The sequence below is a fragment of the Amycolatopsis sp. NPDC043885 genome (assembly GCF_056435685.1).
This window is the reverse complement of sequence record NZ_JBWKEA010000011.1, coordinates 57,672-173,014: the sequence shown is the minus strand read 5'-3', so window position 1 is coordinate 173,014 and position 115,343 is coordinate 57,672. Positions and strand designations below refer to the sequence as shown.

101 protein-coding genes, 1 tRNA gene and 2 pseudogenes (2 of these 104 cut by a window edge) are annotated in these 115,343 nt (G+C 68.7%); 45 read left to right on the top strand and 59 right to left on the bottom strand.

The genetic code is table 11. The features are described 5' to 3' along the window. The 3 genes in view from AC069I_RS28300 to AC069I_RS28290 are tightly spaced (each overlapping or abutting the next) and all read right to left on the bottom strand, a layout consistent with a single transcriptional unit that may run on beyond the window. Positions 1–3,024: the 5' portion of a hypothetical protein gene (locus AC069I_RS28300; RefSeq protein WP_478266776.1), read on the bottom strand. 18 nt of this gene lie to the left of the window's left edge; the window shows 3,024 of its 3,042 coding nt (coding positions 1–3,024); it begins with the start codon at positions 3,022–3,024; its stop codon lies off the left edge, out of view. Further along, positions 3,011–4,066 carry a hypothetical protein gene (locus AC069I_RS28295; protein ID WP_478266775.1) on the bottom strand — a complete coding sequence of 352 codons (1,056 nt, stop codon included), beginning with the start codon at positions 4,064–4,066 and terminating at the stop codon, positions 3,011–3,013. The genes AC069I_RS28300 and AC069I_RS28295 overlap by 14 nt, the downstream gene beginning before the upstream one ends. After that, positions 4,063–5,376, bottom strand: a complete 1,314-nt coding sequence (locus tag AC069I_RS28290; protein ID WP_478266774.1) for a hypothetical protein — start codon at positions 5,374–5,376, stop codon at positions 4,063–4,065. Before AC069I_RS28290 ends, AC069I_RS28295 begins: the two co-directional genes overlap by 4 nt. Positions 5,377–5,529: 153 nt before the next feature. On the opposite strand from AC069I_RS28290, the gene AC069I_RS28285 reads away from it, so the two are divergent. Beyond that, positions 5,530–8,514: a 3-keto-alpha-glucoside-1,2-lyase-like domain-containing protein gene (locus AC069I_RS28285; RefSeq protein ID WP_478266773.1), complete on the top strand. Its 2,985-nt coding sequence runs from the start codon at positions 5,530–5,532 to the stop codon at positions 8,512–8,514. 81 nt (positions 8,515–8,595) lie between these two features. Here AC069I_RS28285 and AC069I_RS28280 read toward each other — a convergent pair whose 3' ends face one another. From AC069I_RS28280 to AC069I_RS28270, 3 genes are all read right to left on the bottom strand, one after another. Then, a complete protein-coding gene (locus tag AC069I_RS28280) occupies positions 8,596–9,528 on the bottom strand; it encodes a carboxypeptidase regulatory-like domain-containing protein (RefSeq protein WP_478266772.1) in 933 nt (310 codons plus the stop codon). Positions 9,529–9,614: 86 nt separating this feature from the next. Continuing rightward, positions 9,615–10,361, bottom strand: a complete 747-nt coding sequence (locus tag AC069I_RS28275; RefSeq protein ID WP_478227076.1) for an EI24 domain-containing protein — start codon at positions 10,359–10,361, stop codon at positions 9,615–9,617. A gap of 28 nt (positions 10,362–10,389) precedes the next feature. Next, positions 10,390–11,733 carry an FAD-binding protein gene (locus tag AC069I_RS28270; protein ID WP_478266771.1) on the bottom strand — a complete coding sequence of 448 codons (1,344 nt, stop codon included), beginning with the start codon at positions 11,731–11,733 and terminating at the stop codon, positions 10,390–10,392. 81 nt (positions 11,734–11,814) lie between these two features. On the opposite strand from AC069I_RS28270, the gene AC069I_RS28265 reads away from it, so the two are divergent. Together AC069I_RS28265 and AC069I_RS28260 are read left to right on the top strand one after the other, a co-directional pair. Then, on the top strand, positions 11,815–12,987 hold the full coding sequence (locus AC069I_RS28265) for an MFS transporter (protein ID WP_478266770.1): 1,173 nt from the start codon (positions 11,815–11,817) through the stop codon (positions 12,985–12,987). Next, positions 12,984–13,421, top strand: coding sequence for a Dabb family protein (locus AC069I_RS28260; RefSeq protein WP_478266769.1), 438 nt, complete (start codon positions 12,984–12,986; stop codon positions 13,419–13,421). Before AC069I_RS28265 ends, AC069I_RS28260 begins: the two co-directional genes overlap by 4 nt. Here AC069I_RS28260 and AC069I_RS28255 read toward each other — a convergent pair. Further along, the gene (locus AC069I_RS28255; protein ID WP_478266768.1) at positions 13,401–14,396 is read right to left on the bottom strand and encodes a hypothetical protein; all 996 of its coding nucleotides are present in this window, start codon (positions 14,394–14,396) and stop codon (positions 13,401–13,403) included. The genes AC069I_RS28260 and AC069I_RS28255 overlap by 21 nt on opposite strands. Positions 14,397–14,553: 157 nt before the next feature. On the opposite strand from AC069I_RS28255, the gene AC069I_RS28250 reads away from it, so the two are divergent. The 3 genes from AC069I_RS28250 to AC069I_RS28240 all read left to right on the top strand — a co-directional run bounded on the left by AC069I_RS28250 (position 14,554) and on the right by AC069I_RS28240 (position 17,628). Continuing rightward, on the top strand, positions 14,554–15,126 hold the full coding sequence (locus tag AC069I_RS28250; protein WP_478234375.1) for a TetR/AcrR family transcriptional regulator: 573 nt from the start codon (positions 14,554–14,556) through the stop codon (positions 15,124–15,126). Positions 15,127–15,134: 8 nt separating this feature from the next. Further along, entirely contained in the window at positions 15,135–16,283 is a 1,149-nt protein-coding gene (locus AC069I_RS28245; RefSeq protein WP_478266767.1) for an SGNH/GDSL hydrolase family protein, read from the top strand. Positions 16,284–16,533: 250 nt separating this feature from the next. Next, a complete protein-coding gene (locus AC069I_RS28240; RefSeq protein ID WP_478227069.1) occupies positions 16,534–17,628 on the top strand; it encodes a S1 family peptidase in 1,095 nt (364 codons plus the stop codon). A 21-nt stretch (positions 17,629–17,649) separates the two neighbouring features. Here AC069I_RS28240 and AC069I_RS28235 read toward each other — a convergent pair whose 3' ends face one another. Beyond that, complete coding sequence (locus tag AC069I_RS28235) at positions 17,650–18,546, bottom strand: LysR family transcriptional regulator (RefSeq protein WP_478266766.1); 897 nt, start codon at positions 18,544–18,546, stop codon at positions 17,650–17,652. Between the two features lie 80 nt (positions 18,547–18,626). On the opposite strand from AC069I_RS28235, the gene AC069I_RS28230 reads away from it, so the two are divergent. Beyond that, the gene (locus tag AC069I_RS28230; protein WP_478234372.1) at positions 18,627–19,034 is read left to right on the top strand and encodes a hypothetical protein; all 408 of its coding nucleotides are present in this window, start codon (positions 18,627–18,629) and stop codon (positions 19,032–19,034) included. Then, entirely contained in the window at positions 19,031–20,599 is a 1,569-nt protein-coding gene (locus tag AC069I_RS28225; protein ID WP_478266765.1) for a multicopper oxidase family protein, read from the top strand. Before AC069I_RS28230 ends, AC069I_RS28225 begins: the two co-directional genes overlap by 4 nt. A gap of 72 nt (positions 20,600–20,671) precedes the next feature. Here the strand turns inward: AC069I_RS28225 and AC069I_RS28220 are convergent, their stop codons facing one another. Beyond that, positions 20,672–20,875, bottom strand: coding sequence for a hypothetical protein (locus tag AC069I_RS28220; RefSeq protein WP_192744723.1), 204 nt, complete (start codon positions 20,873–20,875; stop codon positions 20,672–20,674). A gap of 246 nt (positions 20,876–21,121) precedes the next feature. Here AC069I_RS28220 and AC069I_RS28215 point away from each other — a divergent pair, with 246 nt between their 5' ends. Genes AC069I_RS28215 through AC069I_RS28205 form a run of 3 tightly spaced genes read left to right on the top strand, consistent with a single transcriptional unit; the run spans position 21,122 to position 23,071 of the window. Continuing rightward, a complete protein-coding gene (locus tag AC069I_RS28215) occupies positions 21,122–21,475 on the top strand; it encodes a RidA family protein (RefSeq protein WP_478227065.1) in 354 nt (117 codons plus the stop codon). Continuing rightward, the gene (locus AC069I_RS28210) at positions 21,468–22,112 is read left to right on the top strand and encodes a helix-turn-helix transcriptional regulator (protein WP_340682426.1); all 645 of its coding nucleotides are present in this window, start codon (positions 21,468–21,470) and stop codon (positions 22,110–22,112) included. Before AC069I_RS28215 ends, AC069I_RS28210 begins: the two co-directional genes overlap by 8 nt. Continuing rightward, a complete protein-coding gene (locus tag AC069I_RS28205; protein WP_478266764.1) occupies positions 22,109–23,071 on the top strand; it encodes a pyridoxal-phosphate dependent enzyme in 963 nt (320 codons plus the stop codon). The genes AC069I_RS28210 and AC069I_RS28205 overlap by 4 nt, the downstream gene beginning before the upstream one ends. Before the next feature lie 98 nt (positions 23,072–23,169). Here the strand turns inward: AC069I_RS28205 and AC069I_RS28200 are convergent, their stop codons facing one another. The 8 genes from AC069I_RS28200 to AC069I_RS28165 form a co-directional block, all read right to left on the bottom strand. Next, positions 23,170–24,150, bottom strand: a complete 981-nt coding sequence (locus AC069I_RS28200) for an alpha/beta hydrolase (protein WP_478266763.1) — start codon at positions 24,148–24,150, stop codon at positions 23,170–23,172. 13 nt (positions 24,151–24,163) lie between these two features. Next, complete coding sequence (locus AC069I_RS28195; protein WP_478266762.1) at positions 24,164–25,744, bottom strand: acyl-CoA carboxylase subunit beta; 1,581 nt, start codon at positions 25,742–25,744, stop codon at positions 24,164–24,166. After that, positions 25,741–32,163 carry an SDR family NAD(P)-dependent oxidoreductase gene (locus AC069I_RS28190; protein ID WP_478266761.1) on the bottom strand — a complete coding sequence of 2,141 codons (6,423 nt, stop codon included), beginning with the start codon at positions 32,161–32,163 and terminating at the stop codon, positions 25,741–25,743. The genes AC069I_RS28195 and AC069I_RS28190 overlap by 4 nt, the downstream gene beginning before the upstream one ends. Further along, on the bottom strand, positions 32,160–33,920 hold the full coding sequence (locus AC069I_RS28185) for a fatty acyl-AMP ligase (RefSeq protein WP_478266760.1): 1,761 nt from the start codon (positions 33,918–33,920) through the stop codon (positions 32,160–32,162). Before AC069I_RS28185 ends, AC069I_RS28190 begins: the two co-directional genes overlap by 4 nt. Before the next feature lie 361 nt (positions 33,921–34,281). Next, positions 34,282–35,199: a helix-turn-helix transcriptional regulator gene (locus tag AC069I_RS28180; RefSeq protein WP_478227059.1), complete on the bottom strand. Its 918-nt coding sequence runs from the start codon at positions 35,197–35,199 to the stop codon at positions 34,282–34,284. A gap of 207 nt (positions 35,200–35,406) precedes the next feature. Next, positions 35,407–37,176, bottom strand: coding sequence for an alpha/beta hydrolase (locus tag AC069I_RS28175; RefSeq protein WP_478266759.1), 1,770 nt, complete (start codon positions 37,174–37,176; stop codon positions 35,407–35,409). Positions 37,177–37,506: 330 nt separating this feature from the next. Beyond that, positions 37,507–38,409 (bottom strand): serine hydrolase, encoded by a 903-nt coding sequence (locus tag AC069I_RS28170; RefSeq protein WP_478266758.1) that lies wholly within the window; start codon positions 38,407–38,409, stop codon positions 37,507–37,509. Next, a complete protein-coding gene (locus AC069I_RS28165; RefSeq protein ID WP_478227056.1) occupies positions 38,406–39,287 on the bottom strand; it encodes a LysR family transcriptional regulator in 882 nt (293 codons plus the stop codon). The genes AC069I_RS28170 and AC069I_RS28165 overlap by 4 nt, the downstream gene beginning before the upstream one ends. Positions 39,288–39,388: 101 nt before the next feature. Between AC069I_RS28165 and bla the strand changes: the two genes are divergently transcribed. Then, on the top strand, positions 39,389–40,282 hold the full coding sequence (gene bla / locus AC069I_RS28160) for a class A beta-lactamase (protein ID WP_478227055.1): 894 nt from the start codon (positions 39,389–39,391) through the stop codon (positions 40,280–40,282). A gap of 52 nt (positions 40,283–40,334) precedes the next feature. Here the strand turns inward: bla and AC069I_RS28155 are convergent, their stop codons facing one another. The 4 genes from AC069I_RS28155 to AC069I_RS28140 form a co-directional block, all read right to left on the bottom strand. Then, the gene (locus AC069I_RS28155) at positions 40,335–42,209 is read right to left on the bottom strand and encodes a Calx-beta domain-containing protein (protein WP_478266757.1); all 1,875 of its coding nucleotides are present in this window, start codon (positions 42,207–42,209) and stop codon (positions 40,335–40,337) included. A gap of 359 nt (positions 42,210–42,568) precedes the next feature. Then, positions 42,569–42,730 carry a hypothetical protein gene (locus tag AC069I_RS28150; protein ID WP_478227053.1) on the bottom strand — a complete coding sequence of 54 codons (162 nt, stop codon included), beginning with the start codon at positions 42,728–42,730 and terminating at the stop codon, positions 42,569–42,571. Further along, positions 42,727–43,029, bottom strand: coding sequence for a hypothetical protein (locus AC069I_RS28145; protein WP_478227052.1), 303 nt, complete (start codon positions 43,027–43,029; stop codon positions 42,727–42,729). Before AC069I_RS28145 ends, AC069I_RS28150 begins: the two co-directional genes overlap by 4 nt. Positions 43,030–43,130: 101 nt before the next feature. Continuing rightward, positions 43,131–43,607, bottom strand: a complete 477-nt coding sequence (locus tag AC069I_RS28140; protein WP_478227051.1) for a MarR family winged helix-turn-helix transcriptional regulator — start codon at positions 43,605–43,607, stop codon at positions 43,131–43,133. A gap of 92 nt (positions 43,608–43,699) precedes the next feature. Here AC069I_RS28140 and AC069I_RS28135 point away from each other — a divergent pair, with 92 nt between their 5' ends. From AC069I_RS28135 to AC069I_RS28125, 3 genes are all read left to right on the top strand, one after another. Beyond that, on the top strand, positions 43,700–44,125 hold the full coding sequence (locus tag AC069I_RS28135; RefSeq protein WP_478227050.1) for a Rid family hydrolase: 426 nt from the start codon (positions 43,700–43,702) through the stop codon (positions 44,123–44,125). A 75-nt stretch (positions 44,126–44,200) separates the two neighbouring features. Then, entirely contained in the window at positions 44,201–44,611 is a 411-nt protein-coding gene (locus AC069I_RS28130; RefSeq protein ID WP_478266756.1) for an ATP-binding protein, read from the top strand. Further along, positions 44,608–45,576, top strand: coding sequence for a S66 peptidase family protein (locus AC069I_RS28125; RefSeq protein WP_478266755.1), 969 nt, complete (start codon positions 44,608–44,610; stop codon positions 45,574–45,576). The genes AC069I_RS28130 and AC069I_RS28125 overlap by 4 nt, the downstream gene beginning before the upstream one ends. On the opposite strand, the gene AC069I_RS28120 is transcribed toward AC069I_RS28125, so the two are convergent. The 5 genes from AC069I_RS28120 to AC069I_RS28100 form a co-directional block, all read right to left on the bottom strand. Then, on the bottom strand, positions 45,500–46,288 hold the full coding sequence (locus AC069I_RS28120; RefSeq protein ID WP_478227047.1) for an alpha/beta fold hydrolase: 789 nt from the start codon (positions 46,286–46,288) through the stop codon (positions 45,500–45,502). The genes AC069I_RS28125 and AC069I_RS28120 overlap by 77 nt on opposite strands. After that, the gene (locus AC069I_RS28115) at positions 46,285–46,803 is read right to left on the bottom strand and encodes a PadR family transcriptional regulator (protein ID WP_478227046.1); all 519 of its coding nucleotides are present in this window, start codon (positions 46,801–46,803) and stop codon (positions 46,285–46,287) included. The genes AC069I_RS28120 and AC069I_RS28115 overlap by 4 nt, the downstream gene beginning before the upstream one ends. 44 nt (positions 46,804–46,847) lie before the next feature. After that, entirely contained in the window at positions 46,848–47,771 is a 924-nt protein-coding gene (locus AC069I_RS28110) for an alpha/beta hydrolase family protein (RefSeq protein ID WP_478266754.1), read from the bottom strand. Between the two features lie 79 nt (positions 47,772–47,850). After that, on the bottom strand, positions 47,851–48,600 hold the full coding sequence (locus AC069I_RS28105) for an aminoglycoside adenylyltransferase domain-containing protein (RefSeq protein ID WP_478227044.1): 750 nt from the start codon (positions 48,598–48,600) through the stop codon (positions 47,851–47,853). A gap of 17 nt (positions 48,601–48,617) precedes the next feature. Further along, positions 48,618–49,520 carry an NmrA family NAD(P)-binding protein gene (locus AC069I_RS28100; RefSeq protein WP_478227043.1) on the bottom strand — a complete coding sequence of 301 codons (903 nt, stop codon included), beginning with the start codon at positions 49,518–49,520 and terminating at the stop codon, positions 48,618–48,620. 97 nt (positions 49,521–49,617) lie between these two features. Between AC069I_RS28100 and AC069I_RS28095 the strand changes: the two genes are divergently transcribed. Continuing rightward, entirely contained in the window at positions 49,618–50,175 is a 558-nt protein-coding gene (locus AC069I_RS28095; protein WP_478227042.1) for a TetR/AcrR family transcriptional regulator, read from the top strand. A gap of 47 nt (positions 50,176–50,222) precedes the next feature. On the opposite strand, the gene AC069I_RS28090 is transcribed toward AC069I_RS28095, so the two are convergent. Then, positions 50,223–53,915 (bottom strand): CARDB domain-containing protein, encoded by a 3,693-nt coding sequence (locus AC069I_RS28090; RefSeq protein WP_478266753.1) that lies wholly within the window; start codon positions 53,913–53,915, stop codon positions 50,223–50,225. A gap of 273 nt (positions 53,916–54,188) precedes the next feature. On the opposite strand from AC069I_RS28090, the gene AC069I_RS28085 reads away from it, so the two are divergent. From AC069I_RS28085 to AC069I_RS28070, 4 genes are all read left to right on the top strand, one after another. Continuing rightward, positions 54,189–54,545 carry a hypothetical protein gene (locus tag AC069I_RS28085; RefSeq protein WP_340682450.1) on the top strand — a complete coding sequence of 119 codons (357 nt, stop codon included), beginning with the start codon at positions 54,189–54,191 and terminating at the stop codon, positions 54,543–54,545. Between the two features lie 353 nt (positions 54,546–54,898). Further along, positions 54,899–55,552 carry a S1 family peptidase gene (locus AC069I_RS28080; RefSeq protein WP_478227040.1) on the top strand — a complete coding sequence of 218 codons (654 nt, stop codon included), beginning with the start codon at positions 54,899–54,901 and terminating at the stop codon, positions 55,550–55,552. Positions 55,553–55,618: 66 nt separating this feature from the next. Then, positions 55,619–56,617 carry a LuxR C-terminal-related transcriptional regulator gene (locus tag AC069I_RS28075; RefSeq protein ID WP_478266752.1) on the top strand — a complete coding sequence of 333 codons (999 nt, stop codon included), beginning with the start codon at positions 55,619–55,621 and terminating at the stop codon, positions 56,615–56,617. 165 nt (positions 56,618–56,782) lie between these two features. After that, entirely contained in the window at positions 56,783–56,914 is a 132-nt protein-coding gene (locus tag AC069I_RS28070) for a hypothetical protein (RefSeq protein WP_478234346.1), read from the top strand. Here AC069I_RS28070 and AC069I_RS28065 read toward each other — a convergent pair. The 3 genes from AC069I_RS28065 to AC069I_RS28055 form a co-directional block, all read right to left on the bottom strand. Further along, a complete protein-coding gene (locus tag AC069I_RS28065) occupies positions 56,904–57,134 on the bottom strand; it encodes a hypothetical protein (protein ID WP_478266751.1) in 231 nt (76 codons plus the stop codon). The genes AC069I_RS28070 and AC069I_RS28065 overlap by 11 nt on opposite strands. A 55-nt stretch (positions 57,135–57,189) precedes the next feature. Beyond that, positions 57,190–57,942 (bottom strand): trypsin-like serine protease, encoded by a 753-nt coding sequence (locus AC069I_RS28060; protein ID WP_478227037.1) that lies wholly within the window; start codon positions 57,940–57,942, stop codon positions 57,190–57,192. A gap of 74 nt (positions 57,943–58,016) precedes the next feature. Further along, positions 58,017–58,991 (bottom strand): LysR family transcriptional regulator, encoded by a 975-nt coding sequence (locus tag AC069I_RS28055; protein WP_478227036.1) that lies wholly within the window; start codon positions 58,989–58,991, stop codon positions 58,017–58,019. A 93-nt stretch (positions 58,992–59,084) separates the two neighbouring features. Here AC069I_RS28055 and AC069I_RS28050 point away from each other — a divergent pair, with 93 nt between their 5' ends. Next, positions 59,085–60,047, top strand: coding sequence for a M64 family metallopeptidase (locus tag AC069I_RS28050; protein WP_478227035.1), 963 nt, complete (start codon positions 59,085–59,087; stop codon positions 60,045–60,047). A 7-nt stretch (positions 60,048–60,054) separates the two neighbouring features. Here the strand turns inward: AC069I_RS28050 and AC069I_RS28045 are convergent, their stop codons facing one another. The 5 genes from AC069I_RS28045 to AC069I_RS28025 form a co-directional block, all read right to left on the bottom strand. Next, positions 60,055–60,504: an SRPBCC family protein gene (locus tag AC069I_RS28045; protein WP_478227119.1), complete on the bottom strand. Its 450-nt coding sequence runs from the start codon at positions 60,502–60,504 to the stop codon at positions 60,055–60,057. Between the two features lie 74 nt (positions 60,505–60,578). Beyond that, positions 60,579–61,469 carry a helix-turn-helix domain-containing protein gene (locus AC069I_RS28040; RefSeq protein WP_478227034.1) on the bottom strand — a complete coding sequence of 297 codons (891 nt, stop codon included), beginning with the start codon at positions 61,467–61,469 and terminating at the stop codon, positions 60,579–60,581. A gap of 10 nt (positions 61,470–61,479) precedes the next feature. Further along, positions 61,480–62,535: an LLM class flavin-dependent oxidoreductase gene (locus AC069I_RS28035; RefSeq protein WP_478227033.1), complete on the bottom strand. Its 1,056-nt coding sequence runs from the start codon at positions 62,533–62,535 to the stop codon at positions 61,480–61,482. Between the two features lie 196 nt (positions 62,536–62,731). Continuing rightward, positions 62,732–63,343 carry a SecDF P1 head subdomain-containing protein gene (locus AC069I_RS28030; RefSeq protein WP_478227032.1) on the bottom strand — a complete coding sequence of 204 codons (612 nt, stop codon included), beginning with the start codon at positions 63,341–63,343 and terminating at the stop codon, positions 62,732–62,734. Further along, positions 63,325–63,744 carry an SRPBCC family protein gene (locus tag AC069I_RS28025; protein WP_478266750.1) on the bottom strand — a complete coding sequence of 140 codons (420 nt, stop codon included), beginning with the start codon at positions 63,742–63,744 and terminating at the stop codon, positions 63,325–63,327. The genes AC069I_RS28030 and AC069I_RS28025 overlap by 19 nt, the downstream gene beginning before the upstream one ends. 22 nt (positions 63,745–63,766) lie before the next feature. On the opposite strand from AC069I_RS28025, the pseudogene AC069I_RS28020 reads away from it, so the two are divergent. Beyond that, positions 63,767–64,108 (top strand): annotated as a pseudogene (locus AC069I_RS28020) (FCD domain-containing protein); the annotation flags it as partial. Positions 64,109–64,243: 135 nt separating this feature from the next. Beyond that, entirely contained in the window at positions 64,244–66,928 is a 2,685-nt protein-coding gene (locus AC069I_RS28015) for a beta-N-acetylglucosaminidase domain-containing protein (RefSeq protein WP_478266749.1), read from the top strand. Here AC069I_RS28015 and AC069I_RS28010 read toward each other — a convergent pair. The 4 genes and pseudogenes from AC069I_RS28010 to AC069I_RS27995 form a co-directional block, all read right to left on the bottom strand. After that, complete coding sequence (locus AC069I_RS28010) at positions 66,909–67,790, bottom strand: hypothetical protein (protein WP_478266748.1); 882 nt, start codon at positions 67,788–67,790, stop codon at positions 66,909–66,911. The two genes, AC069I_RS28015 and AC069I_RS28010, sit on opposite strands and share 20 nt — an antisense overlap. A gap of 13 nt (positions 67,791–67,803) precedes the next feature. Continuing rightward, positions 67,804–69,099, bottom strand: a complete 1,296-nt coding sequence (locus tag AC069I_RS28005) for a choice-of-anchor B family protein (RefSeq protein ID WP_478227029.1) — start codon at positions 69,097–69,099, stop codon at positions 67,804–67,806. 85 nt (positions 69,100–69,184) lie between these two features. Further along, complete coding sequence (locus tag AC069I_RS28000) at positions 69,185–70,348, bottom strand: epoxide hydrolase family protein (protein WP_478266747.1); 1,164 nt, start codon at positions 70,346–70,348, stop codon at positions 69,185–69,187. Between the two features lie 292 nt (positions 70,349–70,640). Next, positions 70,641–71,895, bottom strand: a pseudogene (locus tag AC069I_RS27995) (HNH endonuclease signature motif containing protein). 328 nt (positions 71,896–72,223) lie between these two features. Between AC069I_RS27995 and AC069I_RS27990 the strand changes: the two are divergent. Then, the gene (locus AC069I_RS27990; protein WP_478266746.1) at positions 72,224–72,829 is read left to right on the top strand and encodes a hypothetical protein; all 606 of its coding nucleotides are present in this window, start codon (positions 72,224–72,226) and stop codon (positions 72,827–72,829) included. A 46-nt stretch (positions 72,830–72,875) separates the two neighbouring features. Here AC069I_RS27990 and AC069I_RS27985 read toward each other — a convergent pair whose 3' ends face one another. Continuing rightward, positions 72,876–73,475: a TetR/AcrR family transcriptional regulator gene (locus tag AC069I_RS27985; protein ID WP_478234334.1), complete on the bottom strand. Its 600-nt coding sequence runs from the start codon at positions 73,473–73,475 to the stop codon at positions 72,876–72,878. A gap of 164 nt (positions 73,476–73,639) precedes the next feature. Here AC069I_RS27985 and AC069I_RS27980 point away from each other — a divergent pair, with 164 nt between their 5' ends. The 3 genes from AC069I_RS27980 to AC069I_RS27970 are packed head-to-tail and all read left to right on the top strand — an operon-like array spanning position 73,640 to position 77,143. Continuing rightward, positions 73,640–74,443 carry an SDR family NAD(P)-dependent oxidoreductase gene (locus AC069I_RS27980; protein WP_478266745.1) on the top strand — a complete coding sequence of 268 codons (804 nt, stop codon included), beginning with the start codon at positions 73,640–73,642 and terminating at the stop codon, positions 74,441–74,443. A 26-nt stretch (positions 74,444–74,469) separates the two neighbouring features. Continuing rightward, positions 74,470–75,597 carry a DUF5938 domain-containing protein gene (locus AC069I_RS27975; RefSeq protein WP_478234332.1) on the top strand — a complete coding sequence of 376 codons (1,128 nt, stop codon included), beginning with the start codon at positions 74,470–74,472 and terminating at the stop codon, positions 75,595–75,597. Positions 75,598–75,613: 16 nt separating this feature from the next. Beyond that, positions 75,614–77,143, top strand: coding sequence for an AMP-binding protein (locus tag AC069I_RS27970; protein WP_478227022.1), 1,530 nt, complete (start codon positions 75,614–75,616; stop codon positions 77,141–77,143). Here the strand turns inward: AC069I_RS27970 and AC069I_RS27965 are convergent. Next, entirely contained in the window at positions 77,140–78,045 is a 906-nt protein-coding gene (locus AC069I_RS27965) for an Lrp/AsnC family transcriptional regulator (RefSeq protein WP_478234330.1), read from the bottom strand. The genes AC069I_RS27970 and AC069I_RS27965 overlap by 4 nt on opposite strands. A 210-nt stretch (positions 78,046–78,255) precedes the next feature. Between AC069I_RS27965 and AC069I_RS27960 the strand changes: the two genes are divergently transcribed. Continuing rightward, a complete protein-coding gene (locus tag AC069I_RS27960; RefSeq protein ID WP_478266744.1) occupies positions 78,256–79,917 on the top strand; it encodes an amidohydrolase in 1,662 nt (553 codons plus the stop codon). Beyond that, positions 79,914–81,194: an MFS transporter gene (locus AC069I_RS27955; protein ID WP_478227019.1), complete on the top strand. Its 1,281-nt coding sequence runs from the start codon at positions 79,914–79,916 to the stop codon at positions 81,192–81,194. The genes AC069I_RS27960 and AC069I_RS27955 overlap by 4 nt, the downstream gene beginning before the upstream one ends. Here the strand turns inward: AC069I_RS27955 and AC069I_RS27950 are convergent. From AC069I_RS27950 to AC069I_RS27930, 5 genes are all read right to left on the bottom strand, one after another. Continuing rightward, on the bottom strand, positions 81,191–82,765 hold the full coding sequence (locus tag AC069I_RS27950) for a succinic semialdehyde dehydrogenase (protein WP_478266743.1): 1,575 nt from the start codon (positions 82,763–82,765) through the stop codon (positions 81,191–81,193). The genes AC069I_RS27955 and AC069I_RS27950 overlap by 4 nt on opposite strands. A gap of 171 nt (positions 82,766–82,936) precedes the next feature. Further along, the gene (locus AC069I_RS27945; protein ID WP_478227017.1) at positions 82,937–84,583 is read right to left on the bottom strand and encodes a GMC family oxidoreductase; all 1,647 of its coding nucleotides are present in this window, start codon (positions 84,581–84,583) and stop codon (positions 82,937–82,939) included. A gap of 117 nt (positions 84,584–84,700) precedes the next feature. Next, positions 84,701–85,540, bottom strand: a complete 840-nt coding sequence (locus AC069I_RS27940) for an LLM class F420-dependent oxidoreductase (protein WP_478227016.1) — start codon at positions 85,538–85,540, stop codon at positions 84,701–84,703. Between the two features lie 44 nt (positions 85,541–85,584). After that, positions 85,585–86,751: a CaiB/BaiF CoA transferase family protein gene (locus AC069I_RS27935; RefSeq protein ID WP_478266742.1), complete on the bottom strand. Its 1,167-nt coding sequence runs from the start codon at positions 86,749–86,751 to the stop codon at positions 85,585–85,587. Further along, positions 86,748–87,905 carry an acyl-CoA dehydrogenase family protein gene (locus tag AC069I_RS27930; protein WP_478266741.1) on the bottom strand — a complete coding sequence of 386 codons (1,158 nt, stop codon included), beginning with the start codon at positions 87,903–87,905 and terminating at the stop codon, positions 86,748–86,750. The genes AC069I_RS27935 and AC069I_RS27930 overlap by 4 nt, the downstream gene beginning before the upstream one ends. A gap of 101 nt (positions 87,906–88,006) precedes the next feature. Here AC069I_RS27930 and AC069I_RS27925 point away from each other — a divergent pair, with 101 nt between their 5' ends. Both AC069I_RS27925 and AC069I_RS27920 read left to right on the top strand, forming a co-directional pair. Next, complete coding sequence (locus AC069I_RS27925) at positions 88,007–88,351, top strand: hypothetical protein (RefSeq protein WP_478227013.1); 345 nt, start codon at positions 88,007–88,009, stop codon at positions 88,349–88,351. A gap of 61 nt (positions 88,352–88,412) precedes the next feature. Continuing rightward, on the top strand, positions 88,413–89,795 hold the full coding sequence (locus AC069I_RS27920; protein WP_478266740.1) for a DUF6351 family protein: 1,383 nt from the start codon (positions 88,413–88,415) through the stop codon (positions 89,793–89,795). 207 nt (positions 89,796–90,002) lie between these two features. On the opposite strand, the gene AC069I_RS27915 is transcribed toward AC069I_RS27920, so the two are convergent. Then, entirely contained in the window at positions 90,003–90,665 is a 663-nt protein-coding gene (locus AC069I_RS27915; protein WP_478227011.1) for a S1 family peptidase, read from the bottom strand. A 76-nt stretch (positions 90,666–90,741) separates the two neighbouring features. Continuing rightward, entirely contained in the window at positions 90,742–91,764 is a 1,023-nt protein-coding gene (locus AC069I_RS27910) for an LLM class flavin-dependent oxidoreductase (RefSeq protein ID WP_478266739.1), read from the bottom strand. 681 nt (positions 91,765–92,445) lie between these two features. Here AC069I_RS27910 and AC069I_RS27905 point away from each other — a divergent pair. Both AC069I_RS27905 and hypF read left to right on the top strand, forming a co-directional pair. After that, positions 92,446–93,414 carry an anti-sigma factor RsbA family regulatory protein gene (locus tag AC069I_RS27905; RefSeq protein ID WP_478227009.1) on the top strand — a complete coding sequence of 323 codons (969 nt, stop codon included), beginning with the start codon at positions 92,446–92,448 and terminating at the stop codon, positions 93,412–93,414. A gap of 135 nt (positions 93,415–93,549) precedes the next feature. After that, positions 93,550–95,844, top strand: a complete 2,295-nt coding sequence (hypF, locus tag AC069I_RS27900; protein ID WP_478266738.1) for a carbamoyltransferase HypF — start codon at positions 93,550–93,552, stop codon at positions 95,842–95,844. Here hypF and AC069I_RS27895 read toward each other — a convergent pair. The 6 genes from AC069I_RS27895 to AC069I_RS27870 are packed head-to-tail and all read right to left on the bottom strand — an operon-like array spanning position 95,831 to position 101,055. After that, a complete protein-coding gene (locus AC069I_RS27895; protein WP_478227007.1) occupies positions 95,831–95,998 on the bottom strand; it encodes a DUF6893 family small protein in 168 nt (55 codons plus the stop codon). The two genes, hypF and AC069I_RS27895, sit on opposite strands and share 14 nt — an antisense overlap. Continuing rightward, a complete protein-coding gene (locus tag AC069I_RS27890) occupies positions 95,995–96,654 on the bottom strand; it encodes a DUF6084 family protein (protein WP_478227006.1) in 660 nt (219 codons plus the stop codon). Before AC069I_RS27890 ends, AC069I_RS27895 begins: the two co-directional genes overlap by 4 nt. 3 nt (positions 96,655–96,657) lie before the next feature. Further along, on the bottom strand, positions 96,658–97,302 hold the full coding sequence (locus AC069I_RS27885; RefSeq protein ID WP_478234319.1) for a DUF5947 family protein: 645 nt from the start codon (positions 97,300–97,302) through the stop codon (positions 96,658–96,660). After that, a complete protein-coding gene (locus AC069I_RS27880; RefSeq protein ID WP_478266737.1) occupies positions 97,299–98,180 on the bottom strand; it encodes a NifU family protein in 882 nt (293 codons plus the stop codon). Before AC069I_RS27880 ends, AC069I_RS27885 begins: the two co-directional genes overlap by 4 nt. A 6-nt stretch (positions 98,181–98,186) precedes the next feature. Then, the gene (locus tag AC069I_RS27875; RefSeq protein WP_478234318.1) at positions 98,187–99,959 is read right to left on the bottom strand and encodes a nickel-dependent hydrogenase large subunit; all 1,773 of its coding nucleotides are present in this window, start codon (positions 99,957–99,959) and stop codon (positions 98,187–98,189) included. A gap of 19 nt (positions 99,960–99,978) precedes the next feature. Then, positions 99,979–101,055 carry an NADH-quinone oxidoreductase subunit B family protein gene (locus AC069I_RS27870; RefSeq protein ID WP_478227002.1) on the bottom strand — a complete coding sequence of 359 codons (1,077 nt, stop codon included), beginning with the start codon at positions 101,053–101,055 and terminating at the stop codon, positions 99,979–99,981. 290 nt (positions 101,056–101,345) lie between these two features. On the opposite strand from AC069I_RS27870, the gene AC069I_RS27865 reads away from it, so the two are divergent. The 12 genes from AC069I_RS27865 (at position 101,346) to AC069I_RS27810 (ending at position 110,150) form a co-directional block, all read left to right on the top strand. Further along, positions 101,346–101,903 carry a helix-turn-helix domain-containing protein gene (locus AC069I_RS27865; protein ID WP_478227001.1) on the top strand — a complete coding sequence of 186 codons (558 nt, stop codon included), beginning with the start codon at positions 101,346–101,348 and terminating at the stop codon, positions 101,901–101,903. A 371-nt stretch (positions 101,904–102,274) separates the two neighbouring features. Beyond that, positions 102,275–102,892, top strand: a complete 618-nt coding sequence (locus AC069I_RS27860) for a D-sedoheptulose-7-phosphate isomerase (RefSeq protein WP_478227118.1) — start codon at positions 102,275–102,277, stop codon at positions 102,890–102,892. Continuing rightward, positions 102,889–103,110 carry a HypC/HybG/HupF family hydrogenase formation chaperone gene (locus AC069I_RS27855; RefSeq protein WP_478227000.1) on the top strand — a complete coding sequence of 74 codons (222 nt, stop codon included), beginning with the start codon at positions 102,889–102,891 and terminating at the stop codon, positions 103,108–103,110. The genes AC069I_RS27860 and AC069I_RS27855 overlap by 4 nt, the downstream gene beginning before the upstream one ends. Positions 103,111–103,151: 41 nt before the next feature. Further along, complete coding sequence (locus AC069I_RS27850; protein WP_478226999.1) at positions 103,152–103,811, top strand: D-sedoheptulose-7-phosphate isomerase; 660 nt, start codon at positions 103,152–103,154, stop codon at positions 103,809–103,811. Then, entirely contained in the window at positions 103,808–105,139 is a 1,332-nt protein-coding gene (locus tag AC069I_RS27845) for a hypothetical protein (protein WP_478266736.1), read from the top strand. Before AC069I_RS27850 ends, AC069I_RS27845 begins: the two co-directional genes overlap by 4 nt. Then, positions 105,136–105,681: a hydrogenase maturation protease gene (locus tag AC069I_RS27840; protein WP_478226997.1), complete on the top strand. Its 546-nt coding sequence runs from the start codon at positions 105,136–105,138 to the stop codon at positions 105,679–105,681. The genes AC069I_RS27845 and AC069I_RS27840 overlap by 4 nt, the downstream gene beginning before the upstream one ends. Beyond that, a complete protein-coding gene (locus tag AC069I_RS27835) occupies positions 105,654–105,926 on the top strand; it encodes a HypC/HybG/HupF family hydrogenase formation chaperone (protein ID WP_478226996.1) in 273 nt (90 codons plus the stop codon). The genes AC069I_RS27840 and AC069I_RS27835 overlap by 28 nt, the downstream gene beginning before the upstream one ends. 12 nt (positions 105,927–105,938) lie before the next feature. Continuing rightward, positions 105,939–107,087 (top strand): hydrogenase formation protein HypD, encoded by a 1,149-nt coding sequence (gene hypD, locus AC069I_RS27830; protein ID WP_478226995.1) that lies wholly within the window; start codon positions 105,939–105,941, stop codon positions 107,085–107,087. Continuing rightward, the gene (gene hypE / locus AC069I_RS27825) at positions 107,084–108,178 is read left to right on the top strand and encodes a hydrogenase expression/formation protein HypE (protein WP_478266735.1); all 1,095 of its coding nucleotides are present in this window, start codon (positions 107,084–107,086) and stop codon (positions 108,176–108,178) included. Before hypD ends, hypE begins: the two co-directional genes overlap by 4 nt. A gap of 21 nt (positions 108,179–108,199) precedes the next feature. After that, positions 108,200–108,583 carry a hydrogenase maturation nickel metallochaperone HypA/HybF gene (locus tag AC069I_RS27820; protein WP_478226993.1) on the top strand — a complete coding sequence of 128 codons (384 nt, stop codon included), beginning with the start codon at positions 108,200–108,202 and terminating at the stop codon, positions 108,581–108,583. Beyond that, entirely contained in the window at positions 108,538–109,308 is a 771-nt protein-coding gene (gene hypB / locus AC069I_RS27815; RefSeq protein WP_478266734.1) for a hydrogenase nickel incorporation protein HypB, read from the top strand. The genes AC069I_RS27820 and hypB overlap by 46 nt, the downstream gene beginning before the upstream one ends. A gap of 758 nt (positions 109,309–110,066) precedes the next feature. Next, positions 110,067–110,150: transfer RNA gene (locus tag AC069I_RS27810), tRNA-Leu, on the top strand. Here the strand turns inward: AC069I_RS27810 and AC069I_RS27805 are convergent. The 5 genes from AC069I_RS27805 to AC069I_RS27785 all read right to left on the bottom strand — a co-directional run. Beyond that, the gene (locus tag AC069I_RS27805) at positions 110,132–111,880 is read right to left on the bottom strand and encodes a recombinase family protein (protein ID WP_478266733.1); all 1,749 of its coding nucleotides are present in this window, start codon (positions 111,878–111,880) and stop codon (positions 110,132–110,134) included. The genes AC069I_RS27810 and AC069I_RS27805 overlap by 19 nt on opposite strands. A 147-nt stretch (positions 111,881–112,027) precedes the next feature. Further along, positions 112,028–114,205 carry a cell division protein FtsK gene (locus AC069I_RS27800; protein ID WP_478266732.1) on the bottom strand — a complete coding sequence of 726 codons (2,178 nt, stop codon included), beginning with the start codon at positions 114,203–114,205 and terminating at the stop codon, positions 112,028–112,030. Further along, the gene (locus AC069I_RS27795; protein WP_478266731.1) at positions 114,195–114,971 is read right to left on the bottom strand and encodes a hypothetical protein; all 777 of its coding nucleotides are present in this window, start codon (positions 114,969–114,971) and stop codon (positions 114,195–114,197) included. The genes AC069I_RS27800 and AC069I_RS27795 overlap by 11 nt, the downstream gene beginning before the upstream one ends. Beyond that, positions 114,968–115,294, bottom strand: a complete 327-nt coding sequence (locus AC069I_RS27790; protein WP_478266730.1) for a hypothetical protein — start codon at positions 115,292–115,294, stop codon at positions 114,968–114,970. Before AC069I_RS27790 ends, AC069I_RS27795 begins: the two co-directional genes overlap by 4 nt. After that, positions 115,291–115,343, bottom strand: the end of a protein-coding gene (locus AC069I_RS27785; protein ID WP_478266729.1) for a WhiB family transcriptional regulator. It continues 280 nt past the right edge of the window; the window shows 53 of its 333 coding nt (coding positions 281–333); its start codon lies off the right edge, out of view; the stop codon is at positions 115,291–115,293. The genes AC069I_RS27790 and AC069I_RS27785 overlap by 4 nt, the downstream gene beginning before the upstream one ends.

Sequence of the window (115,343 nt, the reverse complement as noted above, 5' to 3'; positions counted from 1 at the left end):
CCCGTCGTCGGTCGCGTCGAGGCAGGTCAGCGGCGCCCAGAAGACCGGTGAGGCCGCCGGTTCCGGCTTTTCGCGCCAGCGGGCGAGCCGGGACCGCTGCCAGGCGCACAGTTCGGTGACCGGATCCTCCCCGGCGAGCGCGGTGTCGACGGCGATGACGAGCTCGGACATCGGGTCCGAACCGGGCACCGCGGCCGAAGTCGGCAACGCCCAGACCGTGGCGGCGACCAGCCCCGCTCCGGCCGCGACGGCGGCGAGCAGCACACCGAACGGTTCGGCCAGACCGAAATCGCTCGCGCTGGCGCAGCCGATCAGCGCCACCCGCGCGGGCATGGTGTCCATTTCGGACAGCGCGAGGTCGGCGGCGGTGAACGGCCGGTGCGTTCCGATCGGCGCGGCGGTGCCGGGAAGATCGGCGGAACAGGACAGATGCAGCGCGGTCTGCGCGCCGTACTCGTCGCGGACCCGGCTGACGTGTCCGACGAACACCAACCGGGAACAGGGCCCCGCGAGCAGTTCGGCGAGCAGACGGCGGTCGGTGTCGGTGCGGCGGACCAGATCGAGCCCGCGGGCGGCGGCGGGAAGGACCGGCCCTTCGGCGAGCCGCTCGTCGAGATGCCGGATCAGCGGCGACGCCGGTTCTTGCTTGCCGAGCACGGAACCCAGTTCGCCGAAGGCACTCTGGCCGGGGATACGCGGGTCGAGCAGGTAGACGGGCGGACCGTCGCCGGCGGGCGGACGGCGCGGGATCGCGGCCGGGGCGAGCAGCGAGACGTCGGCGACGTCGAGCACGCGCTCGTCACTGTCGAAACAGCTGCCGATCTCGTCGATCTCGAGCACGTGGTCGGCCCGCCTGTCGGGCAGGGCGAGCAGCCCCCACGGGACACCGGCGAGGCTCGGGGACGGCTGGATCCGCAGGAGCGGGCGGGTTCCGCCGTCGGCGGCGCGCCGGAGCCGCTCGACCAGGTCCGCGGGCAGGAGGTTGAGAGCGAGGACGCGGGCCAGGCGTTGTTCGCCGTCGAAGCTGCCGAAAGCGTCTTCGCTCAGTGAGCGACGGACGGCGTCGGCCGCGCTCTCGCCTTCGCGTGGTGTGGGCGACGCGGCGTCCAAGCACTGACGAGCGGTCCCGACCAGAGCGAACTCGATCGGATGAGTGTGGACGGTGTCGAGGTCCTCGGTGGTCCGCCAGGTGAGGAAGGTGTGGCCGGCGTCGGCGTAGCGCAGGAGGAACGTCTCGCGTCCGGGCTTCGCAGACGGCCAGGTCTCGACGGTTTCGGCGACCGTGCGTGGTAGCTGATACCGCTCGGCGGCGCGGCGGAGCCACGGGTCCAGCTCCATGGGCGACGAGGGCGACCAGCGCAGCGCGGGCGGCGGGGCGAGCCGCAGCGGAAGCGACGACGTCACGGAACCCAGTGCCGCCAACGGAAGCCCTTCGGCCACCGGGCCCACTTCGAGGGTGGGCAGCGCGCCGGTGAGGTCGAGCGAGCGCCCCTCCACACCCGTGTACGCCCCGACGGCGCAGGTGCGCTCGATCAGTTCCGCCGCCAGCCTCGGCTCCTGGAGCTGCGCCAGCAGCGCCATCACCATTTCCGTCGCCGGACCGGCGACGTCGCGGGCCCAGGCCGTGCGTGCCTGCGGCGAGGTGAACTCGAACCGGTACTCCGCCGCCGCGAGCGCAAGCGGAAGCAGCAGGTCCAGCACGGCCGGGAGGTCTTCGCCGTGCGCGAAGCCGATCGTCGCCGCCACGAAATCCGTGTGCAGGCGATCCGACCAGTCCCCCGACGTCCGCGCCGACTCCCGGGCGCGGGTCACGTGTTCACTCGCCTTCGTCCAGTCGCCTTCGGCCATCGCGCAGCGGGCCAATGCCACGTCGAGGCGCCGCAGGCCCGGCACGTCGGCATTGGCCGTCCAGATCTTTCCCGCGTGCTCGAACTGTTCCCTCGCCTGCGCGACATCACCCGCGACCAGCAGCAGGGTGCCCAACGCGTGGCTCGCCTCCGCGACGTCGCCGTTCAGGCCCGCGTCCGCGAGCTCGTCGCGGGCGGCGACGATCGCGGCGACCGCTCCGGGGAGGTCGCCACCGAAGGCCCGGTCGGCCGCCAGTTCGATGCTCGCCCTGGCCGCCAAGGGACGGCCCTCGTGCTGGGCGCTCAGCCGCAGCAGATCCGCGCGCGCGTCGGCGTCTTCGCCACCCGCCTGGCGGACGCGGGCCCGCTCGGCTCGCGCCATCGCCTGCAGTGCCGCCACTTGCCCGCGGACATCGTCGATCTCCGCGATGGCATCCAGAGCCGTCAAGATGTCCTCGATCGCGGTCCGCGCGCCCGCCATGTCCCCGGCGGCGATCTGGACGCGCACGTCGAAGATCCGCAGTTCCAGCTCGTCCGCGCCGTACACGTCGAGCAGCTCTGGCGGGTACTGTCCGGGCCCCGCGTCCTTGCGCTGCGCCGCCCGTCGGCGTTGCCCGGCGATCAGCTCACGCGCCTTGACGACGTCGCCTTCCTCCGTGCTCAAGGAGATGAGCACGCGCTCGGCGACCTCCCGGGAGCCTTCGATCATCCGGAGCTCGGCGTACTGTCCGTAGTGGACGATGGCGGCGGTACTGACTTTGAACGCCTGGTGCACGGCTTCGGCGCACTGACGAGCGTTGCGAAGGTCGCCGGCGGAGTAGCAGACGGTGGCCAGGTCGCTGACCGCGGCGAGGTCCAGATCCGTCCGGTCGAGCCGCTGCGCGATCTCCCGCATCTTGCCGTACGTCCGGTGCGCACCGGCGACGTCCCGGGCGGCGGCGAGCCGCTTGGCCTTGTCCTGGAGCTTGACCGCGTCGACGAGCAGCTTCCGGTACTGGCGTTCAGACAGCGAGCACGCGGGCAGTTCGCCGTACGGCGCCGGATCGAGGCCGAAATGCCGTGCGACACAACGACAGTTGTAACCGTGCGAGGTCGCCGGCCCCAGTTCGGGCGGCAGCGGGCGGTCGGGTGAATTCCGGGGCGGTGGCATGCCGACGAGCACGTCAGAACTCCTCATCGGCGGAAGCGGCCGCCGCCCGTTCGGCGAGCGTCCTTGCCGCCGGAGGACGTGCCCGGACGAGCGCGACCACCTCGGCCCGGTCTTCCGCCGTGGTCCCGTCGACACCTTCTCCCGCGACGCCGACAACGACGGCGATCTGTCCACTATGGACACGAGCGGCGAGCCTGGTCGCGGTCTCGTCCAGCTCCGCCGTGCCGGAGAACCGCCCGGCACCCAGCTCCAGCGGCACCTCGGCGAACGGCTCGCCCGCATGACTCGCGAACGCGGTGATGGCCGCGTCGGCGAACGCGCCCGCGACGACGATTTCGAGCCTCGTGGCGGTCGCGGCGGCGACGATCCGCCAGGTCACCGCGTCCTCACCGGCGTCAAGGATCCCAGGTGGTACCCGCGCCCAGTCGACGCTCGCGCGTCCGCTCGCCAATACCCCTTCGCCGGGTGCGAGCGGATCGAGGCCCGCGGCCAGCGCGTACGCGCGTTGGCCGGGTGTCGCCGTTTCCCACCGTGCCGACATTTCCGCCGCCGTCTCGGCGCGTACGACGTCGTCCTCGTCGTCGAACCAGGCGGCGAGCCGGGTGCACAATCCGCAGACTTCTTCGGCGACCGGCGGGCCCGCCGCCAGGAGGGCGTCGTCCGCGATGGCCGCGTCGAACAGCTCGGCAGGGGAAGCTTCGAACCCGTCGAGAAGACCTTCGGCCAGGCCCTCGACGTCGGCCGTCGCGACCGCAGTCTCGAGATCCAGCAAGGCCGGATCCAGCGAGGGAATCCCGAGTGACGGACCGGCGGGCCACCAGCGACGCAGCCACAGCAGCAAAGCGAGCCTGCCGAGTTCCGGCTGGGCAGGAAGCTCGATGTGGCCCTGGCCGAGCGCGACGAGAGTCGCCTCCGCGCCCGCGAGCCGGGTCAGCCAGGGTTCCGCGGCCGCGGCGTCGGTGAGTTCGATGTGCATCGTGGAGGCCCGGCCCGCGAGAAGATCGACGAGAGCGAAGCGAATGAGGCCGCCATCGGCCGCGATGACGGGAGTATGCACCGGATGCGTCACGACACGGCCTCCAGCTCCGGCAGGCGGGCCGTGAGCGCGCGCCGCACCTTCGTCCGCAGATCCAGTGAGGTCGAACGGACCACGCCGGTGACCAGGTCGCGTACTTCGGCGGCGTCGGCGGGCTGGTCACCGCGGACGTCGAAGCCGTGCAGCCGGACCCACAGCCTGCCGAGGAAGTGCTTGGCGAACTCGTGAAGATCGCGCAGGAGTTCGGCGTCGGGCCGCGGAGTGAGCGGCGTGACGCCGGCCAGGGCTCGACGAGCGTGCAGGACGTACCCCTCCCGGGCGACTTGGGCATTGAGCCGCCGCGCGAATTCGGGAACGCCGGCGGGCGCCGCGCCGTCGAGTGGCCTCAGCGCGGGCGCGAGGACGACCCCGAGCGCGAAACACGCGGCCAGCGCGGGCAAGCCGAGCCCGAATCCGGCGGCGACCCTGGTGAGTTCGTCATCGACGAGCTCGGCGACGGGAGCCCGCTCATCCAGAGGCAGACGGCGCAGGGTCGCGCGCACCCGTCGCTCGACACTGCGTTCCAGGAGTTCGGGACCGGTTTCGTCGCTCCGGTTCAGCGGCGGGACGGTGGTGCGATCCCCGCGCTGCAGACCGAGATCCGGTACGGGCAGCCCGGAAATCGCCTGGACGACTTCGCTCAAGCCTCGGGCCCCGCCCGGCTGTCGCAGCATCAGGCCGAGAGCGTGCCCGGTGACCGAATCGGCGAGCGCTCGCCAAGCGGAGTCGGAAAGTTCGTCGACGAACGCGCCGAGTGCGGTGATGTCCTGCGGTACGGCGGATTCGGCTTGCCAGCGGCGCCGCAGTTCCGCGGTCAGCTCGGCCGAGTACCGCGGATCCGAGAGGTAGGAGGTGAGCTGATCGACGCCCACCGCGCCGCCCTCACCGTGCAGATCCCGCAACGCCGCCGCGGCCGTCTCCGCCGCGTCCGGCCCCGGCGAGCCGAAACCGGTCGCCAATTCGTACGCCAGCGGGAAACACACGTCCTGGACGTTGCCCGCGGTGATGCGCAGAGCGCGGCGCTGCCGTTTGAGGTGGGTGAACCACGCGGCCGTCGCGCGCAGCCTGTCCGCGTCGGCCAGCAGCACTTCCGTCAGCTCGGCCGCCGTGGCCGGGTCCAGCACGGGACGACCGAGCCGGGGCCGCGCGGCGGTGCGGATCACCAGCGGGTCGATGAGCTTCTTGATCGTCCGGGTCAGCGGACCGCCGTCGGCCGACGACAGGACCTCGACACCGTCGATGCGTTCCCATGCCTGAGTGAGAACGGCCGAACGCAGCCGGGGCCCGCCCGATTCCGTCGTCAATCGCCCTCCCTCCCGCAGGCCACGACTCTATCCGAGAGACCGTTCGGACTAACTTTCGTCCGTTCTGTACATACTTTCGTTGACTTCATCCGAAAGTCCTCTTAGGTTCAGCGTCGTCACAGAGGTGCTCCGCCGCCGACCCGAGGAGCAACGATGCTTCCGTCTGTCCGCAAGCGCTTCAACCGGACCATCGTCGCCTCGTTGGCGCTGGTCACGGCAGTGTCCGGGCTGGTGACAGCCCCGGCAGAAGCGGCCATCCCACCCCAGCAACCAGGTGTCACGCTCCGCACGTACGACCTGCAGCGCGAGCTCACCAAGCTCTGCTCGATCAAATCCGGCCAGACTCCCAACGTCGACAAGCTGATGCCGACGATCAACTGGACCACCACGGCCGACTTCGGGCTCAACGAGCAGTTCGTCTCCGAGGTCATCGGCAACATCAACATCGCCTCGGCCGGGCAGTACGAATTCCGGCTCACCAGCGATGACGGCTCCCGGCTCCGGATCGACGGCCAGATGGTGATCAACCACGACGGCCTGCACGGCGCGACTCCCGCGACCGGTTCGGTCCAGTTGAGCACCGGGTATCACGCACTGCGGATCGACCATTTCGACAACCTCCACGACCAGCAGGTCACCCTCGAATGGCGGCCACCGGGCGCGGCGGACTTCGCGCTCGTGCCGAATTCGGTGCTCAGCACCGACGCCGACGTCGTCCGGGTGACCTCGCCGGGGCGCAAGGAATGCGAGGGTGCCACGGATTCGCCCGGTGACGGCCTGCCGCTGAACGGCGTCCACCCGGGTTTCACGCTGACGAACCTGCGTCCCGACGGTTTCCAGCCGCAGGTCACCGGCATGGACTGGCTGCCGGACGGACGGCTCGCCATCGCCACCTGGGGCGGTTCCGACAAGACCCTCGGCGAGGTCCACTTGCTGAGCAACGTCAGCGGGAACACCGACCCGAGCAAGGTCCGCACCCAGCGCGTCGCCAGCGGGCTGAAGGAACCGATGGGCGTCAAGTACGTCGACGGCAAGCTGTACGTGTCGGAGAAGACTCGGCTCGTCGAACTGAACGACACCACCGGTGACGGTGTGACCGACGACTACCGCACCGTGGCCACGTGGCCGTTCGGTGGCAACTTCCACGAGTTCGCGTTCGGCCTGCTGTACAAGGACGGCTTCTTCTACGCCAACCTTTCCGTGTCCATCAACTACGGCGGCGCCACCACCGACCCGCAGCCCGCGCCGAACCGCGGCACCACGATCAAGGTGAACAAGGCCACCGGCCAGGTCTCCTACATCGCCGGCGGGCTGCGCACCCCGCACGGTATCGGCTGGGGACCGGAAGGCGACGTCTTCGTCACGGACAACCAGGGCGGCTGGCTGCCGGCGAACAAGCTCGTCCGGGTCAAGCAGGACCGCTTCTTCAACCACTACACCAATCCCCCGGGCCCGTTCGACTCCAAGCCCGTCACCGCTCCCGTGTTGTGGTTGCCGCACAACGAGATCGCGAACTCGCCGAGCAACATGGTCATGCTCTCGCAGGGCCCGTTCGCCGGGCAGATGGTGTACGGCGACGTGACCTACGGCGGGCTTCAGCGAGCGTTCCTGGAGAAGGTCAACGGCGAGTACCAGGGAGCCGTTTTCCGTCTCACACAAGGACTCGAGTCGGGTGTCAGCCGGATCAGCCTCGGCCCCGACGGCGCGATCTACACCGGCGGGATCGACGGCGGCGGCAACTGGGGCCAGCCCGGCAAGCTCGCCTACGGCCTCCAGAAGGTGACGCCCAACGGCACGAACGCCTTCGACATCCGCGCCATGCGGGCCGTCGCGGGCGGATTCGAACTGGAGTACACCCAGCCGCTGTCGGCCGAAACCGCGCAAAACCTCGCGGCGAAGTACCAGGCTCAGCAGTGGCGCTACCAGCCCACCCCCGCGTACGGCGGACCGAAGATCGACGAGCAGACCCTGTCCGTCACGGCCGCGAGCCTCTCGGCCGACCGCAAGAAGGTCACGTTGCAGATGGCGGGCCTGAAGGCAGGGCACGTGGTCCACGTGCGTTCGCCGCGTCCGTTCGCGGCGGAGTCCGGTGCGGCGTTGTGGAGCACCGAGGCCTGGTACACGCTCAATTCTCTGGTCGGTGGCCCTCCGGCGAGTACGACCTACGAGGCCGAGCGGGCCGCGTTGAGCGGTGGCGCCGGGACGAACACGAACCACGCCGGCTACACGGGCACCGGATTCGTCGACGGCTACTGGAACCAGGGCGCCGCCACGACGTTCACCGTGAACGCGCCGAAGTCCGGTGCCTACAACGCGGCCTTGCGCTACTCGAACGGCCCGGATCCGGCGCCGGGGACCAAATCGGTGACCGTCTACGTCAACGGGACGAAGGTGAAACAGGTCAGGCTCGCCAGTACCGGTAACTGGGACACCTGGAACACACAGCCCGAGACGCTGAACCTGAAAGCCGGGGCGAACACGATCTCCTATCGCTACGACACGGGCGACGCGGGCAACGTCAATCTCGACAGTCTCACCCTGACCGAGTCGCGGCGTATCCAGCTGTTCAAGGGCACCGATCTGAACGCGTGGGAGAAACGCGCGGGCGGCGCGGCGACCTGGCCGGTCTCGGGCGGCGCGATGGAGTCGTACGGCGGGGACATCCGCACGAAACAGCAGTTCGGTGATTTCCGACTGCATGTCGAGTGGAACGAGCCGAACTACCCGCCGGAGGTCACCGGGCAGGCCAGGGGCAACAGCGGCGTCTACCTCCAGGAACGCTACGAACTGCAGGTGCTCGAATCCTTCGGGGACACCACGCTCGCCGACAACGAAGCGGGCGCGATCTACTCGAAGAAGGCACCCGACCGGAACATGGCGACGGCTCCCGGAACCTGGCAGACCTACGACGTCACCTTCCGTGCCGCGCGGTTCGACGGTGCCGGGAACAAGACCGACAACGCCCGGGTGACCGTGGTCTGGAACGGCGTCGTGGTCCACAACGACGTGGCGATCGACGGCGGGACGGGCGACAGCATCCCGGAGAGCGCGGCACCGGGCGCCATCCGGCTGCAGGACCACGGGGATCCCGGGGAGAACCCGCGGTTCCGCAACATCTGGATCGAGCCCATCGGCTGAGTCATGCCGGTCCGGCGTGGTCCGTGAAGGCCTCCTTCCTTACCCTCACGGTAGGGAAGGAGGCCTTCACGAACTTGAGGCTCAGCGGCGGCAGGGACCGAGGTCCACACCGCCGGTGGTCTGCCCGGCGGTGACCGGAATCGGTGTGGCGGAGGCGAAATCGGCCGCGTCCCGGTACCAGCATTCGGCGTCGACGTAGTACTTGATCTTGACGTTCTGCGCGGCGAGGCCGTTGACGGTGTACTGCCCGTCCGAGTCCGGCGTGGCCCAGTCGAGGATGTCCCCGGTGCGCGCGCTGTAGCTGTAGACGTACCCGAGGGTGGGCTTGCCGTCCGCGCCGGCGCATTTGCGCAGCTGCGGCGGATGCCCTTGTTCGACTTGCGAGCACGCTCCCGCGATGGGCGCGCCGGTCTTCTCGTCCGTCGCGACCACCCGGAGCTTCCCGTACGGTGCGATCGCCTCGTCGACGACGGCGACTTGGTCATCGGCGACGACGAAGGTCTCCGCCTCCGGGAAGCTCGCCTTCTGCCGGATCCATTGCGAGCGATCGCCGTAGGTGATCACCATCGTGTAGGTGTCCGCCTTCACGTCGCCGAACGAGTACGTGCCGTCCGCCGCGGTGAGGACCGTCGACCACCACCGCTGGTTCTGGTCGGTGAAGCTCACCGACGCCCCCGCGGCGGGCTTTCCCTGGTCGGTGATCCGGCCGCGGACGGTGGCCGCGCCCTGCGGCAAGCCGAAATCCAGTGCGTGCGGCAGGCCAAGTACGTCCGCGGCGAGCGCGCTTCCCTTGTTGTGCGACCAAAGCTCGGCATATCCGGCGGCGGTCGCGCGTGCCTTGTAGCTTCCTTCAGGTCGAGATCGAACAGCGTCACGCACGCTCCGGCGATCGGCTCTCCGGAGTCCGCGGCTTTTGACCACCCCGGACACGATCCCTTCGGCGACGACGGCCGGACCGGTCGTCAGCAGGGCCGCGATCGGTATGGCGGTGGCCAGGAACAGTGCTCTCTTCATCGGAAGCTCCCCTCAGTGTCCGCCAACGATGGCGCCGAGGGGCTGCTGTGTCTGCGTCATCTGACACAGACACGGCCCGGGGAGGCTCAGGAGGCCTCCGCCGCGAGGACCTCACGGGCGACGAGCACACCGCCGACGAACCCCACCGGCATCACGATCAGCGCGGCGAACGGGATCAGGCACAGCAGCGACACAGGAAGCCCCAGCCCGAGGGCGAGCGCGCGGTGCCGGCGCAGCAGCGGCCGGCGCTGCTTCAAGCCCATCCCCCGCCGGTAGAACGGCACGGCGATCAGTTCCAGCGCCAGGAACCACGCCGTCACCAAGGCCAGCAGGACCGGCACGACCGTCTGCCCCACCACCGGGATGAAGCCCGCGATCAGCAGCGGGATCGTGAACAGCAGCGAGCGGAGCACGAGAGCGATGCCGTCTTTCAGGCCCAGCACCAGCAACCGCCACCCCGAGAGGTCCACCGCGCCGGGCACGCCACCGAGGTCGTCCTCGACCTTCTCCGCGATGTGTTCGTAGAACGGCCCGCCGACGGCGAGGGTGATCGCCGTGAACCCGATCATGGCGATGGCCAGCGCCACCCCGAACACCGCGACACCGGCCGCCACCCGGATCGTCGTCTGCCAGCCCGGCGACCAGTCGTCGGCGAACGGGGTGAGCAGCAACGAGAGATCATCGATCCAGAAAGCCAGCGCGACGACACCGCCGATCAGCAACAGCGTGGTCAGCAACGCGGGCAGCGCGCCGATCAGCAGCAGTCTCGGCGACCGCAGAAGGATGCCCAGGCCTTGCCCGAACATCCGGAAACCCTTGAAGAAATCCCGCATCGGACATTTCTACCAGTGTCCGCGGACCTCAGGGCACCCGCAGGCACTGTCCGGGGTTGAGCAGATTCCCCGGCGCGTACCGGGCCTTGGCGTCGGCGAGTTTCGGCCAGGCGCCGCCGAAATGCGCGCGCCAGTCCTCTGTGGACATCGGCAGCGCGTTCGACGGATAGACCTTCCCGCCCAGCTCGCGTGCCTTCCGGTAGAGGTCCACATTGAGCTCCAGCAAGCGGGCGTTGTGCAGCGGATCGCGGGGCGAACCGACGCGCAGCGGCGAGAACAGCCAGGAGATCTCCCCCGGCGGCACGGTGAACAGCGGAGTCTTCAACCGGTCGTTCCGCACCGGGTAGAGCAGGACCAGTCCCGTGGCACCCAGTTCGGGTTCGCCGGTGGTGGCGAGGGTTTCGGCGACGAACCGCTCGACCGTGTCGTCCGTGAGGAAGACGTTCAGCCACGGATGCGGATGGAACCAGCTTCCTTCCGCCCGCAGGGCGGCCTCCCCGTCGGCCATCCGGTTCAGGAAGTCGAAATACCCCGTGTCCTCGTCTTCGGACTCGCCGAAACCGAGCGAGTCCAGCAACGCGTCCTCGTCCGGCCCGGCGGGCGGCGAGTAGTAGGCCACCGCCTCCAGCATGTATCGCCAACCGTCGCCGACGGGGATCAGCTGGCCCTCCACATAGTCGAAACGACCGTCACGGACAACCGCGCGCTGGTCCGCCAAGAACGCCGGGAGCGAGTCGTAGTAGAGCTTCCATCGCCGGGCCCGCGCCGGGGCCGGGGTCAGGCGCAGGGTCGCGCGGGTGATCACCGCGCATTGCCCCAGGCCGCCGAGGACCGCGTCGAACAGGTCCTCGCCGCTCTCGCGTGAGCAGGTGAGCACCTCTCCGGCGCCGGTGACGACCTCCAGTTCCACCACGCCGTCGGTCTGTGTGCCGTGGTGGTGGGTGGCGCCGCCGATCCCGCCGACCACCAGGGTGCCGGCGACGGTCAGCTCGAGATAGTCGGTGAGTACCGGAGGTGCCAGCCCGTGCGGCAAGGTCGCCTCCAGCACTTCCCGCCAGCGGGCGCCCGCGTCCACCGACACCAGATCACCGGTGACCACCCTGTGCGACGGCAGCGAAGTCATGTCCAGCAGGATCCCGCCCTCGACCTGTCCCTGCCCGTACGGCGAATGCCCCGCTCCGCGGGCGGCGACCGGCAGGCCCCGCGCGGCGGCGAACCTGAGCACGATCGCCACGTCGGTCACCGAGTCGGGCCTCACGACCAGCCCGGGCCTGGTGTGGATCAGGTTGCCCCAGTCCCTCCCCGCCACGGACAGCGCGGCTTCTCCGGTGAGGATCGCTCCGGCGATGGCGGGCAGGATCTCGTCGGTCATGCTCGCACGCTACCGAGAACGGGCGGACATAGGCGATTTTCACCGACGCGAACCCCGCCGTCGCGCTGCGAGATTGGGGGCGTGACGAACACATTGGCGCCGACGCGGCGAGCCCGCGGCACCGTGCTGGCCGCGGCACCGCTGACCATCATGGCCGCGGCGATCATCGCGCCCAGCCTGCCCGCGATGCGGGAGGTCTTCTCCGGTACCCCCGGCTCCGGCCTTCTCGTGCGGTTGACGCTGACCGTGACCTCCCTCGCGATCGCGATCAGCGCGCCCCTGTCCGGGATCGTCGCCGACCGCGCCGGACGCCGCCCCCTGCTCTTGGCCGGCCTCGGGCTCTACGCGATCTCCGGGACGGCCGGATTCTTCGTGAACGACCTCTACCTGCTGCTGATCACCCGGGCGGGGCTCGGCTTGGCCGTCGGCGGGATCATGACCGCGGTCAGCACCCTGATCATCGACTGGTACTCCGGCGAGCGCCGTGCCTCGTTCCTCGCGTTGCAGCAGGCTTTCGCGAGTCTCGGCGGTGTCGTCTTCCTGCCGCTGGCGGGGGTGCTGGCCACAGTCAGCTGGCAAGCGCCGTTCTGGATCTATTCGGTCTCGGCGATCGTGGCGATCTTCGCGATCACATCCCTGCGCGAACCGGTCCGGAGCAGTCCCGCGGTCAGTGAGCGCGAGCGGACCCGGCTGCCCGCGCGCATCATCGGCGTCTACGTCCTCGCGTTGGTGGCGACACTGGTCTTCTACATGGCGCCGACTCAGTTGCCCTTCCTGCTGGAAGGGTTCGGCAGCGGCCCCGCCGTCGTCGGGGCCGTGGTCGCCGGGAGCACGTTGACCAGCGTCGCCGGTGCACTGGCGTTCCCCCGCCTGCGTGAGCGCCTGAGCCCCACGGCGATCACCACGGTGAGCGTCGCGCTCATGGGCGCGGGCTGGCTGGTGATCGGCACGGCGGGCACCGTCGCCCAGGTCGTGGCCGGACTGCTCGTCGGAGGGTTCGGCGTCGGTTTCGTCGTCCCGAACCTCAACCTGCGCCTGGCCGAGTTCGCCCATCCCGCGCACCGCGGCCGCGTGCTCAGCGGCCTGGTCGCCGCGATCTTCCTCGGGCAGTTCCTGTCCCCCATCGTCGTCCAGCCACTCGTCCAGGGCATCGGCATCGCCGGCGCGTTCACCTGGACCGGTGTCGCCCTGGGCGCCGGAGCGGCACTCGCCGCTCTCCTCCCGAACCGGAACAACGGAAAGGAAACACGATGATCTACCACGGCAACCGTTTCACCCTGCGCCCCGACGCCTCCCCGGAGCAGGTCGAAGAAGCTCTGGAAAGCCTCCGCAACCAAGGCCGGGTCATCCCGTCGGTGAAGTCCTTCGTCGTCGGCCGCGATTTCGGCGGTGACTACGAATGGGGCGCCGTCTTCGCGATCGAAGACCTCGACGGGTACTGGGAGTACCTCATGCACCCGGCGCACCGGAACACCGACCGGGTCGGGCTGCCGCTGGTCGACAGGTTCGCGTCCTTCGACATCACCGACGAACCGGATCCGGAGATGGGCGCGAAGATCGCCGAACTGCACCAGCGTCGCTACGACAACGACGCCGAGCTGACCGCGCTGATCTCCGATCTCGGCGAATACTCCGGCAGCGCCGCGCCGGGAAAGCACGGACCGGCTTCAGCCACCGTCCGCGAGTGAGCCGCTGCCGTCGGGGCCGGTCACGATCACCCGGGTGCTGACGGCGGTGCCGAACGGGACGGTCGTGACCTGCCACGTCTGCGGTTCCCCGACTTCGATGGTCGCCTTCGCCCGCCGCACCAGGGCAGGGACGCGGTCGACCTCCAGCGCGCGGAGGTCGAACCGCGGCACCTGGGCGCCCGTCGGCGCGAAGACCACGGTCAGCCGCCGGTCCTCGACGACAACGGTGATCACCTGCGAAACGTCCGCGGCCTGCGCCAATGAGTCGATCGCCCGGCGCAACTCCCCTTCGCCCAGCAGGGATCTGTCGACGTCGACGGTCGCGGATCCCGAGGAGGACGTGGTCACACTGGACTGGGTCTCTTCGGTCCGGGCAGGCGTTTCCGGCGCGAACAGCTCCGCGCCGAACAGGAACAGCACGAGCGCCGCGCCGAGCAGGAACCCGAGGACGGCGAGCGCGGCGAACCCGCAGCCCTCCGTCGGTTCCTGCGCCAGGCTGGACTCCGGAGCGGATTCGATCGTGGCTTCGGCCGCGCGGCGTTCCCACGACGGCGGCGGCCGGTCCACTACCTCCGCCTTCCACGGCCGGTCCGGCGGGTACCGGACGACGAGGACGTCGCCCGTCCGGTAGTTCGGGATGTCGACCAGGTTGATGCCGTGGGTGATCTTCACCCGGAACGTGGCCAGGCCGTCGGGGGCGACGGTGAGGGCGAGGTCGACCGGGATGTCCCCCGTCTCGGTGCCCCCGGCACGAAGGCTTTCGATCTTGGCGAGCGCGACCACCGGAACGATCTTCGCCTCACGGGCGCGTCGCGGTGCCCCGGCGAGGTAGAGCAGGATCCCGTAGACGATCGGCAGTCCGACGCCCGTGATGATCAGCGGAACGTACTCGATGACGACGCCGGCGATGAAGGCGCACAAGGTCGTCCCGCTGATGATCCCGGTCAGGAACCCGCGGACGAGGGTGAGCGGCATGGACACTCCAGAGTTCGGTTCGCGGGCAGCCGGTCGCCGAGGGCGGGATGGCGCCTCGGCCGGTCCACCCTTTGCCGAGCCCGGCGCTACCGAACCCAGGTTTCGTCTCCTAATCCTATTAGGCAAATCCCAAATGGACTATGGTAGAGTGGCAGCCATGGCCCGAGCTGGATTGACGACGGAACGGGTGATCCGGGCGGGCGCGGAGCTGGCCGACGAGATCGGTTTCGAGCACGTGACCCCGACCGAGCTCGCGAAACGGTGCGGCGTCAAGACGGCGAGCCTGTATTCGCACGTACGGAACGCCCACGAACTGAAGACCGAGATCGCCCTGCTGGCCTTGGCCGAACTCGCCGATCTCGCCGTTACCGCGGTGGCGGGACTGGCGGGCAAGGAGGCGCTGGTCGCGTTGGCGAACGTCCACCGCGACTACGCCCTCGAACACCCGGGCCGGTTCACCGCCGCGAGGTTCCGGCTCGCACCGGACAAGGCGGCCACCAGCGCCGGCGTCCGCCACGCCGAATTGACGCGGGCGATCCTGCGCGGCTACGACCTCGCCGAACCGCATCGGACGCACGCGGTCCGGTTGCTGGGCAGTGTGTTCAGCGGTTTCGTCGGCCTGGAGGCCGCCGGAGGTTTCAGCCACAGCACCCCCGGCTCGCAGGAGAGCTGGACCGAGATCCTCGACGCGCTCGACGTCCTGCTGCGCGCCTGGCCCCGAACGAAATGAACGGAAGAATGCTCACCACCCCGATCACCGCCGGCCTCGTCCGCGGCGCGCTCGACCTCGAATCCACCGAGCGCGGCGTGCTCCCCCACCGGCTGCCCGCGCGGGCGCGGCAGCAGATCCCCGACGGCCAGCTGACCATGGCGGAGTCGCAACCGTCCGGCGTGCGGCTGGTCTTCCGCACCACGGCGTCCCTCGTCGAACTCGACGTCCTGGCCACCAAACGGGTCTTCACCGGCACACCGCCCCGGCCCGACGGCGTCTACGAACTGTTCGTCGACGGCAGGCTCTCGAGGCAGGCGAGCGTGGCCGACGGCGACACGATCAGCGTCGACCTGGCCACCGGTGCCGCGCGGCACGAGCCCGGCCCCGTGCGAACCCTGCGGTTCGACGACCTGCCCGGTCACGAGAAGACCGTCGAAATCTGGCTGCCGCACAACGAAACGACCCGGCTGGTCGCCCTGCGCACCGACTCGTCCGTCCACAGTGTACAGTCGAGCGGTCGCCGGACCTGGCTGCACCACGGCAGTTCCATCAGTCACGGTTCCAACGCGACGACCCCGACCGGGACGTGGCCCGCCACGGCCGCGGCCCTCGCCGGGGTGGACCTGGTCAACCTGGGCTTCAGCGGCAGCGCGCTGCTCGACCCGTTCACCGCCCGCGCGATGCGGGACACGGCCGCCGACATCATCAGCGTCAAGATCGGCATCAACGTCGTCAACGCCGACCTGATGCGGTTGCGCGCGTTCGGCCCGGCGGTGCACGGTTTCCTTGACACCATCAGGGAAGGCCATCCCACCACGCCGTTGCTGGTCGTCTCGCCGATCCACTGCCCGATCCACGAACACACGCCGGGGCCAGGCGAGTTCGACCCGGACGCCCTGCGTGAGGGGAAAGTGCGGTTCAGGGCCGCCGGCGATCCCGCGGAGACCGCATCGGGAAAGCTGACGCTCACCGTGATCCGCGAAGAACTCGCCCGTATCGTCAAGGAACGGAGCGCGGCCGATCCGAACCTGCGGTACCTCGACGGCCTCGAACTGTACGGCGAGGCGGACCACGCCGAGCTGCCGCTGCCCGACGCCCTCCACCCGGACGCGGCCACGCACCGGCTCATCGGGGAGCGCTTCGCCCGCCTGGCCTTCGACGCCGCACTCACGTGAGATCCGTTCCTGATCACGCGAGTCACGTACCCACCGTTTGCTGTGCGCGTATCCGTCGGTAGACCGAACGGCGGGTACCTATTTTTCTTCCTGTCCAACGAAAGTCGGTATCCGCCACCGGTGCGGCGGATCACCATGATCGGCACCGGATCACCGGCGCCGGGTCGCCTTGGCCGTGCCCGGCTACCCACTGTGTCCAGTGCGGCCACCCCTCGCGCTGGATGTCCCCTCGCGAAAGTGAGTCACCGGTATGCGCACAAACCCCTTAGCCCGTACCGCCACGACACTGGTGGCCGCGGCCGCGGTCGCCGGCTTCCTCGCCCCGTCCACGGCCACCGCCACCACCATCGCGGGCTACTCCCCCACGGTGCAGCACGAGGCGGTGACGTCCCTCGCCGCCGAAGCCGGGATCAGCCAGGCCGCCGCCGTCGAATTCCTCCGGACGCAGACGGCGAGCGTCGAGAAGCTGCAGAAGGTCACCGCTTCGCTCGGCTCCCGCGCCGCCGACGGATACCTCGACGACGCCGCAAAGCCGGTCGTGAACGTCCTCGACCAGGCCGCCGCGGACCAGGTGACGGCAACCGGGGCGCAGGCCCGGGTGGTCAAGCACTCCAGCGCCGCGCTGGCGGGGGCACAGAACGCCCTGCAGGCGTTGCCATCGGTCGCGCACACGTCGATCGGCCTCGACCCGAAGGCCAACCAGGTCGTCTTGACCATCTCCGACGCGGCCAAGGGCACCGAAGCCCTCGTGAAGGCCGCCGAAGCACTCGGCGACCGCGTCCGCGTGGAGCGGACCACTGGCGAAATGCACACCGCGATCTACAACGGTGAGGCCATCACCGGCGGCGGCACCCGGTGCTCGGTCGGGTTCAACACCAACCGCGGCGGCCAGAACTACATCCTCGACGCCGGTCACTGCACCCGCGCGGTGTCGCAGTGGAACGTCGGACCGTCGCAGGGCGCCAGCTTCCCGACCAACGACTACGGCCTGATCCGCAACACCACCGGCAGCGCACCCGGCGCCGTCACCCTGTGGAACGGCTCCACCCAGCGGATCGCCTCCGCCGGTACCGCCACCGTCGGGCAGCGGATCAGCAAGAGCGGCAGCACCACCCGCCTCACCTCGGGTTCGGTGCAGCGGCTGAACGTCACGGTGAACTACGCCGAAGGCTCGGTGCACCAGCTGATCCAGACCAACGCGCTGGCCAACCCCGGCGACTCGGGCGGCTGCCTCTTCTCCGGCAGCGTCGGCCTCGGCATCACCTCCGGCAAGGGCAGTGGCACTTCGTACTACCAGCCGATCGGCGAGGCACTGAGCGCCTACAGCGTCACGCTCAACCCGTAAGGGCGCCCCACCGGGCCCCGGTCACCTCGACCGGGGCTCGGCCCGCGCACGGAAGTGGCCGACCAGGTGATCGCGAAACCGTTGGGCGGCAACGGAAAGGTACGTGTCCTCGCGCCACGCGACGCTGAGCACGCGGCGGCAGTCGGGATCGTCGACGTCCAGCCAGACCACCGCCGAGCCGGTGACGGCGCGCAACCCCAGGGAAGGCACCAGCGCGATACCGAGCCCCGCGTCGACGAGCTGGAAGAGCACCGCGGCTTCGTCTCCCTCGCAGACGACGTGCAGGTCGAGCCCGGCCTTTGCGAACAGACGATCGACGAGCCCGCGTTGCCAGTAACCGGGCCGCGTGGTGAGGAACGGCTCGCCCTCGAGATCCGCCAGGCCGACACGGCCGCGCTCGGCGAGCCGGTGCCCGGAAGGAACGCAGAGCATCACCGCCTCGTCGAGGAGCACACGGCTGCGGATGTCGTTGCCGGTCAAGGGTTGCGACGTGACGCAGAGGTCGACGTCGCCGGCTCTCAGTTTGTCCGCCATCCCCTCCGCCGATGCCTGGGAAAGCCGCAAGTCCACCAGCGGATGATGGGGGACGAAGGCGCGAAGCGGTTCGGTGAGGACCAGGAGGCTTTCGGCTGCGACGGCGACGGTGCCACGTTCCAGCCCGGCGGCGTCGTCGAGTTCCTGACGGGCGTCGTCGAGTTCGGCCAGCGCCCGGTCGACGCGGCGGAGGAACGCGGTCCCGAACCGGTTGAGCCGGATCCGGCGGCCGTGCCGGTCGAACAGCGGTACGCCGAGGTCGTTCTCGAGCCTGGCCAAGGTCCGGCTGAGCGAGGGTTGCGCGACACGCAGCTTTTCGGCGGCCCGGCCGACGTGTTCGAGCCGGGCGACCGTCTGGAAGTACCGGAGTGCCAGAAGATCCACTGCTGATACCTCGCCTGTTATGAACAGATAACCGATCTTGTCTTGGACAGCATAAGGCGTCGGCTTCTACGTTCGATCACGTGAGTGAAACCCTGACCAGCCCGAGCCGGACGGCGAACGGGACGCTGGTGGTGAACCGGGTACTGGTGAGCGCCCACGCCGTCGCGATCATCGGCCAGCCGGTGTTCGCCGGCGGCTATCTCGGCGGCGACTACGACATGCTCTGGCTGCACCGCTGGGGCGCCGACGCCGTGTCGTACCTGGCGTACGCGCAGATCCTGGCGGCGCTCGTCCTGTGGCTGGTCCGCGGACCGCGCTGGCTGTTCTGGATCAGCCTGCTGCTCGCGCTGGGCGAGACCGGACAGTATCTCGCCGGGATGAAGGGCGCGCTCGACCTGCACATCCCGCTCGGCGTCGCCCTCGTCACCGCGACGGTGCTGACGACCATCGCCGTCTGGCGGCCGCAGACCTGGCGGGTGGACCGATGAGCAGGCGGCTGCCCCGCAGGACCTTCTTCGGGCTCGCCGGCGGGGCCGGTGTCCTCGTCGCGGCGGGGGTCGCGGCTCCCCGCCTGCTCGCGCGGGGCGCTCCGGGGACCGGCGAGTTGCTGCGCAGCGGACTCCCGTTGCCGGAGCCGTTCCGGGTACCGCTGCCGATCCCGCCGGTCCTGCGTCCGCAAAGGACCGCCGAGGCCGATCACTACACGATCACCCAGCGGGCGGCGGCGGCCGAGATCCTCCCCGGCGTCCGGACGCCGATCTGGGGCTACGACGGAATCTTACCCGGTCCGACGATCGAGTCGCGGCGGGACCGGACGGTGGTGGCTCAGCACCGCAACGAACTTCCCGTGCCGACCGTGGTCCACCTGCACGGCGGGCACACCCCCGCCGACTCCGACGGCTACCCGACCGATCTCGTCCTGCCGCGGTCCGGTTGGAGCACCGCGCACACGGGGCACACCATGGCCGACGCCCGTGCCCGGATCTCGAACGGGGAACGCGACTACGTCTTCCCGCTGCGGCAACGGGCCGCGACACTGTGGTACCACGACCATCGCATGGACTTCACCGGTCCGGCCGTGTACCGGGGCCTGGCCGGCTTCCATCTGGTCCGCGACGACGAGGAAGACTCACTGGGACTCCCGTCCGGGGACCGTGAACTGCCGCTGATGATCGCCGACCGGTCTTTCGACGAGCACGGGGCCTTCGCCTATCCCTCGCTCGACCGGTCGCTGCGGACCACACCAGGCGTCGAAAGTGCTTATGTGGAAGGCGTTTTCGGTGATGTCATCCTGGTCAACGGCGCGCCGTGGCCGGTACACGAGGTGGCGGCCGTCAAGTACCGCCTGCGCCTGCTCAACGGCTCCAACGCCCGGCGCTACGACCTGGCGCTGGACCCGTCGCCGCCCGGCGGGGGCGGTTTCGTGCAGATCGGCGCCGACCAAGGCCTCCTGGACGCGCCGCGCGTACACGACCATCTCCCCATCGCGCCTGCGGAACGGTACGACGTCGTCGTCGACTTCGGCCGGTATCCGGCCGGCACCGAGGTCACCCTCGTGAACCGGCTCGGCACCGGTTCGACCGCCCAGGTCATGCGATTCGTCGTCGCGCGCCGCGCCGCGGACGACAGCCGCGTTCCGGCGAAACTCGGCGAAATCCCGCCGCTCACTCGCGAACAGGCCACGACCACGCGGGACTTCTCGTTCCGGGCAGGCACCGTCCACGGCCGCGCGGGCTGGGTGATCGGCGGGGAACCGTTCTCACCGGACGTGATGTCGGCGAGCCCGCGCCTAGGCGACACGGAGATCTGGCGGTTCGTCGCCGACATCCACCATCCCGTGCATCTGCACCTGGTGGGCTTCCGGATCCTTTCGCGGGGCGGGCGTCCGCCGGGGCCGTTCGACGGCGGCATCAAGGACACCGTGGACCTGGCCCCCGGCGAGTCGGTCGAGGTCATCGCGCGGTTCGACGGCTATCGCGGCCGTTATGTCTTCCATTGCCACAACGCCGAACACGAGGACATGGCGATGATGGCGAACTTCGAGGTGGTCTGAGCGATGTCAGGAAAGGGGCGTTCAGGACGAAAAACGTCCTGAACGCCCCTTTCCTGACGACTCGGGCCCGGCTCAGCCCACGCCGAGCAGGGCCGCGAGCGCCTCGACCAACGACGCGGACAGGCCGGCGATGGTGCTGTCGAGGTACTCGGCGATCGGCGTGAGTTCCGCCGCTGACGCCGAGCCGCCGAAGACGGCGAGCATCGGAACCGCCAGCAGGCCGGCCGCCAGGCCCCGCTTCGTCCAGCGGCGGGTGGTGCTCTGGGTGTCGCGCATGGTGTGCATCCTCTCGGCTGTGGCTGTGCGGACAGGGACCGCACGCCGAGGAGGCTGCCTTGATCATCGAAGGCCGAACAAGGCGGTTCACCGCCATTTGACGATCATGAAACAGCGGTCGCTCGTCCGAGTGAAGCCCGTTAACCCGAGCGACTACCCGCGAGTAACACCCCGTTCACCACGTGAGCGGTATGTCACTTCCTATTTCGGTTGGACTTTCCGTCCAGCGCTTATACAGTCAGTCTCGTGACCAACGAGCATCCGTACCCTCCGGCCTTCCGCAGCGGCGACCTGGTTTCCGTGTCCGGGCGGCTCGGCGTGAGCGAGGCCGGCGCACTGGTGCCCGGCGGATTCGGCGCCGAATGCCCGCAGGCCTTCGCCAACCTCGACGCCGCGCTGCGTTCGGTGGGCGCGACGAGGGCCGACGTGGTGAAGGTCGTCGTCTACCTGACCGACATCGCCGACCGCGACGGCCTCAACCGGGTCTACGAAGAGTTCTTCGCCGAGCCCCGGCCCGCCCGGACCTGTGTGGGAGTGGCGTCGCTGCCCTATGGCGGCGTCGTCGAGGTCGAAGCCCTGGCCCGAGTACGCGATGTCTGAGCAGGACGCGATCCTCGACGCGCTCGCCCCGGTCGCCGACGGCATCGCGGCGACACTCGGCTCGTTCTGCGAGGTCGTGGTGCACGACTTCCGCCGTCCGGAGAAGTCGGTGGTCGCGATCGCCGGCTCGGTCACCGACCGCACCGTGGGCGGCTCGATGAGCGAGATCGGCATGGGCCTGCTCGCCCGCGGCGACGACGCCGAAGACCAGCTGAACTACGTCACTCGGACGGCGTCCGGGAAGCTCGTGAAGTCGTCGACCATGCTGCTGCGCGACAGCGGCGGCTCGGTGTTCGGCGCCTTGTGCGTGAACCTCGACGTCACCGCGCTGGGCCAGCTGCGGACCCTGGTCGGCGAACTCGCCGACGTCGGCACCGCCGCGGAAACGCCGACCACCACCTTCGGCGACGACGTCGACGCGGTGGTGGACGCGATCGTCGACGAGCACCAGCTCCGGCTGAACAAACCTTGGACCGCGCTCAGCCGCGAAGAACGCCTCGACCTGTTCCGCAGCCTGCACGCGCGCGGCGTCTTCGCCGTGCGGCGGGCCGTGCCCCAGGTCGCGGCCCGGATCGGGATCTCCCGCGCCTCCGCTTACAACTATCTCGCCGAAATCCGTGATCAAGGAGCATCATGACCGCCCCCATGACCATCGACGACATCCGCGACGCCGCCGCCCGTCTGGCCGGTGTCGCGCACCGGACGCCGGTCGTGCGTTCCCGGACCCTCGACGACCTCGTCGGCGCCGAGGTCTTCATCAAGTGCGAAAACCTCCAGCGCGTCGGGGCTTTCAAGTTCCGTGGCGCGTACAACGCCGCTTCGCGACTGTCGCCGGAACAGCTGGCCAAGGGCATCGCCGCCTACTCGTCGGGGAACCACGCCCAAGCCGTCGCGCTCGCCGCGCGGGAACTCGGGAGCAGCGCGGTCATCCTGATCCCGGAGGACACCCCGCAGTCCAAAAAGGACGCCACCGCCGGCTACGGCGCCGAGATCGTCACCTACGACCGGTACACCGGCGACCGCGTCGCGATCGGTGAGGCACTGGCGGCCGACCGCGGTCTCGCGCTCATCCCGCCCTACGAGCACCCGCACGTGATCGCCGGGCAGGGCACCGCGGCGCTGGAACTGCTGGAGGACACCGAATCACTGGACACGCTCGTCGTCCCGGTCGGCGGCGGTGGCCTGATCGCGGGCAGCTCGACCGCCGCGAAGGCCGTGCGGCCCGGTATCCGGGTCGTCGGTGTCGAACCCGCCGAGGGCGACGACACCAAACGCTCGCTGGAGGCCGGGGAACGCGTGTCGATTCCCGTGCCGCGGACCATCGCCGACGGCCAGGCGGCCTCCATTCCCGGCGAACTGACCTTCTCGATCAACCGGCGGCTCGTCGACGACATCGCGCTGGTCACCGACGACCAGGTCCGGGACGCGATGCGGTTCGCGTTCGAACGGCTGAAGCTCGTCATCGAGCCGAGCGGGGCGACCGGGCTCGCGGCGCTGCTCAGCGGCCAGGTGCCCGCTTCGGGCAGGGTCGGGGTGATCGTCAGCGGCGGGAACGTGAGCCCGGAACGCTTCGCCGAACTGATCGCGGCCGGGTAGCGCTGGTGCGGTGCGGGGTGTCGCGAAAGCACGCCGTGGCCGGCACCGCCGAGTAACCCCTCGTGAGTGGTAAGGACGGTTAGAACCGTCCTTACCACTCACGAGATCCCGAGCCCACCCGCCAGCACCGGCCAGGAGTTCCGCAGCGCCCGTTGCCAGTAGGGCCAGCTGTGCGTACCGTCGCCGTAGTAGTCGACGGTCGCCGGAATCCCCTTGGCCTTCAACCGATCCGTGAAACTCACCGAGGAAGCCAGCGCCTGCGGTTCGAAGATGTCGGACTGTCCCGGCGGGTCGAGCGGACCGGTCTTCCCGTTCCCGCAGGAGATGTAGAGCGCCGTGCCACGCAGGCCGTCGACGTTGTCGTATGGATTGTTCGCCGTCCAGAGCGGCCGCATCCCCCAGGAGTCGCCCCAGAGTTCGAGGTAGTTGAAGATCCCCGCGCGGGCCAGGATCCCCTGGATGAACAGCGGAGCTCCCTGGTTGAGGGTGTTCGGCACCCCGCTGTAGGACGCGGCCGCGGCGAACATGCCCTTGTGCTTGTACGAGTACGCGAGCGCGCCGTACCCGCCGATCGACAGTCCGGCGACGACCCGGCGCGTACCCGCCCGGTAGCCGCGTTCGACGATCTGCCGCACCTCCAGGGTGTGGAAGGTGTCCCAGTCGGGAGTGCTCTTGAGCCCGAAGTTCCACCATTTCGTGTACATCCCGGCGGGCCCGCCGGTCGGCATGACGACGAGGGCGTCCTTGTCCGCGGTGAACGCCTTGACGTCGGTGAACTGGTCCCACGAGCGGTAGTCGACCGGTTCGCAGCAGCCGTGCAGCAGGAACAGCGTCGGCCAGGTCCGCGTCGGTTGCGCGGCCCAGCCCGCCGGGACCAGCAGGCGGACCATGCCGGTGGTGCCGAGCGCGGGCGAACTGATCTTGAGGTCGACGGTGCGCGCGTCCAGCCAGGTCTCCTCGACGACCTTCGCGCCGTTGTCGGCGGTGACCGGCGCGGGCGCCGCGCTCGCGGGGACCGGGCTTCCGAGCAGGGCGGCCATGGCCAGCGCCAGCAGACCCCACCGCCGGGTTCGCTTCATCGTTTCTCCTTGCTCACAACGGGATGTTTCCGTGCTTCTTGGCCGGGAGGGTCTGCCGTTTGGTCCGCAGCGCGTGCAACGCCCTCGCCACCTGAAGGCGTGTCTGCGACGGCGCGATGACCTGATCGACGTAACCGCGTTCGGCCGCCGGGTAAGGGTTCGAATGCCGTTCGCGGTACGCCTCGGTGAGCCGTCGCCGTTCGGCGGACCGCTGTTCCGGGGGCAGCGCGGCCAGGTCGTGCCGGTGCAGCACCCGCACCGCGCCCTCGGCGCCCATCACCGCGATCTCCGCGGTGGGCCAGGCCAGGTTGATGTCCGCGCCGAGATGTTTCGACCCCATCACCGCGTAGCCGCCGCCGTAAGCCTTGCGGATCACCACGGTCACCTTCGGCACGGTCGCCTCGGCGTAGGCGTAGATCAGCTTGGCGCCGCGCCGGATGATCCCGTGCCGTTCCTGCGCCTCGCCGGGCAGGTAACCGGGCACGTCGGCCAGGGTGAGGATCGGGATGGAGAAGGCGTCGCAGAACCGGACGAACCGCGCGGCCTTCTCCGAGGCGTCGATGTCGATCACGCCCGCACGATGGCGAGGCTGGTTCGCCACGACACCGACCGTGCGGCCCCGGATCCGGCCGAACGCGCAGATCATGTTAGGCGCGAAGCCGCTGTGCACCTCCATGAAGTCGCCGTCGTCGACGAGACGGACGATCACCTCGGCCATGTCGTACGCCTGATTCAGCGAATCGGGCACCAGCCGGTCGAGTTCGAGGTCGGCGGCGGTGAGTTCGGGCGCGGTCTCGTCGGCGTACTCCGGGACGGTGTCGAGGTTGTTGGACGGCAGATACCCGAGCAGGGTCCGCACCCAGTCGATGGCGTCGTGTTCGTCGGTGGCCCGGTGGTGGGCGTTCCCGGACACCTCGCTGTTCACCGCGGCGCCGCCGAGCCGCTGAGCGGTGACCCGTTCGCCGCTGACGGCGTGCACGACGTCCGGCCCGGTGACGAACATGTGCGCGGTCTCGTCGACCATCACGGTGAAGTCGGTGATCGCCGGCGAGTAGACCGCCCCGCCCGCGCAGGGGCCCATGATCAGCGAGATCTGCGGGATGACGCCGGACGCCAGCGTGTTGCGCCTGCCGAGTTCGGCGTAGTAGGCGAGCGAGACGACGCCTTCCTGGATCCGGGCGCCGCCGGAGTCGTTGATCCCGACCACGGGACAGCCCAGCGTCATCGCCAGGTCCATCACCTTGAGGACCTTCTCGCCGAAGACCTCGCCCATGCTGCCCCCGAACACGGTGAAGTCCTGGGAGAACACGCAGATCCGCCTGCCGTCGACGGTGCCGTGCCCGGTCACCACTCCGTCGCCGTAGGGCCGGTTGGCGTCCATCCCGAACTCGGTGCACCGATGCCGGGCGAACTGGTCGAGTTCGACGAAGGAACCCGGGTCCAGCAACTCCTCGACGCGTTCGCGCGCGGTCAGCTTCCCCTTGGCGTGCTGCCGGTCGGCGGCCCGCTTCTCGGCGGTCCGGAGCTCTTCCCGGCGGGCGGCGAGATCGGCGATCCGGAACGCCGTCGTCGGAGCGAACGGGACATCGGTCATGATCTCGCCGTCCTCGGAGCCCCGAGCCGGGCCGAGAGTGCCGAGGCGACCACCTCGACGTGCGGCGGGTCGATCATCGACAGGTGATCGCCCGGCACCCGCACGACCTCCAGATCCGGGCAGAAGGCGTCCCAGCCCAGGGTGTCGTCGGTGCGCAGGTACCGCGGATCGAGGGTGGTGGTCAGCGGATGCGGCTCCTGCGCGCGCAGCAACAGCACCGGCCCGGCATAGGGTTCCGGCTCGTACCGTTCGGCGACCCGTGCGTCCACATAGGACTCGTACTGGTGCCGCAGCACGCCGTGCCCCAGCTCGGGCACCTGTGCGGCCAACCTGCCGATCACCAGCCGGATCTGTTCGTCGTCGCCGAGCCGGGCGAGGTCTTCACGCGGGATGTCCAGCGGGACACCGTAGGTCCGCTCGATGTGCTCCGCGAACCGGTCGAACCGGTCCAGCAGGATCTCCCCGGCCGGTTTCCCCGGCGCGGGCAGCGGCAGGATGCTGTCGATCATGAACACGAGATCGACCCGCTCCCCGGCCGCGGTCAGGCGCCGTGCGGTCTCGTAGGCGAGGCAGCCGCCGAACGACCACCCGCCCAGCCGGTACGGGCCCCGCGGCTGGATTTCCCGGATCAGCTCGACATAGCACTCGGCCTTGTCCTCGACGGTGTCTTCGTCGTCGATCCGTTCGAGCCCGTAGACGGATCTGCCCTCGGGCAGCAGGCGGACGAGCCCCTCGTAGACGCTCGTCGGACCGCCCGCCGGATGGAACAGGAACACCGGATCCGTGCCGCCTTCGCGCAGGGGCCGGACAGGGCAGCCTCCGCGTCCTTCGATCTCGTCGCGCAGCAGGTCGGCCATCGCGGCGATCGTCGGTGTGGCGAAGAGCCGTTCGGGAACGGCTCCCAGCTGCCCGGCGATCACGGCTCGCAGCCGTTCGGCCGCTTCGGCGTCGCCACCGGCGGCGAAGAAGTCCTCGTGGACGCCGGGCTCCGCGCCGCCGAGTTCCGCCTGCCAGTGCCGGGCGATCCAGCGTTCGGCCGGATCGCGCGGCCCGACGGCCGTGACCTGCTTGGCGGGCCGGGCTCCTCCCTCGCCGAACCCCGCCTGATCGGCGAGATGGCCGGCGACTTCGGCGAGGCCCGCACCCCGCAACAGCAGCGGAATCGGCAGCGTCAGGCCGAAGTCGCGTTCCACGACTCCCCTGGCGCGCAAGGCGGCGAGCGAGTCCAGGCCGAGCCGGGTGAGCGGCGTCCGCCGGTCGATCTCGTCCGCGGAGAGGCCGAGCATCCCGGCGACGAGCCCGGCGAGGTAGTCGGCCAGCATCTCGCGGGCGGCTTCCGGGAGGACCGCCCGCAGCGCGTCCAGTCCGTCCCAAGTGGACGGTCCGGATGCCGGTTCCTCCCCCGGTACCAGGATCTCGAAGAACGGCCGTCCGGCCAGCCGGGGGAACAGGGCGAGCACCGTCCCGGCGTCGACCCTGGCGATCCCGGTCGACACGCGGTCACGGCGCAACACGGCCTCCATCGCCGCCAACGCCTCCTCCGTGCCGAGCGATTCGAGGACGGGATTACGGCTGCCGACGGCCGCTCCCGCTTCACCCCAGGCTCCCCAGCCGATGGTCGCCGCCGGCAGTCCCGCGGCGCGGCGCCACGCGATGAGGGCGTCCACCCACGCGTTCGCGGTGGCGTAGGCGGTCTGCCCCGGTGATCCGAACAACGCCGCCGCCGACGAATACGTCAGCCACCAGTCGAGTTCGTGTCCGGCCGTCGCCTCGTGCACTCGCCATGCCCCCAGCGCTTTCGCGCGCCAGACAGCCTCGACGGCGTCGTCGTCGAGGGCGACGGCGGCGCCGTCGGACAGCACACCGGCCGCGTGCAGCACCCCACGCAACGGCTGGCCGCCTTCGGTCGCGGCCGCGACCAGCGCTTCGGCCGTTCCCGGTTCGGCGATGTCACCCGTCACCACGCGGACGTCGACGCCCTGCTCGCGCAGGTCTGCCAGAAGCGGCTCGACCGCAGGGCTCGCACCACGCCGGCCGGAAAGGACGAGCCTGGTCGCGCCGCGTGCCGCAAGCCAATCCGCGGCGACCAGGCCGAGGCCGCCGAGACCTCCGGTGATCACGTAAGCGCCGTCGCGCACCACGGTTTCGTGGCCGGGTTCGCCGAGCTTCGGGCGGGCGAGCAGCCGCGTGTACCGGACGCCCTCTCGCCAGGCGATCTCGTCGTCCGGCGCGTCAGCGCGGATCTCCGCCACCAGCCTGCCGACCCACAGCCGGGCCGGGTCCGGCTCGGCGTCGAAGTCGACCTGGCTCGCCCGCAGTTCGGGGTGCTCGAAGGCGAGGACCCGGACCAATCCGCGCAGCCAGGCCTGGCCGGGGTCACCGCGCTCGCCGGGTTCGATGGCCGAGGCACCCGCGCTGACGACCCACAACCGCGGCGCCGTTTCGACCAGTTCGGCGAGGATGCCGGAGAATTCGGCGACCCTGCGCGCCGCGTTCATCGGATCGGGCCCGTCCGAAGTCCCGGCGCACGCGAGGACTCCCGCCACCTCGCGGGACCTCAGGACTTCCGCGAGCGCCTTCCGGTCCCCGGGCCGAACCGTCACCAGCTCGTCCCCGGCTTCGGTGAGCCGGTCGCGCAACGCCGTCAGCCACGGCGCGTCTTCGTGCAGGACGACCCAGCGGCGCGAGCCCGGCGCGGCCGACGGCAGGTCGGCCTGCCGCCAGACCGTCTCGAACAGCAGGTCCGCCATGGGTACCGGCAGCGCCGAACGCTGGAACCGGCGGCAGTAGACCTCTCGGAACTCGACCAGGACGACGCCGTGCGCGTCGACCAGCTGGACACCGCCGACCAGGCCGTCGCCCGCCGGGTCGAGCGAGTCGAGGACCGCGTCGACCCGGACACCGCGGCGTGGGTCACCGGAGAGAACGATCTCGCCCAAGGTCAGCGGCAGGAACACGCCGTCGGCTTCGTGGAGCGCGTCCCCGGCCGCGGCGGCCAGCGCGTGCAGGCAGGCATCGGCGATCACCGGATGCAGGACGTACGCCGGATCGTCGGCGGGCAGGGTGATCGACGCCGAAGCCCGGCCCGGCGCGGCCAGGACGTCACGCAGCCCACGGAAAGCGGGACCATAGCTCTGCCCCACGCCGGCCAGCACCCGATACAGGTCGATCGGCCGGGCGTCGTCGCCGACCGCGCCGAACGGCACCAGCGCGGTGTTCCCGTCGCGGACACGGGCGGTCGCGTGCCGCACCCAGCCGCCGTCCGCGGATCGCGCGTAGACGTCCACGCTTCCGGAGCTCAGGCTGGTCGTCACCGCGGTGTGCGCGGCGAGCGGGAGCACCCGGTGCAGTTCGAGACCACCGATGCGCAACCTCCCGCCGGGCCGCAGGACCGTTTTCGCCGCCGCGAGCGCGAGTTCCAGGAATCCGGCGGCGGGGAACAGTGGGACACCCATCGCCGCGTGGTCGGCCAGCCACGGCAGCGCCTCGGTCCCGATGTCCGCGTGCCACAGGTGCCCGCCACCGGTCGGTTGTTCGATGTGGACACCCAGCAACGGATGCGCGCCCCCGGCTCGGTTCGCCGTACGCCGCGGCCAGAACCGCCGGTGCCGCCAGCGCGGACCCGGCAACTCGACCGGAAGCGGACGGGGGCCACCGTCGTCGAGCAGGACGGGCAGTCCGAGGGTGTGGAGCCGGGCGAGCGTGGTCAGGAACGCCACCCGCTCGTCGACCTTGCGGCTCGCCGACGGCACCGCGAGCGCGCCGGTGCTCTGCTCGATCGCGGCCAGTGCGACCGGATGCGGCGAAATCTCGACGAACACGCCGTACCCGTCGGCGGTCGCCGCCACCAGCGCCTGGCTGAACCGCACCGGACGGCGCAGATTCGCCGCCCAGTAGTCGACGTCGAACACCACTGACCTTTGTGGATCGTCGAGAACGCTGCTGTAGCAGGGAATCTCCACCGGTCGTGGGGAAAGGTCGCCGAGCTCGGCGCGGAACCGGCCGAGAACGGCGTCGACGGCTTCCGAATGGCCCGCACCCCCGACCGGCAGCCGCTTCGCCAGCCTGCCGAGGCTCTCGACGTGCGAAACCAGCGCCTCGACCTGTTCGGCGCCGCCGCTGACGGTGCACTGGACCGGCGAGGCGTAGACCGCGACGGTGATCCCGGGGAAGTCCGTTTCCAGATCGGCGAGTTCGGCCGGGGACAGTTCGACCACCGCCATCGCGCCGTCGCCGGACGCGTCGACCTCGGCCAGCAGCCGGGCGCGGGTGGCCATCACGCGCAGGCCGTCGGCGACGTCCAGCGCCCCCGCGACGACGGCGGCCGCGACCTCGCCCATCGAATGCCCGAGCACCGCGGACGGGACGACGCCGTGTGCGCGCCAGAGCCCCGCGAGGGCCAGCTGCATGCCGAACAACGCGAGTTGCGTCTCCGCGAGGTCCGGCAGGTCCCGCGCGCCGGAGAACATCTCGCTCAGAGTGAACCCCGCTTCGGCCAGGAACACCGGATCGAGTGCCTCCACCTCGGCCCGGAACGCGGGCTCGGTGCGCAGCAGGACGCGGCCCATCCCGGGCCACTGGGAGCCGTAGCCGGAGAAGACGAACACGACGCCTGGCGCAGGTCCGGCCTCGCCGAGGACGACGTCGCCGCTCTCGCGTCCGGCGGCCATTTCCCGCCATGCGGCGGCCACCCGGTCGCGTCCCTCCGCGATGACCGCGCCACGGATGGGCAAGTGGTCGCGGCTCCGGGCCAGTGTCGCGGCGACCGTGTCCAGCGGGACCGACCGGTGGGCGGGGTCTTCGAGCCAGTCCGCCAGATCGGCGGCCCGCGCCCGGAGCACCTCGGCCGACCGCGCGGACAGCACGAAGATCCGCGGGCGCCCGGTCTCCGTCCCGCGAGCGGCGAACGACGCGGCAGGCCATTCTTCGAGGACGACGTGGGCGTTGGTGCCACCGAAGCCGAACGCCGAGACCCCGGCGCGCACGACGTCGGAGTAGCGCGGCCACCCGGTCCCGGTGTCCACCACCCGGAGGCCGAGACCGGTGAAGTCGACATGCGGGCTGGGTTCGTGATGATGCGGCGTCGGCGGCAGCCGCCGGTGGACCATCGCGAGGACGACCTTGATCAGCCCGGCCATCCCCGCCGCGCCCTCCAGATGGCCCAGGTTCCCCTTCACCGAGCCGATCAGGAGCGGGCGGCCGGGTTCGCGTCCGGCTCCGAGCACCTCTCCGAGCGCGCCCGCTTCGATCGGGTCGCCCACCTCGGTCCCGGTCCCGTGCGCCTCCACGTAGTCCACAGTGGACGGCTCGACGCCCGCCGCCGCGTACGCGTCCCGCAGCAAGTCCGCCTGCGCGCCGGGACTGGGCGCGACAAGACCGTTGGACCGCCCGTCGGAGTTGACCGCGCTGCCGCGGATCACCGCGAGCACCCGATCACCCGCGCGGCGAGCGGCCTTCAGCGGTCTGAGCACGATCACGCCACAGCCCTCGCCGCGGGCGATGCCGTCGGCGGCGGCGTCGAACGGTTTGCAGTACCCGTCCGGGGCCAGCACCCCGGCCCGCTGGAAGGACGCCGTGACCGCCGGTGAGAGCAGCAGGTTCACCCCGGCGGCGAGCGCCGTCCCGCATTCGCCGCGGCGCAGGCTCTGCACCGCATGGTGCACCGCGACCAGCGAGGACGAGCACGCGGTGTCGACGGTGAGACTGGGCCCGCGCAGGTCGAACAGGTACGACAGCCGGTTGGCGGCGATGCTCGTCGCGGCACCGGTGGCGGACCAGACGTCGACGGTGGCTGGATCGGCCATCGTCAGGTGGCCGTACTCGCCCGCCGAGAGCCCGACGAACACCCCGGTCCGGCTTCCCCGGAGCGTGGACGGCGGGATCCCGGCGTGCTCCAGTGCCGCCCACGTCACTTCGAGCAGTATCCGCTGCTGGGGATCCATCGTTTCGGCCTCGCCCGGAGTGATGCCGAAGAACTCGGCGTCGAAACCGGCGATGTCACCGAGGAACCCGCCACGCGCGGGGATATCCCAGCGATCCTCCGGAACCTCGCGGATGCCGTCGCCTCCGGCGTCCAGGATCCGCCAGTAGCGCTCAGGAGAGTCCGCGCCGCCCGGCAGGCGACAGCCGACACCGACGATCGCGATCGGTTCCTCCTCGCGGCCTTCACCGCCCACGGCCGCGGAGTCCTCCACTGTGGACAGACGGTCGGCGAGAGCGGCGATCGTCGGATACTGCCACACCAGGGTCGGCGGCAACGGGCGGCCGAGGTACCGGCCCAGCTCCGCCGCCAGTTCCATCGACTCCCGCGAGGAAAGCCCGCTCTCGTGCAGCGGACGGTCCGGATCGACGTGATCCGCCGGCGACCCGGTCCGCTCCGCGACCCGCGCGACGAGCCAGGCGCGGATCTCCGCGGTCACCCGAGCCGCCGCGCGGTCAGCGAACCGTCCAGATAGGACTGCCGGCACCGGGCACGGCTGATCTTGCCGCTGGAGGTGCGCGGTACCTCGCCCGGGGCGAGGAAGACGACGTCGTGCGGCCGCAGAGCGTGCGCGGCCGAGACGGCCCTCTTGATCTCCGTGGTCGCCACGGCGAGGTCGGCCCCGGTCTCCTTGGCACGCTCCACCAGCACGACCGCCGCTTCGCCGTCTTCGTGCTCGATCGCGAAAGCCGCCGCGGAATGCGGCCGGACCGCGGGATGTGTCTCCACGGTCTGTTCGATGTCCTGCGGGTAGTGGTTGCGGCCGTCGACGATGACGAGGTCCTTGAGCCTGCCGGTCATGAACAGCTCACCCTCGTACCGCACGCCGAGGTCCCCGGTCGCGAGCCAGCCCGCGCCGGACTCCGGGTCGATCGGCGGCAGGCCGAAGACACCGTCGGACGCGGCGGGCCGTCCCCAGTACCCCACGCCGACGTTCGGGCCGTTGACCTGAATCTCCCCCACCCTGCCGGGTTCGACCAGCGCGCCGGTGACCGGATCGGCGATGCGGACCCGTTGTCCCACCGGGAATCCGCACGAGACGAGGGTGGTGGACGCCGCGCCGGGGAGCGCCGGCGCGGCGAGCCCGGTGGCGAGCCGCTCGCGGTCGAAGGCGACCTGCCGTGGCGCCGTGCCCGCCTCGGTGACGGAGACGAGCACCGTGGCCTCGGCCAGCCCGTAGGAGGACCGGTGCACCTCCGGGCGCAGCCCGCATTCCTCGAAGGCGCCGTGGAACTTCGCGATGGTCGACGGAAGAACCGGCTCGCTGCCGTTGATCAGCGAGACGACCCGGCTCAGTTCGAGGTAGCTCTTCTCGTCCTCGGTGACCCGGGAAGCGGCGTAGGCGTAGGCGAAATTCGGTGCCGCGCTGATCGCGCCGGGGCTGGCCGAGAGCGCGCGCAGCCACCGTGCCGGACGTTCCAGGAAGGCGTGCGGATCCATCAGGACAGACGCCGCCCCCGCCGCCAGCGGCGCGCCGATCCCGAGGATCAGGCCCATGTCGTGGAAGAGCGGCAGCCAGCTGACGGTGGAGGTCGTCCCGGTTTCGATCGCGTAGGCGTCGCAAGCCTGACGGGCGTTGGTGAGCGCGTTGCGGTGGGTCAGCATCACGCCGGCCGGCGTCCGCGTGGAACCGGACGTGTACTGCAGATACGCCACTCCGTCCGGTTCCGGTCGCGGCCAGGAGCGATCACCGGCCGCGACCGGAGCTGTGGTGTCGACGGCGAGCACGGCGGGCCGCTCGAAATCCGTCGAGGCGAGGAAACCGGCGGCGTCGTCGAGTCCGTCGGTGGTGGTGAGCACGACCCTCGGCGCGCAGTCGGCGAGCACGGCGGCCAGCCTGCCCGCGTGCCCGGGGAGGTCCGGGGAGAACAGCGGGACCGCCACCAGCCCGGCGCGGATCGCGCCGAGGAAGGCGACGACGTAGTCGACGGACTGCCGGGCCAGGATCGCGGCCCGGTCCCCCGGGCCGGTGAACCCGGTCAGGCGGGTGGCGAGGGCGTCGACCCGGTCGTCGAGCTCGCGCCAGGACAGGGTGATCGCCCGGCCGTCCGCCCCGGCACGATGGTCGAGGTAGGTCACCGCGACGTCGTCGCCGAGCCGCCACGCCCAGTACCTCAGCAGCGTCGCGAACGACTCCCCGCCGCGTGCGTCGTCCGGCCCGTGGGCGGCGACGACCGATTCCGAAATGGTTTCCATGGCCCCTCGTTGTGACGACTCGTACAGGAGCGGGTGAATTCGGAACGGCGCCGTTGCCGAAAGCGGATTCCATTCCGGAGACCGTTCTTTATCTGCCCGGAACTGTATGGACGTCCCGGGAAGAGTGTCAATGAAAGGATGATGGAACGCCGCCGAAAACACGGACGTGCTCACGGGAACGTGAGAAAGAGGGCACTCCGCTTGTCACTTGGGGACGAAATGTCCGCGTGCTCAGGGGATTCGGCCGCCGGGGCGCGCCGACTCCTCGGTACCGGCGCCCTTAGCCCACGCGAGTCCGTGAAGGCCTCCTTCCCTACCCTCAGAGTAGGTAAGGAGGCCTTCACGGACCGACCCGAGACGATCAGAGCCAGCCCTGTCGTGACGCCTGCGCTCCCAGCTGGAACCGGGTCCGCGCTCCCAGCAGTTGCTGCAACCGGCTGATCCGCCGCAGCACCGTGCGCTCACTGACCCCGAGCTCGCGCGCGATCGCCTCGTCGGTCAGGCCTCCGCTCAGCAACGCGAGCAGGCGGCGCGTGGCGACGGTCGGTTCCTGCGCCGCTTCCGCGTCGTCCGGACCGCCCGCCCGCACGGGCACGGCCATCCGCCAGAACGAGCCGAACAACTCGATCAGCGCGCTCAGCAGCATCGACGGATGGACCAGCAGGGCGAGGACGTCACCGGCGTCGGAATTCGGGACCGCGATCAGCGCCCGGTTGCCGTCGGCGATCACCAGCTTCAGCGGCAGCCCCGGGAACACCCTCGCCTGCTCCCCGAGGGCGATACTCGACTGCACCTGGGCGAATCCGTCGTCGTGCTGCAACACGGACGAGTCGTAGACGACGCGGTACGCGATGCCACGCGCCATCGAACCTGGCTGCACCGTGCTCACTTCGGGCTTCGGGCTCATGTAAGACCCCGGGTCCAGCGCGACGATGTCGACGGCCGCCTGGGTCTGCATGGCTTCGAAGGTGGCGATCACCTCGTCCCGGCTGCGCAGTACCTCGACGAAGTCCGCGTCCCGGCCCGTCCGCAGCGAGTAAGCGGCGCCGAGCACCTCGGCCGCTTCCCGCGCGCGGATCGCCGCTGCCTCGTGCTGCGCCGCGAACGCCGACAGCGCCGCACGCGGCGGGCACACCTCGACCCCGGACGCGCCTGGTCGGACCAGGCCGAACCGCTCCAGCTCCGCCAGCTCGGCGCCGGGCGTGATCGGGCGCCCGTCCAGCAAAGCCCGGTACAGCTGCTCGGCCTCCATCGACAGGCCTCGAGACTCGGCGAGCATGACGCTTCTCCTCCCCCACCCCGGGATCGATCGGCGTGACATCGATGTCACGCCTGGCGGACCGGCTGTTTCCGCTCACCGGTCTTGAGGGGGAAGGCGCCCTGATCGTGCGCCTGAACCGATAACGAAACCATCACAGATCATGCCGAAGAGGCTCCCGCGCGCCCGGACCGGCCCGCGGGAGCCTCTCGTCAACGCCGCCGGAGGTCAGGCGTTGGCGGGCATGCCCTTCTCGTCCGCTTCCGGCGTCGCGGCGCCTTCCAGCAGCTCACGGACGATCTCGTTCGCCTTGCGCACCTGGGGCGTGATCATCTTGATCTTGATCTTCCCGTCGTGCCCGAGATGGCCGCCGACCTCGACCGTCTTGTCCTCACCCGGCAGCGGCAGGCCCTGGCAGCCGGTGAACTTCTTCTTGGGTGTGAGCCCGGTCTGGAAGTAGGCGACGATCGGGTCGTCGACGCAGTCGGTGTTGTACGGGAAGATCCCGTGGCTGCCTTCGTTGTCGACGCTGATCATCTTGGCGCCCGGGAGTCCGTTCGCGGTGGCGAGCGCACCCTCGTACGGCGTGGCCGCGTCGAGTTCGGTCTGCGCGATCAGCAACTTCGGGAACGTCTTGGCGTCCGGCGCCGGCTTGGCGTTGGTGGTCGGCCAGAACGCGCACAGCGGCGCGCCCGACAGGGCCATGATCGGCGCGATGAACGGCGCGTTCACGGTCAGGTCGGCCTGCCAGTAGTTCCAATAGTGCAGGTTCTGGTTCCACTGGCCGTCCTGGCAGCGGATCGCCTCGAACGCGGCGTCCCACGTCTCGACCTCGGCGCCGCCCTGATAAGAGGCCTTGCGCTCGACCGAGTCCTTCTTCGCGATGGCCTCCAGCGCGTTGCCCTTGGCCTTGTTCAGGAACGCCTTGTTCGCGTCGGTCAGTCCGGGAGTGGCGAGAGCCTTCGCGACGACCTGCTCCAGCTTCTCCGCGTCGGTCCCGGCAGGCGCCGGTCCCTTCGCCAGCGCGGCCACCATGGAGGCCGCCGACGGGTACTGGCCGGTGTCGTACATCGCCGGGATGATGAACCACGCGGCGTAGAGCATGCCCGCGAATTCCCGGGTGCCGCCCGCCTTCTCCCAGTTGCGGCGGATCTCGAGCGGGTCGGTTCCCGCCTTGTACTTGGCGTCGTTGCGCGCGACGTAGGGCAGCAGCGCCTCCTGGAACTGGCGGTCACGGCTACGCGGCTGCAGGTCCCAGGTCTTCTCCAGCGTCGAACGGCTCGCGTCCGTAGATGAGTCGAGCAGGAACCGGTGCGCCTTGGACGGGAACGTGGTGGCGTACCAGGTGCCGAGCCACGTGCCGTACGAGTAGCCGATGTAGCTGGTCTTCTTCTCCCCGAGCAGCACCCGGATGAAGTCCATGTCGTAGGCGGTCTGCTCGGTGGTGATGAACTTCGTCAGCGGGTTCTTCAGACAGCCCTCGACCTTCGCCCGGCTGATCACGTTCTGATCCGTGCTGTCCGGGACGGTGTAGCTACAGGTCAGCGGGGTGCTCTGGCCGACACCGCGCGGATCGAAACCGACGAAGTCGTACTGCGAGGCCAGCACGGGGCTGCGCATCGCCATCGCGGCACCCCACGGGAGGCCTTCGCCGCCGGGTCCGCCGGGGTTGACCAGTGCGATGCCCTGCCTGCCGGTGCCGGGATAGGCGGTCGCGGTCTTGGAGACCCGGATGCCGATGGTGTTGCCGTCCTGCGGGTTGTGCCAGTCGCGCGGCACCTGGACGGTGGCGCAGGCCAGGCCCTTGACCTTCTTCAGCTCCGCTTCCGTCGCCGGCGCGACCGAGGGGAACGAGCACTCGCCCCACACCACGGTCTGCTTGGTCAGCCCGCCGGCGAGCACCGCGGTGTCCGGCTCGGCCTTGGCCGCGGGAGCCGCACCCGCCGCCGGAGCCAGCACCAGGCCGGAGGCCAGGAACGCACCGGCGACCACGGCCACCGTGCCCCTCCGCGTCTTTCTCGTACTACTGATCACCATGTTCCCTTTCGACAGGAGCCCCCGACGTCCGTACGTGAAGTAAAGACGGGTGATCAGCTTTCCCACACGGCCGGAAGATGGCGGATACCCGACATGGCAGGATCTCGACACCGCGCGGCTCCGGGGCGGTCTCGCGCGATCAGAGCCGTAACTCGCGTGCTCAGAGCCGTAACTCGCGTGCTCAGGCGGCGAACTCACGTGATCACAGGCGTAACTCGCGAGATCGCCGTTCAATCACGCGAGTCACGTGTCTGATCACGCGAGTCACGACTTCTCTTCACGAACATGACGTCACCCTTCGCGCAGGTGATCCCGCAGCACCCGCGCCACGCGGGCCATCAGCACCTCGGCCTCCGGCTGGACCGCGGCGGGCACCCTGGACCCGGTCAGCGCGGCGATCGCGTACATCCCCCCGTCGGCGTGTTCGGCCACCCCGACCTCGTGCCGCAGATTCAGCACGGTGCCGGTCTTCGACGACCATTTCGTGGCGTCGGAGACGAAATCGGGGCTCAGCCGCTGACGCAGCAGGTTCAGTCCCATGAGTTCACGCACCCGCGCCGCCACCTCTTCATCCACTTTGGACGGTTTCCACAGCGCTTCGAGCAGGTTCACGAACGCGCGAGCCGAACCGGAACTCGCGCGGGTGACGTCGAGCTGCGGAACAGGATGACCTTGCCCGGTGGTGCCCGCGTTGATCGCGAGCGCGTGCGCGAGGTGGACGTCTGCCGGGGCGAAACGCTCGGCGGGCGTGTCACTGAGATCCGCGGCCGGATGCCGCGCGGTGATCCCGGGAACGCCCCATTCGCGCGTCATCCTGGTGACCTCGGCGGGAGGCGTCAGCGCGAAGAGCGCGTCCGCGGCGGTCTCGTCGCTGATGGCCATCGTCAGGTAGAGCAGGTCGTCGATCGCCACCCTGGCCGGATGCCGGAACCGGGTCAGCCCGGTCGGCCCGGGGGCGGTGGCCCGGCCCGGCTCGACGTCGATCGGCGTGGAGCCGTCCAGCTCGCCCCGGCGGATCCGCTCCAGGGTCGCCGCGGCGAGCGGGATCTTCACCAGCGAGGCGCTCGGGAACTCCAGGTCCGGGTCGATGCCGATCTCGTATCCGGTCCGCAGATCGCGCACGAGGAACGAACCGCGCAAGCCGCCGTCGTCGAGTTCGGCGCGCAGTCCGAGGAGCAGCGTCTCGGTGTTCATGTCGTCTCCTCCGCGCCGAGACACCGGGCGATGTCCGGCCACAATCGTGCCCGGAGCCGCTGCGCGTCCTCGCCGGGCCCCGTCGTGATCTCGAACCCACGCGCGAGCCGGAGCTCGCCGATCGGCCGCCAGTTCAGGCCGAGTTCGGTGGCCTGAACCGTTGAGCACAGCAGCAGATCGTCCGAACCGAACACCGCCGCGGCGGCCGCGCTGAGCGCATCGGCGACGGATACCTGCGCGGGCCGCAAGCCCACCGAGTCACGGATCCGGAAGAGCCGATCCCGGATATGCGGCACGTCGTCCTCGGGCTGGATCCAGATCCGGCGAGGCGGCCTGCCGGACCGGCCGACCCGCAGCGTTTCCAGGTGGAGGGCGCCCGCCCGCGGCCTTCCCCCGGCCGCCAGCCCGAGCGGCACCATCCAGGTGCCCTCTTCGGCGGGAACGGCCGTGACCGCCGCGCGGACCTCCTGTGTGCGCACGAGTTCCGCCCGCTCCCCCGGCGGCGCCTGCCGGAACTCCAGGAAGACGTCCAGCGCTCGCGCCGCCGCGTCGAGTTCGGCGAGCTCGCGGACGGTGCAGGTGTCCGGCATCGCCAGCCGCATCGGCCGCAGTTTGGCGCGCTGTGCGTCGTGCTCCATGGCGTCGGCCAGCGCCACCAGCCGTTTCGCCGACGGCAGCATGTCCCGGCCGAACGGGGTGAGCACGGCGCGCCGGGTGGAGCGGTCGAACAGCCGCTCGCCGAAATGCCGTTCCAGCGCGGCGATCCGGCGGCTCGCCACCGGTTGGGGGATGCGCGCGATCGCGGCTCCCGCGGTGAAGGTCCCGGCCTCGCTCACGCTCACGAACGCCCGGCAGCTCCCGATCAGGTCCACGACCACATACTATGCGGATTACGCATGAAAGAGGTCATTCGTGTCTTGGACAGCATGACCGGCGCTGGACAGACTGCGGACATCGAACGATCTTGAAAGGAATCACCGTGTCCGTCACTTCTCGCCGTTGGGCCGCCCTGCTGGCGCTCTCGGTCGCGTCCCTCGCCGCGTGTTCCGCACCCGCTCCCGCACAGCCGCCGGCCACCACCTCGCCGGTCGCGGCGACCGGGCGAGCCGACTTCGAACAGCTCGAACGCAGCTACCGCGCCCGGCTCGGGGTGTACGCGGTGGACACCGCGACAGGCCGCGAAGTCGCCTTCCGCGCCGACGAACGCTTCGCCTACGCGTCGACGCACAAGGTGTTCAGCGCCGGCGGTGTCCTGCAGCGGACGCCGGTCGCCGACCTGGACCGGACGGTGACCTACGAACGCAAGGACCTGGTCGTGAATTCGCCGGTCACGGAGAAACACGTGGCGACGGGGATGCCGCTGCGCGCTGTCATGGACGCGACGCTCCGGTACAGCGACAACACCGGCGGGAACTTGCTCTTCCGCGAACTCGGCGGCCCCGAAGGTCTCAACGCGGTCCTGCGCGGGATCGGCGACACCACGAGCCACGCCGACCGGATCGAACCGGAACTCAACGACACCTTCCCCGGCGACACCCGGGACACGAGCACACCGCGTGCGCTCGCCGTGAGCCTGCGCGCCTTCGCCCTCGGCGACGCGCTCCCCGATGACAAACGCAAGATCCTCGTCGACATGATGCGGGGCAGCACCACCGGCGACCAGAACATCCGCGCCGGGGTGCCGGGCTGGCCGGTCGCCGACAAGACCGGGACGGCGGCCTACGGGACACGTAACGACATCGGGGTCGTGTGGCCGCCGGGCCGGGCGCCGATCGTCATCTCGGTGCTGACCGACCGGTCGGAGAAGGACGCCGAGATCGACAACAAGCTCCTGGCCGACGCCACCGCGGCCGCGGTGAAAGCCCTCCCCTGAGCGAACCGCCGGGACGGACGAGGTTCCGTCCGTCCCGGCGGGATTCAGCGGCTCAGCGACGGCAGGGGTCGCCCGCCGGATGCGCCGAGGTTCCGTGCACGTCGGCCTGGGACTCCGCGAGCACGATCTTCGCGAGCGCGGTGTCCAGTGCGACCGCCTGCTGCTTCACCACGCCGTTCGCCACGGTCTGGCCGTTGAGCTTCAACGAACCGATGACCAGCGGGATGGTCATCGGCGCCGAGCCCACGGTGATCGACTCACCGTTGATCTTCAGCGAGGCGACGTTCGAACTGCCCGCCAGCACCGGGGCAAGGCCGCCCGGCGACGGCTGACAGGTCGCGGTCGCCTGTGACTGGATCACGCCGAGTTCGATGGTCAGCCCGAGCGTGCTGATCACCGTCTTGTCGATCTTGGCCGACGCCAGCGCGCGATCGCCCGCGGCCGGAGCCGCCGACTGGTCGTCCGGCGTGAGATCGGTCGACGCGGTCAGCACCTTGGTGTCGACCTTGATCAGGCCGGCGTTGAGCGTCGCGGCGGCGACGGTGCTGCTGTCGTCGGCACAAGGCAGGTTCGCCGGATTGGCCCGCGCCGCGGTCACCCCGAGGACGTTCGCCGCGGTGCCGGTGCAGGAGAAGACGCCGTCACGGTCGTCGTCGACGATCGTGCCGACACCGGTCGCGTCGATGAGGCCGGCACCCGACGGGGCCGAAAGAGTCACCGTGAACGTCTCGTCCGGCTCGTCGACGGTGTCCGGGTTGACCAAGACGGTCACCGGTCTGACCGTCTGACCAGGGGCGAACGTGACCGTCCCGCTCGCCGCCGTGTAGTCGGCGGGCGCGGACGCGGTGCCGTTGGCGGTCGCGTACTGGACCGTCACCGGATTCGGGCTGGGGCCGCCGAGCAGCGACACGGTGAACGTCGCCGGTACCTGCGCGCCACCGGAACCCTCGCCGACGGTCACGTCGTTGATGCTCAGGCCGAGTACACGCACGGTCGTGGTCTCGATGTATCCCCGCGAAGCCCCGTCGACCTGGTAATCGACGACGCACTGATAGGTGCCCGGCGCGGCACCGGCGGCGGCCTTGATCGTCTCGGTGAACGTGGCGACCCCGCCACTGGTCACCTTGACGCTGCCCGGATCGTTGGTGACGGTGAGCTGCGGGTCGCAGCTGGTCACCTTCGGGGTCACCGTGACCTCGATGGACTTGATGCCGTCCAAAATGGCCTGGGAGACCTGGCCGGCCGGGACGTTGTTCAGCAGCACGCCGCCCGTGGCCGAGGTGATGGCGGAAGCCTGCCCTGTGGCGTCGAGCGCGCCGACGTTGACGGCGACCACGCGGATCTTCGCCGCCTGCAACGCCGCGATGGTCTGGGCCAGGGTGTGCCCGCCGCTCGGGTCGTGCGACGGCGCGTCGCCGAACCACGCGATGATGCGGGTGCCGTCCGGCCGGAACGCGACCGCGCCGGTGGCGAGCTGGTAGAGCGCGTTCAGGTTGGCCTCCGGCGTGTCCCCGCCACCCGAGGCCGCCCACTGGTCGATCCCCGCCTGGACGGCGGTCGTGTCCCCGGTGATGCCCTGATTGACCTTGAACGGCACCGAGTCGGTGAAGTCCTTGTACTCGGCGACGCCGAACCGCGCGGTCGGCTGCGCGGCGAGGACGTCACCGGTGATGGCGCCGGCGTTCGTCCGCACGTTGCCGATCGGCCCGCCCATGCTGCCCGTGGTGTCCGCGAGCAGGACGAGGTCGGGATTCGGCGGCACGGCCGAGGTCGTCACGTTCTTGGTCACGGTCGTGCTCTGCCCCGCGTTCAGGGTGAGGTCGACCGTGGCCGGGTCCACTCCCGGCGGAGCCGCGGCGGCGACCGCTGTGGACGCGAGCATCGCCGAGACGGCGGTCAGGACGACGAGCAGTGGTCTTCGTGGCATGGATTTCCCTTTCGAGACCCGGCCGGGGCCGGAATTCCTGTGGGCTCGGTGGAGAAGACGGAATATTTCGCTTTTCGTTAGCGCGAGAGCCGGGCTTCACCCAGAGCGCCCTGTGTCAAGGCACCAACGGGCTGTTACCACGAATCCGGGCTACGCGGACCAGGTCCGCATTGCGCCGTCCAGCCGAAGTACCCCGGCATCTCTCACTCTTCAGCGTGAGCGATGCCGAAGGTTTCGGCGTTTTCCGTGATCACGCCACCGGACGGAAACCCGAATTCATCCGGTGGACGTCTGCGGATATTCACCGAATGTCGCAACGTCTCCCGCCGGCCGACACCTCGGCGAGACCTCGGACTCGGTCAGTAGACGCACTGGATGATCGCGTCGTCCAAGCGGATGTACTTCGCCGGTCCGCCGTTGTTGCCGTAGATCGGCTGGAGATAGACGGTACCCACGCAGTTCAGATTGAGCTTGGGCAGAGTGATGAGCTGATAGCCTGCCCCGTCGTCGATCCACTTCACCGTGTGGGAGATTTTCCGCCAGCCGTCGACGGGAAACTTCCGAGCGACTTCGCGGTCCTCATCGCCGACCAGCCGTTACCGGCGAAGAGCCAGCCGTTGTTGTTGCCGGTCCGCGCCACTCCCATGCCGATGTCGAACCAGGAATGCCCGTCACCGCCCTGAATCCCGCGCTCCCATACGCCATGGGGATTCGATTCGTAACCGTCGGACCATTGCACGATCCCGGCGTGCGCGGTTCCCGCGACACCCACGAGTGCCGGCGAAAACACCGACAGGGCGGCGAATATTTTCTTGAACACGAGAGCTCCCCCTCTTCGCGTGATGAACCCAGTCAGAGGACCAGAGTCCGGAACGCGAGCACGAGGTACCTTCGCGCGCACATTCGACTGCCTTGAAGTGCCTAAGCGAGGTCGGCGGGCCGCGTCCGCAGCTTGGCGGCGATCCGGGCCAGCGCCTGCTGATCCTCCGCGGTCAAGGGGTCGAGGACGAGCTCCCGCACCGAACGGACGTGCGTGGGGGCGGCCGCGACGACCACGTCGTAGCCGTCGTCGGTGAGCACGGCGAGCGTATACCGGCCGTCGCCCGGGTCCGGCGTCCGCTCCACCCAGCCCCGCCGCTCGAAGCGTTTGACCACATTGGACAGACGCGAGAGCGAGCCGTTGGCGAGGTAGGCCAGCTCGCTCATCCGCAGCCGCCGGTCCGGGGCCTCCGAAATATGACTGAGGGTCAGGTACTCGAACAGCGTCAGCCCGGCGTCGTGCTGCAGCGGCGACTCGAGTCGCCCCGGCAGCAGGAGGACCAGGGAGACCAGCCCGGTCCAGGCCTCTTTTTCGGCAGAGGTCAGCCACAGCGCTTCGTCGGGGTCCGGGGCGGCCATGGCGGAACCTTACCCAGAACGAAGTGACTTCACGCGTGAAGTGAAATCGTGATAGCTTGACTTCAAGCATGAAGTCAACGAGAGGAACCACCATGACCCAGCCGGAGTTCTTCGCCACGCCCGGATACGGCGACCGGCAACTGGCCGAGATGCGCTACAGCCAGGCGGTGCGCATCGGCGATCGAGTTGAGATCTCGGGTCAGGGAGGCTGGGACGACGACTTGAACTTCCCCGAATCGCTAGAGGAGGAGATCGTCAAGGCCTTCGAGAACGTCGAGCGGACCCTCGCCACGGCGGGCGCCACCTGGCGCGACGTCATCGCCGTGGACTCGTACCACGTGCCGGAAACCCCGGGCTTCATCGGCGACACCCACAACCGCGTGATGGTCGAGCAGTTCCGCGAGCGCATGGGCGACCGGGCGCCGATCTGGACCGAGATCGGTGTCCCGGCCCTCGGCGCGCCGAAGATGCGGGTCGAGATCAGGGTCACCGCGATCGCCGGGAACGCCCACGTGTGAACCCCGCACTCCTTGGGTACTCCATGCCTGCGCCCATGCTCTTGGCCCAGCTGGGAAACCCGCTAAGGAGAACGCGTGGGTATCACGAGAACACGACAGGCTTACGAGTTCCCCACCGGTATCGCCCCACCACTGGGAGAGGTCCGGGCCTGGCTGCGACAGCAACTGAGCGAGGTCGGACGCACCACCATCGCGGACACCGAGCTGCTGACCACGGAACTGGTCACCAACGCGCACGAACACGCGGACGGCGTCGCCGAGCTCAGGGTCTCCGTCCCCTCGGGCCGGGACGTCGTCCGCGTCGAAGTCGACGACCACCGTCCGCGCCTGCGGCCCCACCGCGTGATCAAGGACGACCCGATGAGCCCTCACGGTCGAGGGCTGGCGCTGGTCGAGGCGATCAGTGCCCGGTGGGGTGTCACCACCGGCGCGGGATTCAAAACGGTGTGGGCGGAGATCCCGTGCTCTGACACGATCATCGGGTGACAGCCTCGCGCCGCACCCTGGTCGCGCCGATCCCGCGACCGGGTGATCACGTTCGTCTCGTCTCCCCCGCCAGCTTTCCCAGCCACGAGCAGGTCGCCGAGACCGCGGCTGTCCTGGAAAGCTGGGGGCTGGTCGTCGAAATCGGGACACACGCGCTCGACCGCCGGGGTTTCCTGGCCGGCCGGGACGAAGACCGGCTGGCCGATCTCGACGACGCGTTCCGCAACCCGGCCGTCCGCGCCGTGATCGCCACTCGCGGCGGAGCGGGCGCGTACCGCATCGCCGATGATCTCGACTTCGACGCCGTCCGGGCAGATCCCAAGCCGTTGATCGGCTTCAGCGACATCACCGCCCTCCACCTCGCGCTCTGGCGGCACTGCGGGCTGGCGGGGATCCACGGTTCCCTGGCCGGTTCCCGCTCCGCGGCCGCGACCCGGCGGCTCCTGATGGGCGGCGAACCCGCCATCCTCCACCGCGACCCGAGGGCCATGACCGTCGAGGCCGAAGTGCCCGGCACCGCCACCGGCGCCCTCGTCGGCGGCAATCTCGGCACCGTCGCCCACGCGGTCGGCGTCGGCCTGCCTTCGCTGGCGGGCACCATCCTGTTCTTCGAAGCCGAGCGGACGATCGGCCTCGGGCAGGTCGACCGCCAGCTGACCCAGCTGATCCGGTCCGGCGCGCTCCACGGTGTACGGGGGATCGCGCTCGGCCGGTTCCCCGGCTTCGAGGACTACACCGATCGCGGCTGGACCCTCGTCGACGTCTTCAAGGACCGGCTGGGCGCGCTGGGCGTTCCGGTACTCGGCGGAATCGACGCCGGACACGGCGCGGACCCGCTTTCCCTTCCGCTGGGACCGCTTGCCGTACTGGACACGGCCGCGGGCACGCTCACCGTCGAGCCGGCGGTCGGCTCAGGAGACGCGGATCCACGACTCCCCCGAGCCAAGCGCGAAGGACTCCGTTGAACAGCTCGGGATCCTCCACATTCCAGATATGGTGCATCCCCGGCACGAGCCGGGACCGCGTCTGGGGGGCGGCCCGCGCGATTTCCGCGAGGGATCGGCGCACCGCCGGGGAATCCTTCTCCCCCGCCGTCGCGAGCAGCGGCCCGGTATAGCGGCGTACTTCCGCGGGCACACCGCCCGCGCACACCTCGGCGGCCATCGCGGACGCGGTTTCGCGGCGCACCGAGAGACCGTGCTCGACATACCGGGCGCGTGCCTCTCCGGGAAGCCCGAAGGCAGCGGCTTGGGCACGCCAGTACCAGCGGGCCCGCGAGAACGCCGACTGCAGCCCGCAGTACAAGCGCATCCCGGCGCCGGCGGGCATGAGCGGCGCGCTGGTCAGGAACGCCGAACTCACCCGGTCCGGGTGCCGCGCCAGCACACGCAACGCCGTGAGCGCGCCGAGGGACAGCCCGACGAGATCGAACCGGCCGTCGACGCCGTGCCCCGTCACTCTCGCGACGACGTCATCCGCCACCGCGTCCAGACCCGGCCAGCGCTCGCGGACCCGTTCGCCGAAGCCCGGCAGATCCGGCGTGAGCACCGTCCGATCGCCGAACGCGGACAGCTGCGGCTCCCACATCCAGTTCGCGACGTTGCCGCCGTGCAGCAACACCACCGGCCGCTCCACGGTGGCCGTCCCGGCGGAATGCACCTCGGGGAACGCGCTCACGCGAGCTCCTCTTCGAGCGAGTCGAGCCAGTCCAGTTCGACGCGCAGGTGCGCGATTCCATTGTCCAGCGTGGACAGTCGAAGCCGGGCCGCCCGGTCGGGCGCACCCGACTCCGCCCGCGTCCGTTCGAACCGCTCCAGCCGCGCCTTGGTCGCCTCGCGACGGACCGCCAGGAGGGAGCGAAAGGCGTCCTCGTCGAGATCCGCACCGAAGAACACCCGCGCGAGGAACGGATCGCGTTCGACGTGACGCTCGGGCTCACTCGCCAGCCACTCGGCGAGCGCCGTCCGCCCCGCGGCGGTGATGCGGTGTTCCTGCCGGTCCGGCGCTCCGGAGCCGGCCACCTTCTCGACCTCGGCGAGCCCGTCCGTGACGAGCCGGGCAAGGGTGCGATAGATCTGCGCCTTGTCCGCCGCCCAGAAGTGCCCGACGGTCGACTCGAAATGGCGTTTGAGGTCGTAGCCGGTCATGGGCGCGAGGGCGAGCAACCCCAGGATGAGGCGGGAGAGAACCATGCCACTAGTAGACTAGTCATCTATGAGACTTGTCAACTAGGGCGCTACTTCGATTCGACCCGCCCGAGCGGATCGGGCTCGGCGGCCAGCGCGTCGGCGGCCTCCTGCCAAGCAGGGTCACCCGGGTAGAGCTCGCTGCGAAGATAGGCCACCGTCAGCCGCTGCACCGCGGCCACTCGCGCCGGATTCTCGTCCGTCGTCTCGGCGACGTCGTAGCCGGAAATCCCGCCGAGACCGTGTTCCGCGCCGTACAGGGTGAGCAAGGTCTTGCGCCCCGGCGAAAGGAAGTACGGATCGGTGTGCCATTCCGGGCCACGGACCGTCAGATGCGCCGAGGAGTCCTTGTCGCCGGCGACCACGAGCGCGGGCGTCGTCATCGCGGAGAAATCGGTGCTGACGAAGAAGGGATAGTTCTCCGCCACGAATTCCGTGACAGCGTCGCCGCCGCGACCGGGCGCGGCGAGCAGCACCCCGGCGGAGACACGGGACTCAGCCAGGCTCACCACCGTGCCGTCACCCGGCTCGGCGTACCGCGCGCCCAGCAGCAGGCTCGCGGTATGCCCGCCCATCGAGTGCCCGGCCACGGCGACCTTGCCCCGGTCCACTCGTCCGCGCAGACCCGGCACCGCGGCCTCGATCTCGTCGAGCCGGTCGAGGATGCCGATCATGTCCTCCGCCCGCGACCGTTGGTACAGCGGTGCTTCGGGGTGATCGGACCCCAGATCCAGAGTTCTGGAACTGAGATGGGTGGGCTGGAGAACGACGAATCCGTGCGCCGCCCAGTAGTTCACGAGCGGGGCATAGCCGTTCAGCGACGAGAGGTGATTCGAAGGGCCCTGACCGTGCGACAGCAGGATGATCGGCAACCCGCCACCGGTCATCGGGGCGGAGACCCGAACCCACAGATCCACGGCACGACCCGGAGACGGCAACGTCATCGGGGCGATCGAGATCACTGGCGTACTCATGGTGATTCTTCCCTTGTGAGACGGCACCACACTAAGCGGAGCACTGTTCCACAAATATACGGAGCACTGTTCCGCTTTGTCAAACTCCCTTCGCCCGGTCCGCGAGAGCCCGCGCGAGCAAGGCCACCTCGGCCGAAAGTCCGGTCCAGTCACCGGAAGCCGCACCGAGGTAGCCCGCTCGCGCACGCTGGAGCAGCGCGCGGCCATCGCCATCGAGCGTCGGCGCGATGGCCGCCGCCGCGGCGTCCTTCGAGACGATCCCGCCCGTCTCGACGGTCACGACGATCCGCGCGAGCGTGAGCAGGACGTTGCGTTCGTCGCCTTCGATCTCGGACAACAGACCGGGGACGACGCCGAGCGCCGCGTCGCGGAGCAGATCCCGCGGCACCGGATCGAGGAGTGCGGCCAGCGCGGGGCCGCGCAGAACGCGATGCGCCGCTTGGGCGGTGGCCACGAGGATCACGACGTCGGGATCCTCCACCGGCCGGGGAAGTCCACCTTGGACGAAATCTTCCCGAAGCCATTCCCCGTACTGGAAATCACGGTGCGACGGCTTGCCCCCGGCCACGATCCCGGTCAGTTCGATCGGCCGCCGGTCCGCCGCATCGGGGAATCGGCTGGCGTGACCACGCCAGCCCGAAAGCCGCAACAGCAGGGACACCAGCGCGGCGCGCTCCGATTCGCCGAGCGAGCGGCGGGTGACCAGCAGCAGATCGACGTCACTGTCCGGTTTGAGCCCACCCGCCGCGGCGGAACCGTAGAGGTACAACCCGAGGACGCCGCCGGGATCCTCCCGGTCGAGATGGTCCAGCAGAGGCTCGATGCGCATGCCTCAACGATCACGCACTACGCAAGATATTTCCGCGCCCACTCGGCGAACCCGGTGAGCGGGAGGCCCAGTTCACGCGCGTATTCCGGACGTCCGGGCTGGCCGACCACGTTCAGCCACTCGTGCGAGGCGCCCATCGGCGGCATCCCGGCTGCGACCGCCTGCTCGACGGTCATATCCGGTGCCGCCAGCCGCCTGCCCAGTACTCCGGACAGGACCTCGGCGATCTCCGTCATGGTCAGGAAGTCGCTCGCCAGCTCCAGTTCGACCCCGGTGAACCGCTCCGGTTCGGCGATGACCGCGGCGGCCGCGGCGCCGATGTCGTCGACGGCGGCCAGCGAAAGGGACGTCGACGGCTTGATGACGCTGACCAGACCGCCGTCCACCCCGCACGGAAAGAGGAACTTCATGTCGGGCAGGAAGTTCTCCATGAAGAAACCCGGCTTGAGCAGGGTCCACTGCGGAAATCCGGCTTCGCGGAGACGGTCTTGGATCGCGGCCTTGGCACCCAGCGTGGACTCCATCGACGTCCAGCGCCCTTCGGCCCATCCGTCCGCCTCGACGTGCTGGCCGGCACCCGAAACGGAGGTATGCACGAACTGCGGCACCCCGGCCGCCTTCGCGCCCTCGATGAGGTTGACGCCTTGAGTCACCTCGCCGGCGAAGTCGAATCCGTCGGCGTTCATCCCCGGCATCTGTACCGAGAAGACGGCACGGGCGCCCTTGGCCGCCCGGATGACGGAATCGACGTCGTGGAGGTCACCGACGACGAGTTCGGCGCCGAGCGCTTCGACGGCTTTCGCCCTGGCCGGGTCTCGCACCAGAGCTCGGACGGGAACACCGGCCGCGAGCAGGGCACGGGCGGTCGCACCGCCCTGCCTGCCGGTGGCGCCGGTGACCAAAACGGGTGCTGAAGACATGGTGACTCCTTCGGTCGACTAAGTGGCGGGGCCCGCCACTTATCGTCCGCTACAATATGGCGGGGCCCGCCACTTACGCAAACTCCGAGGTGAAGACATGTCCGACGGCCTGCGTGCCGACGCACGGCGCAACTACGCGCGCATCCTCGCGGTGGCCGAGGAAGAGGTCGCGGCCCACGGCTCCGGCGCCTCCCTGGAGCAGATCGCACGGACCGCCAACGTCGGCTCGGCTACCGTCCGGCGCCACTTCCCCACCCGCCGGGCCCTGCTGGAGGCGGTCTCCGCGAAGCGGATCGCGGCGTTGTGCGCCCGCGCCACCGAGCTGACCGGCGAGGACGACAGCCGGCAGGCTCTCCTGACCTGGCTCGACGAGGTCGTCACTTACTGCGTCTCCGCCCGCGGTTTGGCGGCCGCGCTCGCCTACGACGGTCCCCTGGAGCACGAGAACTCCTGTTCCGTCGCCATCGAGGAAGCCGGGGGTCCGCTGGTGCAGCGGGCCGCGCGGGACGGCGTGGTCTCTCCGGACGTCACGGTCGCAGACCTGATCACCCTGATCGTCGGCATCGTCCTGGCCACCGAGCTCTACCCGGATCCCGCCGCACAAGCGGACCGGCTGTTCCGGTTGGCCGTCACGGGGCTGAGCCCCCGGACATGAAAGGGGCCGGAGCGGTCTCCCGCTCCGGCCCTCGGATCACTTCCGGCCTACCGCGTACGGCGCCCCGACGAGACCACCGCCGGCACCGGCCCGCCGTTGATCACGAACTGCGACCCCGGCTCACGGACGATGTCGCCGTTCGCGGAGTTCGTGATCGTCACGTTGGTCAAGGTCGCGCTGCCGCGGGCGCCGCTCATCGCGAGGATGCCCGCGCCGTTGTTCGACTTGTCGATCTTGACATTCGTGAGGGCCGCGGTCACGACGCCGCCACCCGTCTTGAACTGGACACCGTCGTAGGTCGAATCGTGGATCTCCGTGTCCCGCAGCACGACCCCGGGAATGTCCTTGCCCTGCGCGAAGAACGTGATCGCGCCGAACTCCTGCTGCTCGCCCCAGAACACGCCGCCACAGCGGTACAGGGCGTTGTTCGCGATGAGCGTCTCCCCGGAGAACGGCAGCGGATCGTGATCCGTCGCCAGCATGATGCCCGGGTAGTTCATCGTGTCGTGGACGAGGTTGTTCTCGATCTTGTTGCCGTAGCCGCCATAGATCGCGATCCCGTTGGCGCGCCACGGAAGCTGGATCGTGTTGTTGGCGAACACGTTGTCGTGCGCGATGTCCTGTGACGGATCCTTCACGTACTGGTTCGCCCACACCGCGAGCGAATCGTCGCCGGTGGTACGGAACGACGAGTTGAACACCTTCGAGTTGCGGGTGCCGTTGGTGAAGTTGATGCCGTCGGCGTAGGTGTTCCGGATCCGCATGCCGCTGAACTCGAGGCCGTCGCCGGGGCCCCAGAGCGCCGGCAGGTTGCTGTAGTCCCGGCCGACCCACACGCCGACGTTGGCGTGCTCGATCCACACGTTGGAGATCTTCGTACCGGTGCCGAAGCGGCCGTTGAGACCGACGCCGCCTTCCGCGCCGCCGTCGCCGCCGCGGATCCGGCCGGAACCGAAGATGGCGATGTCGGAGATCTGCGTGTTCTTGTCGATGTCGAACCCGAAGTTGCCCTCGTGCGGATGGTTGATGCCGCCCGCGTTCTGCGGCTCGATCTGCGAATACAGCTGCGCATGCCACATGCCCGCGCCGCGGATCGTCACGTCGGAGATGCCGATCTGGTTGTACTGGCCGCCGCCGTTGGGCACGTTCGGATCGTCGGTCAGGATCTTCTTCTCCTGCCGCCACTGCCCCGCCGGGATCCAGACACAGCCGATCACGCCGTTCTGGTCGTCGGTCACCGCGCGCTGGATCGCCGCCGAGTCGTCGTTCCCGTCGTTCGGCACGGCGCCGTACTCCGTGATCGACACGCAGTTCGCGGGCTTCTCCGACGCCGGGGCGACCTGCTCCAGATCGATGAGGTCGACGATGTAGAACGCCGCGTTGTCACCGCTGTCCCGCTGCAGCTTGAACTTCGTGCCCGGCGGATACGACCGCGACAGCAGCGCGTGCGACTCGTCGAACAGCCGTCGCGCGTTGGCCTGCGGGGTGTTGGTCAGGCCTTCGGGGTCGTCGGTGCTGCCGTAGAGCCAGCTGTGCTTCGACGACAACGTCAGCTTCTGCGCGAAAGTCCCGTTGACGTAAAGGCTGAGCGTCGCGTCCTGCCCGCCGCCACCGGGGGCGTCGGGAATGGAATTGCGCACGACGATCGAGTTCGCCTGGTTCGCCGACGTGAACTCCACGTACTGCCCCTGATTCGCCAGCCGCACGGACTTGCGGCCCGAGGATTCGGTCGCGAAGTTCGTGTGGCCGAAGGTGCGGAGCGGGTCGGCTTCCAGCAGTTGTCCTTGGTACTGCGCGGCTTCCGCCTCGTATTCGACGTACGGGACCGCCGCGCCGCGGCCCACGACGATCGCCCGCGAGAGGTCGTTGTTCGACTCGTTGGTCTCCGTGACCGTGCCGTTCGCGTCGGCCGTCGCGGTGAGGGTCGCGCCACCGTCGGCGGCGGTCCACGTGCCCGAGATCGCGACATTCGCGGTGGCGCCCGCCTCGATCGCACCGGTGGCGCCGGTCAGTGTGGTGCCGCCGACGGCCAGCCGCGTCACCGAAGCGCCCGCGCCGCTCGTGCCGCGGTTGCGCACCGCGACGGTGAAGGACACCGCCGAACCGGCCGCCGGATTGGGCGGGTTCGAGGTGATGCCGGTGACCTCGAGGTCGGGCCCCGGCGACTGGGCGACGACCAGCGGCGTCGGCGAGGTGTAGGTGTTGTTCGTTTCGTCCTGCTCGGCCATCTTGCCCGCCGGATCGGCGGTGGCGGCCACGGTGTAGGTCCCTTGTGGACGCGTGCCCGCGTCGACGGTGACCGTGGCGGACTCACCGGCGGCGAGCGCCCCGACCGCCGCGTCACCGGCGACGGTGCCGCCGAGGCTGACGTTCACGGTGGTGGCGGCCGCGTTCGCGGTGCCGGTGTTCTTCACGGTCGCCGACACGGCGAGCCTGCTGGTCTCCGTCGGGTGCTCCGGCGTCCAGGTCGTGCCGGTGACGACGAGGTCCGGGTTCGGCGCGGGAGTGCCGATCACCTGGAATTCCGCGACCTGACCGCCGGGCGCACCGGAGTTGGCGAAGAACTGAAGGCGTACCTCCGCGGCGCGTCCGCTGACCGGGATGACCACCGAGTTCTGGTTGGTGGCCGGGTCGAAGCGGTGGTCGGCTCGCGCCGACAGGGTGGTGAACGCGGTGGAACCCTGCGGACGACCAAGGACCTCGAAATTCTGTGTCCGCGCACCCCAGATCGCGTCCGGGTCAAGTTTCACCACGACCGAGTCGACATCCGCGTCGACCCCGAGCTTCACCGTCAGCGCGTTCGGGTACCCCGCGGCGGATTCCCAGTACGTGGCGGTGTTGTTGTCGTTGGCGTTGGCCGCGAGGAACGAATGGACCGTCGACGTGGCCTCGATCGGTTTGCCCGCCGCCAGGTTCGCGCCCGCGCTCGTCCCGGAGCGCACGACATGGTTGCTGTCGCCGGATTCGTTGCCCGCCGCGTCCTTGGCGCGCACGAAGTACTCGACCCGGGTCCCCGTGGGCCTGGATTCGGTGAACGTGGTGCCGGTGATCGTGGTGACCGGCGTCCCGTCGCGATAGACGGTGTAGCCGTCGACACCGACGTTGTCCGCCGAGGGCGACCAGGTCAGCCGGATCTGGCCGGAGACGGGCTCGGTCAGCGCGAGACTCGCCGGCGCGCTCGGCGCCTGCGTGTCGCCGGTGTCCGGCCCGTACAGCTCGAATTCCGCGAGTTGCGCGGCGGGCCATCGCGAGTTCGCGGTGACGTGCAGCCGCACGTAGCGGGCCGGCGCGGTCATCGGGATGGTGACGGTGTTGGTGCCGGGAGCGAACGTGTAGCCGGCCGGCGCGGCGAGGTCGGTGAACGCCGTGCCGTCGGTGCTTCCGCGCACCGCCAGTGTCTGGGCGCGGGATTCCCAGCCCGCGGGCAGTTTCAGCACGATTCGCGAAAGGGACTTCGCCGTGCCGAGGTCTGCCTGGATCCACTGCGGGAACGCGTTGTTGGCGGATTCCCAGTAGCTCTCCTGGTTCCCGTCGACGGCGTTCGCGACGGGATAACCGGGCAGCGCGCTGCTCGCCGACACTGTGCGGGTCAACGGCACTTCGGCGAGCGCGGCCGGAACGGGAGTGGCGACGGGGTCGGGAGGTGGCCCGCTCGCGGCGGAAGCGAAGGAGAGTCCGGCGACGGAAAGCCCCGAGACCAGGAGACCGGCGATGAGCCGGGACAGGCGCATACGTGTCATGGCGTCTTCTCTTCTTTGAGACGGCGGGGAGGGAGCCAGAGCCGTACGAGCATGCAACAACCCGGGGACGGAATGCAAGAAGTTGACATGTTTCAGAAATTTTTCGACTGCCATCTGCGAGGAGTGCTCCCCGTTGCCCGCTGCGCTTACGCGCGTTCTCTCGGTTTTGCCGTTTTCTTTGCCTGCAGCGGACTTTGAGATCACGTATTCCGCGAATACGGAGTACAGCTGTACACTCAAATCCAGGGGCTAGCCGCGTGGAGGTCGATCCTGATGGACGTGACGAAAACCTTGAGGTCCGCACTCACCGGGACGACGAACGAGTCGAGGTCCGCCGTCCGGGAGCTGCGGCGGGAGACCGAAGACCTCGTGGCGCGCCGTGCGGGCCGGACGGCGAACCGGCTGACCGAACTGGGCGAGCGGCTCGCCGATCTGGTCCTGGTCTCCGGAAGCAGGCTCGCGGGCCTCGCCGAGCGGCACAACATGCCCGCGGGCGAGGGTGTGCGCCGGGAGGCGGGCCGGATCGGCGAGTCGGTCGAGCGGTTGTCCGCCACGCTGTCGGAACGGACGATCCTGCTCGCCGAGGAACTGCTCGACGCCAGGCCGCCCGGGAAACGCCGTCGTCGATGATCACGGAGTAGCTCGCGTGTCCGTGAAGGCCTCCTTGCCTACCCTGAAGGTAGTGAAGGAGGCCTTCACGGCCTGATGTCGCGAAAGCCGCTTTCGCGACACGCCTGACGTCACCTCACGACTCCCCGCTGACACATCGGTGCCACTGGCACTCTCGTGCCGAAAGCCCAGGTCCGGCGCCGCCCGGCGCGTCCTTCTCCCGTCTTTAGTCGCTATCGACCGCCGTATCCGCCTGCCTAGCATGGGAAAACCGATTTCGGATCCGGCCGGGCGATCCCTGGCGATCCGCCGCGGCCGCAAAACGGGTGACCCGTCGATTCCTTTCCCTGATTCCCCTGCATTGGAAGGCACCCATGCGCCTCCGAGGTCTCCTCACCGCCCTGCTGTGCGCGGCCGGGCTCACGACGGTCGCACCCGCCGCCGTCGCGGCCCCCATCATCGACGGCGAATACGCCCAGTCCGGCCCGTGGGCCGCCATGATCGAACAGAACGGCAGCCAGTGGTGCTCCGGTTCGATCATCAGCGCCCGCTGGGTGCTCACGGCCCACCACTGCGTCGACGAACCCGGCGCCGACTACTCCGTCCGGGTGGGCGACGTCGATCATCGGGCCGGAACGTACGCCGTGGTGGCCGACATCCACACCCCCTCCAGCGGCGCCGACATCGCGCTGCTGAGGCTCGACCGCTCGGTGAGCACGACGTACGCGTCCCTCGGTACTTCCGTCGCCGTCGGTGACACCGAATACGTTTATGGCTGGGGCTACAACGAAGACGGTGACCTGCAGCGCTACCTCAAGGTCGCCAGGATGACGGTGACCAGTGTCGGGAGTGGACTGATCAAGGCCCGCCGGGGCAACGGGCTGACCAACGGCGGCGACTCCGGCGGTCCGGTCTTCGTCGGCGGCAAGCAGGTCGGCGTGCACATCGCCGGCAACAAGGTGGACACCTCGACGCACACCAGCATTTCGGCGAACCGCACCTGGATCCGCGACACCTCGGGCGTCTAGGTTTCGGCGAACCGGTCCGGGAGCGGTGGCGCCACCGCTCCCGGACCGGTGAGAGGCAGGTGGAAAGTGGCATCGACGACTCCCCCGGACGGTCTCGGCGCGCAGCTGGCCAGGCTGGGACTCGGTGAGACCGCCTCCCGGATCTACCGGCGGATGCTCGACAGCGCGCCCGTCACCGCCGAGGAGCTGGCCTGGCGGGAGGACGACGCGGAGACCGTCCAGCTCGCACTGAAAGAACTGGCCGACGCGGGCCTCGCGGTGTCGTCCGGAGTGGACGGGTCCGAATACGTCCCCGCGAACCCCAGCGAAGCGCTCGCCGCACTGACCACGCGACGGCAGGCCGAACTGCACGACGCGCGGCTCGCGGTCCAGATCGCGTACCGCGCCTTCCGGCGGGCGCATTCGGGGATGCCGAACGCGCAGGACCTGCTCGAAGTGGTCACGGGCGACGCCATCATCCCCCGGCTTCAGCACCTCGCGACCACGGTGCGGCATCAGGTGCGCCGCCTCGACTCCCCGCCGTACTTCACCGGCGGCCGCCGGAATCTCCTGGAGGAGGAGCAACTGCGGCGCGGGATCACCTACTGTTGTGTCTACAGTGGAGCGTCACTCGGCGATCCCGGCTATCTCGCCGCGAACATCCTGCCGTGCCTGCGGGCAGGCGAACAGGCCCGCCTGCTACCCGAGCTGCCGGTGAAACTGACGCTGTTCGACGACCGTGCGGCGACCATTGCGCTGACCATCCGCGAGGCCGATCGCAACCAGTCCATCGTAATCGTGCGGCCTTGCAGCCTTTTCTCCGCGCTGGAGGGCCTGTTCGAAACCTCCTGGGCGGCCGCGCTTCCACTCGACCGGCATGGACGGACGTCCGAACAGCCGATCCGGCCGGTCGAACGGGAACTGCTGCTCCTGCTCGCCGCCGGGCGCAAGGACGACGAGATCGCCGCCGAACTCGGCGTCAGCAGGCGCACCCTGTTCCGCTATCTCGAGAACCTGATGGACCGCGCGGGCGTGTCCAGCCGGTTCCAGCTGGGGATCTTCGCCGCGCACAACGACTGGCTCTGAATGCCCCGCATTCAGTCCTCTGAATGCGGTAGTTGGCGATGCGAACGAGCGCATTCAGAGGACTGAATGCGGGCTTCTCACCCGGCCGGGGTCACCCGGATGGACCCTCCCCGCTGCGGCGAGGGCGCCGGGAGCGGATGGTGATCTTGGAAGGAGGGCGGAATCATGGGGAATCACCGACACCACACCGGAACCGCGCCGCTCCGGATCGCCACCGCGGGCCTGCGGGTGATCGCGGTCGTCGTCGCGGTCGCGGCCTGCGCCTGGCTCGCGCTCTGGCTCGCGTTCACCCTCTGAGTCCCGCCGGTCCCGGCTGGGCTTCCGGCGGGCTCTCGGGTTCCGGAATCGGGCGTTCCGGCCCCGGATCGGGGACCCGTTCGGGCACCCCGGGATCCGGGACCGGCTCCGGCCTGCCCGGGTCCGGCACCGGTTCGGGAATCCCGGGGTCGGGGACGCCGGGGTCCGGCGGCATGGGGTTCGGCGGCGCCGGAGGCGCGGTCATTCGAGCAGTCGTCATCGCACTACCTCCTGCTCACGCCACTACCCGGTCCGCCGCCGGACGAAACGGCCCGTTAGCCCGTCTGGGTGGCGATCCAGTCCGCGATGACGTCCGCGCGCGAGGTCGTCTCGATCCCGGCGTGCGGGCAGTCCGGCCCGGTGGCCTCCAGCGAGACCAGGCTGCCGCTCTTGCCTCCCGGGACGAAGTACGGCGCGCCCGAGTCGTACGTGCAGGCACTGGTCGTGATCGAGGGTGCCGCGCCGCGGACACCCATCGTCGTCGGGGCCACCGTCGCCACCTGGACCGTGCCTTGCTGCATCCGGGTGGCCGGAGCGGGGTTCTTGGCGGTCAGGCTGCCCCAGCCCGCCAACGTCAGCTGCTGGCCGATCTTCGGGAGCACCCGGTTCACCGTCAGCGGGGTCACCGTCGTCACCGGAGTGTCCAGTTTGATGAGGGCGACGTCGTTTTCCTTCGCCTGCAGCACTTCGGTCGCCTTGCGGGCCACGCCTGATTCGATCGCCTCGTCGACGAGGCCCAACGTCACCGTCGTCGGGTACGGCACCTTGCCCGCGACGCGCTTGCGGTGCGCGTCGTGGAAGCAGTGCCCGGTGGTGACGACCCAGCCGGGCGCGATCAGCGCACCCGTGCAATAGCTGCTGTAGGTCGAGCCGTCCGGGCGCGGGATCTTCGTCATCGCGATCTTCGCGACGAACCCGAACTGTCCTGGTGGGACATCGGTGCCGTGGGCGACGTCCGACGCGGCGAACGCGGCCGGAGCGGTGGTGATGGTCAGGACAGCAGCGGCCAGCAGGGCGCGCAGACGCAATTTCTTACCCTTCGTCGATGAGGTGATCCGAGGCTAGGACCCCTGCGCGACAAGGGGAATTCCCTGACCAGGTGTCACCCGATGGCACGCCGCCCGCCGGCCGGTTCACCGCGGCGGGCGAGCCAGTGGCGATAGGGGTGGCTGCTTTCGGTGTCGGACCGGTAGGCCGCCTCGGCCGCGGCGATCAAGACGTCGCTGTCCGCGCCGAAGGCACCTTCCGTACTCCAGGCGATCAGATACCGCATCCACAGCGGATCCCCAGTCAGGGGCCGGATCGCGATCCCGGGTGAGGCGGGAAAGGTGACCTGACAGGGGGAAATCGCCCGGCCGGCGGCGATCAGGCGTTGCAGAGGCCGCAACTCGGTGCTCCGGTGCGCCGCCTGCGGCCGGAATCCCGCCCGCGCACAGGCTTCCTCGAAGCACTCCGGCCAGCCGGCACCGTCGGACGGCCCGAGCACCCACCGTTCCCCGGCCAGGTCGGCGAGGTCGACCTCGGTGCGGCGGGCGGCGGGATGGTCCGCGGCGATCGCCACGAACACCGGTTGCGTGGCCAAGGGCCGCGACTCCACCCCGGGAGCCGACGGCAGGCTGTGCCCGGGATAGTCGGCGACCACGGCGGCGTCGAGTTGCCCACCGGCCACGAGATCCAGCAACCGCAAGGGCGAGAACTCGGTGGTCACCGAAACCGCTTGCCCCCGGCCGGAATCACCGAGCCGGTCCGCCAGCTCGACGACCATCGAACCGCCGATCCCACCCAGCGCGACAGGACGTTTCTCGCCTTCCGCCAGGAAACGCGCCGAGTCCTGGTGCATCGTGTCCGCCGCGGCGAGGACGGCGCGGGCACGGACGAGCACGCATTCACCGAACGCCGTCGGGAAGACCCCGTCCCTCCCTCGGACGAACAAGATTCCCCCGAACGCGCGCTCGATCCGTTGCACGGCGGCGGTCAGCGCGGGCTGGGTGCTCCCGAGCCCGATCGCCGCGCGCGTGATGCTGCCCGCGTCGGCGACGGCGCACACCACTCGCAGGTGACGTAACTCGACGTCCATCACGCGGACCTTATGGCCACTTGGGATGTGCCGGAAGCCGTCGAAAGTCGGGATCGTTTTTCGTACTCCCCCTCGTCCCCGCAAGGAGTACGCATGCGACGCGCCTGCCTCATGGCCGCGCTGACCGCCACCCTCGTCGCCGGGCTCGTTCCCGCGACGGCGTCGGCGGCGCCCGGATTCACGACGTCGATGGAGGCCTTCGAACCAGGAGGGACCATCACCCGGGTGGACGTCACCCGGCCCGCTTCGGACCGAACCGCCGCGCCTCAGCGGATCACGAGCGCCGCCGCGGTGACCCCGATCGAAACCAACGGCCCGAGTGAGACCACCTTCGACCTGGTCTTCGTCGGTGACGGCTACACCTCGACCCAGCTGGGCACGTACTCGCAGCACGTCCGCTCCAGCATCGCGGCGCTGTTCGCCATCGAGCCGTACAAGAGCTACCGCAAGCAGTTCAACCTCTGGCAGGTCGACGTGGTGTCACCGCAGTCCGGTATCACCAACGACCCGACCCAGGGCATACGGCGCAACACCGCGCTGGGCTCGTACTTCTGGTGCGGTGGGATCGAACGGCTGTTGTGCGTCAACGAAACCAAGGCGAACCAGTACGCCGCGGCCGCGCCGGACGTCGATCAGGTCATCATGCTGGCGAACACGACGAAGTACGGCGGCGCCGGTGGCGGGGTCGCGACCTCTTCGGGCGGCAACATCCAGGCCAGCCAGATCGTCGCCCACGAACTCGGGCACTCCATCGGCGGGCTCGCCGACGAATACGACTACGGCACCTGCGACGCCCGCGAACCCCGGGAGCCCAACGCTTCCGCGCTCACGGCTCAGCAGATGAAGGACCGCCGGGCCAAGTGGTACACCTGGCTCGGCAAGCCCTCCCCCGACGGCGGCACGGTCGGTGTCTTCGAGGGATCCCGCTACTGCAAGACCGGGATGTACCGCCCCAGCGTGAACTCACTCATGCGCACCCTCGGGCAGCCTTTCAACCCGCCGAGCACCGAAGCGATGATCGCGGGCTTCCACCGCGAAGCCGCTCATCGGCACTGATTCCTCGTCATGGCCTCTTGGCCGGGCCGCCGGCGTGATCGGCGAGCCCGGTCGCCATGTCGCGCATGAAGCGGCGAAGGTACCAACGGAAGATCCACGCGTTGCCCTTGCCGACGCGATACGTTCCGTGCCAGCGGATCCGCGTTCCGCCACCGGGCGTTTCGCACAGATCGACCGAAGCCTGGTAATCGAGCATCACCGGGACGTCCACGCCCTCGTAGGCGAACCGCCGTTCGGGGTCGAGGGCGGTGATCCGCTCCTTGGTGACCGTCTTGCCGGTGCGGAAGGCACGCACCGCGCCGACACCGTCGCGTCCGTCGGCGGAAAGTCCTTGCGACGCGGCGACTTCCAGGGAACCCACCCGTGACCAGACCGGCCAGCTGCGGGCGTCCAGCAACAGTGCCCACACCGCGGCGGGCGGCGCCGGCGATTCGGCGGTGACGTCGTACGACTGCACTCCAGAACTACTCACACGCCTCACCCTAGGAACGGGCGGGCGGGGCCACCATGCGCCGGATTGCGCGGCGGCGGTCAGGAATTGCGGTACTCCGACGGACGCGAGCCGGTGTGCTTCAGGAAAGCGGCCGACAAGGCGCCCGGAGTGGCGAACCCGCATCTACCCGCGATCCCGGCGATCGGGAGATCGGTGTCGCGCAGCAGCCTTCGCGCTTCCTCCATCCGCAGCCCGCCGAGAAAACGGTGCGGGGTCTGGCCGGTCTTTTCCTTGAAGACGCGGATGAAGTGGTAGACGCTCAAATGTACTTCCCCGGCGATTTCGGCGACGGTGAGCGGTTCGGCCAGCCGCTCGCGCATCATCGCCACCGCGGCGCGGACACGGTGGTCCTCCCGGCCCGCGCTCGGCGGCTCCGGCTTCCGCGCGTGGCGGGTGAGCAGGTGCACGGCGAGGAAGGCGGCCGCGGATTCGGCGTAGAGATCGTCCTGCTCCCTGGCGTTTCCGACCGCGCGGACCAGCTCGTCGAGCAGCGAATCTCCCTCGGCCACGGAGGCCGCCATCGCCTCGTGGTCCACCGCTCGGCCACCCAGCCGGGCGGCCACCGCCTCCACCGTGGTGCCCGGGATGTGCACCTGCAGGCTTCGCATCGCTTCGTCGCCGCGGTAACGGCGCTGCAGTGGCAGGCCGGGAACGGCGAGTTCAAGCCGTCCCGGTCCCCACTGATGCCGGTTCCACCGGCCTTCGCCGCGGGTCTCCATCACCGCCCGCCCCGAAAGTGGCAGGACCAGATGCAGATCCGCGACGGCGGGCAGCCGCATGTCCTCGGCGACGGGAACGTGGTCGAATCGCTGGACGAGCAGCGATTCCCAGCCGGAATCCTCCCAGCTGCAATACGTCCGCCGGACATAGCGGGACATGTCGAAACCGGTGTACGGCTCAAGGTCGAATCGCTCGGAATCGAACACCACGCCTTCGAGGCTAGCCGAGCAACTCCTTCACGCGCGGGACGACCTTCTCGCCGTAAAGCCGGATCGAGTTCAGGCGCTGCTCGTGCGGAAGCGCGCCGACGCTGTATTTGAGCTGGAATCGCGACAGGCCGAGGGCCCGCACCGCCCATGCGATCTTCCGCGCGACGGTTTCCGGGGAGCCGACGAACAGCGCGCCGCGCGGTCCGGCCATGGCGTCGTAGTCGGCCCTGGACATCGGGCCCCAGCCTCGTTCGGCGCCGATCTTGGCGAAAGCGGCCTGGTGATGCGAGAAGTGCTGGGCGACGGCGAGTTCGTCGGTCTCGGCGACGTGGCCAGGACTGTGCATCGAGATCGGCAGCTCCTGGTGGCCCGCCTCCTTCACCGCGCGCCGGTACAGTTCCGCGAGCGGGGCGAACCGCTCCGGCGACCCGCCGATCACGGCCATCACCAGCGGCAGACCGTACGCGGCCGCGCGGACCACCGACTGCGGGGTGCCGCCGACGCCGACCCAAGCGGGCAGACTGCCCGATTCGGTGACCGGGAAGGCCTGCGCGCCTTCCAAGGCCGGGCGGACGGTCCCGGACCAGTCGACCGGCTTCTCCCCTTGCAAATGCGTGAACAGGTCGAGCTTCTCAGCGAAGAGCGCTTCGTAGTCCTCCAGGGAGTAGCCGAACAGCGGGAACGACTCGGTGAACGAACCCCGGCCGAGCGTGACCTCGGCGCGCCCCCGGGAAACGGCGTCCAACGTGGCGAACCGCTCGTACACGCGCACCGGGTCGTCCGAACTGAGCACCGTGACGGCCGTGCCCAGCCGGATCCGTCCGGTCTGCCCCGCGATCGCGGCCAGCACGACGTCCGGTGAGGACACCGCCATCTCGGCGCGGTGATGCTCGCCGACGCCGAAGTAGTCCACGCCCACCTGGTCGGCGAGGACGCCCTCGGCCACGACCTGGCGGATGGCCTCGGCCTGGCTCACCGGCTGGCCGTCGGCGCCGTTCTCGACGTCGCCGAACGTGTCCAGGCCGAAGGTCGGCGCTTGCGGGGTGCCCAGGATCTCGTAACCCATGTCCAACTCCTCAAGTAGTTGAACGCTCAAACGTCGGGCCCGGTGATCGTATTCCGCGCTGGTCCGGGGACTGCCGCGGGCTCTTGAGCCACCGGTGCGCGAGTGGCGATTTCGCGTGTCCGGAGGGACGACACACGTGATTGGAGGGACGACACGCGAAACCGGCCGTTCGGTCCGACCACCCGCACCGCCAGGCTCAGGCGCCGGCGATGTCCCGCGCCAGCTGACGGGCATCGGACATGGTGAACTTGCCGGTGATCTGGGTTTCCCCGCCGGTGATGGCGGACTGGATCATCGGCGCGGTCAGCACCCGGCTCCTCAGCACCATCGCGACCTGCTTGCCGACGTTCGCCGCGGTCCAGTCGGCCCACGTCCGCGCGCCCGCGTCGGTGAAGCTGAGTCCGACGAGCGGGCCACCCGACTGCGAATCGAGCCGAGCGTTCGCCCGGCTGAGGTCGGCCCCGGTGAGGAAGGCCGGGCCGAGCAGGTATTTGGTGCCCTGCACGCGGTCACAACTGACCAGCGGGAGCGCCGGATCATCGCGGCCGTCGAGCGGATCCGTTCCCTCCGAGCAGTCCAGTGCCGCCGCGGCGGCCTGCTGCTCCGCGGGATCGGTGCTCTGCCGGTTGGTCGCCGCGCCCGCGGCCGGACCAGGTGGCACCTCCGCGAGGACCGGGCGGAACCGCAGCCGCGACCCGTCCTTGATCGCGAAACTGTCGCCTTCGGGCTCGGCCTGGCCGGAAACCCCGCCCTGGCATCCGGTGACACCGAGCAGGACGAGGGCGACCGCTATGAGGATGTTCCGCACGGAGGCATTCTGCCGTGTTCACTGCCCGCGCGCGGGCGAAACGGCTCGACGCCGCACGGTCCGCTCGAGAATCCCCAGCGTGGCCCTGAGCGCGGACTCGGGAACCACGGGAACGTGATGCGCTCCCTCCACTCCGCACCGACCTCCGACCAGTCGTAGTAGGACGTCACGAGCGTGCCGCCCTCGGCGGGCTCCAGCCGGTAGCCGTAGACATGCCGGGCACGCGGCCGGACCCGGCCTTCGACGGTCCAGGCGATCTCCTCGTCCGGGACGAGGGTCGTGATGACGACTTCGACGTCGTACTTGCCCAAAGGCACGTCCCCGAGCGCTTCCCGGTGCATGTGCACGACGAACCGGTCACCCGCCTGCTCGACCGGATCCCCTTCCGCGTCGAGGAGCATTCCGGACGCGTCGATGTCGACGGCCCGTGTCCGCGCCGCCCACCACCGGCTGGGCCGCACGCCGCCGTTCGACCCCGAAGAAGGCGAACACTTCAGCGGCGCCTGGTCCGAAGCCCATCGTGTCTTCCACCGGACCTTGCCGGACGGCTGCGGGAACCCCGTCCCGCTGGAGAGGTTCGACCGGATGTGGACCGCGAGCGAACTCGCCCGCCGTTGGGCCGCGCAGCGCTTCCCCGGCCGCGATCATCTCGCCGAACATCGCCTGCTGGAGGAAACGGCGCTGGCCCGCGACGCCGACGCGGCAGCCGAGGCGCTGACCCGGCATCTCACCCTGACCGCGGCCGCGCTGACGGAAGAGTCGTAGGACCACTGTCGGAAAATCACCCAGACCGACCTAGCCTTTGTCATCACATTGGGTGTTTCCTTGCTCGCAGACCGTCGTTGATCGACGCTTTGGGGGCCGCCGATGTCCTTCCGATGGGTACTCCGACTCATCCCGGTGACGTTGCTGGTGACCGCGGTGGCGGTGGCCGTCCCCGCACCGGCGAGCGCGGCCCCCGCCGCCGGGCCACCACTGGCCCGGGTGTGGCCGACACCCCAGCAGCTGACACCGCGACCGGGTCTGGTGACCATTCCGCGCACCGTCGTCGAAGTCGTCGGAGCGGGCACCGATCCCTCCGCGCTCGCCGTCGTGGACCAGGTCCTTCGCGCGGCGGGCGCGAGCACCATCGTCAAGATCACCGACAACGACCAGGCTGCCGTCGACCGGGAACGCGGCAACGGCGGGCTCGTCGTCTTCGTCGGCGGCCCGACCGAAAGCAGGGCGACCGCGCTCGCGCTCGCCGCGCTCCGCGTCGACGGCCCGGACGGTCTGTCGCCCGGCGGATACGTCCTCGCCGCCGACCGCGGCGTGATCGCACTGTCCGGTGTGGACACTTCAGGGACGTTCTACGCCGCGCAGTCGCTCCGGCAGCTCTTCGCTTCCGGCAAGAGCCGCGCGTTCACCCTGCGAGACTGGCCCGCGGCACCCCTGCGCGGCGTGATCGAGGGCTTCTACGGCGCGCCGTGGTCACACGCCGATCGGTTGGCGCAGCTGGACTTCTACGGCCGCACCAAGCAGAACATGTACGTCTACTCCCCGAAGGACGACCCGTTCCTGCGCGCCCGCTGGCGCGACCAGTACCCGCCCGAGCAACTCGCCCTCCTCTCGGATCTGGTGAGCCGCGCGGCCGCGAACCACGTCGAGTTCACCTACGCCCTCTCCCCCGGTCTTTCCGTGTGCTATTCCTCGGACGCCGACAAGAACGCGCTGGTCACGAAGTTCCAGTCACTGTGGGACGTCGGGGTGCGGTCGTTCGCGATTCCGCTCGACGACATCTCCTACACCCGCTGGAACTGCGACGCCGACGCCGCGAAGTTCGGCACCGGCGGCGCGGCCGCGGGCGCGGCGCAGTCGTTCCTGCTCAACCGGGTACAGCAGGACTTCATCGCCACCCATCCCGATGCCGAGCGGCTCCAGACCGTCCCGACCGAGTACTACGACCTCGCCGATTCCCCGTACAAGACCGCGCTGCGCACCCAGCTCGACAAGGCGGTGATCGTCGAGTGGACCGGGGTCGGCGTGATCGCCGGGCAGATCACCGAAAAGCAGGCCAGGCAGGCGAAAGAGGTCTTCGGGCACGACATCCTGATCTGGGACAACTACCCGGTCAACGACTACATCACCGAACGTCTGCTGCTCGGCCCGTACATCGGCCGCGAGCCCGGGGTCGCGAAGTACCTGTCCGGGATCACCGCCAACCCGATGGTGCAGGCCGAGGCGTCCAAGATCGCCGAGTTCACCTCGGGCGACTTCCTGTGGAACCCGGATCGTTACGACCCGGACGAATCCTGGCTCGCCGCCATCGCCGACCTCGGCGGGCCCGCCGCGCCGGCGCTGAAGGTGTTCGCGGAGAACAACTATTCGAGCCTGCTCGTCCGGCTCGAAACCGGGAAGCCGGATCCCGATTCACCGGTGTTGCGCCCGCTGCTCACCGCTTTCTGGTCCGCGCTGGAGAAGAAGGATCCCTGGGGCGCGGCGGCGAAACTGGATCACTATCTCACCGCGATGGCCTCCGATCCCGAAGATCTGCGACGCGGGATGGCTTCGAACCCGAATTTCCTCGCCGAAGTCGGGCCGTGGCTCGACCAGGTCGGGCTCTACGGCCAGGCAGGCAAGCACGCGGTGAAGATGCTGCTGGCGCAGTTCGACGGCGACGGTGCGAAAGCCTGGGCCGAGCGCGGGGAACTCGTCGCCGCGCTCAAGAAGGCGCAGGCGATCCGCGTCCCGACCTCGCGCGGGCCGCGCAATCCGAGCACCTGCACGGACGTCTGCGTGCCGTTCCTCGACAGCGCGCTGGCCACCGCCGACCGCTGGTTCGGTCTGCCGGGGATCCGGCCGCGGCCGACTACGTCGCTGGGGACCTACACCGACAACGTTCCCGCCAGGATGGTCGACGGCGATCCCGAGACCTACTACTGGAGCGACTGGGCCCCGCGCGTCGGCGACACCATCGGGGTCGACCTCGGCACCGCCCAGCGGGTGTCCCATGTGGACATCGCGATGGGCAAGCCGACCAGTCCGGACGACTTCGTCCACGACGGCGTCCTCGAATACTCCGCCGACGGCACACGCTGGACGACGGTGAAAGCGGTCACGGAGCCGGTTATCTCGGCGGATCTCCCCGAAGGTGCCGAGGCCAGGTTCGTCCGCGTGCGCACGACCGGCCCGCAAACCTTCTGGGTCGTGGTCCGGGAGTTCACCGTGTCCACACCGGACAGTCCCCGGTACACGGTCACCGGCGCCCCGGCGGGGGCGAACCTGGCCGCCGCCGCGGACAACAACGCCGATTCGCTCTACACGGCGGCGTCGGCGCCGATGCCCGGCGACGCGCTCGTCGTCACGGCCGCCGCGCCGAAACCGCTGGACAAGGTCGTCGTCCTGGCGGCGGAAGCCGGCGCGGGCGCCGACGTCCAGATCGCGGACGCCTCGGGTGGCTGGCTCACGATCGGCAGGGTGTCGGGCGGCTACACGGAACTGCCCGCCGAAGGCATCGTGACCGCCAAGGTCCGGCTCCTCTGGTCTCCGGGCGGCGCGGCGCCGAAGATCGCGGAAATCGTTCCGGTCAGTCCACCGCGACCGTGATGGCCGCCGTGTGCACGCGCCCGCCGTGGGAGAATTCGAGGAACAGCCGATATTCCCCGCGTTCCGAGAACAGCGAGTGGAAGGTCAGTTCGCCGTCGACGAGCGCCGCGCCGAGCGGCTGCACCGGATGCAGGTGCGTGGCCGACAACAGCATGGTGTGGAATCCGGTCATATGGCCGTTGGCACCCAGGTGCGGGTCGACCGCGGTGACGAGCGCGCCGTCGGGGCCGCGGAGAGCGAAGCGGAGGACCTGCGCCCGCATCGCCGGGATCCGGGCCTCCCCGTCCACGCGCGCCACGCGGTATCCCGTGGACGTCACGGTGTCGCCCGCCGGAGCGGGCACCGGCACGAAGGTGGTGTCGCCCGGCACGGTGAACGGGACACCGAGCACCACCGGATGCTTCGGATCCTTGGTGTCGAGCGGCACGAACTCGGCGAACATCCGGTAGGCGCCGCCGTCGGTCAGCGCGAGGCTCGTGTGCCAGATGTCGCCGTCCAGCGTCGGGTGCACGTGCTGGAAGACGTTCATGTCGTCGCGCACGGCGAAGAAGTGCATCTGTTTGGTCTGGTTGTCCAGGAAGCGGTTGACCGGCCGCCCGTCGGGCCCGAGGATCCGGAACGCGACCGGCACCTCGGGACCCCGGACGGCCGGCGTGGTCACCCGCTCGAACCGGTACCCGCTTTCCGCCTCCGACAGCCCGTCGCTGTGCGCGGCGGGAAGCAGATCCGCCGTCACGACGGGCTGCTGGTGGGCAGAATGCGCGGAGCCGGGTGTCGGCCGGAGCGCGACGGACACCGCGGCCACACCGATCACCAGTGCCAGCGCGAGGAACAACCAATCCGTGAACCGGGGCTTGCGCACGCCTGCCCTCCGGTCACTTGCCGCCGAGGTTCGGCTTCACCACGACCAGGCCCTGTTCGATGCCGTTGACGATGACGATGCCGCTGGAGAAGTACGGGTAGTTGCTCCACGCGCCGTTGAACCTCGCCACGTTGCCCGCCGGGTAGATGTCGAAATAGCCGACCTCGGACAACCGTGCCGAAGCGACGCCGCTGACGTCCAGGATGCGCAGACCGGCCTGGTAGTTCGCCTGGTAGGAGTACTGGCCCTTGACGTACTGGTTGTGGTCGATCGCGGTGGCGGGCGAACTGTAGACGCCGGTGTGCACGGGGGCGGACAGCTTGGCCAGGTCCCAGACGTAGGTCTTGGTGCGCTTGTCGGTGCCGCGCGACTCGTCCAGTTCGTCGTCGAGCAGGAAATAGCGCTGATCGCCGGTCAGCCAGCCCTGGTGCGAGTACTGCGCGCCCGAGTAGCCCTTGCGCGAGATCTGGACCGGCCTGGCCTTGTCGGTGACGTCGACGATGGTCAGCGTGTCCTCGTTGGCGTTGAAGCAGATCTCCCTGCCGCTGTACGCCGTGTCCGGTCCGCGGTAGACGACGCACTGAGTGTCGTGGGTGTAGCCGTCCTGCGACACGCAGCCCGCCTTGGCCGGCGCCTTCGGGTTCTGGATGTTGACCATATGCGGTCCGCCGCTGCACGTGTTGGAGCCGATCGCGTAGGCGAAACCGGTCTCCTCGTTGATGGCGATGTTGTGCGCGGGACCGAATTCCCGGTACAGCGCGTCGGCGGTGAAGGTCTGCGGTGTGGTGACGGTGCGCAGCCTGGTCAGGTCGAACACCTGCATCCCGTGCCCGGTGATGAAGTCGGCCACGATGAACGCGTGGTTCTTGTACACCTTCATGTCCCGCCACGAGCTGCTGCCGCCGTTCGAGGGCAGGTTGCCGAGGAACTTCGGCGAGGTCGGGACGCTCAGGTCGACGAACGCGGTGCCGTTGGTCCGCCCGACGATGGCGTATTCCTTGCCGGACGACGGGTCGGTCCAGCCCCAGATGTCATTGCCGTTACCGCCGCCGAGGCCGGACAACGGAAGCACGCTGAGCAGGTCGACGTTCTTGCACGGGTATTTGTCGGCCATGCCGTTGACGCACGGGACACCCGCCGCGGTGCCGGTGACGGCGTGCCGTTCCGCCGGGACGTGGTCGGCCAGGAAGGTCCGGGCCGCGGCCTGCCCCTCCGCCGTCTCGGGATCGTGCGCGGACGCCGCCGTCATCGAAAACACCAACGCGGAGGCCGTCACCACGGCCAGCCCCATCATGCGCACGAGTTTCATAGAGGTGCTCCTCACCGGGTTTCGGTCGGCTTCCGACGGTAGGAGCACCCGCTCCCGATGTATCCCCTCCGAAGGTCGGGGGTTTTTAACCGTTTACCGGGAGGTCCCGAAATGCTTCCCTGATCTCGGAGACCAGCAGGTCCGGCTGTTCCAGTCCCGGGAAGTGCCCGCCGCGGTCGAGTTCGGTCCACCGGTGCAGATTCCGGTAGCGGCGCTCCGCCCAGCGTCGCGCGGTCGGCCACGGGTCGGCGGGGAAGAGCGACACGGCGGCGGGCACGGTCACCGGCCGCGCGTTCTCCTCCTCCGCGCTGCGCGGCACCCACCGCATCGCCTCCCAGTACCAGCGAGCGCTCGAAGCACCGGTGCCGGTCAGCCAGTACAGCGCGATGTTGTCGACCTGCTCCGCCAAACTCACCCCGCCGCCGTACTCCGGCCGGTCGTCGGCGTAGGCGGCGAACTTCTCGCCGAGCCACGCGGCGAGCCCCGACGGCGAATCGAGCAGGGAGTAGCCGAGCGTCTGCGGGCGCGTGCCCATGAGCATTCCGAAGCCGTATCCGTCGGACAGGTGCAGATCACGCCGATCCAGCATGCGTCGTTCGGGTGCGCTCGGCGCCGTCCGGTCCTCCGGCAACGGCGACGCCGAGGGCATCGTCAGGTGCAGGCCCGCGACCCGTTCGGGAACCTGGCGCGCCAGTTCCGTGCTGACGACGGCACCCCAATCCCCGCCGTGGGCCCCGAACCGCCGATAGCCGAGCGCGGTCATCAGAGCGGCCCAAGCCCGGGCGGTCCGGCCAGGGTGCCAGCCGCGCTCGCTGGGCCGTTCGCTGAAACCGAAGCCCGGCAACGAAGGCACGACCACGTCGAAGGCGTCGCTCGCGGAACCGCCGTGGGCCACCGGATCACTGAGCGGTCTGATCACCTTTTCGAATTCGAGGATCGAACCCGGCCAGCCGTGGGTCAGGATCAGCGGGAGCGCCGTGCGCTCGGGCGAACGGACATGCCAGAACCCGATTTCCAGACCGTCGATCCGGGTCCGGTAGTGGGGAATCGTGTTCCACCGGATCTCCCTTGCCCGCCAGTCGTGTTCCCGCCACGCCCGGAGCAACGCCGTCAACCGGGCCAGCTCGATCCCCTGGGTGGCGTCGGAAACCGTCTCGGCTTCGGGAAGGCGCACCCGGGCCAGGCGAGCGTGGAGGTCGGCCAGCTCGCGATCGGGCACGCGGATGGTGAAGGGTTCGATATCGGGCACAGCGCCGAAACTACGGGCGGGTCACGAGGTTTCCCATGCTCGGAATTGACGTTCGGCGGTCAGGGATTGCGCAGTTGCCGCAGCCGGGCATCGCGGGAGCCGCTTGGAGACACCGAGCGAACGACAGTCGCACTCACCAGACCGATGTGACCGCTGCTGCGCGTGGGACGCGCGTAGGTAGTGAAGGCCTCCTTGCCAACCCTCAGGGTAGGGAAGGAGGCCTTCACGGAGCATCGGGGCGTGCGCATGACGAGGGGCCCGTCGCCGGTGTGGCTGGCGGGCTCCTCGGGGTTCAGCGGTGGTGCAGGGTGTTGCGGCGGGGTTGTCGGAGCGGATCTCGGTATTGGGGCGGGATGAATTCCGGTAACCCGTCAGCCGCCATGCGGACTTCCCAGTCGCCGTGGTGGATCAGCCGGTGATGGAAACCGCACAGCAGCACCAGATTCCGAAGATCCGTCGGGCCACCATCTGCCCAATGGTGAATGTGATGAGCGTGGCAGTGCTTCGGCTTCCGGTGGCACCCGGGGAATGTGCAACCCCCGTCGCGGATGTTCAACGCACGTCGTTGGCCTGGCGTGACGAACCGCCGCAGCCGTCCCACATCGAGAGGCTCTCCGGCGGCACTCATCACCACGGGCAACATCAGACAGTCGCAGGCCGCCAGCCGGGCTTCGCGGGCGGTCATCGTCCCCACGAAATCCAGGCACGCGGTCCCGAGGCCGGTTTTGAGTTCGTCGAGTCCGATGGTGACGTTCACGAGGGTGCGGTAGCCGCTGGTGCCGGGCTGATCGGGACACGCGATCGCCAGGTCGAGGATGTCGGCCCAGGCGTCTCCCAGGCGTTCGCATTTCATCCGCAGATCCGCTTGGCCGAACTCGTCCACCGGCCGCGGCTGGGCATACGCCTCCAACGCGGCCGCGGTGCGGGCACCGGTCTCGTCATCGAGCAGACCAGTCAGCTTCCAGAACCCGTCTTTCCGGCGCTCCAGGGTGATCTCCCGGCGCGGCTCCTTCGGTTCCGGATCCTTCGGCTCATTCCCGTCCGGATCCAGCAAGCCGAGCAGATTCACTTCAGCTTCCGCCAACTGGCGGGGACCGGCGTCGCGGGCGAGGGTGGCGAGAATCTTCTCCGCACTCGCCCGATCCTCCGCGGAGGTGTCAGCAGGGAGTTTCTTCAAGATCTCCAGGATCTGATCGATCCGCTCATCCCCCACCAAGCCTTCGGCGGCGACAACGGCAGTAGCCGGTGCCACAGCAGGAACCTCGGTGCCATCCAAAGCACGGGTCAGGTTCAACGCGATCGCCCGAGCCACCACCGGACGCGCCTCACCGCGCGACAGCCCCGCCACATCCGCGAACCAAGCGGCCGTCGACCCATATCCGTACAAGTCTTTCGCACCACGAGACTCGATCTCCGCCAGAAACTGCCCCAAACCGGCGGTAGCCATCCGAATCATTCGCAGAGACTGCTGCACGCCATGGGGCAAGCTCCAGCTTGCCGGCGCGCCACAGTTCCTGCGGCAACTCGGGAAGAAAGGTCTCGGGCACCCCTCAAGAATACCGCAATAAATCGAACAAGCGTTCGTAATTTTAAGCAACCGCCAAAAGGAATATCCAACACTGAAGAGTGATTTGACCACGTCGCTTCTTGCGCTCGCGTGACCGAAGTGCGGCGCCATGAGGGATGAGCTGAGCGGGGGGCATGACCCGACCACGAAGACCACCATCCAAGTAAGCCGAGTAAGCGCTTACTCTCAACCCTGGCAACCCCTGCGACACCGAACACCGGAACTCAGGGAATCTCCCCGATGCGCCCGGCAAGAACCGAAGCGACAGTGAACCGGACATGTTCCGACAAGAAGGAGAACAGCACGCAGTGACTTCACCGGCAGCACAGCTCGAATCAGCACTCGCCGCCACCGTCACCGAGAAAACGGCACGCGACTCGACAGATGTTCTACCGTCCCGCCAAGGATGGCATCCCGGCGCCAGGGTCGGGGCCGCCGCCGAACACGGAGCGCTCCTCGCCTACAACGACGACGGATCCACCGGCATCTGCGTTCTCGAGAACGGCAGAGGCAGGTGGCTGAACTTGCGATCCGAAGGCCAAGCCCAGGATTTCACCGATCGCCCGTATTCGATATGGCAGTGGATGCCCGCCTACAACGGCCGGCCCGTCCGGCTGCTGGGCGCACTCACCCGTGATGCGGCCAGACTGGAGTTGCGGGCGAACGACGGCACGGTGGCCGAAGCCGACATCGTGGACGGCACCTTCGCGGCGGAAATAGCCGTGGACATGGTCAGCCTCCGCGACGCGAAGGGAAGGCTGGAAAGCCACGAACCCGACTCCGACGAAGGCCGTGCGGAGTTCGAGCGACTCCTGGCGGACTCGCGAACGGAAATGACGCAGCTCAAGGTCCGGGTCTACGACAGCGCCGGAGCTCTCCTCTACGACGGCACGGCGATCAACGCCACAGACTAGAAGAAGCCGTTCGATGGGCTCCACACCAAGGAGCCATCGAACGGACCTACGAGACCAGCCGCCTGAGCAGCGCCCCGGCGTCCTCAGCAAGACCATCGGCGAGATGGTGCAGCAACGCCTGCTGGAACAAGCCGTCGAAAGCGGCATAAGCAACCGCTCGCGTCACGACCGGCGACGCCTCGGCGAGTTCGGCATAGCGCTCCACGACGCGCCAGATCATCGCCTGCCGCTGAGTGTCGATGTCGAGCACGTCGGCGCGGAACGCGGCCTCGAACAGGCTCTGGTTCCGCAGGTCGTACCACAGCCGGTGCATCACGGCGTCCGCCCGCAGCGTGTCCGCCATCGCGACACCGAAGCCCCGCTCGAGTTCCTGGGCCGACCGCGCCATGGCCACGGCCTCGTCGTAGCGGGTCACGCACACTTCTTCGAACTTCCGGACCGCGTAGGTCAGCAGTTCCACCTTGTCGCTGAAGTAGTAGTGCAGCACTCCGTGCGAGAAGTTCGACTTCTGCGCGATCTCCCGGAGGCTCGTCCTCGCGTACCCCAACTCGGACAACGCCTGCAGCGCGGACTCCGCCAGTTCCGCCCGCCGCTGGGCGAACTTGTCCACGCTCCGGCGTGCGATCCGCTCGCTCGTCTCGGTCACCACGAGTTCCTGTCCGGTCCGGGAGCCCGCGCCTGCCGCGGGTCCCACAGTCTAGCGTCGCCGAATTCTTGACGACTGTCCAAGAAAATCTTGACGACTGTCCAAAACGGGCTCAGGATGTGACCCACACCGCAACCGCGGACCGTCTCAAGGAGGAGAAGTCCATGGGTTCGTACGACCTTTCGGACCGAAAAGCCCTGGTCACGGGCGGGGCGCAGGGCCTGGGCGCCGGAATGGCCGAAGCGCTGGCGCTGGCGGGCGCCTCGGTGGTCATCGGCGACGTCCAGGAGGATCTCGGGCGCGCCACCGCCGACCAGATCAAGCAGAAGGACGCCAACGCGGGCTTCGTCCGGCTTGACGTCACCGACGACCAGAGCTGGGAGCAGGCGGTCGCCGCGGTCATCGGCGAACTCGGCGGGCTGGACATCGTGGTGAACAACGCCGGGGTCGAGATCACCGGGCTCGTCGCCGACCTCGACCCCGCCGACGTGCGCAAGATGCTCGACGTCAACGTGCTCGGCACGGCCCTCGGCGTGAAGCACGCCTTCCGCGCGATGCGGCCCGGCGGCCCCGCGGGCACCGGCGGCGCCGTCGTGAACATCGCCTCGGTCGCCGCGACCATCGCCTTCCCCGGTATCGCGGGCTATTCGGCGACGAAGTCGGCCGTCGACCGGCTCACCAGGGTCGCCGCGATGGAGGCCGGGAAGCTCGGCTACGGCGTACGCGTCAACTGCGTCTATCCCGGCCTCGTACCCACCCGGATGGGCAATCAGCTCGCGCAGGACGTCGTCGAGGTCGGCCTGTTCCCCAGCGTCGAAGAGGCCATCGGCGCCGTCATCGGGCAGACCCCGGCCGGACGGCTCGGCGAGGTCTCCGACATGGCCGACGCCGTCGTGTTCCTCGCCTCCGACGCCGCCCGCTTCATCACCGGCGCCGGGCTCCCGGTCGACGGCGGAATGGGCATGTGAACAGCACGAACCCGAAAGGAAACACCATGAGCAGCCCCAAGCCCGTCGTGGTCTACGGCGCCTCCGGCTACACCGGACGGCTGATCTGCGAATACCTGCGCGAGTACAACGTCCCGTTCGTCGCCGCCGGTCGGGACAAGGCCCGTATCCAAGAGGCGATCGACCACGTGCCCGGCCTCGACACCATCGACCACGAGGTCGTCGAGGTCTCGCACGACGTCGAAGCGCTCACCGAACTGTTCCGCGACGCCAAGGTCGTGTGCAACACCGTCGGCCCGTTCAGCGAGTACGGCCACGAAGTCGTCGAAGCCTGCCTGCGCACCGGAACGCATTACCTCGACACCACCGGCGAACAGGACTGGCTGATCGCCGCCGAAGAGCGCTACGGCGCGCGGATGGCCGAGAAAGGCCTGCTGCTCTCTCCCGGCATCGCGCAGATGTACACCACCGGCGAGATCGCGGCGAACCTGTGCCTGGAGACGCCCGGACTGGACACTTTGGACATCCTGGTGTTCTGGAAGGGTTATCCCACGGTCGCTTCGACGAAGACCATCCTGGTCAACGCCGCGCTGTCCGCCGCGTACTACCTCGAGCAGAACGAGTACCGGCCCTGGCCGGCCGACGGCGGACTGCAGGACGTCACCGTGCCCGGTCATCACGAAACCGGGCTGGCCCTGCCCTGGGGCGGCACCTCGCATCCGGTGTGGTTCAAGAACGACGCCCGGGTGGCCAACGTCAAGGCCGTCGGCGGAGTCTTCGACCGCGCGCTCATGCAGGGGGTGCCGCAGATCGTCGCGGCCGTGCTGGAACAGGTCAAAGACCTGCCGCTGGACGAGAAGATGCGCGTGCTGGAGGAGCAGGCCGCGGCGGTACGGGACGAGATGCCGCCGCGGGAGAACCAGCGGCTCAACACGTCGCTGGATTCGGTGCACGCCTCGGGACCGCTGGGCCGCGCGCACTGTGTCATCCACGGCACCTGCAACTACAAGCAGACCGGGTTGATGCAGGCCTATGGCGCCTACTCTCTGCTGCGACAGCCGCCGAAGCGCGTGGGGTTCGCCTCCGGGTGCCAGGCTTTCGGCCACCGCGAACTGCTCGGCGTGCTACGAAGCTTCGGGCTGGTTTCGAATCCGGTCTTGACCGTCCACGACTGACCGGAAGGACGAGCGCGTGCGACTGACCGACTACCTCGACAAGGGCGCTTCACTCGATTCGGCTGCACCCTGCCTGACCATGGGTGACACCTCCCTCAGCTACGGCGAAGTGCGGGAGCTGTCGTGGCAAGTGGGGCGGGCGCTGGCCCGGTCCGGCGTCAAGCCGGGCGACAAAGTGGCGATCCTGTCCGGGAACGATCCCCTGTCGTTCGGCTGTGTCTTCGGGATCAGCCGGGCCGGTGCCGTGTGGTGCCCGGTCAACCCGCGCAACGAGGCCGCCGAGAACAGGGAACTGCTCGACCTGTTCGACTGCACCTGCCTTCTGGTGCAGGAGTCCTTCGCACCGCTCGTCTCCCGGATGCTTCCCGAGCTGCCGAAACTGACCACGGTGGTCTGTCTCGACGGCTCGATGCCCGGCGCCGTCCCGTTTTCCGACTGGCTCGGCAGCGCCGAGCCCTGGGAGGAAACGCCGCCGGACGACATGGTCCTGCTCGTCGGCACCGGCGGAACCACCGGACACCCCAAGGCGGTGATGCTCAGCGGCACCAACGTGGAGACGATGTCGGCGCTCACGCTGATGAGTTACCCGTTCACCGGGCGCCCGCGCTATCTGGCGCTGGCGCCGCTGACACACGCGGCGGGCGTGCTCTGTTTCCCGGTCATGACCCTTGGCGGTGAGATCGTCGTCATGCCCTCGCCGGATCTCGGCGAGTTCCTCGCGCTGGTGGAACGCCGCCGGATCACCCACACCTTCCTGCCACCGACGCTGATCTACCTGCTGCTCGACACTCCGGCGCTGGACGACGCCGATCTTTCGTCGCTGCAGTGCCTTTGGTACGGCGCCGCGCCGATGTCGGCCACCAAACTCGCCGAAGCGATCACCCGGATCGGCCCGGTCTTCGGGCAGCTGTTCGGGCAGAGCGAAGCCCCCATGATGGTCTCCACCCTCGCCCCCGCCGAGCACGTCCATCCCGACGGATCCCTTGCCCTGGAACGGTTCACCTCGGCGGGCAGGCCCACGCCGCTCACCCAGGTCGCGATCATGTCCGGCACGGGCGAGCTGCTCCCGCCCGGCGAACGCGGCGAGATCGTCGTCCGCGGTTCGCTGGTGATGCTCGGCTACTACAAGAATCCGGGCGCGACGGCGGAAGCGAGCGCGCACGGCTGGCATCACACGGGCGACATCGGCTACCTCGACGAGGACCATTACCTCTACATCGTCGACCGCGCCAAGGACATGATCATCACCGGCGGCTTCAACGTCTACTCGGCCGAGGTCGAGCAGGCGCTCATGGCGCACGAAGCGGTGCAGGACTGCGCCGTGATCGGCCTGCCGCACGAGAAATGGGGCGAGCAGATCACCGCCGTGGTCCAGCTGCACTCCGGGAGGACGGCGGCGGCGCAAGAACTCCGCGCCGCCGTCAAGGAGCGGCTGGGCAGCATCAAGACGCCGAAGGAGATCCTGGTCTGGCCGGATCTCCCCCGGTCCAAGATCGGCAAGGTACTCAAGACCGAGATACGGAAAGCCTTGCTGGACAGCGCTTAGCGCCGAGAGAGCTCCTCCGCGGTCGGCAGCGGCCACTCGTAGCGTTCCTTGGCGATGCGGAGGTGGACCCACGTCTCCGCGGTCACTACGTCGGGCCTGCCGCTGATCTCTTCGAGCGCCCGGTCGAGCGCACGGGCGGACTGCGCGGCGATGGTGGCGACGACGTCGAACCGGCCGATGGTCCTGGCGAGGAACTCGGTGTCCTCCCGCGCGGCGAGCGCGGCGGTCACGCAATCCCCGGCGCCCCGCACGTTCAGGCCGATCCCGCAGACGAGGCCGGCGTCCGGCCGGGCGCGGCTGAGCACCGGCGCGATGCGGATGACGTCGTGCTCGACCAGGAAGCGCACACGGGTGCGCGTGGCCGACGGCGACAGCCCGACGTGCTCGGCGATGCGCGCGTAACTTTCCCGCCCGTCGGCCTGCAACCGCAGCATGATCGCGAGGTCGCGGTCGTCGAGCCGCAACCAGGGCGGCAGTGGACGGCCGGGCATGAACAGCCCCTTGACCACGTCCACGTAGACGAGGGTGTTGACCTGTTCCACCTCCGGCAGGCCGCGGATGTCGGCCACCGTGCGATAGAGCTCGGGCGAGTCGGGCAGGCGCAGCTCGGCGACGGTCTGGTGATCCCCGCTCACCGCGGAGACGAACGCCGCGGCGGGCAGCGCCGCGATGGCGTCCGTCGTCGCCTGCGAGCGGCCCGAAGTGCGGATCGCGAGATGCGCGTACGCGGTCAGGCCGAGGAACTCGGGATGGACCGCCGCGACCACATTCAGCGAGCCGTCAGCCTTCAGTTGCTCCAGCCGAGCGGACACGGCCGACCTCGAAGCTCCGACGCGCTTGGCCAGATCGGCGACGCTCATCCGGCCGTCCGTGCGCAAAGCCGCGACCAGCGCGTCGTCCACGACGATCTCCTCTGCTGAATTTCCGACGGCGAGACGCACCATATCACCAGCGGAAACACGCCAAGAACAGCCGAGATTGCACGTTGTGTTCATGATCGCGTGCAGATCGATCGTGAACACTATCCGTACACGACCGATCTGATTGCGCTGACGGTTTTCGTCGCTTACCGTCGCCCCACTTCACCGTCGAAAACCCCAGGAGTCCGCCCGATGCGCCTGTTGCCCCTCGATCGTTCAGTCCTCGACGCGCGAGCGACGATCCTGCGTCCCGATGAGCTGGTGACCGTCGACGACGCCACCGAAGGCGCGGAAGCGGTCCTCGTGTTCGGCGAGGAGATCGCCGCGGTCGGTTCCCTGGACGAATGCCGTGCCCGCGCGGCGAGCCTCGGCCGTCCCGATCCGGAGGTGCGACGGCTGCCGGGCACGCTCCTGCCGGGATTCGTCGATCCGCACGCGCATCCCTTGATGTACGGGCAGATGATGACCTGGGTCGACTGCGGTCCCGAGCGCGCGTCAACCATTCCCGCCATCGTCGCGCTGCTGCGTGAGGCGGCCGAGAACACCCCGGCGGGAAGGCCCGTCCGAGGTTACGGCTACGAGCACCGCAACCTCGCCGAGAAACGCCATCCCCGCAAGGAAGAACTCGACGCCGTCGCCGACGATCGCGAGGTCTACCTCATGAACGCCAGCGGGCACGGCGGTGTGGTGAACAGCTTCACGTTGCGGCGCAACGGCGTCACCCGGGACACCCCGGATCCCGACGGCGGGGTGTTCTTCCGTGACGAGCACGGCGAACTCACCGGGGAGCTCTCGGACGCCGCGTGCAACATCCTGACCGGGGTCACCGGGGTGAAGGTCGGGCGGCACGGGCCGAACTTCCACCTCGAGGACGAGCCGGAGGAGCACGCGCGGCAGCTGGCCGCCGCGCAGGAGAAGTTCCTCGCCGCCGGTGTGACCGCGATCGGCGACGCCCAGGTCACACGCCGCGAGTTCGACATGTACCTACGACTGGACGAAGCCGGCCTGCTCAAGACGCGCGTCCACATGTACCTGCTGTCCCATCTGCTCGACCAGGCCCTGGAAATGGGACTGCACGGCGCTTTCGGCACCACTCGCCTCGCTTTCGCGGGGATCAAGTTCTACGCCGACGGCACGCTCGGCGGCTGGACCGCGTACTTCCCGGACGGCTACGTCGGCGATCCGTGCCGCACGGGGCAGCTCTACCACGACCCGAAGGACTACTCCGCGCTCATCGACAAGGCTCACGAGGCCGGGCTCCAGACCGCGACCCACGCCCAGTCCCCGGATGCGATCGCGATGGTGCTCGACGCCATCGAGGACGCGCAGCAGCGGAATCCCCGGCCCGATGCCCGGCACCGCATCGAGCATTGCGGGCTGCCGTCCCCGGAGCAGATCAAGCGGATGGCCGCGCTCGGCGTCCACCCGGTCAACCAGCCCCAGCACTACTACAACTGGGGCGAAGGCGTCACCGACGCCGTCGGCACCCCCGGCGAGCGGTTCAATCCCCTCGGCGAGTTCCAGGCCGCGGGCGTGCCGGTCACGCTGAGCTCGGACGCCCCGGTCGCGGAACCGAATCCGCTCGAAGCCATCCAGACCGCGGTGACCAGGACGACCCGCCGTGGCCACCGGCTCGGCGGGGACGACCTGCTGATCGACGTCCGGTCGGCCGTCGCCGCGCATACGATCGCCGGCGCCCGGGTGCTCGGCCGGGAACGCGACCTCGGCTCGATCACCCCCGGCAAACGCGCGGATTTCGTGCTGCTGGACGAGAATCCCCTGACCTGCGACCCGAGCCGGATCGCGGGCATCGGCGTGCTGGAAACCTGGATCGACAGCGCGGTGGCCCGATGACCGTCCGAACCGACACACAGTCACTCCGCCGTGCCCGCCGGGCCGGGCTCGCGGCCTTCGTCGGCACCACGATCGAGTGGTACGACTTCTACATCTACGCCACGGCCGCGAGCCTCGTCTTCGGCACCGTGTTCTTCCCCGCGACCGGCGACCGGCTGACCGGCGTCGCGGCGGCCTTCGCGACGTACGCCGTCGGGTTCTTCGCGCGGCCGCTCGGCGGCATCGTGTTCGGGCACGTCGGTGACCGGGTCGGCCGCAAGACCGCGCTCGTGGTCACGTTGACCATGATGGGCGTGGCGACCTTCCTGGTCGGCTGCCTGCCCGGCTACGGCCAGATCGGCACGTGGGCGCCGATTCTGCTCGTGGTGCTCAGGTTCATCCAAGGGCTCGCCGTCGGCGGCGAGTGGGGCGGCGCCGTGCTCATGGCCGTCGAACACGCGCCACCGGACAAGAAGACGTTCTACGGCGCCTTCGCGCAGGCGGGCAACCCCGCGGGCGCGTTGCTGGCAACCGGCCTGTTCAGCCTGCTGAGCACCGGCGGCACGGAATGGCTCGCCACCTGGGGCTGGCGGATCCCCTTCTTCGCGTCCGTCCTGCTCATCGGCGTCGGCCTCATCGTGCGGCTGAAAGTCGAGGAATCACCGGTCTTCGAGGAAACCGTCGAAGAAACCGGCGTGCCCATCCTGTACGCGGTGCGGACGAACTGGAAGCCGATCCTGCTGGGCATCTGCGTGCTGCCCGTCGCGGTCGGCGGCTACTACCTCGTCACCACCTTCGCGACGGCGTACGCGACCGATCCGGCCGTCGGCGTCTCCGAATCGCTGGTGCTCAACGCGCTCACCATCGCGGCCTTCGTGGAACTGGCCGTGAGCTTCGGCGCGGCCTGGCTCGGCGATCGCTTCGGCCGGGTGCGGGTGGTCGTCATCGGCCTCGTCGGGGTCGCCGTGCTCGCGGCGCCGCAGTTCCTGGTGCTCTCGACCAAGAACGCGGTGCTGATCATCGCGGCGTTCGTGGCGATGCGCCTGGCGATGACGGCGACCTACAGCCCGATCGCCGCCATCCTGTCGCAGATGTTCCGCCCGCGGGCGCGCTACACCAGCATCTCGCTGTCCTATCAGCTCGCGGGCGCCCTGTTCGGCGGCCTCTCGCCGTTGGTGTCGACGCTGCTGTTCCAGGCGACCGGCAGTGTCTGGCCGGCGATCGGCCTGCTGATCGGGATGTGCGTGCTGAGCATCGCCTGTGTGCTGGCCGCGCCGCAGCACACCGACGAGGTTTAGCGGATGCGCAGACGCCGCATGAGTTTCAGCCCGAAGAGCATCCCTTCGACGTACTTCTCGTAGGTCTGGCCACCGCGGGGACCCATGACCTGCTTCTTGAGCACCGCGACGTTCTTCACGTCGGTGTACTTGAGCAGACCCTGGTCCCCGTGGCGGGCGCCGACGCCGGAGTTCTTGACTCCGCCGGACGGCGTCCCCTTCGAGGCGTACGCGGTAGCCAGGATGTCGTTGATGTTGACATTGCCGGACTCGATTCGCGCGGCCACGGCACGCGCGGCACCGAGGTCACCGCCCCAGACGGAGGCGTTGAGGCCGTACTCGGTGTCGTTGGCGAGCGCGACGGCTTCGTCGACCGTGCGGTACTTGTGCAGTGCGACAACGGGTCCGAAGGTTTCGGTGACGCCGCAGAGCATGTCCTTCGTGACGCCTTCGAGGATCGTCGGCTCGAAGAACGCCGGGCCGAGATCGGGCCGCGGCTTTCCTCCACAAAGGACGGTCGCCCCCTTGGCGACGGCGTCGTCGACGTGGGACTTGACCCGGGTCATGTGGTCGACGGACACGAGCGAGCCCATGTCCGGCCCGAAGTCGTACGCGGCGCGGACGTCGAGAGCCTTGGTCTTGGCCACGTACGCGCTCTTGAACTCCTCGTAGCGGGACTCCGGCAGGTAGATCCGCTCGATGTGCATGCAGATCTGCCCGGTGTTGCCGAAAGCGCCGAAGATCGCGCCCTGCACGGTCTCGTCCAGATCGGCGTCTTCGAGCACGATCATCGGGTTCTTGCCGCCGAGTTCGAGGCAGCAGCCGATGAGGTTGCGGCCGGCCTGTTCGCCGATCACCCGGCCGGTGGCGGTGGAACCGGTGAACATCACGTAGTTCGCCTCGCCGATGAGCGTGGGGCCGACGTCCGGGCCCTCGCCGCACACCACCTGGAACAGCCCCTTCGGCAGCCCGGCCTGCTCCAGCAGCTCGACGCCGTAGAGCGGGGAGAGCGCGGTCTTGTTGTCGGGCTTCAGCACCACCGCGTTCCCGGCCATCAGCGCCGGGACGGCGTCGGAAATGCCGGTGGCGAACGGGAAGTTCCACGGCGCGATGATCCCGACCACGCCCTTGGGCTGCCTGATCTCGGTCGACGTCGTCAGGAACGGGACCGGTCCCCCGCGTTTCGCCGGCGCCAGCAGTCTGGCGGCCCGCGTGAGGTAATGGCTCATCACCATCGCCGGATCGCAGGTCTCCTCGATCGCCATCCGGCGGTTCTTGCCGCTCTCGACCTGGATGAGGTCGGTGACGGCCGGCGCGTTGTCGACGAAGAGCGTGTGCGCCCGTTTGAACACCTCCAGCCGCTGCTTGAGCGGGGTGGCGGCCCACTTCTCCTGCGCGGCGCGTGCCGTGGTGAACGCCTGCTCGATGTCGGCGGGGGTCGACTGGGGCAGCTCGACGAGCACGTCGCCGGTGTAGACCTCGGTGAGTTTCCAGGTGGCGCCGGACGAGCCCGGCACGCGGGCGACGAGCCGTTGGAGGAACGCGTCGGTCACCGACGCCGGACGGGTGAGCGCGAGCGGTGTGACGGTCATGGCCCTCTTTCCGTCAGTTGTCGGAATATCTGGTGGTGAACCCGGCGTCCGCGATCGACGTCGGCAGTGCGCTCGTCGGCGAAGCACGTACCGGTGCGCGTACAAGGCGCCCTGCCACCGCGATAGCGGGGCCTTCGGCCGGGCGGGTTCACGCGTCTGGTCCCTTCTCGGTCATCCCTCAGCTCCGCCACCCGTCCCCGACAAGACAAGCTTCGCGCCCATCTCGCCGATCATGATGGCGGGCGCGTTGGTGTTGCCACCGGTGATCGACGGCATGATCGAGGCGTCGCAGACCCGCAGGCCCTCGACACCGCGAACCTTGAGGTCGGGACTCACGACCGCGAGTTCGTCCACGCCCATCCGGCAGGTGCCGACGCCGTGGTAGACCGAGGTCGCGCGGTTCAGGATCGCGTCGCGCAGTTCCTGTCCCCGCAGTGCTTTGCCCGGGTGCAGCTCCTCCTTGATCGAGCCGTTGAACGCCTTCGACGCGAAGATCTCGCGGACCATCTCCGAGCCTTCGCCGAGCACCTCGAGATCGGCCGGGTCGGACAGGTACTGCGGGTCGATGAGCGGCGCCGCCGTGGGATCGGCCGAAGCGAGGCGCAGCGTGCCGCGGCTCCTCGGGTAGATCAGCGTCGTGAGCACGGTGAGCGCGGGTCGTTTGTCGACGTCGTGCCGGATCGGCGCGTCCTGATTCGGCGTCACGTACGCCCACGGCAGGAGATGCAGCTGGAGGTCCGGGACCTCGGCGGCCTGGGAGGTCTTGAGGAAGGCGACCGCCTCGAAGACCGAGTTCGCCAGGAACGTCGTGCCGGGCCGCATCAGTTCACTGACGAGACCGCGCGCGAAGTACGGCGGCGTGCCCCTGTTCTTGCTCGACGACGCGCGGAAGGTCAGCGCGTGGAACATGTGGTCGTGCAGGTTGTCGCCGACCGGCAGGTCCGCGACGACGTCGATGCCGTGTTCCTTCAGGTGTTCGGCGTGGCCGATCCCGGACAGCATCAGCAGCTGCGCGGATCCGACGAAGCCGGCCGAGAGGATGACCTCCTTGCCCGCGCGCAGGATGCGCTGTCCCCCGTTCGCGTCGACGACCTCGACGCCGACGGCACGGCCGTTCTCGATGACCACCTTCTTCGCCAGCACCCCGGACTGGACCTGCAGCGTGGCGGGCGCGAGATGGTGGATGTAGCCGCGCGAGGCGCTGTAGCGCAGGCCGTCGGCGGCGTTCTGCTGCATCCGGCTGACGCCCTCTTGGGACTTCGCGTTGTAGTCGTCGAGGATGTCGCAGCCGATCGCGTCGGCGGTCGCCTGGAGGAACTGGAGCGTGCCCTCCTGCGGGGTCTTGTTGCGGGTGACCCGGATCGGCCCGCCCGCACCGCGGAACTCGCTCTCTCCGTCCTCGAAGTCCTCCATCCGCCTGTACGCGGCGTTGACGCTGTCGGCGTCCCAGCCCTTGTTGCCTTCGGCGGCCCAGGAGTCGAAGTTGGCGCGGTTGCCGCGCACGTAGACCATCCCGTTGATGGAGCTGGAGCCGCCGACCACCTTGCCGCGCGGCACCGGCATCCGGCGATCGAGAACGTGTTTCTGCGGCACCGAGTAGTAGCCCCAGTCGAAGGGCTTCTTGAGCTGGGGCACCGCGTGCATCGGGCCGACCAGCCCCGGCTTCTTGACGAGCATCTTCTCGTCGGTTTTGCCCGCCTCGAGCACGATCACGCTGGCCCCGGCCTCCGCCAGCCTACCCGCGATCGCGGCGCCCGAGCTGCCCGATCCGACGACCACGTAGTCGGCCTCGTCGCCGCGCGCAGCCCTGTTCGCCATGTCCGCTCCTCGGTCAGCCCACCGTGCAGAACTGTAACCTGTTCTAGTTCTGTCACCGTATAGCGAGACCGGCCGGTTCCGCAACGGGCCGTCGCTCCCCGGCCGGCCTTCGAGACCTCAGCGCAGCGGCTCGAGCACCTTCGCGAGCGGCTCCAGCACGGCGGGCGTGTGCGGCGGCGGCAGGTAGATGATCGCCAGGTCGAGCCCCACCTCACCGAGGGCTTCGGCCTCGGCGGCCACCTTCGCGTAGTCACCGTCCGTGCCAAGGCGCACGTGCGAGGACAAGGTGATCTCCTTCGGATCCCGGCCGATGTCCGCGCAGTGCCGGTGCAGCACCTCGCGCTTGTGCGCGAACTCCTCCGGCGTGCCACCGACGAAGTTCCAGTGCTGGGCGTACTTCGCGGCCGTGCGCAGGGTGCGCTTCTCGCCGCTGCCACCGATGCAGATCGGCGGATGCGGTTTCTGCACGCCCTTAGGTTCACAGCGGGCGTCGGTCAGCTGGTAGTGCTCACCCTGGAAGGTGGTGGTCTCCTGGGTCAGCAGGCCGACGAGGACCTCGCAGGCCTCCTCGAACCGGTCACTGCGCTCCTTGATGGTGCCCAGTTCCATGCCGTACGCGCCGGATTCCTCTTCGTTCCAGCCCGCGCCGACGCCGATCTCCAGCCGTCCACCGGAAACGATGTCCAGTGTCGCGGCCATGTTCGCGAGGAGCGCCGGGTGGCGGTAGTGGATCCCGCTGACCAGCGTGCCCAGCCGGAGCCGTTTCGTGGCCTGCGCGAGCGCGGTGAGCGTCACCCACCCTTCCAGGCACGGACCGGTCGAATCCGAGAAAATGGGATAGAAGTGATCGAAGGTCCAGCCGGATTCGAAAAGTTCGATCTCGTCGGCGGCCTGCCAGACGGCGAGCATGTCGGACCAAACGGTGTCCTGCGGCGAAGTTTTGATGGCGAATCGCATGATCTTGATCGTAAACCTGGAGTTCCTCCAGTCGCTTCCGAAAATCAACGGGCGATGCCGCGGCGAAGGTAGTCTTCGGCGTCCACTCCGGACTCGACGAGCAACGCGTGAGTGTGCTCTCCCAAGGCCGGGACGTCGCCCATGCACGCCTCGAAATCGTCGAACGTCACCGGCGGCAGCAACGCGTCGACCCTGGCGAATTCAGTGCCGACCTCGCGCCAGCGATCGCGCGCCCGCAGCTGGGGATGGTCGGCGACCTGGCCGACGTCCTTGAGCTGCGCGGCGGGAACCCCGGCAGCGGCGAGCCGTTCGTCGAGTTCGTTGTTGGTCCACAGCGATGTCCTTGCGGCGACAGCGGCGTCGCACTCCTCGCGGTGAGCCACCCGCCGCACGTTCGTGGTGAAGCGCGGGTCGTCGGCGAGTTCGGGCGCGTCGAGGACATCGGAGACGAGCGTTCGCCAGCCGGTGTCGTTCTGGACGCCGATGAGCATCTGGCCGTCGCGCGTGGGAAAGGCGTCGTACGGCGCGATCGAGCTGTGACTCAGGCCCATCCGCTCGGGCTCGGTTCCGGCGTACATCCGGGTGTTGAGCGCGTATCCCATCCATTCGACGGTGGCTTCCAGCATCGAGACCTCGATCGTCGCGCCCTCGCCGGTCCGCCAGCGGCGCAGCAACGCCGCCAGCACCGCCTGCGCGCAGTACATGCCCGAGGCGATGTCGGCGGTCGGGATCCCGGTCTTCGCCGGCGCGTCCGGGGTGCCGGTGATCGCGATGAGCCCGGCCTCGGCCTGGATCAGCATGTCGTAGGCCTTGCGCCGCTCCATCGGCCCGCCCGCGCCGAACCCGGACAGGTTCACCACGACCAACTCGGGATGATCCGCCCGCAGATCGCCGAAACCGAGCCGCTCCGCCGCGCCGGGCGCGAGGTTCTGGACGAACACGTCGGCCTTCGCGACCAGCCGCCGGACGACGTCACGGCCCTCGTCGGTCTTGAGGTCGACGGCGAGCGATTCCTTGCCTCGGTTGAGCCAGACGAAATGCGCGCCGCTGCCGTGCACGGCGTGGTCGTAGGCGCGGGCGAAATCCCCGCCGTCGACGCGTTCGACCTTGATCACCCGCGCGCCGAGGTCGGCGAGGTTGCGGGTGGCCAGCGGAGCGGCGACCGCCTGCTCGATGGCGACGACGGTGACCCCGTCGAGTGGCCGGGTCATGCTTTCTTCTTCTCGGCGCGGACCAGGCCACCGCCGATGATCAGCCGCTGGATCTCGCTCGTGCCCTCGTACAGCCGCATCAGCCGGACGTCTCGGTAGATCCGTTCGACCGCGACCTCACGCATATAGCCGCTTCCGCCGTGCACTTGCACCGCGAGATCCGCGGCCTTGCTCGCCATCTCGGTGCAGAACAGCTTCGCCGCCGACGGCGCGATCCGCCGGTCCTCCCCCGTCACATACGCCCGCGCCGCCTCACGGGCGAGCGCGCGACCGGCGAGCACACCGGTCTGCTGATCGGCCAGCATCGCCTGCACCAGCTGGAAATCCCCGATCGGCGTGCCGCCCTGGGTCGCCGTCGCGGCGTACGCGACCGACTCGTCCAACGCCCGCTGCGCCGTTCCGACGGCGAGGCCCGCCATGTGGATCCGGCCGCGCGCCAACGACGTCATCGCCGCCTTGTAGCCGACATCGCCGTCGCCGCCGACCAACGCGTCGGGTCCGACACGGACCTGCGAGAACGTCACGTCCGCGGTACGGGAACCCTCCTGCCCCATCTTCGCGTCTTTCGCGCCGACCGTGATGCCTGGCGCGTCCGCCGACACGAGGAACACCGCGATGCCGGTGCCCGTACGCGCGAAAACCACGAACAGGCCCGCCTCGGTGGCGTTGGTGATGAACTGCTTGCCGCCGTCGATCACCCAGCCGTCACCGTCCGGCTTCGCGCTGGTCCGCAACCCGGCCGGATTCGACCCCGCGCCGGGCTCGGTGAGCGCGAACGACGCGACGACCTCACCTGACGCGATCCCCGGCAACCACTGGGCCTGTTGTTCCCGGGTGCCGAACCCGACCAGCACCTGCCCGGCGATCCCGTTGTTCGTCCCGAACATCGACCGCAACGCCAATGACGTGTACCCCAGCGCCATCGCGACCTCGACATCCTGGACCAGGTCGAGACCGAGCCCGCCCCACTCCTGGGGGATCGCGTACCCGAACAACCCCATCTCCGCGGCCTGCGCCCGCAGATCGGCCGGGATGGCGTCCGTGTTCATGATCTCCAGCTCGCGGGGCATCACCCGAGTGCGCACGAAATCCTTGATCTGGCCGAGAACGTCCGCGAACACGTCGTCGGGGACGTCGGGGTTGCCGGTGTACATGCCCCTCACTATCGATCACCGTTCGAGTTCGGTCCACACCCTCGGGTGGACCTCACCGCGAGGCCTACCGGAGATGTTGATCACCGTCCTAACGTCGAACCATGCGTACACGTAACGCCTTCCTCGCCATGACCAGTGCCGTCGCCTTGTGCTTCACGATCCCCGCCGTGGCCTCCGCGGCCGAAGGCGAATTCACCTACCGCTACTACGACGAGAACGAAGAGCTCCAGATCGGCACCCTGGTGGACCCGCCGAGCGGCGAATGTATAGAGATTCCCGAAATAGCCGACTGGGACGTCGACGCGTTCCGTCCGCGCAACGACACCGACTCGACAGCGGTGGTGTTTTTGGACGACGACTGCAAGAGCGATTCCTACTTCTCGCTTCGCCCCAACGGCGGTCGAGGCTCGGACAGACTTCTCCTGCGCTCGGTCCTCTTCAGTTAGGCCGAGCGGACCTCGACACCACACTCCGCGCGGCGAAAGATGAGGCGCGGGGGTGGTCGTCGTGGCACGACGTGGACTGGTTTTCCTGGCCCTGCTCACGATCTTTCTGGGGCTGGTGGTGCCCAGCGCCTCGGCCGACGGCCCGGTCACCAGGTACGAGGGCGAACTCGAAGGCGCACGCTATCTGGTGCTGGTGCCGGAAAACTGGAACGGCACGCTCATGCTGTGGAGTCACGGGATGTACTCCCTGGCATATCCGGAACCCGATCGGATCGCGCTGACGTCACAGCCCGCGACCGAGTCTTTCCTGCTGGCGCGGGGATACGCGCTGGCCGCGTCCCAGTACCGGTCCGTGCGCGGCTGGTCGATCGAGGCGCTGACCGACCAGACCCGGTTGCACGACTGGTTCACCCGCACGATCGGCCCGCCGCGACGAACCATCGCGGCGGGCGAATCGGTGGGCGCGATCACCGCGACCCTGCTCGCCGAGCGGAACCCGCGCCGGTTCGACGGCCTGATGACCTTCTGCGGCAACCTCGCCGGCGGGGCCGCGCACTGGAATTCGTCGCTCGATCTCGGGTACGCCCTGAACACCCTGCTCGACGCACGGCTGCAACTGGTGCGGATCATCGATCCCGCGGCCAACGTGGGCAGATTCGTCGACGTGGTGCAGGCCGCCACCGCGAACCCGGAAGGCAGGGCGCGGCTCGCGCTGGCGAACGCGCTGGCCGAGATCCCAGGCTGGCTGGACGCCACGCAGCCCCGCCCGCCGGACGTCGCGGGTCAGGTTTTCTGGCAGGGGGTATGGGATCGCTACTACCGCGCCGGCGCGTTCGGCGTCGACAGGGTCGCGCTGGAACAGCGGGCGAGCGGCAACCCGAGCTGGAACGTGGGCGTCGACTACCGGCGGATCCTGGCGAAGTCAGGCGAGCGGACGCTGGTGGAACGAGCCTATACGGAGGCGGGGCTCGACCTCGGCGCCGACCTCGACCGGTTGGCGAAGGCGTCCCGAGTCACTCCTGATCCGGCCGCGGTCACCCATCTGGCCCGATTCGGGCTGCCGCTGGGTCGCACGCCGGTCCCGGTGCTGACCATGCACACCGTCGCGGACGGCACCGCACCCGCGGCGCACGAACGCGCCTACGCCGAACGAGTCTCACTGCTAGGTGACCAGGACGAGCTCCGGCAGCTGTTCGTGAACCGGGCCGGTCACTGTGTGTTCACCGCATCCGAGGAAATCACCGCTCTGCGCACCCTGGAGCGGAGGCTGGACCGCGGACACTGGCCGTCGACCGCCCCTGCCACGCTGAACTACGAGGCAGGCACGCTCGCGCCGGAACACCAGACGATCTTCGACATCGTCCGTGAAACCCGGGTGACGACCACGCCGGCGTTCGCGCGGCATTCTCCTCCCCCGTATCCGAGGGCGCTGCCGTTCTATTGAGGGAGTAAGGCAAACGTGTCGGGTGCGGTGGGCGGTCCGCTCATGGCCGCCTTCGATCGTGTCGCGAAAGCCACGTCGACGGCGTAGCGAAGGGCCCCTTCCCTACCTTCAGGGTAGGCAAGGAGGCCTTCACCGCCACCTGGGTCGATCACTTTGAACTGACGGTGCGAAAGTGGCTTTCGCAACACGCCACATTTGCCTTACCCCTCAATAGGGCCCTGCGAGGATCGTCAGCCCGTAGGCCGACAGGACCCGGTTGACCGGGAAGAAGTAGCTGGAGCCGCCGCTCGAGCAGTTGCCGCTGCCACCGATCAGCACGCCCTGCGCCTGCGTCCCGCTGACGAACGGCCCGCCGTTGTCCCCCGGCTCCGCGCAGACGGAAGTGCGGGTCAAACCGGTCAGCGTTCCCTCCGGGAAGGTGATCGACACGTTCTTCGCCTGGATGATGCCGCACCGCCAGCCGGTGGTCGCGCCGTACTTGCACACCGACGCGCCGACCGGGGCCTCGACCGACCCGGTGATCGTGACCCGGCCGTCGGTGGGCGGGATCGAGCCCACCAGCCGCCAGTCGGTCGTGTTGGTCACCCGGATGACGATCGCGCCGGTCGGCGGTACCTGGGCCGCCGCGACCACCCCGACCACGCGGCCGGCGCTGCGGATGGTGTCGCCGGGCTTGCCGCATGCCGAACTCGCGATCAGGTAACCGACCTTGCCCGCGACGGCGGCGAACCCGGCCGTACAGCGCGTCACGGCGCTGCTCTGCAACACGCTCCCGCCGCCGAGCGGGGCGGGAGCGCTCGCTTGCGCGGTCGACGGCAGTGCCAGGCCGAAGGCCAGGACCAGGAAGGACAGGGATCGGGGCAGTCTCACGGGACCCTCCGATGGCCGGGGATGTCTCGATCGTAACGAGCGGGACGCCCCGTCCCATCCGCCGAATCGCGCATTCTCAGCGCCAGCCGAGCTCCGGTGCCACGTGGGTGAGGATGCTCTCCAGCACGTGCGCGTTGTACTCGACCCCGAGCTGGTTCGGGATGGTCAGCAGCAGGGTGTCCGCGGCCTCGATCGCCTCGTCCTGCTTGAGCGCCCGCACCAGTTCGTCCGGCTCGGCGGCGTACGACCGCCCGAAGATCGCCCTGGTCGTCTCGTCGATCATGCCGACCTGATCCCGCGAGTTCCGGTCGCGGCCGAAGTACGCCCGGTCCAGGTCGTTGGTCAACGCGAAGATGCTGCGGCTGACCGACACCCGCGGCTCACGCGAGTGACCGGCCTCCCTCCAGGCTTTGCGGTAGGCCTCGATCTGCTTGCGCTGCTGGACGTGCAGCGGCTCCCCCGTCTCGTCGTCCTTGAGCGTGGAACTCTGCAGGTTCATGCCCTGCTCCGCCGCCCACACCGCGGTCGCGTTCGAGCTGGAACCCCACCAGATCCGCTCGCGCAACCCCTCCGAGTACGGCTCGAGCCGGAGCAACCCCGGCGGATTGGCGAACATGGGGCGCGGGTTCGGCTGCGCGAACCCCTCGCCGTCGAGCAGCTTGAGGAAGACCTCGGTGCGCTGCCGGGCCATGTCCGCGGCGGTCTGCCCCTCCGCGGGGCCGTACCCGAAGTACCGCCAGCCGTCGATGACCTGCTCCGGGGATCCCCGGCTGACCCCGAGCTGGAGCCTGCCGCGGGAGATGAGGTCGGCGGCGCCGGCTTCCTCGGCCATGTACATCGGGTTCTCGTAGCGCATGTCGATCACGCCGGTACCGATCTCGATCTTCGACGTCCGGGCGCCGATCGCCGACAGCAACGGGAACGGACTGCCCGCCTGCCGCGCGAAGTGGTGCACCCGGAAGTACGCGCCGTCCACGCCGAGCTCCTCGGCCGCGACCGCCAGGTCGATCGACTGATGCAGGAAGTCGGCGGCGGACCGCGTCTCGGAGTGCGCGCTCGGCGACCAGTGACCGAAGGACAGGAAACCAATCTTCTTCACAGCACGTGTAACCGCCCGATGACCAGGTTTGATTCCCCGCCGGGGGTGCGCGCACCGTCCGGGTCAGGAGCGTTCGGCACACCTGCCGAAGTGACTCGCCGCGAACCGACGGGGTGAGGCAGAGGTGTCGTGACCGCCACCACCGCGGTGATGTTCCGGTCCGTTGGTTTCGCGCGGCGTCCAGCATTTCCCTTGAGCCGCGCAAAAGCGATATTCGACAGCGCCGGCTACGCCGGACAAAAGAGACCACGCCCGAGTCGATTCCACCGAACAGAAGTGTCCACGACAATTCCCACCACCGGACACAACTGGGTCGCAGCCATCCACCGCGATGGGAAGAACCGGGTTTCCCCAGGTCCAGCGTGACAAACAACGCTGTCTCGACGCCTTTGACCACCCCCGGGCACAGCGGACATAATTGGGCCACCCCCGGCACGACTCAGTCAATGACGTCGAATTCGGTCACCCGGATTCGACCAAGGCGGCCGAACGGGTGAAATCGATTCCAATGTCATATTCGATTACTTCTACCTGGGTAGTCTCCGTTCGTCCCCGAAAGGCCGACCGAGGACGACACCAATGCGATCAACGTTCGAAAGCCACCTCATGCCCACTCGCTCGTACGCCCACCGTCCCGGGCAGGCCGCGGGGTGGGCCGACCAGCCACGAAAGGGGGCCCCGATGAAGACACCTTTTCGGCACCAGGGCTGCATTTACGGCAGCGATGCGGAGTTCCTCACCATGGCCATGCCTTTCGCCGAGGACGGGCTACGCCGGGGACAGCCGGTGCTGGCCGTCACGACCGCGGGCAACCTTGGCCTGCTGCGGGCCGCGCTCGGCGTCGACGCCGACCGGATCGAGTGCGCCGAGACGTCGGCCTTCGGCCGCCGGCCGTCGCACTGGGCCGAGGCACTCCGCGATCACTGGACACACCATCGGTCCGACACGCCTCCAGGCCCGGTACGCATCATCGCCGAGCCGGCGTGGGCAGGCCGGTCCCGACGAGAAGTAGCCGCGTGGTTACGGATGGAGGCAAAACTCACCATGTCACTGGCCGACACCGAGAGCTGGATGATCTGCCCCTACGACACCAGGGGTGTCGAAGCGGGCATAGTCGAGGAAGCCCACCGGATCCATCCGGAATGCGTGGTGGGGCGCAGAGCGAAGCCGTCCGCGCAGTTCATGGTGCCGGAGGAGTTCACCCAGGCCGAGACGTCACCGGGCCGCACCGCCGACATGTTCAGGTTCGCCGGGGATCTGGTGTCCGTGCGGCGGTACGTACTGGAAAAGGCCACCCCGATACTGAGCACGGAGAGCACTTCGGCGATGTTCGACGTCGCCGTCGGCGCGGTGCTCGCCAGCCTGCTCAACCACGGCATCGACCGGGCGACCGTGTGGGTGCGTCCCGTCGCGGGCCGCGTGGTGTGCACGATGCGCTGTGACCGGCCGCTCCACCTCCAGCGATTTCCTGGCTCAGGGCACCTGGACACGAATCGGCTGGACAACAACCTGCGGATGGCCGAACAGGTGTGCGAGTGGCTCGACGTCAGCTCTGACCCCGGCGGCTGCACCATCGAACTGGCCATGCCGGGACAGGTACGGAGAAGCCAGGCCGGGGCCGGGAGCGAAGGCTGGGGCGTCCAAGGCTGACCATTCGTGTCCCGTTCGACGGACAGTTCTGTCCGGTGCCGCCCGGACCGGAGAGGACACCGTCTTCGCGACGGCGGTGAGGCACCCGGGTGAAGACGGCTGCGCCTTGACCGATCGGGGTGAACACTGATCCGCGTGGAAACGCGAACACGGCGTGCCGTGCGGATCGAAGGGATCGTGCAAGGGGTCGGTTTCCGGCCCTTCGTCCACGGTCTCGCCACTCGGCTCGGCCTGGCCGGCCACGTCGGCAACGACGTCGACGGAGTGTTCGTCGAGGTGGAGGGGCCGGTCGCGGACATCGAGGCGTTCCTGCTCGCCCTGCGCCGTGACGCTCCCCCGCTCGCCGCGGTCGAACGGGTGACCTCGGTGGAGACGACATCGAAAGACGGCCGTGGATTCAGCATCGTGCCCAGTGACCCCGGTGGAGGCAAGCGAGCACTCGTCGCCGCGGACAGCGCCGTCTGCGACGACTGCCTCCGCGAACTGCGCGACGCCGGCGACCGCCGCTTCGGCTATCCCTTCATCAACTGCACCAACTGCGGCCCGCGCTTCACCATTGTGCGCGACGTGCCCTACGACCGGCCCCTGACCACGATGGCGGCTTTCGGGCTGTGCACCGTTTGCGCCGCGGAGTATCACGACCCGGCGGATCGCCGCTTCCACGCGCAGCCGACGTGCTGCGCGGACTGCGGCCCGCGGTTGCGGCTGCGGGACACGACCGGGCGCGAGGGCGCCGGCGACCCGATCGCGGAGGCGGCCGCGCTCCTTCGGGAAGGCCGAGTGCTGGCGATCAAAGGGATCGGCGGCCATCACCTGGCCGTCCTCGCGGCGGACGAGCAGGCCACCGCCCTTCTGCGGAAGCGCAAACACCGTGAGGACAAGCCTTTCGCCGTGATGGTGGCCGATGTGGACACCGCGAGGATCTTGTGCGAGGTGGACTCCGCCGGGTGCGAGTCGCTCACGAGCAGGCGGCGCCCGATCGTGCTCCTTCCCCGGCTCGAAGACGCGCCGGTCGCGGCCGCGGTCGCGCCGGGGACCCGGCAGCTCGGTCTCCTTCTCCCCTATTCCCCGCCGCACCATCTCCTGCTCGCGGCGGTCGCCGCTCCGATCGTGCTCACCAGCGGCAACGTCTCCGACGAGCCGATCGCCTACACCGACGCCGACGCCTTCGACCGGCTCGGCGGGATCGCCGACGCGTTCCTGACCCACGACCGGCCGATCCATATCCGCACCGACGACTCCGTGGTGCGGCCATGGCGCGGCCGGGAATCGGTGCTGCGGCGCTCTCGTGGATTCGTGCCGGAACCCGTGACGTTGCCGTCGGCCGCGCCACGGCCCCTGCTCGCCTGCGGGGCGGAATTGAAGAACACCTTCTGCCTGGTCAAAGATCGGTACGCGGTCATCTCCCAGCACATCGGTGATCTGGAGAACTTCGAGACGCTACGGTCGTTCACGGAAGGAATAGTCCACTTAAGACGGTTGTTCGACATCGATCCCGCACTGGTCGCGCACGACCTGCACCCGGAATACCTCTCCACCAAACACGCTTCGGAGCTGGCCGAGCGCTCCGGCGTCGAACTCGTCGGGGTGCAGCATCACCACGCGCACATCGCGTCGTGCCTCACCGACAACGGCGAAGAGGGGCCGGTTCTCGGCGTCGCCTTCGACGGCACCGGTTTCGGGGACGACGGCACGATCTGGGGCGGGGAATTCCTGCTCGCCGATCTGACGACCTACACCAGGGTCGGCCACCTGGCGCCGGTGCCCATGCCCGGGGGTACGACGGCGATCAGGCAGCCGTGGCGGATGGCCGCGGCATACCTCGATCGGGCCTTCGACGGCTGCCCGCCGACGGACTTGGCCGTTTCGGTCCGCAACGCCACCACGTGGGCCACCGTGACCGAACTCGCCAGACGCCGGGTGGCGTCTCCACTGACCTCCAGCGCGGGGAGGCTGTTCGACGCGGTATCGGCCGTGCTCGGTATCCGCGACACCGTCCACTATGAGGGGCAGGCCGCGATCGAACTGGAACAACTGGCGGACGCGGGCGAACGCGATGCCTACCCGGTGACCGTGTCCGGGGCGAGTCCGCTGGTGGTCGCGGGAGCGGACCTGGTCCGGGCGGTCGCCGAGGACGTGCTTCGGGGTATTCCCCCGGCGGTGGTCGCCGCGCGGTTCCACAACGGGATGGCCGAGGTTGTCGCACGCTGCTGCGTGTCGCTGCGCGACGGGACAGGAGTGGGCACGGTGGCCATCTCGGGCGGCGTCTTCCAGAACCTGCTTCTGCTCGACCGGACGGTGGACCTGTTGCACGAAAACGGTTTCCGGGTCCTCACCCACAGCCGCGTGCCGGCGAACGACGGCGGTATCAGCCTCGGTCAGGCCGCCGTCGCCGCCGCGAGGGATCGCGCGGGGATCACATCTTCCTGATGGCCAGGTACCGCCGGATGTCCGGGAGGAAGAGCGCCAAGACGACGAGCGCCGCGACGGCCGTCATCGCCAGTATCGCCAGGAAGATGTAGCCGAACACAGTCAGATCCGGCGCCTTCTTCTCGCCTTCCGGAAGCCCGGTGAGCGTTCTCATGTCCCCTCCCGTGGTTCCTCGCGCCTGAACGCGGCATCATCCAGCAACGCGGCCACCGTGTCGTTCCAGGTGGGCAGCGCGTGCCGCGATTTGTAGCGCTGCAACGCCGCGAGTGTCTCCCTGTCGATACGCAGCCAAGCGCTGCCGGGAAAATGCAGGTCGACGGTCTCCCGCCAGACCTTCACCGGCAGTTCGTAGGACGCCTCCTTGCTCCACGGCACCTGCCGCACCGACAACCGGCCGTCACTGATACCGAAGATGGTGCCGCTGAACAGCAACAGCAGCGGGATCACGCCGTCGGAGACCGAGTTGAAGTACTTGGTCGACGCGATCTCCAGGTCGTAAGTGACCGGCACCGGCAGGTCGACCGTCGTGTTCCCGGTGAATCGCGGAACCATGGCGGACACCGTGATGAACTGCATCGGCTTCACCGTCTCCGCCCACCGGGCGGTGTCCCCGAACAGGTCGCGCAACTGCTCGGCCTCCTCCGCCGAGTAGCGCCGCCGGTGCGGTTCGATCCGGATCTGGCAGCGCAGCGCGATCGCTTCCACCCGCTCGCCGCTGGTCTCGGTGATCCGCAGCCGCAGGGTCAGGCTCGGTACGACACCGTAGCGCTCGGGCTCGGCACCGATACAGTCGAAGACCAGCTCAGCCACGGCTCATCCCTCCCCGCCGAACCGCCGGGCGGCGGAGTGGACTCCCGCGAAGAATCCGTCGATGTGCTCGTGCGCCTCCTGGCCGCCGTCGAAGCCCTTCCAGTACATCCGCACCGTGCCGACCAGGCGGTAGCAGACGTCCACCGGAACGAGGTAGGTCTCGACCTGATCCTCGGCGGCGCGGATCAGGATCGCCTCGACCTCGGGTTCGGCCGCGGCCAGCAAGGGATGTGCCGCCGCCAGCTCGGCCAGTGCCTCCAGGTTCAGCAGGCATTCGGTCGCGCCCGCCGGGCTGGGGTAGAACGCCGTCGTCCCACTGTCGCCGCGTAGCAGGAACGCCGCTCCCACTGGGATCCCGAGGCCTTCCCATTCGGCTTTGGTCAACGGGCGTTCGTCGTCGCGCAGATAGCGGTCCGGCACCGCCCGATATCTGCCGCCACCTGCTTCCGGACTGGTGAAGAGGAGGAAACAGGCACGGCAGGTGCACAGGATCGAGCGATGCTCAGTGTCCACGACATGACCGTGCCACTCCCCGGCAGGCCGTGCGCACAACTCGCAACCGTCCTGGGCCGGATGCGACGGACGCGGCGACGCCGGTGCGACCTCGGCGGGACCGACGAAGCGCCTCAGGCCGGCTCGCCGGGTCACGACGGCACCGCCTTCGGCACCGCGACCCGTACTCCTTCGCTGTCCGAGAGCAGCGGCAATGGATCGAGACGCAACCCTCCGTCGTCGACTCCCTTGCCGGCGAGCCGCACGTCGAACCGCGCACCACAGCCCGCACAGCTGAGCACCTCTCCGTCTATTGTGGACTCGCCGAGGGAAGATCCACAGGCGGCGCAAGCATCTCGATAGGCGTAGAGGCTTCCACGCACCGAGCAGACCAGCACGGTGAACCCCTCGACCGGCACGCTCACCGGACGGCCGGCCGGCGGCCCGAGGTCGGGCAGGGCGCTCCAGCCCGGGCTCACGGTGCCACCGGACGGTTCGGGCGCGTGCCACCCATCGGGCGGTCCCATGCCGACCTGGAACACCGGGACGGGGTCCGGATCCGGTGTGGGGACGCCGTCGACCTCCACTCCGGTGACCTCGGGCGCGGCCTGCTCGATCGCCCCTTCGATCGCCATCTTGACCGTCAGTGACGAGGATGGGCAGCCCTGACAGTTGCCTTCCAGCCGGAGCCGGGCGACCCCGTCGCCGTCGACTCCGAGGTACTCGACCCCGCCCGCATGCGAGCCGAGATAAGGCCTGACCCGGTCCAGTGCCCGCTGGATCCTGGTGTCGACGTCGACCGGATGCAGGTCGTGCAGAAGCAGCAGGCTGCAGACCAGATCGTCGTCGGCCAACCGGAGGAGGGTGTCGCGGTCGTGCTCGGCCAGCAGCCCGGCGACCCGCTCGAGCCCTTCGCCGTACATGCCGACCACCAGCCGGATCAGCTCTTCCGTGATCTGTTTGCCACGACCTTCCGGCAGCTCGCGAAGCAGGCTTTCCATCCGCTCACCGACGATGTCGGCCGTTTTCGACATCCGGTCTCACTCCTGGTATTCGGCGTTGAAGGCGTGGGGCGTGTGGTACTTCGTGATCTCCTTGCCGGTCCCGACCGACATGTGCACGCCACACGGCAGACACGGATCGAAGCTCCGCACCGCTCGCATGATGTCGATGCCCTTGAAATTCTCCGGCGGGTTCTCCTCGAAGATCGGGGTGTTCTGCACGGCGTCCTCGTACGGGCCCGGGGTGCCGTAGGTGTCCCGCACACTGCCGTTCCACGGTGTCGGCGGATACGGGTGGTAGTTGGCGATCTTGCCGCCCTTGATCACCATGTGGTGCGAGAGCGCGCCACGCACGGCTTCGGTGAACCCGCAGCTCGCCGCCTCGTCGGGAACGGTGAACTTCTCCCAGGTGCTGGTGTTCCCGCCACGGATCTCCGCCAGTGCCTTCTCCGCGAAATGCAGGGCGAGGCCCGCCGCGTAGGCCTGGAAGTAGCTCCGCGCGCGGTTGCGCTCCAGCGCGTTGCTCCACTGTGGAATCTTCCACTCGAAGCTCACCGCGGGTTTGAGCGACGTTCGCGGCAGATTGATCAGCACGCTGTGTCCGGTCGATTTGACATAGTCGGTGTCGACCAGTCCGGCGAGGGCGGTCACCCATAACCTCGCGAGCGGTCCGCCGCCGGTGTCCAGTGCCAGGTGATCGGTGCCGTCGAACCAGCGCGGCGACATGGTCCACGAATACTTGTCGTCGAAGTCGCGCTTGGCGGGCCGCGGGATGGTGTGCTGATTCCACGGATGACGCCGGTCGACCGGATTGCCGAGCGGGTCGCGCCGGACGAACATCTCCTGGTCCTCCCAGTCCTCGTAGAACGAGTGACCGAGCAGGATGCGGATGCCGAGGTTGATGTCGACCAGGCTGGTGGTGACGAGCTTGCCGTCCACCACGACGCCCGGGGTGACGAACATCTTCCGGCCCCAGCTCTCCATGTTCTCGTAGGTGAAGTCGCAATGGGCGGGATCGTTGAGGCTGCCCCAGCAGCCGAGAAGGATGCGGCGCCTGCCGACCTCCTCGTAGCCGGGCAATGCCTCGTAGAAGAAGTCGAACAGGTCGTCGTGCATCGGCACGACCTTCTTCATGAACTCGACATAGCGCATCAGCCGGGTCAGGTAGTCGGTGAACAACTGCACCGTCGCCACCGTGCCGACCCCGCCGGGATACAGCGTGGACGGATGCACGTGCCGCCCCTCCATCAGGCAGAACATCTCCCTGGTGTACCGCGAGACATGCAGCGCTTCCCGGTAGAAATCGCCCTGGAGCGGGTTCAACGATCGCATGATGTCGCCGATGGTGCGCATCCCGTGTTCCGAGGCATGCGGCGCTTCGGTGCGGTTGGCCAGCTCCAGCACGCCGGGGTTGGTCTCGGCGACCATCCGCTCGCAGTAGTCCACCCCGACCAGGTTCTCCTGGAAGATGTTGTGGTCGAACATGTACTCGGCGGCCTCGCCGAGGTTGATGATCCATTCACCGAGATGCGGCGGGCGCACGCCGTAGGCCATGTTCTGGGTGTAGACCGAGCAGGTGGCGTGGTTGTCGCCGCAGATCCCGCAGATCCGGCTGGTGATGAAATGTGCGTCGCGAGGATCCTTGCCCTTCATGAAGATGCTGTAGCCCCGGAAGATCGACGAGGTGCTGTGACACTCGACGACCTTCTTCTCCGCGAAGTCGATCTTCGTGTAGATGCCGAGGCTGCCGACGATCCGGGTGATCGGATCCCACGCCATCTCCACCAAGCCGGGGTTCCGCGTGTCTGCCATAGATGGGTCCTCGCTCCGTTCACCAGTTGGATTTGTAGCCGCTCGTCAGTGAATCGCCCTTGTGCCGCCATTTCGGTTCCTCGTCGGCCGTCCTCTTCGTGAAGCCGCGCAGGGCACGGATCACCGTCCCGTAGGCGGTGGTCGCCGCGGCGGACACCTTCGCCCCGGGCGGTTCGTCCATGAACGGCATGAACTTGTCCGGGAAACCGGGCATGGTGCAGGCGATGCAGATGCCGCCGACGTTCGGGCAGCCGCCGACGCCGTTGATCCAGCCGCGTTTGGGCACGTTGCACTTGACCACCGGACCCCAGCAGCCGAGTTTCACGAGGCACTTCGACGAGCCGTAATCGGTGGCGAATTCGCCCTGCTCGTAGTAACCCGCCCTGTCGCAGCCCTCATGGACAGTGGCGCCGAATAGCCACTTCGGGCGCAAGGCCTCGTCGAGTGGGATCATCGGCGCCTGCCCGGCGGCCTGGAACAGCAGGTAGAGAATGGTCTCCGAGAGGTTGTCCGGATGAGTCGGGCAACCAGGAACGCAGACGATCGGGATCCCCGCCTTGGACCGCCACTCCCATCCGAGGTAGTCCGGCACCCCCATCGCGCCGGTCGGGTTGCCCGCCATCGCATGGATGCCGCCATAGGTCGCGCAGGTGCCCGCCGCGAGAACCACCAAAGCCTTGGGGGCCAGCCGATCCAGCCATTCGCTCGTGGTCATCGGCTGGCCGGTCGCCGGGTTGTTGCCGAACCCGCACCAGTAGCCCTCGGTCTTGATCGCCTCGTTCGGGATCGATCCCTCGACGACCAGCACGAAGGGGTCGAGTTCGCCACGGTCGGCCTTGTGCCACCATTCGATGAACGTGTCGGCGCCCGTTTCCGGACCGGATTCGAAATCGAGCAGCGGCCAGTGCACCTCGACCCTGGGGAGACCGGGCAACGCGCCGAGCATGATGTCCTCGATGCTCGGCTGGGTCGCGGCGGTCAGCGCGACGGAGTCGCCGTCACAACCGAGACCGCCGTTCATCCAGAGGATGTGCACGACCGGCTCGCCGGCCGACTCCGGATCCGGGATTCCCACTGCCGTGTCGGCCGTGGTCATGGATGATTACCTCCTTGCGAACGGTTCGACCACATTCGAATGGACGAACAACCGGCGGACACGGTGAAAGACGGACATGCCGACCCGAGAAGCGGCAGGTAATAACGACCTTGAAAAGATCGACTTCCGGTTTCCGGCCGGTATCACCGTAGCCCCGTCTTTATGCGGCAGCAAGGACACCCCCGGTACCCCGCCGGACATAACTGTCCGACCCGGCTGCCCCGTCCACCTTTTGACGGGTACCCGTGCCCCTGTAGGCTGTCCGAACTCGGCAGACGGGCGGGGTACACGTGGAAGTTTCGGATTTCGCAGACCTGAGGACACCCATTGAGCTGCTTCCGGTCGTGGTGCTCTCCAAGGTCTTCCCTGCCCGTCCGTCGTCGATTCCCGACATCCGTGAATTCGTCCGTCATTCACTCGCGGAGTCGCCGCTCACCGACGAAGACAACCGCGAAGTGGGCCAGACGGTCTTCCGCGCACTGCTCGACGCCGCGGGCCCGACCGGCACGATCCAGATCTCGTTCCGGATCTTCCCGGAGCACGTCGAGGTCGACGTCCTGCATTCGCAATCCGGGCAGCCGGGCGAGCCCACTCTCGCCGAGGTGGCCGAACTGGAGGGCACAATACCGCCGCCACAGGCGAAAGCGGCATCTTTCGGACAGCCGGCGACCTTCTCCGAGTGGATGGCCGATGTGCTGCGCAGGGAAGGGCTCACGCAGGAGGCCGCGGCCCGGCAACTCGGCGTCTCGGTGAAGACCGTCGGACGATGGGTGGGCGGCGAGACCGAGCCGCGGATGCGTGACCTGCGCCGTCTGCGAGAACGTTTCGGCCAGCCACCGCTGAGCTGATCCGGCGACCGCGGCCGTTACAAGATCGACCGGCCGAGGAAGTGCCCGATCCGGTGAATCGTGTCACCGAGATGCACCATTGACGTATCACCGCGGGCAGCGAACACTAGTGCCTCGTTCCCGCTGGACAAAGGTGTCCGAGCGAATTGGCCGACGCCGGGATTGCGCGTATTTCCGGGAGCGTGGATCATCGCGCGTCCGTATCGGCACCGCGACCGCGCGTTCAGCAGCGTGGCGGACGACGAAGGCGTATATCTGTCTCGAAAGAATGGATCTTCGGCGCGAAGTACATCTACCTCACCGGTGAGTTCGTCACCACATATACCGACTGCCTGTCCTGAAACCACATAAGGAATTCGATCGTGACAGAATTGTCGCGTCCCGGCGGTGCCGATGTCCTCGACGCATTGGCCGATCGCCGAATCCGGCCCTTGAACGATCTCGCCGAACATGCCGAGGACATCGCGCGCACCTGCCGCGGCATGGCGACCCGCTTCCAGCGAGGCGGGAAGCTCCTGGTCTTCGGCAACGGTGGCCCGAGCACCGACGCGCAGCATGTCGCGGTCGAGTTCGTGCACCCCGTCATAGTCGGCAAACGGGCCCTGCCCGCCCTCTCCCTGACGTCGGATGTCGCCACGCTCACCGGGATCGCCAACCGGGAAGGGCTGGCCGAAGTCTTCGCGCATCAGATCCGGTTCCTGGCGGAACCTCTGGACATCGCGCTCGGTCTGTCCACCGACGGCGACTGCGTCAACGTGGTGCGCGGGCTCGAACAGGCCCGCGACCTGGGCCTGTTGACCGTGGCGCTGACCGGTGACCGCGGTGGTGCCATCGCGGCCCGCCGAGCCGCCGACCACGTGCTGATCGCCGCGTCAGCGGACCCCAGGGTGGTCAAGGAAGTACACGTGACGATGTACCACATTCTGTGGGAGTTGGTTCACGTCTTCTTCGAACATCCTGGCGTACTCGAGAAGGAGACGACGGCGTGAACGTCCCCGAATGCCGTGACGACGTCTGCTTGACCTGTTCCGACTCCGCGGTCTCCGTCACCGTTCTCGGTCTGCTGGACGATCGTTACGCCATCGTCCGCACAGCCGCGGGCCGCGAAGAACAAGTGAGCGTCGCGCTGGTCACCGCCGAGGTCGGTGACACCATCCTGGTGCATGCCGGCGAAGCGATCGCGGTCGTGGCGACGGGCACCCGGTGAAGCGGACCGACGATACGGCCTCCCCGCCACCCACCGAGGACATGCGGTCGCTCTACCCTTTCCTGTACTCGGATTCCTCCGATGCCGACTCCGTGCTCGACCAGATCCGCCGGTCCACTGTGGACAAAGCGCGCGAGATCATCGCGCTACGGGAGTCGATGTTCGCTCGCGACGGGAGCCGTCTGCTGGAGTGCGCCGGCGCGATGGCACGCCGATTCGCCGATGGCGGGCGCCTGCTGGCGTTCGGCAACGGCGGCAGTTCGACCGACGCACAGGACTTGGCCAGCCTCTTCCTCAGTCCGGCGAGCGGGCCGGCCGGTGCCCCTCCCCCGCTGCCCGCCTTCGGCCTCACCAACGACATCGCGGTCATCACCGCGCTGAGCAACGACATCGGCTTCGACGTGGTGTTCGCCCGGCAGATCGCCGCGTTCGCGAAGCCGTTCGACATCGCGGTCGGCCTGTCCACCAGCGGTAACTCCGCCAACCTGCTGCGTGGCTTGGAGGAGGCGAACGGGCGAGGTCTGCTCACGATCGGGATCACCGGCTACGACGGTGGCAAGATGGCCGAACTGGACGGCATCGACTACCTGTTCGTGGTCCCGTCTCCGTCGGTGCACCGCGTCCAAGAGGCACAGACCACGCTTTATCACGCGTTGTGGGAACTGGTCGTCGAACACCTCGCGGAGCGGGTGAGACCGTGACGGACGCCCTGACCCGGGCCAAGGCCGTAGCCGACGCCGTGCTCTACGAGGGCTACCTGTTGTACCCGTATCGCGCATCGGCGGCGAAGAACAAGGTGCGCTGGCAATGGGGCGTGCTCACTCCCGCCGCCCACGCGGCGGCGGGGACCGGCGAACATCACTGGTCGCAGGCGGAACTGATCGCGGAGCCACCGGACGACGGGGTTCTCCAGGTCCGGCTCCGCTTCCTCCAAGTGCAGAAACGTGTGGTCGAGGCGGCCGGCAGGGCGGTGCCGTCGCTGACCGTCGACGGAACCGAGTACACCACGTGGGAGGAGGCCGTCGAACGTGAGATCGCGGCCGCGATCCCCTTCTCGGCCCTGAGCAGGGGAACCTGTGTCCCGTTCCACGTGGAAGGCGGTGAGGACGTCGAGCCGGTCCTCGGTGGCGACGACGTGCGGCTGGTGCGCAGACGTGCCGGCCTGCGCGGCGAACTGCGGCTCCGCGGTGAGGCTTTGCCAGGGCCGTTCGGCGGCGTGAAACTGCGGGTGCGGGTGTACAACAAATCCGTCTGGGACGAGCCGGGAGCGACCAGGGACGAAGCACTGGCTCACTCGATGGTCGCCACGCACACGCTGCTCTCCATCCCGGGTGGCGCTTTCCTCTCGCTGATCGACCCGCCCGAATGGGCGTCGGTGGCCACCGACGAATGCGTCAACGAACGCACCTGGCCGGTCCTGCTCGGAGAGCCCGGCCGGTGCGACACCGTCCTGTGCTCGCCGATCATCCTCTACGACCACCCGGAGATCGCCGAGGAGAGCCAAGGTCCCCTGTACGACGGCCTGGAGATCGACGAGATCCTGACCCTGCGTACGCTGACACTCACCGACGAGGAGAAACGGCAGGCACGCGCCACCGACACGCGGGCGGCCGAACTGATCGACCGGGTCGAGAGCATGCCACCGGAATTGCTTGACCGGCTCCACGGCACGATCCGCTATCTGCGCTCCGTCACCGGTGACGCGGAGGAACCGCCCGACGTGCCGTGGTGGGATCCCGAGGCTGACGCGTCGCTGTCGCCGGAATCCGACACCGTGAACGTCGCCGGGGTCGCGATTGGCAAGGGCAGCCGCGTACGGCTGCGGCCCGCCAAGCGGGCCGACGCGCACGACATGTTCCTGAGCGGCCGGGCCGCGGTCGTGCAGGCGGTGCTGCTCGACGTCGACGGCGTCTGGCATGTCGCGGTCACCCTCGAAGACGATCTCGGCTCGGAGCTCTATGCCCAGCACGGCCGGTATCGCTACTTCGGCGTCGACGAGATCGAGCCGATCGCCACGGAGGCGCCATGACTCCACGGATACTGGTGGCCGGCATCGGCAACGTCTTCCTCGGCGACGACGGTTTCGGGGTCGAAGTCGTCCGCCGGATGTCCACGAAGGTCTTGCCGGATCGGGTGCGGGTGGCGGACTACGGCGTTCGGGGTATGCACCTGGCCTACGACCTGGTCGCCGGGCAGTACGACCTGACGGTGATGGTGGACGCCACCACCCGGGGTGATGCCCCGGGCACGGTGTACGTCGTCGAACTGGATCTCCCCGACGGGCCGCCCCTGCCGACGGCGGAGGCACTCGACGCGCACGGGATGCAGCCCGATGTCGTGCTGAACCTGGTCGCCCTCCTCGGCGGGGATCCCGGCCGGGTGCTGCTGGTCGGTTGCGAACCGGCGGTGCTCGACCATCGCATGGAGCTCAGCCCCGCGGTGGCGGCCGCGGTGGACACGGCCGCGGGCGCCGTCGCCGACCTCATCGGCGAGTGCCGGTCAGCTGACCGGACCGCCGCGATCGGAAGGAATCGGGTGCCGTCATGTGCCTTGGAATCCCCGGAGAAGTGATCGAAATCCTCGCGGACCGCCCTGATCTGGCGAAGGTCGACGTGGGCGGCGTCAAACGGGCCATCAACATCGCGCTGGTCTCCGAAGAGGGCATCGAGCCAGGCGACTGGGTTCTGATCCATGTCGGCTTCGCCCTGTCCAAGATCGACGAGGCCGAGGCGAAAGCGGCGATGGACTTCCTCGAGAGCATCGGCAAGGCCTATGACGACGAGATCGCGGCTCTGCGCGATTCGCAGATCATTTAGGAGCTGAGAAGCATGCGTTTCGTCGACGAGTTCCGCGACGCCGAGAAGGCCAAGGTGCTCTCCGCGAAGATCGCCGGCCTGTGCGAACCCGGTCGCGAGTACAAGTTCATGGAGGTGTGCGGCGGCCATACGCACACGATCTACAAGCACGGACTTGAGGATTACCTTCCCGAGTCCATCACCCTGGTACACGGTCCCGGCTGCCCGGTCTGTGTCATCCCGATGGGCCGCATCGACGACGCGATCCACATCGCCCGCCGTCCCGAAGTGCTCATGACCTCGTTCGGCGACATGATGCGAGTGCCCGGCGGCGACGGGAACTTCTTCGACTCCAACGCCGAGGACACCGACATCCGGATGGTCTACTCGCCACTCGACTCGCTGAAGATCGCCAGGCAGAACCCGGACCGGCAGGTCGTGTTCATGGCGATCGGCTTCGAGACCACCACACCGTCGACCGCGATGACGATCCTGCGAGCGGCCGAAGAAGGCATCGAGAACTTCTCGGTCTTCTGCAACCACATCACCATCATCCCCGCCATCAAGGCCATCCTCGACTCTCCGGACCTGCGTCTCGACGGCTTCATCGGACCAGGGCACGTTTCGACGGTGATCGGTTGCCGCCCGTACGAATTCATCGCCAGGAGTTACGGAAAGCCCCTCGTGGTGGCCGGCTTCGAGCCGCTCGACATCCTGCGGTCGATCCACATGCTGATGGTGCAGCTCAAGGAAGGCCGCTCGGAAGTGGAGAACCAGTACTCGCGGGTCGTGCCGTGGGAGGGCAACCTCAAGGCGTTGCGGGTGATCAACGAGACCATGGAGCTGCGCCCGTACTTCGAATGGCGCGGACTCGGTTTCATCTCCCATTCGGCACTGCGGTTACGCGAGAAATACGCGCCGTTCGACGCCGAGGTGAAGTACGACGTGCCGGGGGTGCGGGTCGCGGACCCGAAGGCGTGCCAATGCGGCGAGGTACTGAAAGGGGTGCTGAAACCCTGGGAATGCAAGGTCTTCGGCACCGCGTGCACCCCCGAGACCCCGATCGGAACCTGCATGGTGTCACCCGAGGGAGCCTGCGCGGCGTACTACAACTTCGGGCGGTTCACCCGGACCAGGGTGCTGGAGGCGAGCATCGCCACGGCCGACGGCGCCATCCGATGAGCGCCGGTACCGGCACGCCGTCCGGCCGGGAACAGGCGGTGCTCGATCGGATCGACAAGGCCCGCAGGCGCCGGGCCAAGGTACGCGAGGACCGGATCACGCTGGCCCACGGATCCGGCGGCAAGGCCACCCAAACCCTGATCGAAGGCGTCTTTCTCGAGGCGTTTCGCAATCCTCTGCTGGAGCCGCTCGAAGACGCGGCCGCGCTGACGATCAACGGCTCCCGGCTGGCGCTGACCACCGACTCGTTCGTGGTGTCACCGCTGTTCTTCCCCGGTGGCGACATCGGAGACCTCGCCGTCAACGGAACGGTCAACGATCTCGCCGTGTCCGGCGCCGAACCGCTGTACCTGACGGCGGGTTTCATCCTGGAGGAGGGATTCCCGGTCGCCGATCTGACGAAGATCGTGGAGTCGATGAGGTCCGCCGCCGACGCCGCCGGGGTGGCCATCGTGACCGGCGATACCAAGGTGGTGCAGCGCGGAAAGGTCGACGGCTGCTACGTCAACACGGCAGGTGTCGGCGTGATCGACCATCCACACAGGCTCGGGGTCGCGACGGTCAGGCCCGGAGACGCCGTCATCGTGTCCGGCCCGATCGGCGACCACGGCATCACCGTGATGCTCGCCCGTGGCGAACTCGGCATCGAGGCGGACCTTCGATCGGACACCGCGCCGGTGCACGGGCTCGTCGCCGCGCTGTTGGCGGAAACCCCTGGTGTGCGGGCAATGCGCGACGCGACGCGAGGTGGCGTCGCGACCGTGCTCAACGAAATGGCCAGGGCGGCGGATGTGGCCGTGGTGATCGACGAACAGCGGATCCCCGTCCGCGCTCAGGTACGCGGGGCGTCGGAACTGCTCGGCATCGATCCGCTCTACGTGGCCTGCGAGGGCCGGATCGTGGTGGTCGTCGACGGCGCGCAGGCCGAGACCGCGCTGGCCGCGATGCGCGCGCACCCGCACGGCTCGCAGGCCGCGATCATCGGCCGGATCGAGGCCGATCCGCCGGGCCTGGTGCTGCTGAACACCGCCTTCGGCGGGACCCGGATCTGCGATCTCCTGGTCGGGGATCCACTGCCGCGAATCTGCTGAAGACCGGCGAAGGGAGCGGGCGTGCACGAACTGTCCATCACCCAGGCGGCGGTCGAGACGATCATCGAACGGATGGGCGCCACCCCTATCCGCCGCGTCACGCTGGAGATCGGGGTCCTGTCCGGGGTGGTGGTGGACTCGGTGCGGTTCTGCTTCGAGGTGATCGTGGCCGGCACTCCCCTGCGGGACGCGGTCCTGGACGTGGTCGAACCACCGGGGCGCGCCGTCTGCCGCGACTGCACTCTGGAGTTCGTCGTCGAGGACCCGCGGATACTGCTCTGCCCCGGCTGCGGCGACGCCGACGTGCGGGTACTCGCCGGGCGGGAACTGAGGATCAAATCCGTGGAGGTGGAGAACGTATGTGCGCGACCTGCGGTTGCTCGGACGAGGCCGGAACCCGGGTGATCGACCCGGAGGCCGGCGGGCACGGGCACGGTCATGGACACGATCACGTGCATCCGGAAACGACGCGGACCGTGCTGCTGGAGCAGGACATCCTCGCCGCGAATGACCTGCTGGCCGAGAACAACCGTGGCTGGCTGGCCGAACGGGCGATCCATGCCGTGAACCTGATGAGCTCACCCGGATCCGGCAAGACCACGCTGCTCGAACGCACCATCCGCGAGCTGGGCCGCGAGTTCCCGATGACCGTGATCGAAGGCGATCAGGAAACCGTGTTCGACGCCGACCGGATCAGGGCGACCGGATGCCGGGTGATCCAGGTCAACACCGGCGCGGGCTGTCATCTGGACGCGGACATGCTGGCCAAAGCACTGCGCACGCTCGATCCACCGAACCGGTCCACGGTATTCATCGAGAACGTCGGCAACCTGGTCTGCCCAGCGCTCTTCGACCTCGGCGAAGGCACCCGCACGGTGATCATGTCGGTCACCGAGGGCGCGGACAAACCGGGGAAATACCCGCATATGTTCCGCACGGCGGACGTGGTCCTGCTCAACAAAATCGACCTACTGCCCTACGTGGACTTCGACGTCGACATGTTTCTCACCGCGCTGACGCAGGTGAACCCGAGGTCTCGCGTACTCCAGATGTCGGCGACCGGCGGCGAGGGCATGGACGACTGGTACGGCTGGCTCCGTGAGCGGGTCGGTCTCGGGCCGACGGTCTGAGAAACACCGGCCGAGCGCCGCGACGGCCCTGATCGGAGACTTCTTTCCGCGGCGGGTCGCCCGACCTCTTCGACAAGGCCGGATACCGCTTGGCTGCGACGCGCGAGTCCGCTGAGGGGTGAGTGAACCGGGGCCTTTTGTGCGACCGCCCAGCGGCCAGGCCGGTCACCTCGTACAGCCGCAGATCGGCGTGTCGAGTGCGGGACCGTCGCGGCGGCGGCCACGACATCGTTGAGCTCGGCCAGCTGAGCTCACGTGTGCCGGGCTCGGGGCCGCCCCCAGGCCGTCGTGCCTGAACGGCTGGCGAGCAGCTTCAGCTTGCGCAGGCCGTTCGCCTGCCCGGAGTGAAGGCATCCATCGGCGGGCTGGTCGATGTTGCCGCAGTCAGCGCTCGGGACAACGCCGTCCGCCGATGGTGGGGAGCGGGACCGCAGGGCATACCGGAGACATCACTGCTCTGCGCGAGCTCGCGCAGAGCACGCCCGAGAACCCGGATACGGAGCGTCGCTGACTCGCCACAGGACGCGGCTGAGCGACCCCGCGCAGTACCGGGTCAGGTGCCGTAACTATGCGTCACTCAGCGTCACTCTTCGACTTTAGCGCTCTGGCCTGCGGTTTTGCGCGGCAGGAACACTCGATCGTAGACTTGAACACCATCAGACGGTAACCGGACATCATCTCAATGTGAGTCTTCGTGACGATACGTACCCCCCTGATTAAGGCCTCCCGGGCGACGTATACTCTTCTCACATCAGCAAGTCCGAGTGGCGGAATGGCAGACGCGCTAGCTTGAGGTGCTAGTGTCCTTAACGGACGTGGGGGTTCAAGTCCCCCCTCGGACACCCGCATTATTCACACGCAAAGAGGTCGTCGCGTAGACGGCCTCTTTTTCGTTGTCGTACCGCAGGTCAAGCCTCAGATCCCGGTAGAGCTTTGCTAGCTTGCCCGGCTCGCTGTCGGCGAGCGCTGCCCCGAGGTCGCCGAGCGAGTCGATCATCGCGTAGACCTCGGCGTCGGTGATCCCGGCGGGCTCGCCCGCAGCCGCTAAGGCTCCCTGCGCAGCCGCTCGGTCCGCCTGCGCCTCGTTGATGCTTTCGACCAGTGCCGTCGGGTCGACGCCAGCGGCGATGGCGTCCTGGAACCGCCTGAGCTTGGCTTCTGCCTCCTCCAGTTGTTTGCTTGCGACTCCATCGACCTCGGCTCGCGCCGATGGCTGAGCGCCCACGAGCTGCCTGACGGTTTGCTCAATGTTCTGCTGGTCGAACAACCCACCGATCCAGCCGTTCACCGCGTCCCGCAGCGGCTCTTCCCGGAGATAGATCGTGGGCGGATGTGTGAGCAAGGCCGGTGCACCCGGTGCCAGAGTTCGGGCCGGGCATCGGTAGTACATGCCGTACTTGCGCGGGCTGCCTTCCATCTTCCGTTCGCATGCGGCACACCGGATGAGACCGCGGAACAGGTACACGTGCTTCACCGGGCGGCCCGTGCGTTCGGCCTTGCGCGCTGTCCGGAGGCCGCCTGCCGCTTTGGCTCGCCGGATCAACTGCGCCTGCGTGAAGTCTTCGACCGACACGATCTTCGGATGAGCGGGCTTACGTGATCGAACCACCCGGTCCGGCTTGGCTCGCCGGAACCGCACGACGTTGCCGGCAGCGACGTCGTCGGGATCGAACAGCATCTCCTGCCGAGCCGACCGCCCAAAAACCGCATAGCCCGTATAGCGAGGATTCTCCAGGATTGATCGCGTTGTGCTGCCCTGCCAGCCGTCAGCGAGCCGATGCCGGTTCTGCTCCGGCCGCCGAGCCGAAGGACAAGGGATCCCATCGCGGTTGAGCCCGTTCGCTATCGCTCGATCACCCATCCCGTCGAGGTACTCAGCGAAGATGCGGCGCACGACTTCGGCCGCCGGCTCGTCGATCGCAAGCACTCGCAGACGGAACCCCTCCGCAGCCTTCCTCGGGTTCGGATGCGGCCCGCCATCTACGACCACGTACCCGTACGGTGCACGGCCTCCCTGGTGACGTCCCTCGTTAACGACTTGCGCGTCCATCGCCGCCCGGACTCGCGCCTGAACGTGCTGCCGCTCGGACTCACTCATGCCGCCGAGCACGCTCATCAGCATCTTGTGCGACGGATTCCGGGGATCGAACTTTCCGCCCAGCTCTGGCACCCACAAGTCCACGCCGTACGCGGCGAACCGCGGAGCGATGAGCGAGAACTGGTTGCCGAACCAACACCGGGTCCCCTCGCCGACGACCAGGGCGTTCCACGTCCGGCGAGGATTCTTCAGCTCAGCGAGCAGACGCGACGCTTCGGTCCTCCGCTCCCATGGCACTGACCGCGACTGGCCCACATCGAAGTACTCGGCCACGATCCGGCCGCCCAGCGGCTCGACGAACTTGCGCGCGTTCCCGATCTGCCAACCTCGCGAGGTCTCCGGATCCTGGTTGTCTTCAGTCGAGCAGCGACCGTAGACCGCCAACGCGCCGATCCCGTCGTCCACGGGCTCGGCTACCTCAAGACCGAGGATCTCGTCCAATTTCGACCATGGATCGCTGATTTCAGCGGTCATCGGTCACCTCCATCCCTTGTCCATCGAGGACCGGCACCTCAGTCAGATCGATGAGAACCGCCAGCAAGGCGCGTGCTGCCGCAGGCGTCAGCTCAGGCAATCCTGCAGGTAGGATAACCCGACAAGGCTGGTTGTTCTGGTTTGCGCTCATCGCTGGGCAGCCGTGGCGGCGTATCCATCGCCATCGCCGGCACGCTCGACAGCACGGCGGATATCAGCGGTCAGATAGCCCCGAACCTGCCGAGTCTCACCGTCTTCGCTGGTCACACGGTCTCGCGTCGGTCGGCATCCTGCTTCGGTCATCTGCTGCGAAAGCGTCCTGCGGTCGACGCCGAGCGCCTCCACCAACTCGGCTGTGGGGACAAACTGCCGCCCCTCCGATCCGAGGTCGACTCCTAGATACTCGACGAGCGCAGAGAGCGGTTCTGGTAGCTCAGGCATCGATGGACTCGTTGCAGCACCCGCGCCCAGAGCGTGTGCAACGGCAGCATGATCGAGCGTTGGCATGCTGTCCTGACCGGCCGCATGCCCTGTCAGCGTTCCAGCCGCCTCCCGCAGCGCGCGCCCCTGCTGACAGATGCTTTGCCAGTCCTCGTTCGGCATGTAGTACGTGCGGACCGTCATCGCCAACACATCCGCCCCAGCCGCCGTGTCGCCGTCCGGCCGGAGGATGCCAACGCCCTTGTGCGACGGCAGAAGGCGAGACGAGTCGAATCCGCGGGTGTTCATCTGCTCGCCGAGCACGATGTTGGAGTCGCGCCAGTCCATCACCCGAAGGGCGAACCGTGATCCGAGCACCGCCCGGAGCCCGGATGGGATGGTCTTGGAGTCGGGGCGTTGAGTGGCAAGTACGAGCACGATCCCGGCCGCTGGCCCCTTCTTGGCCAGCCACGTCAACAACTCGCCGATGTATTCGCCTGCCGCAAGCCTCTTTCCTTGTACGTCAACAGGAGTGCGATCTTCGAGCGGAACCTGAACCTCGTCGATGAAGATCGCCGTTATCGGCATGTTCAGCGCCTTGTCCCGTGACATCTCTGGCGTCACCTTCGATTCCGGGCATACCAAGTCGTCCAGATCCCGCATACGCCGGAACCTGCCCTGGACTTCGGCAACCATTTCGGCCAGCCAATCAATGAGTGCCAAGACGTGTTCAGGCTCGTCGCCAGCCATGAAGCGGTGCGCAACCTGCCCGGCGGCGACCCAATCTTTCCCAGCCTTGAAGTCCGCCACGTAGAGCCGCACCCAAGCGTCCAGGACAAGTCCACTAGCAGCGAGTCGGGCGGCGAACGTCTTACCCTGTCGGGGAATAGCGCCGATCAGAAGCGATGTCCACACGAGCGGCAGATCGATTCGCCGATCTCGTGCGTCACGTCCGAACGGAACAGGCCGCCAAGCATCCCACCGCGTAACGCCGAGCAGTGGCGTCTGAAGAGGCGCACGAACGTACGGGTCCTCATCGGCGACCCACATCGAGATCCGGCCGGCATGCCCGCCGTTTCCGCGCACGCGCTCCACGATGAGCTGAACTTCGTCGACTGCCAGGGCTGAGGCCAACGCATCCCGGTTCTTCACGACATCCGCGGCCTTCCGCGTCGCCGGCAGGTCCACGGTGACCGCCCAACCGTCGCCCACACGCGTTGCTCGTTCCACCAAGCGAAGTGTCTCGTCCTTTCCGATCAGCTTCGCGTCGCGGAACGCATCCACAAGAACTTGCGGATCCATCGTCCACGTCAACGTGCGCGGACCGGCAAGCGCGGGCTTCCGTCCCGGACTGCCATCCTTGCGGCGTCCCAGAATCGCCAGCGCTAGTGATGCGGCAGCCCCACCGATCCACAGTGGATCGTGTCCGTACAGGAGATCCACAACAGCGACCGCCAACGCCACTATGGCAACGACGGCACCAGTGACCTTCCAGCGGAACAGCGTCAGTTCACGAATCTCCGTGAACTTGTCGGCAAGCTTCTCCGAGTCCTCGGCTGCCGTCCGATAGTCGTTTACTTTGACCCAGCCTCGCCAGGCTCGCGTACCGGCTACGGCCCCACGGACCACCGCACCCGCGTACCGAAGTGGCGACTTGACTATCCAGACCACGGCGTCCTTCGCAGCCTGGACGGCTTGCGGCCTGCTCTTCATCCACAGTGGCACTCGCGGTGAGTGCTTCCACCAGCGCGCGAGCCGCCGACGAACGGTCCGAACACGCGGTTGGGGTAGCGAGTCGTCGATCAACTCGCCGTCCAGGATCGGCCCGATGTGCTCGACGTCGCCTGAGGCCATTCGGGCCAGAGACACACCGCTGTCAGCCTCTGAACTCGCTTCAGCTGCCATGGCGCACCCCCTCGGCCACCTCGGCCGAAAGCTCGGCAGCGAGCCGGGAGGACAACCCGCGCGAGCAACCGGTGACCTCTCGCACCCAGGCGGGCGTCACTTTGACCTCGGGTTTCCAGGCCAGCCGCGCGTCGGCGAGGTAGTCGGCGAACAGCCGACGAGCGGGGCGTTCACGATCAGCCGTCGCCAGTTCATGAACGTCCGCGGGTTTCGCGGTGTTCACGAGAGCAACCTGCACGGCGTCCGTGAGCTTGTCGCGTAGGTCGGTGACGGCTTCGGCCGCGACGAATACGACCATCGGCGGCACGGAATGCAAGACCACTCCAGCCGGTGATCCGGCTGCCCACGAGGACCAGGTGTTCATGACGTACGTGGCCGCCAGCGTGAGCCACTTCGCCGCACGGACCCACCGCCCGGTGCGAACCTGGTACCGGGCAGTGACCTGCTCAGCTCGAAGGATGGCGAGCAGCACCAGGCACACAGTGGGGTCCAGCAGCCAGGCCGTCAGCCAGGGCAACGAGCCGAATTCTGATCCGGCGGCAGCGAACCACTGGACGTTGGCCGCGGTGAAAGCCAGTCCGAGGATGATTCCGGCCCAGCACAGCCGGTCGACCTGAGCACGAACTCGTTCGATCCGAAGGGCGACGACGTCCGGATGGGTCCGCCAGCGGCGAACATCGGCAGCCTCTGCGGCTTCCGCGGCGAGCCGCTGAGCACGGCTCACCGATGGCGTACAGGACTCGGCCTCCTCCTTCGTGTCGATCATCGGCCACCGCCTCGACGTGAGGTATCGAGCGATGTGACGGTCAGAGCACGCGTCAGGACGTATGCCGCGATCAGGTCCGGCACACCGAGTACGACGAGCAACAGAGTCGGGTTGCCAGGATGTGTGATCACGAGCCACTGCACACCCACGAATGCCGCTCCCGTGAACAGCACTCTCCCGGCGAGCGAGACGACTCGTGCGCCCGCTCGTGCCGTTTCGGCGGTGCGGCGAGCTTTGCGTGCGCCGACACGCCACACCATGAACAGGGCGAACAGAACACCAAGTCCAGCGAGAACCTGTGTCGATGAGAGGGTAAGCGTCATCGAGCCTCGCCTCCTCGGCGACGCTGCCAGATCGCGTGGAGGATGCGCC

Coding starts and splice junctions, on each gene's coding strand:
- AC069I_RS28285 (WP_478266773.1), top strand. CDS start 5,530: ATGCTTCCGTCTGTCCGCAAGCGCTTCAACCGGACCATCGTCGCCTCG.
- AC069I_RS28280 (WP_478266772.1), bottom strand. CDS start 9,528: ATGAAGAGAGCACTGTTCCTGGCCACCGCCATACCGATCGCGGCCCTG.
- AC069I_RS28275 (WP_478227076.1), bottom strand. CDS start 10,361: ATGCGGGATTTCTTCAAGGGTTTCCGGATGTTCGGGCAAGGCCTGGGC.
- AC069I_RS28270 (WP_478266771.1), bottom strand. CDS start 11,733: ATGACCGACGAGATCCTGCCCGCCATCGCCGGAGCGATCCTCACCGGA.
- AC069I_RS28260 (WP_478266769.1), top strand. CDS start 12,984: ATGATCTACCACGGCAACCGTTTCACCCTGCGCCCCGACGCCTCCCCG.
- AC069I_RS28255 (WP_478266768.1), bottom strand. CDS start 14,396: ATGCCGCTCACCCTCGTCCGCGGGTTCCTGACCGGGATCATCAGCGGG.
- AC069I_RS28250 (WP_478234375.1), top strand. CDS start 14,554: ATGGCCCGAGCTGGATTGACGACGGAACGGGTGATCCGGGCGGGCGCG.
- AC069I_RS28245 (WP_478266767.1), top strand. CDS start 15,135: ATGCTCACCACCCCGATCACCGCCGGCCTCGTCCGCGGCGCGCTCGAC.
- AC069I_RS28240 (WP_478227069.1), top strand. CDS start 16,534: ATGCGCACAAACCCCTTAGCCCGTACCGCCACGACACTGGTGGCCGCG.
- AC069I_RS28225 (WP_478266765.1), top strand. CDS start 19,031: ATGAGCAGGCGGCTGCCCCGCAGGACCTTCTTCGGGCTCGCCGGCGGG.
- AC069I_RS28220 (WP_192744723.1), bottom strand. CDS start 20,875: ATGCGCGACACCCAGAGCACCACCCGCCGCTGGACGAAGCGGGGCCTG.
- AC069I_RS28210 (WP_340682426.1), top strand. CDS start 21,468: ATGTCTGAGCAGGACGCGATCCTCGACGCGCTCGCCCCGGTCGCCGAC.
- AC069I_RS28205 (WP_478266764.1), top strand. CDS start 22,109: ATGACCGCCCCCATGACCATCGACGACATCCGCGACGCCGCCGCCCGT.
- AC069I_RS28200 (WP_478266763.1), bottom strand. CDS start 24,150: ATGAAGCGAACCCGGCGGTGGGGTCTGCTGGCGCTGGCCATGGCCGCC.
- AC069I_RS28195 (WP_478266762.1), bottom strand. CDS start 25,744: ATGACCGATGTCCCGTTCGCTCCGACGACGGCGTTCCGGATCGCCGAT.
- AC069I_RS28185 (WP_478266760.1), bottom strand. CDS start 33,920: ATGGAAACCATTTCGGAATCGGTCGTCGCCGCCCACGGGCCGGACGAC.
- AC069I_RS28180 (WP_478227059.1), bottom strand. CDS start 35,199: ATGCTCGCCGAGTCTCGAGGCCTGTCGATGGAGGCCGAGCAGCTGTAC.
- AC069I_RS28170 (WP_478266758.1), bottom strand. CDS start 38,409: ATGAACACCGAGACGCTGCTCCTCGGACTGCGCGCCGAACTCGACGAC.
- AC069I_RS28155 (WP_478266757.1), bottom strand. CDS start 42,209: ATGCCACGAAGACCACTGCTCGTCGTCCTGACCGCCGTCTCGGCGATG.
- AC069I_RS28140 (WP_478227051.1), bottom strand. CDS start 43,607: ATGGCCGCCCCGGACCCCGACGAAGCGCTGTGGCTGACCTCTGCCGAA.
- AC069I_RS28135 (WP_478227050.1), top strand. CDS start 43,700: ATGACCCAGCCGGAGTTCTTCGCCACGCCCGGATACGGCGACCGGCAA.
- AC069I_RS28115 (WP_478227046.1), bottom strand. CDS start 46,803: ATGGTTCTCTCCCGCCTCATCCTGGGGTTGCTCGCCCTCGCGCCCATG.
- AC069I_RS28110 (WP_478266754.1), bottom strand. CDS start 47,771: ATGAGTACGCCAGTGATCTCGATCGCCCCGATGACGTTGCCGTCTCCG.
- AC069I_RS28105 (WP_478227044.1), bottom strand. CDS start 48,600: ATGCGCATCGAGCCTCTGCTGGACCATCTCGACCGGGAGGATCCCGGC.
- AC069I_RS28100 (WP_478227043.1), bottom strand. CDS start 49,520: ATGTCTTCAGCACCCGTTTTGGTCACCGGCGCCACCGGCAGGCAGGGC.
- AC069I_RS28095 (WP_478227042.1), top strand. CDS start 49,618: ATGTCCGACGGCCTGCGTGCCGACGCACGGCGCAACTACGCGCGCATC.
- AC069I_RS28090 (WP_478266753.1), bottom strand. CDS start 53,915: ATGACACGTATGCGCCTGTCCCGGCTCATCGCCGGTCTCCTGGTCTCG.
- AC069I_RS28085 (WP_340682450.1), top strand. CDS start 54,189: ATGGACGTGACGAAAACCTTGAGGTCCGCACTCACCGGGACGACGAAC.
- AC069I_RS28080 (WP_478227040.1), top strand. CDS start 54,899: ATGCGCCTCCGAGGTCTCCTCACCGCCCTGCTGTGCGCGGCCGGGCTC.
- AC069I_RS28070 (WP_478234346.1), top strand. CDS start 56,783: ATGGGGAATCACCGACACCACACCGGAACCGCGCCGCTCCGGATCGCC.
- AC069I_RS28065 (WP_478266751.1), bottom strand. CDS start 57,134: ATGACGACTGCTCGAATGACCGCGCCTCCGGCGCCGCCGAACCCCATG.
- AC069I_RS28055 (WP_478227036.1), bottom strand. CDS start 58,991: ATGGACGTCGAGTTACGTCACCTGCGAGTGGTGTGCGCCGTCGCCGAC.
- AC069I_RS28050 (WP_478227035.1), top strand. CDS start 59,085: ATGCGACGCGCCTGCCTCATGGCCGCGCTGACCGCCACCCTCGTCGCC.
- AC069I_RS28035 (WP_478227033.1), bottom strand. CDS start 62,535: ATGGGTTACGAGATCCTGGGCACCCCGCAAGCGCCGACCTTCGGCCTG.
- AC069I_RS28025 (WP_478266750.1), bottom strand. CDS start 63,744: ATGCTCCTCGACGCGGAAGGGGATCCGGTCGAGCAGGCGGGTGACCGG.
- AC069I_RS28005 (WP_478227029.1), bottom strand. CDS start 69,099: ATGAAACTCGTGCGCATGATGGGGCTGGCCGTGGTGACGGCCTCCGCG.
- AC069I_RS27980 (WP_478266745.1), top strand. CDS start 73,640: ATGGGTTCGTACGACCTTTCGGACCGAAAAGCCCTGGTCACGGGCGGG.
- AC069I_RS27975 (WP_478234332.1), top strand. CDS start 74,470: ATGAGCAGCCCCAAGCCCGTCGTGGTCTACGGCGCCTCCGGCTACACC.
- AC069I_RS27960 (WP_478266744.1), top strand. CDS start 78,256: ATGCGCCTGTTGCCCCTCGATCGTTCAGTCCTCGACGCGCGAGCGACG.
- AC069I_RS27955 (WP_478227019.1), top strand. CDS start 79,914: ATGACCGTCCGAACCGACACACAGTCACTCCGCCGTGCCCGCCGGGCC.
- AC069I_RS27950 (WP_478266743.1), bottom strand. CDS start 82,765: ATGACCGTCACACCGCTCGCGCTCACCCGTCCGGCGTCGGTGACCGAC.
- AC069I_RS27945 (WP_478227017.1), bottom strand. CDS start 84,583: ATGGCGAACAGGGCTGCGCGCGGCGACGAGGCCGACTACGTGGTCGTC.
- AC069I_RS27940 (WP_478227016.1), bottom strand. CDS start 85,540: ATGCGATTCGCCATCAAAACTTCGCCGCAGGACACCGTTTGGTCCGAC.
- AC069I_RS27935 (WP_478266742.1), bottom strand. CDS start 86,751: ATGACCCGGCCACTCGACGGGGTCACCGTCGTCGCCATCGAGCAGGCG.
- AC069I_RS27930 (WP_478266741.1), bottom strand. CDS start 87,905: ATGTACACCGGCAACCCCGACGTCCCCGACGACGTGTTCGCGGACGTT.
- AC069I_RS27925 (WP_478227013.1), top strand. CDS start 88,007: ATGCGTACACGTAACGCCTTCCTCGCCATGACCAGTGCCGTCGCCTTG.
- AC069I_RS27905 (WP_478227009.1), top strand. CDS start 92,446: ATGAAGACACCTTTTCGGCACCAGGGCTGCATTTACGGCAGCGATGCG.
- AC069I_RS27895 (WP_478227007.1), bottom strand. CDS start 95,998: ATGAGAACGCTCACCGGGCTTCCGGAAGGCGAGAAGAAGGCGCCGGAT.
- AC069I_RS27880 (WP_478266737.1), bottom strand. CDS start 98,180: ATGTCGAAAACGGCCGACATCGTCGGTGAGCGGATGGAAAGCCTGCTT.
- AC069I_RS27875 (WP_478234318.1), bottom strand. CDS start 99,959: ATGGCAGACACGCGGAACCCCGGCTTGGTGGAGATGGCGTGGGATCCG.
- AC069I_RS27870 (WP_478227002.1), bottom strand. CDS start 101,055: ATGACCACGGCCGACACGGCAGTGGGAATCCCGGATCCGGAGTCGGCC.
- AC069I_RS27850 (WP_478226999.1), top strand. CDS start 103,152: ATGCGGTCGCTCTACCCTTTCCTGTACTCGGATTCCTCCGATGCCGAC.
- AC069I_RS27840 (WP_478226997.1), top strand. CDS start 105,136: ATGACTCCACGGATACTGGTGGCCGGCATCGGCAACGTCTTCCTCGGC.
- AC069I_RS27835 (WP_478226996.1), top strand. CDS start 105,654: ATGTGCCTTGGAATCCCCGGAGAAGTGATCGAAATCCTCGCGGACCGC.
- hypD (WP_478226995.1), top strand. CDS start 105,939: ATGCGTTTCGTCGACGAGTTCCGCGACGCCGAGAAGGCCAAGGTGCTC.
- hypE (WP_478266735.1), top strand. CDS start 107,084: ATGAGCGCCGGTACCGGCACGCCGTCCGGCCGGGAACAGGCGGTGCTC.
- hypB (WP_478266734.1), top strand. CDS start 108,538: ATGTGCGCGACCTGCGGTTGCTCGGACGAGGCCGGAACCCGGGTGATC.
- AC069I_RS27805 (WP_478266733.1), bottom strand. CDS start 111,880: ATGACCGCTGAAATCAGCGATCCATGGTCGAAATTGGACGAGATCCTC.
- AC069I_RS27800 (WP_478266732.1), bottom strand. CDS start 114,205: ATGGCAGCTGAAGCGAGTTCAGAGGCTGACAGCGGTGTGTCTCTGGCC.
- AC069I_RS27795 (WP_478266731.1), bottom strand. CDS start 114,971: ATGATCGACACGAAGGAGGAGGCCGAGTCCTGTACGCCATCGGTGAGC.
- AC069I_RS27790 (WP_478266730.1), bottom strand. CDS start 115,294: ATGACGCTTACCCTCTCATCGACACAGGTTCTCGCTGGACTTGGTGTT.